Consider the following 105,053-nt stretch of genomic DNA (forward strand, 5'->3'; position numbering starts at 1 on the left):
ACGACGGCGGCGGCTACCCGGTCGTGGGCCGGGGGGGGGGGGGGCCCCGGGTGGGGTCGTCCGGTCAGTGCGTGGCGACGAACTCCTTGAGCGTGCCGATGACGTACTCGATCATCTCGGTGGTGATGCCCGGGTAGACGCCGATCCAGAAGGTACGCTCGGTCACCGTGTCGCTGTTGGCCAGTGAGCCGACGATGCGCTGTGGCCGGCCGATGTAGGCCGGGTGCCGGGTGAGGTTGCCCGCGAACAACCGCCGGGTACGGATCTTGTGGCTCTCCAGGTGGCCGACGATGTCCGGGACGTCGAAGCCCGCGTCCGGCAGCACCGTGATGATGAAGCCGAACCAGCTCGGGTCGCTGCCCGGCGTCGGCTCGGGCAGCAGCAGGCCGGGCAGGCCGTCCAGCCCCTCCCGGAGCTGACGCCAGTTGCGCTTGCGGGCCTCGATGAAGTCGGGCAGCTTGGCCAGTTGGCTCAGCCCGAGCGCGGCCTGGATGTCGGTGCTCTTGAGGTTGTAGCCGACCTCGGAGAAGACGTACTTGTGGTCGTAGCCCTCCGGGAGCGTGCCGAGTTGGAGGTCGAACCGCTTCAGGCAGCGGTCGTCCTCGCCCGGCTCGCACCAGCAGTCCCGGCCCCAGTCGCGGAACGACTTCGCCAGCTTGGCCAGCCTGATGTCCGAGGACAGCAGCATGCCGCCCTCACCCATGGTCAGGTGGTGCGCCGGGTAGAAGGAGATGGTGGAGAAGACGCCGAAGGTGCCGGTGAGTCTGCCCTGATAGGTCGAGCCCACCGCGTCGCAGTTGTCCTCGATCAGGTGGCACCCGTGCCGGGCGGCCAGTTCGGCGATCTCGGCGACCGGGAACGGGTTGCCCAGCGTGTGCGCGATCATGATCGCGCGGGTGCGCGGGGAGATCGCCTGCTCGACCAGCTCGGCGGTGGTGTTGTAGGTGCCGAGTTCGATGTCGACGAACACCGGCACGAGGCCGTTCTGCAGGATCGGGTTCACCGTGGTCGGGAAGCCGGCGGCGACCGTGATCACCTCGTCGCCCGGCCTGAGCCGTTCGTCGCCCAGCTCCGGTGAGGTCAGGGTGCTCAGCGCGAGCAGGTTCGCCGACGAGCCGGAGTTCGTCAGCACCGCCTTGCGCCGCTTGAGCGTCCTGGCGAGGGACGACTCGAACTTCGCCGTGATCTGGCCGGAGGCGATCCGCAGGTCGAGCGCGGCGGCCACCAGGGCCTCCCGGTCGTCGGCGTCCAGCACCGCACCGGAGGACAGGATCGGAGTCTGCCCGGGAATGAACGGTGTGGGTCCGGGGACCTGGGCCTCGTGATAGCCACGGACCAGTTCCAGCAGGTGCGATCGGGCTGAGTCGACCATGTCGTATCCCCTACGGTCGAGTGCGGGATGTTCGCTGAACCTTGCGCTGGAGCCGGAGCGGCGGCCAGGCGTCCACCCGATTCCGGCGCACGGCAGATCCGGCGCACGGCAGAACGGCCGTACCTTTCGGAATCTCTCCGGAAGAGACTAGAAGTGCCGGAACGAGCCGGCATCCCCCAACGTGGTAGACCCATTCTGGAAAGTCGATTGATACTATCCACTTTGGTGATGACCCTGGCCTGCGGCATCGGCAAGCTGGTTCCGGTGGAGCCGGCCGGTGGGCAGATGACGCCTTTTCCGGGCCCGGCGCCGCAGCCGGATCCATGACCGCTGGGAGGACAAACTTGCGGGTCCTAATTCTCGCCGGGATCGCCCCGTCCACGATATTCAGCCACGTCCCGCTCGGGACGGCCCTGCGTAACGCGGGACATCAGGTCATGGTGACCGCCTCGCTCGACGATCTGGTCTCGACCATCGCCGGGGTCGGGCTCTCCGCCGTACGGGTCACCGACCCCGCGGTGTCCCCCCGCGAGATCATCGCCCGGGACAGCCGGCTGCTGCGTGTCCCGGAGGACCCGATCGAGCGGGAGCAGCAGTCGGGTCACTGGTACGCGCGACTGGAGGCGGTGACCCTCGACGCCCTGCTGGCGTTCACCAGCGACTGGCGTCCGGACGTCGTCATCGGCGGGATGGCCTCCTACGCCGCACCGCTGCTGGCGAAGCGCCTCGGGGTGCCCTACGTACGCCACGCGTGGGACATCCACGACCCGCGGCTGCTCGACCTCGGCGCGACCGAAGAGCTCCAGCCCGAGCTGGCCGAGCTGGGCCTGGACGTACTGCCCGAGCCGGATCTGATGATCGACATCACCCCGCCGAGCCTGCGTCCGCCGGACGCCGCCGACGCACAGCTGATGCGCTGGATTCCGGGCAACACGCAGCGCTGCCTGGAGCCGTGGATGTACACCCGGGGCACGGACACCCGGATCGGCGTGACCATCGGCACGGGCGTGGCGACCTACCACCAGTACGACTTCCTCCAGGCCATCGTCGAGAACGTCGGCACCCTGGACGCGGAGGTCGTGGTGCCGGTGGCGGACGACGCCCTCCCCGTCCTGCAGGAGCGGCTGACGAACGTCCGGGCCGGCTGGGTTCCGCTGGACGTCCTCGCCCCCACCTGCGACGTCCTCGTGCACCAGTCCGGCGGCAGCACCATGATGACGGCGCTGAGTTTCGGGGTGCCCCAGGTGCTGATTCCCGACCCCAACCTGTTCCGGGCCAACGAGATGGCCCGCCGCATCGTGGAAGCCGGTGCGGGGCTGGTGCTCTCGCCGGAGGAGGCCACCAGCGACGTCATCGCGAAGACCTGCCAGGAGATCGTCGCCAACCCGGGCTACGCCGCCGCCGCCCGCGCGCTCGCCCGCGAGATCGCCGCCCTGCCGTCCCCGGCCGAGGTGGTTCCCGTGGTCGAGTCGCTGGTCCACGAGGCACCCCCCGGAGGCACCGACTGAGCCGTCCGGTCCGCTCCGCCGCCGAGCCGTGGGGCCGCCCGACCACCCACGTTGGTGATGGCCCCGGGCAGCCGTGTGGAGGAGCCTGATCAGGCTTGAAGGCGCAGGTCACCCGACCCTGCACGCTGACTGGAGGCCGATTCGTGACACGAGCGGGAACGTGGCGCACCCTGGCACCCACCGAACAGATCCATGCCGCCAGGGAGGCGTACATCGGATACACCGTGCGCGCCGAGGGCCGGCTGGACCTGGCGGCGCTCACCACCGCGTACGCGGCCGTGTGTCAGGCCTATCCCCAGCTCGGGGCGCGGCTGGACGACGGCGACGACGGACCGGTCTTCGTCGAGTCCGACACCCGGCCGGAGCTCCGCACCGGTGGCGGGGACCTCGACCGTCCGTTGGCCGGGGTGACGCTGGACCAGCGCCGGACGCTGAGCGCACTCAACGTCGTCCGCGACGGCGACGTGGCGACCGTGTGCCTGCTGACCCATCACAGCATCGCCGACGCCAACCACTCCGTCGCGCTGCTCGCCGAGATCTGGTCCTGCTACACCGATGTGGTCGGTGGCGTGCCCGTCGAGCTGCCCCGCCACCCGTACCCACGGTCGCTGGAGGAGCTGCTCGCCGAGCGCGGCATCCGCCCGACGGTGCCCGACCGCGGACCCGCCCCCGGGCCGATGGCGATGGCCGCGCCGTCGACCGACCCGGACCGGAGCGCCTTCGCCCGCAACGGCGTCCAACACCGCCTGACGGCGGCGCAGACCACCGCGCTGGCGGAGCTCGGCCACCGGGAACACGTGACGATCAACGGGTTGCTGGCGGGCGTCCTGCTCCTGGTCGAGGCGGACCTTCGCGACCTGCCGCTGACCGAGCTGGTGTACCGGTTCACGGTCAACCTGCGCGGGCACCTGACCCCGCAGGTCGGTGCGACCGAGGGCACTAACGTGTTGGGCGGTTCCGGGTTCGTCGCCACCGACGACATCGGGCCCGACGCGGTGACGCTCGCCCGGGCGATCGGTGAACGGCTGCGGGCGGGCCTGGCCGACGGGTCGATCCAGCGCAGCCTGCTGGACCTGTTCAGCCGGTCCGCGCCGGAGGCGAAACCGTGGGACCCGGGCGCCGGACCCGTCGCGGTCGGCATGATGAACTGGGGCCTGGTGCCGCCGATGCGGACGCCGGACGAGCTGCGGCTGACGAACTTCCACGCCGTGTCCAGCATCAGGGAGTTCTCGACCCTGGGCGGGTACGTCGTGAACACCTTCGACGGACGGATCGGCATCGACATGTTGTGGCCGGAGGGGGACGCGGACCTGCCGAAGCGCCTCGACCACCTGCGGGAGCAGCTCAGCCGGCTGAAGTTGCCGCGATGAGGGCCGCAGCGGTCACCGGCGCCCACCGTGCCTGCGGAGCTGGCGGTCACCCATGACGCCACCGGGCCTGACCAATCGCAGCATGACGGTACGGCCGCTGGACATCGACGGCGCGTTCCTCATCTCGTCCCGGTCGTTCACCGACGACCGTGGGGTGTTCTTCGAGGCATACCGGGAAGACGTGCTGGCCGAGGTGCTCGGGTACCCACCGAAGCTCGTCCAGACCAACTACTCGGTCTCGCACCGGAACGTGCTGCGGGGCGTACACGGGGCGGCCGTCCCGCCGGGCCTGGCCAAGTTCGTCACCTGCGTCCGGGGCTCGATGCTCGACTTCGTGGTCGACCTGAGGACGGGCTCACCGACCTTCGCGAAGTGGGACATGATCGTCCTGGACGGGCGGGGGGCCTCCTCGATCTATGTGGAGGAGGGGCTCGGGCACGCCTTCGTCGCGCTGGACGACGACACCTGCGTCCAGTACCACCTCTCCGAGCTCTACCGTCCGCAGGACGTCATCACGGTGCACCCGCTGGACCCCGAGATCGGCCTACCCCTCAGGCTCCCCGGTGCGCCGGTCCTGTCCGACCGGGACGCCGCGGCGCCCTCGCTGCGCGAGGCTGTCGAACGGGGCCTGTTGCCGGGCTACGACGCCTGCCTGGCGCTCCGGGCGACCCGCGCACACCAGTCCGTCACCCCCGAGGTGCCGGTCGGGTCGTGGACCGCCGGCTGACAGGAGGATGGCGGGTGGCCGGAAGGCCACCCGCCACGCCCCGCCGCGCGAGTGGTCAGCCCACGCCCTCGGCGAGTCGGACCAGCGACGCCCGCAGCGCCTGGCCGAGGTAGTCCAGGTCGGCGTCCGTGGCGTTCAGCGGCGGTGCCACCAGCAGGCCCTCACCGCCGCCGCCCCGGCGGTACCCGACGAACGGATAGAGCAGCAGACCGTTGCTCCTGGTGATCCGGAGAGCCTCGCCGACGGTGCCCGGGGCCAGTTCGATGCCGTGGAAGTAGCCGACGCCCCGGACGTCCGTCACCACGGGCAGATCCCGGGTCACCTCGGCCACCACCTGGGTGACCGCCGCACCGCGTACCTGTTCGCGGTCGAGGGCGCCGAGCTCGTCGAGCACCGACAGCACGGCCAACCCGGCCCGTGCCTGTAGCGGGGTCGCCGACATGGTCCCCATCAGCGGCAGCCACGCCCCGCTGGACAGGATGTCCTCGGCCAGGTCCGGTGCGATCATCGTGGCGGCCAGCGGGACGTATCCCGCCCCGAGCCCCTTCGACAGCGTGACGATGTCCGCACGTACCTCCGATGCGTGGTGCGAGGCCAGCGGGAGCCCGGTACGACCCAACCCGGTGAGCACCTCGTCGTGGATGAGGAGGACCCCGTACTCGTCGCAGATCTCGCGGACCGCCCGCAGATATCCGGGCGGCGGGGTGTAGCCGCCTCCGGTCGTGCCGTTGACGGGTTCCATCAGCACCGCGGCGACGCTGTCCGGGCCGGCGTCGACGATGGCGTCCCGGACGGCCTGCGCGCACTCCACCCGGCAGGTGGGGTACGGGCAGTCGAGATGCTGACCGGGGTAGGGGGGATCGAAGGCCGGTCCGATGCCGAAACTGTCGTCCTCGTGTGGCCGCCGGGAGCGGTGACCGGACAACGCGAGCACGAACGCGCTGTTGCCGTGGTAACCGAGCGACGCCGTCAGCACCCGGTGCCGGTTCTTCTCACCCCGTGACCGCTGGACCAACCTGGCCAGGGCGATGGCGGCCTCCACGGCATGGGTGCCGGTGGGGGTGAACATGACGCGGTCGTCCGGCCGGTGCACGGCCCTCGCCGTGGCGGCGGCCAACTGCTCCATGCCGCTGGCCAGCAGCGAGCCAGGACTGGCGTACGTGCAGATTCCGACCTGGTCCCGCAACGCCTCGACCACGGTGGGGTGGGCGTGGCCGATGTTCACGTTGATGATCCCACTCGACGCGTCGAGATAACGCTGCCCGGTCGAGGCGAAGATCCAGGAACCGGCGGCGTGGCTGTACGGGATGGGGGGAATCTGCAGCCGGGCGGCCAGCAACTGTGAGGCGCTCGCCGGGTCACCCATGGTCCCGCCCCCCGACCACCCTGTCACGGACACTGAACAGCTGCATGCGGTACTCCTGCCGGTCGGCGCGGGCCGGCCCGCGATCGGGATCGAGTTGTTTCGGTATGGTCCGACCGGGGGGCAGCGCCGGCACTGTCCCGATCGGCCGCGGTCACCTGCGGCTCACGACGACCCCTCCCGCCGACCGGTGGCGACCCGGGCGGCGGTGCGGTCGACACAGTCCCTCGCCCTGATGCGGATGTCGTCGACGAGGACCGCCTGCCGTAGCGCGTTGTCGTCGTCGCGGAGGTGCCCGGACCGGACCGCGGTGGCGAACGCGTTCACCGCGTTCGCCACCTGGTCGTCGGGCGTCAGCCGGAGCTCCTGCACGCCCGCGTGCCGCTCCAGGCGCACCACCGGGACGTGGTCCGCGGGTGGGCTGTAGGCATGCTCGACGACGATCCGGCCCTCGCTGCCCCAGAGCTGGTACTCGGACCGGTAGGAGTGGTCGAGACCGAAGGTCAACTGCGCTCCCACCCCGTCGTCGGTACACAGCAGGGCCTGTCCGCAGGAGTCGACGTGGGCGCCGTGCCGGGAGGTCAGTACCGCCGAGAGCACGTCGAGTTTGTCACCGCCCAGGAAGGACATCGCCGCGCGCACCGGATAGACCGCGGTGTCCAGCAGTGCGCCACCACCGAGCTCGACGCGGTGACGCACGTCGTCAGCCGGACGCCTCGGTACCCCGAAGGAGGCGTGGAAGGAACGCAGCGAGCCGATCGCACCGTCGGCGACCTGACGTCGGACCGCCGCGTGCTGGCTGTGGTGGAGGAACATCATGTTCTCCACCAGCACCAGGCCGCGGGAGCGCGCGGTGGCCAGCAGTTCACCCGTCCGGGCCGCGGTCGTGGTCATCGGCTTCTCGGCGAGCACGTGTCTGCCGGCGTGCAGGGCGTTCTCGATCCAGGGGGCGTGCAGGGCGTTGGGCAACGGGATGTAGACGGCCTCGACCTCGTCGAGGTCCAGCAGCGCCTGGTAACCCCGGACCGCCCGGCAGCCGTAGGGCCGGGCCGTCTCCGCTGCCGTGTCCAGGTCCCGGCTGGCGATCGCCGCGATCTCGATGCCGGGAGAAGCGGCCATGGCAGGCAGCACCCGGCGACGGGCGATGCTCGCGCACCCCATGATCCCGATCCGTACGGGCGTCACCAGCTCTCCTTCCCGGGTGTTGCGGCAGGTCGGCAACGATCGCGGTGAGACGTGGACCTGCCGGCCCGGCCGGCCCGGTCGACCCTCCCGGCAAGGCCCTTTCGGACAGTAGGACCGCCGGGGCACGGTGGGCATCCCCTGATCTGATAGCCGACGGACGGCGGGACGGCGGCGCCATCAGACCGAGGGATGCCCGGCCGATCACCCTTGTCCTAGCGTCGAGCACAGGCACGCACGCACACCAGGGCGGAAGTCGGCCTGCTGCGCCCCGGACCCGAGGAGAGGCCCCAGCGCCCGGACCGTCGTGGGGTGGGACCTCACCACCAGTTGCCGGTTGCGGGTCGGCTGGCCCGGCGAGCAGGCACGACATCAGGGGGATCCTGTGATTGACAGCTCTGGCGCGAGGCACGCCGTCCTGGAAGCGGAACGGGTCGGTCGGGTCACGGCCCCGGCCGACGACGCGGTGATGTCCATGGCGGACTTCCATTCGTGGTTCAGCGCACGCACCAGGGCGAACAGCTTCCGGGTGGACCGGATTCCGTTCGCGGACCTGTCCGGGTGGGACTTCGACCCGGACACCGGCAACCTCGTGCACGCCAGCGGACGGTTCTTCTCCATCGAGGGCCTGCGGGTCCGGACCGACCGGCCGTGGGCGGGCGAGTGGGCCCAGCCGATCATCGTGCAGCCGGAGATCGGGGTGCTCGGCATCCTGGTGAAACGGATCGACGGTGTCCTGCACTGCCTCATGCAGGCCAAGATGGAGCCGGGCAACATCAACGGCCTCCAGCTCTCGCCGACCGTGCAGGCCACCCGCAGCAACTACATGAGGGTCCACGGCGGCGCCGACACGAAGTACCTGGAGTACTTCCGACCCGGCTCTCGTGGCAGGGTGCTGTTCGACGGTTTGCAGTCCGAGCAGGGGTCCTGGTTCCTGCACAAGCGCAACCGCAACATCGTCGTCGAGACCGAGGAGGAGGTGCCACTCGACGAGGACTTCTGTTGGCTCACGCTCGGTCAGATCCGTCGCCTGCTGCTCCTGGACCACATGGTGAACATGGACTCCAGGACCGTCCTGGCGTGCATCCCGCCGGCGCTGACCGGACCGGACGTCCAGGACGCCGGCGACGACCCGTTCACCCGCGCGGTCCTGCGGTCGCTGGCCGGTCACGGTAGCGCCGCGCACGACACCGGGACGATACTCAGCTGGCTGACCGAGATGCGGTCCCGGCAGGAGATGGTGCAGCGTCGGGTGCCACTTCGGCAGGTCACCGAGGACGGCTGGCGGCTCGGCACCGACGTCATCGACCACCGCGACGGCAAGTACTTCGACGTGATCGCGGTGGCCGTGCAGGCGAGCAGTCGCGAGGTCGCCGCGTGGACCCAGCCACTTGTGGCACCCAGACAGGCCGGTCTGCTCGCGCTGCTGGTCAAGCGGATCGGCGGGACGCTGCACGCGCTGGTACAGGCGCGTAGTGACGCGGGCATGCTCAACGTCGCCGAGCTGACCGCCACCGTGCACTGCCAACCGGGCAACTACGTGGACGTGCCGGCGGAACACCGTCCCCGCTACCTCGACTACGCGCTCACGGCCACCGCCTCCCGCGTCCGGCTGGACGTCCTGCACTCCGAGGAGGGCGGCCGCTTCCACCACGCGCAGAACCGTTACCTGGTGATCGAGGTCGAGCCCGACTTCCCCGAGCCCGACGACCGGTACCTGTGGGTCACGCTGTACCAGCTCACGTCGCTGCTGCCGCACAGCAACTACCTGACGGTGGAGCTCCGCAGCCTGATGGCGAGCATGCGGTGTCTGGCGCAACGGCTCTGAGAAACCCGGCAGGGCCGGCCGCCGGGTCGCCCGCCGCCCGGCCGGTCCTGCCCGGCTGCTGCCGCGTCAGCCGGTCCGCATCGGCGCACCGGCGGGCGCGGTCACGTGTAGCTGGTCACGCAGGTCGTCCACCAGGTCCCTGAGGCCACCGGGGTCGTTCGCCGCACCGAAGACGTGGTGATCGGGACGGACCAGCAGGTACGACACCGCGAACCGGGCCAGGTACGGGCGGTAGACCTCGTCCACGTCCACCACCCCGTCCCCCGGCGCGTCCCCGGGGGCCAGCAGCCGGACCAGGTGGGTGTCGAGTTCGGCGAGGAAGGCCAGTCGGTCCCCGTCGAGTGCGGTGCGGGGATCCCCGGTGGCCAGCAGGACGAAACCCCGGCCGACGACATCGTCGAACAGCCCGGTGGTGTCGTTGCGCGTCACCCGCCCCTGCGGCACTACCGCACCCGCCGGTGGCTCGGCCGCGTCGGCTCCGGGCCGTCGGTGCAGCAGCCCGGTCGAGAGCGGCTTCGCCGGCTCCGGGCGGCCCGCCGGGCGTCCGCGCCGGTTCGCCAGCACGGTGGCGTCCCGCTCGGCGGCGGCGGCCGGATCGGTCACGCAGATCACCCGGCCCAGCTGGACCGATGCCAGGATCGCGTCCCGGACCTGCGTACGCCGCTCCTCGGTGTAGCTGTCCAGCAGGGACTCGGCCACCGTCCCGCGGAGGACGAGGTCGAGCTTCCAGGCCAGGTTGACCACGTCCCGGATACCGGAACACATGCCCTGCCCGGCGAAGGGCGGCATGAGGTGGGCGGCGTCGCCGGCCAGCAGGACGTGCCCCACCCGCCACTGCTCGGCCCACCTGGCCTGGAAGATGTACGTGGTGCTGCGCAGCAGGGTGGCGTTGTCGGGGGTGACGCCGTACGGCCTCAGCAGACGCCAGGCCGTCTCGTCCCGGTTGAGCTCGGCTGTGCTCTCGCCGGGCAGCCGCATGAACTCCCAGCGTCGCCGCCCGGGGCCGCTGCCCACCTGGGTGGTCGGTCGGGCCGGATCACAGAACTGCACGTTGGTGGGGACGAACTCGCGCGGTTCGCGGAGCTCGACGTCACAGAGCAGCCACTCGTAGGAGAACCCGAGGTCCGTGACGGCGACGTCGAGGTGGTGGCGGACGAAACTGTTGGCGCCGTCGCATCCCACCACCCAGCGGGCGGAGAGCACCCGGGTCGCACCGTCGTCGTCGGTGACGCGTACGTCGACCAGCTGGTCGCGGTCGGTGATGCCCACCACCTCGTGGCCACGGAGCACGGTGACCGCGGGAAGCGACGTCACCCGGGCGGCGACGAGTTCCTCGAGCGCCGGCTGGTGCATCGTGTTGGCGTCCGGCCAGCCGTACGGGCCGGAGGTGCTGAACACGATGTCCAGCAGGGTCTCACCGGCGGCGGTACGCCACTGGTAGCCGCTTGCCGGTTCCGTGATCCGACCGAGGTCCGGACCTATTCCGGTGCTGGCCAGTAGGCGGGCGGTCTCACCGTCGAAACTGGTCGCCCGGGGAAGCCGGTACGGCCGGGGACGGCGTTCCAGCACGGTCACCCGCCAGCCGCGCCGGGCGAGCAGCACCGACAGGGTGGCACCGATCGGCCCGTTGCCCACGATGACGACGTCCACGACGGTCATGGAAACTCCACAGGTCGGCGCTGCACGAAGGGGATCGGAAGGGGACTCGTCACGCCACGGCGGGTCTGCTGCCGACCAGCTCCCGCCGCAGCACCGCCAGCACGTCCGCGTTCCGGTCGACCAGGAAGAAGTGGCCCCCCGGGAAGATCCGGAGTTCCATCGGCCCGGTGGTGTGCTCACCCCAGGCGCGCGCCTCGTCGAGGGACACCCGGGGGTCGCTGTCCCCGGTGAGGACTGTGACCGGGCAGTCGAGCCTCCGGCCGGGGTCGTGCCGGTACGTCTCGATGGCGTGGTAGTCGCTGCGGACGGCCGGCAGGATCATCTCCAGCACCTCCGGGTCGGCCAGCATGGTCGGTTCGGTGCCGCTCAGGTTCCGCAGCTCGGACACGATCCGGGCATCCGGCAGGTGGCGCACCCCTTCGTCCCGGTAACGGGACGGGGCCCGTCGCCCGGAGGCGAACAGGTGAACCGGGGGCGGCAGGCCGGCGTCGGGCATCCGCAACGCCACCTCGTAGCCGAGTACCGCGCCCATGCTGTGCCCGAACAGTGCCAGGGGGCGGTCGTCCAGGGGCTGTAGCGCGTCGAGGATCCGGTCCGCCAGATCCGGGACGTTGTCGACGGCGGCCTCGTGACGACGGTCCTGGCGGCCCGGATACTGGATCGCCAGGACCTCCACCGTGGAGGAGAGCGCCCTGGACACCGGGTGGAAGAAGCTTGCCGAGCCGCCGGCGTGGGGCAGGCACACCAGCCGGGGCGCGCCCTCCGGTGCCGGGTGGAACCGGCGCACCCACTTCTCGACGTGCTCCGCAGACTGAGGCACAGCCGTGTTCCTTTCCACAGGTCGCGACCACTGTTGGTGGGGGCAGCCCGCCCGGTGGGTGTCGATCAGCCCCCCGGCTCGTGTCCTCCTCGGTGCCTTCGGTCGAGCCGGCGACCGGCACGGCCCTTCGGAGGGTAGGACCGGCGTGGGGCGGTGGGCATCCCCAGATCTGACAGTGCGGTGTCGTCGACGGTGCTATCAGGTCTGGGGATGCCCACCGATCGGGTCTGTCCTAGCGTGGAAGAACCACGCAGGTCGTTGTCGGTGGCAGGTCGAGCGGACCGCCCTGAACTGAGAGGTGTTCCTTGAGTGTGATGCTTCTCCTCAACGGTCCCAACCTGGGTGCGCTGGGCCACCGCGAGCCGGAGATCTACGGCACCGACACCCTTGCCGACGTCGAACGGGCGGTCGCCGAAGAGGTGGGTTCCCGTGGCTGGGAGGTCGTCTCGGTGCAGCGTGACGGGGAGGGCGAGCTGGTCGGCGCGATCCACGAGCACCGGGACACCACGGTCGGCGCCATCGTCAACCCCGGAGCGTTGATGATCGCCGGCTGGAGTCTGCGGGACGCCCTGGCCAGCTACGCGCCACCGTGGATCGAGGTGCATCTCAGCAACGTGTGGGCGCGCGAGCAGTTCCGGCACGAGTCGGTGATCGCCCCGTTGGCGAGTGGGGTGGTGGTGGGGCTGGGTGCCTACGGGTATCGCCTCGCCGCCCAGGCGTTGTTGCACCTCTGCACGCCGGCCTGACTCAGGATTCGAGTGTTCTTCACGAATTACGTGATTCCCCTGCCACGCCACGGCGGACCTCGAAATGATGTCCCCGGCCTCAGGCGCAGGCCGATGGGGTGACTATTCGGGCATTTTATTCGCGCGTGACTCCCGGTTACGATTTCGGATCTTGGTGGCCGGTGTCGCCGCGCGGGCCGCGCCCGGTTTTGTCTTCATTCCGACGTGCGCACAACGTTACCAGGGGGTAACATCTGATCGACATCAGCCTATATGCAGGCAGTCTTTCTGTCCACACTCCGGGAATTTTGATCAGTGTCCTACTTGGTAACCAGAGGAAACGTCCGGCGGCGGTGACTTCGCAATCCACCCTGGACGCAGCGCGTCGGCGGTAGTACTGTCGGTCACGGGTCAGCCGCCCGTGGTAATTGTCAAGAGGGCAACTGTCCGGAAAACAGGAACCACTGGGGAGGATCCTTGTCGTCTTTGCTGACGCCGGCGCCTGCCGGCGTGGAGATTCCCGGTGACCGCAACCGCTATGCATCGCAGGTGCCATTCCCCCAGAACCCCTTCGTAGGGTGCGGGGACGAGCCCGGATCCCATTCGTGTGCGACCGCCCGGCTCTTTCGCCGTTCCGCCTTGTGGTGGTACGGGGGTCGCCTCGACGCGGGCTTGCACTATGCCACCGAGGCCGTCGGAGTGAAGTGTGAAGAGGGCCACGAATTCTGCGAGCTGACTCCCTATTGGCGAGTCGCGTTGCTGACGAAGGCCAGGGATCTCGAGGTCGGCTGGCGGCTGATGGACTCCCTGGAGCGGCACCGGGAGGAGTCGGACTCGCAACTCGTCGCCGCGACGTCGCTCATCATCCGGGGCGAGCTGCTGTTCGCCATGGGGTGTGTCGACGACGGTCTCGCCGAGGTGACCGCGGGGCTGCAGGTCGCGGAGCGCTGCGAGGCCCGGTCCCTGCTGCCCACCGGCTATGTCGTACTGGCACTCGCCGCGCTCCGCCGGGCGGACATGAGGACCTGTCTCACCTATGTGGACAAGCTGACCGGTGAGGCCCTGCTGGGTTACTTCGGTCAGGCGGCGGGGGCGTGGGTGACCGCCCAGGCGGCAGAGGCCCGGGGCGGGGTGGAGCGGGCGGCGGGACTCATCGCCGGGATCGTCTCCAGTCACCTCGTCCTTCGGCAGCTTCTCGTGTCCGAGCCGGCGGCGGCGTCCTGGCTGGTGCGCGCGTCCCGGACGTTGGGCGCCGACGACCTCGCGGAAGCCGCGGCCGCGGCGGCCTCCGCCGCGGCCGCCGCGCATCCGGGGTTCAGCGTCATCCGCGCGGCGGCGTTGCACGCCGCCGGCCTGCTGGAGGAGGACTCCGGCAAGCTGCTCGAGGCCGCGAACCTCTATCCCGACCGGTGGTGCGGCGCCTCCGCCCGGGAGGACCTGGCCGGCTTGTTGGCCAAGCGGCGGTCGGAACGGAACAACACAATTCGTATCTTCGAGTCGGCGTTGGTCGCCTACACCGCGGTCGGTGCCGCCCGTGATGCCTCCCGGGTCGCCAACAAGCTCCGCGAATACGGCGTGCGACGCGGTGTGATCCGGACGGTCGAGTGCGAGGGGCAACTGCCGCACGGGCTCACCAACACCGAATTCGCGGTCGCGGAACTCGTGAGTCAGGGTCACACCAACAACGAGGTCGGCCGGCAGCTGTTCATCTCTCGACACACCGTGGCCTTCCATCTCAAGAAGGTTTACCAGAAGATGAGCCTCAGCTCGCGTGTCGAGTTGGCGGCCAGCTGGAAGACAATTCAATGGCGGCATGGATCGTAGAATTGGGGAAAAAGATGGTCGAGGGGAACTGGTGAAGAAGCCGACGCCGGATGAGATTGGCCATGGCTATGACGCATTTGCGGATCTGCTCGACCAACTCTGGGGCGAGAATCTGCACCATGGTTACTGGAAGGACGCGTCCGAAGACGTGTCGGTGGACGAGGCCGCCAATCGGCTGACCGACAGGCTCGCCGGTCTGCTGACCATCGAGCCGGGTGATCGTCTGCTCGATCTCGGTTGTGGTATCGGGGAGCCGGCCATGAGGCTGGCCGCGGCCCACAAGATCGAGGTTGTCGGGGTCTCCATCAGTAGGCGGCAGGTGGAGCGGGCGAACGACCGTGCGGTCTCCGCCGGGCTGGCCGACCGGTTGTCCTTCCAGTTGGCCGACGCGATGGATCTCCCATTCCCGGACGAGTCCTTCGACGTCGTCTGGGCCCTGGAGTCGCTGCACCACATGCCGGATCGGGCTCATGTCCTCCGGCAGGCGGCCCGGGTACTGCGGCCCGGGGGGCGGTTGGCGATCGGTGACTTCATGCTGCTCCCGAGCGACGACGGGTACGAGGCGGGTGCCGCCCGCGTCAACCAGGCCAGCAAGGGTGTCCTGTCGGTCGTCAGCCTCGACGACTACCTCTCCCTCATCCGCGCCGCCGGGCTCGAACCCGGCCCCACCGAGGACGTCAGCAAGCACACCCGGCCGTCCTGGGGCAAGGCGGCGGAGCGGTTCGGTGCCCTGCGGGAACAGGCCCTGCCGCACATCGGGGCGGAGCAGTTCGATCTCACGCTCTCCCGGTTCCACGCGTTCAGCGCGGAGCCGTCGCTGGGATATTCCCTCCTGACCGCCCGGAAGCCTGCCTGATCGACCACGACCCGCTGGTGGTGGCGGGTGCGGCCGCCGGCCCGCCGGTGGCGGCCCGCCCCCACCCCAGGTGAACACCGTATTGACCAGGCAGTGGGGAAAGCGTTGCGCTTTCCTCGGAACCGAGATGGGGCAGGTGGGAGCATGCAGACGACAGAAACGACGTTACGCGGCCTGTTCGGCAGGATGGTCGGTGACGAGAAGCACGGGTGGGCGGCGGCGTCGACGCTGCATGCCATCTGGGTGCTCTACGACCGGGTGCTCAACGTCTCGCCGGCGAACATCGACGACCCGGACCGGGACCGGTTCTTCCTCTCCAAGGGTCACGGGCCGATGGCCCACTACGCGATGCTCGCCGCGAAGGGGTTCATCGCCCCGGAGACGCTTGACACCTGGGCGCAGCTCGGTTCGCCACTCGGTCTCCACCCGGACCGCACGCTGGTGCCCGGCGTGGAGATCAGCAGCGGCTCGCTCGGTCACGGGCTCCCGCTGGCGGTGGGAACCGCCCTCGCGCTGCGTGCCGAGGGGCGGCGGGCCCGCGTGGTGGTGCTGATGGGCGACGGCGAGTTCGACGAGGGCAGCAACCACGAGGCGATCGCGATCGCCGGTCGTCTCGGGCTGGACCGGATCACCGCGATCGTGATCGACAACCGGTCGGCGAGCCTCGGCTGGCCGGACGGCATCGCCCGGCGCTTCGAGGTGGAGGGCTGGCACGCGGCCACCGTGGACGGACGCGACAACGACGAGTTGTACCGGGCACTGACCCGGGAACCCGACGGACGACCGCAGGCAGTGGTCGCCGAGATCCGCGAGATCCGGGAAGGGAGCGCGGCATGAGCATCCAGGTGGACAGGAAGCTGATGCGGTCCGTCTTCGTCGACACCGTGATCGAGTCGCTGGCGACCGATCCCAAGGTGGTCCTGCTGACCGCGGACATCTCGTCCTGGTCGTTCGACGAGGCCCGGGTCACCTACCCCGACCGGGTGATCAACGTGGGCATCCGCGAGCAGGCGATGATCGGGATGGCCGGTGGCCTGGCGCTGAACGGCTTCCGGCCGGTGGCGCACACCTACACGCCGTTCCTGGTGGAGCGTCCTTTCGAGCAGATCAAGCTCGACCTCGGGCACCAGGACGTCGGTGCCGTGCTGGTCAGCATCGGCGGCTCCTACGACGACCTGCCCCGGGGCCGGACCCACCAGGCCCCCGGCGACGTGGCCCTGTTCGACACGCTGCCCGGCTGGACCGTGCACGTGCCGGGGCACGAGGACGAGGCGGAGAAGTTGATCCGGGACGCGCTGGCCGGCGACGGGCGGGTCTACGTGCGCCTGTCCGACAAGGCCAACGCCGAGGCGGCCCCGGTGCTGGACGGCTTCACCGTGCTGCGGCAGGGCAGCGCCGGCGTGGTGGTCGCCGTCGGGCCGGTGTGCGACGACGTGCTCGCCGCGACGTCCACGGCGGACGTGACGGTGCTGTACGCCTCCACGATCCGGCCGTTCGACCACGCCGGCCTGCGCGCCGCGGTGACCGGCGCACAGCCGAACGTGGTGGTGGTCGAGCCGTACCTGCGGGGGACCTCGGCGCACGAGGTGGCCGAGGCGCTCGGCGACGTGCCCCACCGGCTGCGGTCGCACGGGATACGGCGGGACGAGGAGGTGCGTGCCTACGGCAGGGCCGCGGACCACGACCGGCTGCACGGTCTGGACGCCGCGAGCCTGGCCGAGTCGATCGGCGACTTCCTCCGTTAGGCCCGTACCGCGCAGGGGTGGGCGCCGGCTGTCGGACCGGCGTCCCCACCCCGCCGGGCGCGCCGCCCCGGACGACGGGTGCGCGCCCGTCGGACCCGGACCCGCGCCACGTCGACGCGGGAGCGGGCGGTCCGCCGCGCCGGTGGCCACGCCGGGTCACGGCCGCGTCCGACGGCCTTTACCATGGAGGCTGCGCCGAGGGCGTTGCCCTTCCGGTGGTCTCGTACTGGTGGTTCCTGTTCTGTGGGGTGGTGGTCGCGGTGGCGGTCGGCATGATTCTCAGCTTCGACGACGTGAAGGGTTACGGTTTCATCCGGCCCGAGGGCGGTGGCGAGGACGTCTTCGTCCACGCGAACGACTTCGGTGACCAACGTCCGGCCGTGTCGCCGGGCATGCGCGTGGAGTTCGAGTCGGTGGAGGGCAACCGCGGCCTCAAGGCGCTGTACGCCCGGCTGCTCAACCCGGGGGCGGGGGCCCCGACGCGTCCGGTGGTGATCCACGGCCCGACCGCCTCGCCCCGGTCGTCGGCCGACGACCGGGGCGACGACGACGAGTGCGACGTGCTGACCTCCGCCGCCTTCCGGGCCGCCATCACCGATCTTCTCGTCGAGCAGGTGCCGACGCTCACCGGCGGCCAGATCAGCCAGATCCGGCAGCACCTCTCGCAGCTCGCCCGCTCGCACGGGTGGATCGAGGACTGACCCCGTCGCCACCCGGGTCCACCGCGGTGGACCCGGGTCAGCCGGCCGCGTAGGCGTGACGCGAGGTCCGCTCGGCGAGCCACAGCCAGCGGCGCTGCACCTCGCCGCCGGTGGCCGCCACCATGGCGAGGGCGTCGGAAGACACGGCGGTCAACGCCGTAGCGGTCACCGCCGGATCGTCGAGCAGCGCCGCGCCGTCGCGGAACGCCTCCGCCTCGGCCGCACCGCCGAACCGGGGGGCGACCTCGTCCCGCCAGAAGTCGGCCCAGGCCAGCTCCGGGTTCCAGGAGAACCGGGCGTACGCCAGGTAGCTGATCTCGTTGGTCGGGTGGTACGCGGACGGCTCGGCGAAGATGGTCAACCCGCGCAGCCCGGCCGCCCCGGACCGGGCCGCCATGTCGGCGTACATCTCGGGCACCCAGGAGTGGCGCTGCCGGTTCCACTGTGAACCGGCGTGGGTGCGCAGCACGTTCGTGGTGTGCGGGAGCCGCTCGACGTGCGCGGCGGTCAACCGGTCCCGCTGCTCGTACCAGAAGGCCCGGTTCACGCAGTACTGGTAGGCGACGTCGTCGGGCAGGTCGGCGAGGGGCCGCTGGGCGTCGAGGTCGAAGATGTTGTCCCAGTACACCTCGACGAGGTGGCGCAGCGGCACGCCGGCCGGGCCGGGCCGCCGGGCGGTCTCCAGCAGCGTCGGGTACACCGACCGCATCGCCTCGTACGACCAGGAGGTGCGCTCGCCCCCGGTGCGCGTGGCACACCTGGCGCAGGCGCAACTGCCGTAGTCGCCGGTCTCGAAGTTGATCCCGCCCACCGGCAGGGTGTCGAGCAGCCAGTCGACGGCGTCGCGGTGCCAGGCCAGGTTGTCCGGCTGGGACGGGCAGGCGGCCATCAGGTACTCGCTGGCCGGGAAGTGCAGGTCACCGAACTCGTCGATGTCGAAGCCGACCTTCTTCGGTAGTTCGGCGGCGAGGTCGGGGCGCTGCCGCAGCCAGGTGGCCAGGTTGTAGCGGTGCCGGCCGTCGAAGTAGATCCCGCCGTAGGCGTTGATGCCCACCCCGGCGATGATCCGCACCCCGCGCGCGTTGGCGTACTCGCACAGGTCGCGGGCCGCCTGGACACCACCGTGGGCGTCGCGCAGCAGCCCGTACACGACGATGCCGCCGATCCGCTCGCGGGAGCAGAAGTCGACCAGCCGGCGGTAGTCGGCGCCGAACGCGTCGGCGGACTTCGCGTACGGGTTGAGCGCGCCGATCTCCTGCTGTCCGAGCTGGCGGGTGTCCCAGTTGGTGGAGTGGTCCCAGGTCCACAGGGTGCGCAGCGGCAGCCCGGGGGCGCTGGCGGTGGTGCCGACCGGCAGCCCGGCGGGGGTGGCGGCGGCGACCAGGGCGCGGGCGGCGTGGACCAGGCCGGCGAACGGGTCGCCGGTGAGCCGGATCTCGCCCTGTTCCGGCACCTCGACGCGGTGGCCGCCCTCGGGTAGCGCCGGGTCGGCGGCGAGTCGGACCGGCACCGCGTCGGGACCGCCCTCGCCCCACGCCTCGCGGAGCAGGTCGGCGGCGAACGGGGCGGCTGCGGCCCCGAGCACCCGTACCCCGGAAATCTGGCGGAACGACGACATCATGACCTCCCGATGGTCGGTGCGGTGGCGGCGAGGTAGTCGACCACGTCGAGCGCGGTCCACACCCCGTGTCGCCAGTAGGGGTCCTGTTCGAGGTGGGCGCGGGCGGCGGGCGCGTCGGCGGCCCGCAGCACCAGCACCGAGGCGCGCAGGTCGGCGTGCGCCCCGACGACGAGGGCGGTGCCGTCGACGAGCAGGGCACGCATGTGCGCCAGGTGCGCGGCCCGGTGCGGTTCCCGCCGGGCGGCGGCGTCGGCGGCGAAGGTGGCGGTGACCAGATAGGTCGGGGTGAAGCGCAGGTCCCCGCCGGGGTCGCCGGCCGGGCCGGTGGGGCGGGCCGGGCCAGGGTCGGCGGGCCTCACGCGTCGGCCCCGATCGCGCCGAGCAGCCGTTGCATCGCGACCCGGTAGACGGTCTGCGGGCGGCCGGCGCCGGTGCTGACGTGCACCCCGACCTCCTCGGCGAAGCCGGCCGCCCGCAACGCGTTGAGCAGCCGGCGGGCCGAGCGGGCCTCCACGCCGTACGCGTCGGCGAGCCCCCGGGCGGTGATCTGGTCGGGGTCCATCTGGTGCAGGGCCTCCAGCAGCCGGCGGGTGGACAGCGGCCCGATCCGCAACTGCTCGGAGACGCGCAGCATGCCCGGGCCGGTCTCGCGCAGCCGGGGACGCACGGCGATCTCCCGGCTGGAGTGGACCTCCCCGTCGGGGAAGACGACGTGAGTGTCGCCGCTGTGCCGACCGAGGGCCAGGGCCTTGCGGGCGTTGTCCTCGGCGGCGGCGATGGTGGTGCCGGCACCGAAGCCGACGGCGTGTTCGACGTCGACGCCGCGCAGGGTGAGCAGGGAGGCGTGTCCGTCGCGGTGCCGGGCCAGGGCGCTCTCCACCGTGCCCCGGGTGGTGGTGATCACCATCGTCCGGTCGTCGATGGTGGCCAGCCGACCGCGCATCCGCTCGGCGTGTTCCAGCAGCGCCTCGCGTACCCGCAACCGCTGCCGTTCGGCCTGGTACGGGTCCTGCACCCGGTGCGTGGGGACGCCCAGGTCGACCATCATCACCGCGATCTGGGTGGCCCGGGACTGGCGTACCTCGGCGGCGAGCCAGGCGCGACGCAGCGCGTCGCGGACCGACGCCCGGGTGTGTTCGACACGCCACACCGGTACCCCGCTGTCGACGAGGTCCCGGTGTACCGCGCCGAGGCAGGTCAGGCAGGCCTCGACCGCACCGGAGGCGTACCGCTCCCGGTGGTAGGCGGTGATCTCGTCGAGGCCGGAGAAGAGCAGGCCGGAGGAGTCGGCGATGGGCAGGATCTCGGTGGGCGGCTCGACCTCGATGTCGTGGTAGGTCTCCCGGACGGTCTCCGCTTCGATGGTGTCGACGCTGACCCGGGGCAGTCGTCCACCGGTGGCGAGCAGCATCCGTGACAGCGTGCGGTAGAGGTCGATACCGGCGTGCGGGACGTAGTCGATCTCGGCCCGCAGCTCCCCGGTGGCGTTGGCGAAGGCGTATGGGATGCGCCCGGTGAACAGCAGTACCTGGCACACCTCGTCCAGCTCCCGGGCCAGATCGGGGGCCTGCTCCGGGCGGGTGTACGCGCGGGTGGTGACCGCCTCCGCGCGGCCCTCCCCGGCCGCGACCTCCCGGACGAGCCGGATCGAGTCCTCCGGACCGATGATCCCGATCACGATAGTGCCTCCACGTGAGTGTGCCGCTGGCCTGGTGGGTGGGGTGCTCAGCCGGTCCAGACCGTGCCGGTGAGGCCGGCGCTCGCCGGCGACGCCAGCAGGACCAGCGCCGAGGCGACGTCCTCCGGGCGACCCAGCGCGGCTTCGACGGCGGCGATCCGTCCGTCGTCGGTGCCGTTGGCCCGTGCCTCGGCCAGCGACAGTCGCATCAGCGGCGTGTCGATGTCGCCGGGGCAGAGCGCGTGCACCCGGATCCCCTGTGGACCGAGCTGGCGGGCCAGGGTGAGCGCCAGACCGTGCAACCCTCCCTTGCTCGCGCCGTAGGGTACCGAGCCGGAGCCGACCTGCACGCCCGCCTTCGAGCCGACCAGCACGAGCACCCCGCCGTCGGGGCGCAGGTGCCGGGCGGCGTGCTTGGCGACCAGGAAGGGACCGGTGAGGTTGACGGCGATCACCTGGGCCCAGAGCGCGACCGACACGTCCCGGACGTCGAGACCCTGCCCGCGCATCACCCCGGCGACGTGCAGCACGGCGTCGATCCCGCCGAGGTCGGCGGCGGCGGCGTCGAGCGCCTCGGCGACCTCGGTCTCGACGGTGACGTCCACCCGGTGCGCGCAGGCCCGGCCGCCGGTGTCGCGGACCTGCGCGGCGGCGGTGTCCGCGCCGGCGGCGTCGGCGTCGAGGACGGCGACCGCCGCGCCGGCCGCCGCGGCGGCGGCGACGGTGGCCCGGCCGATGCCGGACGCACCGCCGACGACGACCACCCGCCGGCCGGCGAGCAGACCGGCGGGTGCGGTACCGGCGGTGGCGACGCCGGCCGGCGGGGTGCCGTCGTACGGGCCCGCGCCGACCGGCCGTTCGTCGCGTGGGCCCGCGGCGGCGGGCGGGACGGCGTCGTTCACGCCCGGACCGTCCGGCGGACGGCGTCGGCGACGGTGGCCGCCTCGGGCACCACGACCGCCTGGAGGGCGGGCGCGGCGGGCATCGGCACGTCGGGGGCGGCGACCCGGGCGATCGGGGCGCGCAGGTCGGTGAAGCACTCGGCGGCGGCGCGGGCGGCGATCTCCGCGCCGAACCCGCCGGTCAGGTTCGCCTCGTGCGCGACGACCAGCCGGCCGGTGCGGGACACCGACGTGGCGACCGTGTCGAAGTCGAGCGGGTTGAGCCAGCGCAGGTCCACCACCTCGACGTCGATGCCCTCCTCGGCCAGGGTGCCGGCGGCGTCGAGCGCCGCCGACACCATCCGGGACCAGGCCACGACGGTGACGTCGGTGCCGGGGCGGACCACCCGGGCCCCGCCGACGGGCTCGACCGGGGCGTCGGTGCGCACCTGGCCCCGGGTCGGGTAGAGCATCCGGGCCTCGGCGACCACCACCGGGTCGTCGCTGACCACGGCCGTGCGCAGCATCTGGTACGCGTCGTCCGGGGTGGCCGGCAGCGCGACCCGCAGCCCTGCGGTGTGCGCGAAGTACGCCTCCGGCGAGTGCGAGTGCTGGGCGCACGCCCCGGGGGAGTAGCCCTGCTGCATCCGGATCACCAGCGGGGCCTTCCAGCGGCCGGCGCTGGAGTAGTGGATGGTGGCGATCTGGTTGACGATCTGGTCCATCGCCACGAACGAGAAGTCGGCGTACATGATCTCGGCGATCGGCCGCAGCCCGGTCATTGCCGCGCCGAGGGCCATGCCGAGGAAACCCGTCTCGGAGATCGGGGTGTCGAAGATCCGCTCGGAGCCGAACCGCTTGTGCAGCCCCTTGGTCGCGCCGAACGGCCCGCCGGGCAGCGCGACGTCCTCGCCGAAGTAGATGGTGTCGGTCCGGCTGTCCAGGGCCCAGGTGAGGGCGGCGTTGACGGCCTGGATGTAGCGCAGCGACTCAGACATAGACGTGCTCCTCGGCGGTCGCCGGGTCCGGGTGGGGGACGGCGCGGGCGGCGGTGACGGCGGTTTCGATCTCGGCGGACACCTCGGCGTCGATGGCGTCGAGCCGGGCGGCCAGGTCGGCGTCGGCGGCCTGGCGGATGCGGGCCAGCGGCTCGCGTTGCCGGGCGGCGGCGATCTCGCCGGCCGGGCGGTAGTGCTGCGCGTCGCCGCTGTAGTGGCCGACGAGCCGTTCGGTCATCGCCTCCACGATGGACGGGCCGGAGCCCTCCCGGGCCCGGTCGACGGCCTCGGTGACCGCCTCGGCGACGGCGTCGGGGTCGTTGCCGTCGACCACCCGGCCGGGCAGGCCGTAGCCGGCGGCACGTTCGGCGAGCTGCCGGACGCGCACCATGTCGGAGATCCGGGACATCTCGGAGTAGACGTTGTTCTCCACCACCAGCACCAGCGGCAGGTCGAGCACGGCGGCGAGGTTGAGCGCCTCGTGCACGTTGCCCTGATTCATCGCGCCGTCGCCGATGCTGACCACGCTGACCGCCCCGCTGCCGGTGCGTTGCGCGGTGAGCGCCGCGCCGGTGGCGATCGGCACGCCGGCGCCGACGATGGAGTTCTCGCCGACGAACCAGCGTCCCGGGTCGGACAGGTACGGCGAGGCCGCCCGTCCGCCGCACAGCGCGGAGTCGCGTCCCATCATCTCGGCGAACAGGCCGGTCAGGTCGACGCCGCGGGCGATCGCCCAGCCGTGGCCACGGTAGGTGGCGGTGACGTGGTCGCCGTCGCGCAGCGCCCGGCACGCGCCGACCGGGACGGCCTCCTGGCCGTTGCACAGGTGGATCGAGCCCGGGATCTCGCCGGCGTCCTTGAGGGCGGTCAGCCGCTCCTCGAACCGGCGGATCCGGGCCATCAGCCGATAGTCGTCGAGCTGCCCCATCACACCCCCAGAGATAATTGAGCCCTATTCCGGCTCGTTGGTTGAGGAGCCTAGACCAGCAGTCCAAGGCTATGGAAGAGTGCACAAGCAAGTTTGTGGCCGTTATTGGTCTCTAATTTGGGGGAGTCGGCATGGAGATCGTCGAGGTGGAGTCGGCGGTACGCGGGGACGCGCACTTCGTCCAGGTACGCACGTCCGACGGGCGGACCGGGGTGGGCCAGTCCGCGTGCTGGGGATATCCCGACGCGGTGCACGCCGTGGTGCAGACGTTCCGGCCGTACCTGCTCGGGGCCGACCCGGACCGCATCGAGCACCACTGGCACCACCTCTACCGGATGGGCCCGTTCCGGGGCTCGGTGCTCACCGCCGCCGTCTCCGCCGTCGACCTGGCGCTGTGGGACCTGCTGGGCAAGCGGCTCGGGGTGCCGGTGTGGCAGCTGCTCGGCGGCCGGGTGCGCGACCGCATCCGGCTGCACCTGCTGCTGCCCGGCACCGGCGCGCAGGCGCTCGCCGAACAGGCCGCCGCCGCGGTCGCCGACGGCTTCACCGCCGTGAAGTTCGACCCGCTGCCGGCAGCCTACGGTGACCTGTCGCAGGCCCGGCTGGTCGCCGAGACCGAGGCCACCACGGCCGCCGTCCGTGACACCGTCGGCCCGGACGTCGACCTGCTCATCGAGCTGCACCGCAAGCTCACCCCGTTGCAGGCGCAGGCGGTGGTGCCGGCGCTGGCCCGGCACCTGCCGCTGCTGGTCGAGGACCCGATCCAGATCGACAGTGTGAGCAGCCAGGCCGAGGTGGGCCGGCGGGCGCCGGGGGTGCCGATGGCCAACGGGGAGCGGCTGCACACCATCTGGGAGTTCAAGGAGCTGCTGGCGCAGGGCGGCGCGCAGTATGTCCGGCCCGACGTCGGGCTGGCCGGCGGGCTCAGCCACGCCCGGAAGATCGCCGCGCTGGCCGAGGCGCACCACGCGGCCGTGGTCACCCACAACTGCCTCGGCCCGCTGCTCACCATGGCCTCGGTGCAGCTCGACACGGCCATCCCGAACTTCGTCACCCAGGAGTACTCGCCGCTCGACGACCAGCTCGCCGACGGCCCGGCGCGGGCCTGCGTCCGCCGCGAGGGCGGGTTCCTGCCGGTGCCGCAGGAACCGGGCCTGGGCGTCACCCTCGACCTGACCGACACCCGGCCACTGGACCTGACCGGTCGGCCGGTGACCCGCATCCCGCTGCGCGCCGACGGTTCGGTGGCGTACGCGGTCTGATGGCGGGCACCGCGACGGCCCGGCGGGGACCTCCCCACCGGGCCGTCGCGGCCTGGTCGCGCCCGTCACGGCGGCGGCTGCCCCGGATGGTGGAACACCGGGTACGCCCAGAGCGGCTCGCCGTCGGCGTCGGCGATCTCGGCGAACAGGTGGGCCAACGACGCAGTCCAACGGGCCTGCACCGGCGAGGCGGCGGTGACCGCGCGGGCGTCGGCGAAACCCCGGCGGGTCCGCAGCACACAGATCAGCAGCAGGCCGTGCCGGTAGATGTGGTAGTCGTAGACGCCCGCCTCGTCGAGCAGCGCGGACAGCTCCGGCCACGCCCGGGCGTGCCGCCGCTCGTATTCGGCCTCCGCGCCGGGGCGCAGCCGGTAGAGGTGGCACACCTGCTCACCCGGCCCGGCCGCCCCACTCACCGACGCCCCCACCGGACCGGGCCGACCGTCGTCACCCGGACCGGGCCGACCGCCGCCACCCGGGCACAGCCGGTCGGGGTCACCCGGGTTCGGCCGGTCGGGGTCACTTGCCGGAGCCGGCGAGCGCGCCGGAGACGAGTTGCCGCTGGAAGACCAGGTAGACGATCAGCACCGGCAGCAGCGCCACGATCAGGCCGGCGCTGACCAGCGGCACCGACACGTCGTACTGGCCGCTGAGCAGGGAGACGCCGACCATCAGCGTCTTGCTGTCCGAGCCGCCCATGATGACAAGCGGCAGCAGCAGGTCGTTCCACATCCAGACGAAGTTGAAGATGGCCAGCGCCGCGATGGCCGGGGTGGCGATCGGGGCGAGCAGCCGGAACAGGATGGTCAGGTGTCCCGCGCCGTCGACCCGGGCCGCCTCGATCAGCTCGTCGGGCACCTGCTGGAAGTAGCCGGCGAGCTGGTAGGTGCCCAGCGGCAGCCCGAACGCCGCGTACGCCAGGATCAGGCCCTGGTACTGGCCGGACATGCCCAGGTCCAGCACCGTCTGGTAGAGCGGGTAGATGATCGCCTGGCTGGGGATGGTCAGCGTCACGATGATCAGCAGGAAGACCACCTTGCCGCCCCGGAACCGCAGCTTGGTCACCGCGTACGCGACCAGCAGGGCGGCGAGCACCGACAGCACCAACCCGCCGAGCGTGGTGATCAGCGAGTTGAGCAGCAGCCGGGGCATGTCCATCCGGCGGAACGCCTCCAGGTAGTTCTCGAAGGTGATCCCGGCCGGCAGGCCCAGCGGGTCGTCGGCGAAACCGGACTGGGTCTTCACGGAGCTGACCACGGTGAACAGCAGCGGGTAGATCGCCGCGACGGCGACGACGACAAGCGCGAAGGTCAGCAGGTAGCGCCCGATCCGGGCGAAGTGTCGCGGGTTCATCGCGGCTTACGCGTCCCCTCGGTGAACATGTGCCGGACGCTGAAGATCGACAGCACGGCGACGAAGACGAACAGGGCGATGCCGATGGCGGAGCCGTAGCCGCGGTCCAGGAACTGGAAGGTGGTGAGGAAGACCAGGTACTCGGGGAGCATGGTGGCGTCCCCCGGGCCGCCCTGGGTCAGCGCGTAGATCAGCGGGAACAGCCAGATCAGCACGCCCGAGGCGCAGAGCACGCTCCAGTACGCCACGGTCGGGCGCAGCATCGGCACGACCACCGACCACAGCCGCCGGAAGAACCCGGCACCGTCCAGGTAGGCCGCCTCCAGGGTCTCCTCGGGGATGGTGGCCAGGCCGGCGAGGTAGGTCATCACCCCGAGCCCGAAGAAGCTCCACAGGGCGACCGCCACCAGCGAGAACAACGCGCTGTAGCGGCCGTTGAGCCACTCGATCGCGAGCGGTTCCAGGCCGACGAAGCGCAGCAGGGCGTTCAGCGGCCCGTCGGGGGCGAGGATCTGCCGGAACATGATGCCGACCACGATCGGCGCGATGGTGTACGGCACGAAGTACACCGCCCGGAAGAACTTCCACCCGGGGGACCGCTGGTGGATCAGCAACGCCAGGATCAGCGGGAGCACGATCCACACCGGCAGGGTCGCCACCACCAGCAGCGCGTTGCGGAAGCTGGTGAGCACCATCGGGTCGTCGAACATCCGGGTGTAGTTGTCCGCCCCGGCGAACTCGCCGCCACCGAAGCCGCTTGACGACTCGAAGCTGGTGATCACCCCGCGTACCAGCGGCACCAGCTTGAACAGCACGGCCAGGACGAGGGCGGGGAGCACCAGCGCGGCACCGAGCCACCACTCCCGGGCCCGCCCGGGGCGGGGCGGCCGGCGGGTCGGCGCGGGCGGGGCGTCGGCGCCCACCGGGTCCGACACCGGCGCGGTGGAGATCGTCATCAGGGTTCCTCTCCCCGGGTCGGGGGGGGGGGGGGGGGGGCCCCCCCCCCCCCCCCCCCCCCCCCGCCGGTGGTTACTTGCCCTGCTTCTTGGTGGGGCTGCGCTCCAGCGCCTGCTGCATCTGGTCGGCCCACTTGTCCACGGTGAGCTGGCCGAGGGTGACCTGCTGCCAGCCCCGGGCCAGGGCGTCGGCCTCCGGGCCGGAGAGCATCACGCCGGCGTGCAGGGTCGGCTGGGCGACCAGCTCCTGGATCTTGACGAAGGCCGGCGACGACGGCAGCAGCGCCTTGTCGACGGTCTTGTTCAGCGGCTGTCCCTTGCCGTACTTCACCCAGAGCTCGCCGTTCTCCTTACCGGCGAGCCAGCTGATGAACTCCAGGCCGGCCTGCTTCTTCTCGCTCCACTGGGTGACCCCGTAGACCGCGCCCTCGATGCCGGAGAACTTGCCGGCGAGCGGCGCGGCCGGGTCGATCGTCGGCCACCGGGTGACGCCGAGCTTGTCGTCGCCGAGGGCCTTGCCGAACGCCTCCCAGTTCACCGCGTCGGAGATGATGGTGCCGGCGAACGCGGCGTCGCCGCGCTGGAAGATGTCCGCGCCGTCGGGGAGCATGGTGATCGACGGGGCGTTCTTGTTGGCCCAGCCCTTGGTGGTGATCTCGGCCAGCTTGCCGAGCACCGACACCAGCTTCGGGTCCTTCCAGGACAGCTTCCCGGCGAGCAGCGCCCGGATGTCGTCCTCGGTGAGGTAGTTGCGGGCGATCTCCGGGAAGTCCCAGTAGGCGGGGAAGGTGCCGGACAGGCCCAGCGCCAGGCAGGTCTTGCCGGCCTTCTTCACCGCCTCGCAGGCGGCCCCGAACTCGTCCCAGGTGGCCGGGGGCTGCTCCGGGTTCAACCCGGCGGCGGTCAGGACGGCCTTGTTGTAGTACAGGACGTTGCCCTGGTAGGAGAACGGCACCCCGTAGCAGGTCTTGCCGGTGTCGAAGCCCTCGCAGGCCCCGCTGTAGGTGACCAGGTCCTTGGTGATCTCGGCGGCCTTGTCACCCAGCGGCACGTACGCCCCGCGCCTGTCGAACAGCTCCAGCCCGGCGTTGTTGGCCATCACGTCCGGCCCCGACTGCGAGGTGATGTAGGGGCCCTGCACCTCGGGGTACTTGTCGAACGGGACGGACTGCATCTCCAGCTTGATGTCCGGGTGGCTGCCCTCGAAGCTGGTCTTGACCTGCTTCCAGTACTCGGCGCCGCCCGGCTCCCAGGTCAGCACCTTGAGGGTGACCGGGCCGTCGGCGGCGTCGTCGCCACCGCACCCGGTCAGCAGGGCGGCGGCGGCCATGCCGGCGGCGAGGACGCCGGCCAATCTCCGTCGAAACATCGGTTTTAGCTCCTGTCACAAGTGGGGGGGGCTCAGGGGAGTCGGCGGACCGCGCCGCCGCTGTCGGCGCTGCCGGCCACGGCCTCGGCGACCTGCACCACGTGCAGTCCGTCGGCGAGCGGGACGACAGCCGTCGGTGCGGTGCCGTCGATCCGGCTCAGGAAGTGCCGCAGCTCGGCGGCGAGCGCGCCGCCGCCGTCGACCGGGGACAGCAGCCAGTCCGGCGCCTCGGTCGGCTCGCCCTGGACGAGCAGCGTGGGGTGGCCGAGGTCGACGTGGGCGACCCCGTCGGTGCCGTACACCTCGACCAGGTCCGAGGTGTGGTGGGGGGTGCTCTCGGGAAGCAGGTAGCTGTTGCGGATCGACGACACCACGTCGTTGGCGTGTCGCAGCTCCGCCCACACCAGGACCGGGGTCGCCGATCCGGGTCGGGTCCGGGCCGCCGCGCGGACCTCGACCACTGGCGCTCCGGCGTACCAGAGGGCCAGGTCGATGTCGTGGACGGCGGTGAGCAGCGCGGGGTGTTCGCGCGGGAAGAGCCGACTCAGGGTGCGGGGCCGGTCACGGCGGGACGACACGGCGAGCACGTCGCCGAGCCGGCCGGCGCGGATCGCGTCGTGCAGGGCCCGGTGCGGTGGGCTGTGCCGCAGGAGGTGCCCCGGCTGGCAGAGCACCCCGGTGCGCTCGGCGGTGGCGACGATGGCGGCGGCGTCGGCGACTGTGGTGGCGAGCGGCTTCTCCACCAGCACCGGCACTCCGGCGTCGAGCAGCGTCACGGCCACCGTCCGGTGCGCCGGGCCGGGCACGCAGACCGAGGCGGCGTCCGGCGTCGCGTCGGCGAGCAGCTCGGCGACGTCGGCGTACGTCCGCGGCACCTGGTACTGCGCGGCCACCCGGGCGCGGGTCGCGGCGTCCGGCTCGACCAGGGCGGCCACCGGCACGCCGAGCGACCGGTACCCGGCCAGGTGCCGGACTCCGAACGCCCCGGCCCCGATCACCGCCACCGACGGGCTCATGCCCCGACCGCCTCGACGGTGCCGGCACGGTCACCCGTGCCGGGCTGGCCGGCCCCGGCGTCCCCGTGACCGTCGGGAGCGGCCAGCCGGCCGTCGAGCACCGCCCGGGTGAGCCGCTCCAGGGCGGCCACCCCGACGCCGAGGCAGCGTTCGTCGACGTCGAAGGCGCCGGAGTGCAGCGGTGCGCCGCCCCGCTCGCCGGTGACGCCCAGCTTGACGTACAGGCTGGGGCCGAGCGCGGCGAGCAGCGCGAAGTCGTCGGTGGTCAGCGGGGGTTCGGTGAGGTCGGCGAGCTCGACCACCCCGGGCAGCTCGGCGCGGGCGAGCGCCACCAGGGCCGCCGCGTTGCGGACCGGGGGCATCTCGTTGGCCCAGGTGAACCGCAGCCCGAGGTCGAGCGCGGCGGCCTGCTGCCGGGCGATCCGCTCGATGACCTCCTTGAGCCGGGCGCGGACGGCCTCGTCGTGGGTGCGCAGCGTGCCGGTGGCCTCGGCCCGCTCGGCGACCTGGCTCTGGCTGGCCCCACCGGAGATGGTGCCGATGTTGAAGGCCACCAGCTCGTGCGGGTTGCGGGAGCGGGCCACCCCGGCGTGCAGCAGGTTGACGATGCCGGCGAGGCCGAGGATGGCGTCCCGGCCCAGGGCCGGGGTGGCGGCGTGCGCGGCCCGGCCGGTCACCTCGAAGCGGAAGGCGTCCTTGGCCGCCATCGCGGTCAGCCGGTCCACCCCGATCGTCCCCACCGGCAGGTCCGGCCAGCAGTGCAGGCCGAGGACGGCGTCGAAGCGCCTGTCGCGCAGGGCCTCGTCGGCGAGCACCGCGGCGGCGCCGGAGGTCGCGCCGAAGGGGATCTCCTCGGCCGGTTGGAACAGCACGGTCACCGAGCCCCGGGCGGGCGGGTCGGCGGCGAGCCGGGCGGCGACACCGGCCATCACGGTCATGTGCACGTCGTGCCCGCAGGCGTGGCAGACGCCCGGGTTGGTCGACGCCCAGGGCACCTGCTTGGCGTCCTGCACCGGATAGGCGTCCATATCGGCCCGAAGCAGCACCGAGGGTCCTTCGGTACGTCCTTCGATCTCCGCGAGCAGGCCGGTGCCGGCGACGCCGGTGCGGACCCGGGCGATCGGCGCGAGCCGCCCGGCGAGCACGGCAGCGGTCTGCTGTTCAGTGAACCGCAGCTCGGGATGCTGGTGGAGCTGCCGACGCAGCCGTACCAGATCGTCAACGTCCTCGTGCGCCTGCACCACGCGGTCCACTCCTCGCCTGCGTCCGATAATCCGGACCTAATTGAGACAAGAACCTAAGCGAGGGGTCCTCCCGCGTCAATGGGCAGCTCAGAATCGGTTAGGGTCCGGCCATGGAACGCGCCGACGCCCACCTGCACCTGTTCGCCGACGGTTATCCCGGCCGGTACGGAAGGTCACCGGCCGGGGGTGACGAACTCGCCGTCTACCGGACGTTGCGCCACGAACACCGCATCGCGCGGGCCCTCGTGGTCGGCTACGAGGGTGGCCCGGAGTTCACCGGCAACAACCGGCACCTGGCCCGGCTCGCGGCGGCGCACGACTGGATCGCCCCGCTGGCGTACGTTCCGGTCACCGGCGTCGACCCCGCCGGGCTGGACCGCTTCCGGTCGGCGGGGTTCGCCGGCATCGCGGCGTACCTGCCCGACCCGGCCGCCGCCGACACCTTCGCCGGCTGGCTGGCGCGGACCGCCGGGACGCTCAACGACACCGCGACGCTGCTCAGCCTCAACGCCCCACCCGAGGCGGCCGGGCGGCTCGGCCCGGCGTTGGCCGGCCTCGACGGGTGCCCGGTGCTGTTCAGTCACCTCGGCCTGCCCGGCCGGCAGCCGACCGTCCCGGACCTTTCGGCCGCCGCCGACCGGCTCGCCCCGCTGACCGACCTGGCCCGGCTGCCCCACGTCGGGGTCAAGGTCTCCGGCCTGTACGCCGTCAGCGACCCCGCCGAGGGCTACCCGCACGCCGCCGCCCGGCCCTTCGTCGAGACGCTGCTGCACCACTTCGGGGCGCAACGGCTCTACTGGGGTTCCGACTTCGCCCCCAGCCTCGACCACGTGTCGTTCGCGCAGACCCTGCACCCGGTCGGGCTCGACGGGCTCTCCACCGCCGAGGCGGCCGACGTGTTCGGCGGCAACCTGCGCCGCGCGCTGCGCCGCTGGGCGGCCGGGAGCGGCCCGGGAACGACGCCGACCGGCCCGGTCGACTGAATCGGCCCGGTCGACTGAATCGGCCCGGTCGACTGAATCGGCCCGACACCGTGGAGCCGTCCGGCCCGGCCGCCGACCGGGCCGCCCCCGTGGACCTTGTGGGGCGGCCCGGTCGACCGGTCGTCGCGGGGTGGTCAGGCTACGGGCGCTCCACTGCTGGTTCTGCTGACCGTTGCGGGACCAGAGGATGAGCTTGGTCCCGTTGGCGGTGGCGACGCCGCTGGCGTCGAGGCACACGGCTTCGACCGGGTCTCGGTCAACGACATCGCCGCGGCGGCTGTCGCCGACGCCGACCGGGCATTCGCCCGACTGCGGTCCGGCGTCGACGACACCACGCGGGACGGCCCGTAGGGCGGTTCGGGTGGGGTGAGCCCGCGTGTCCACCAGCGACAGCCCGGGGCCCGCCGCGTTCGAGCGGGTGCGGATTCGCGGACCGCGTTAACACTTGACGTCATCGATGTTAGCGATAACGTACGGAGGTCAGTGCCGCACTGCCACCCGCCACCCCGAGGTGATCAGTTGAAGCGTCGTACCTTGCTGTCCGCCACCGGCGCCGCCGTCGCCGGGGCGACCCTGCTGCGTCCCTCGACCGCGTCTGCCGCCCCCGGCGACGGCTACGCCATGGCGTACTTCACCGAGTCACCGAGCATGACCGCCGCCAACTACGGGCTGCACCTCGCCGTCAGCACCGACGGCCTGAACTGGACCCCGCTGAACCAGAACCGGCCCGTCGCCACCCCGACGCTGGGCAGCCGGGGCCTGCGCGACCCGTTCATCCTGCGCAAGCAGACCGGCGGGTTCGTGGTGCTCGCCACCGACCTCAACGGCACCGACTGGAACTACCAGAGCCAGTACCTGCACGTCTGGGACTCCACCGACCTGCGCACCTTCACCGGGTACCGGCTGTTGAAGGTGCACTCCCTCGCCACCCACGCCTGGGCCCCCGAGGCGTACTGGGACGCCGGGCGCGGGCGGTACGCGGTCGTCTACTCCGCGGTCACCGGTGGCCGCAACGTGCTGATGGTGAACTACACCAGCGACTTCGTGACCGCGTCCGCCCCGCAGACGTTCTTCGACCCCGGCTACGACGCCATCGACGGCAGCTTCGTCAGCGTCAACGGGGTCAACTACATGTACTTCAAGAACAACACGAACAGCACCCTGCTCGGCACCCGCTCGACCACCCTCGACCCGGGCAGCTTCAGCATCCACACCGCCGCCATCGGCCCCGGCCGGGGCGTCGAGGCACCGCAGATCGTCAAGTCCCACACCGCGGACACCTGGTACCTGTGGGGCGACACGTGGAGCCCCAACGGCCGGTTCTTCTGCTGGCAGACCACCAACGTGGCCGGCGGCGCGTGGAGCCTGCTCAACGACCGGTCGTATACCCAGCCGCTGAACTCCAAGCACCCGGGCATCACCCCGCTCACCTCGGCCGAGGTGACCGCGCTCACCGCCGCCTGGGGTGTGCCGGCGTGGAACCGGGTGAAGTCGTACAACTTCCCGGACCGTTACCTGCGGCACGGCGACAACGTCGGGCGGATCGACGCGTACCCCTTCGACCCGTACCAGGACCAGCTGTGGACGCTGGTGCCGGGCCTGGCCGATCCGGCCGGGGTGTCGTTCCGCTCGGTGAACTATCCGGACCGGTACCTGCGCCACTACGACTACGCGATCCGGCTGGCGGCGAACGACGGCACGAGCGCCTTCCGGGCCGACGCGACGTTCCACCGGACGGCCGGCTTCGCCGACGCGTCCTGGACATCGTTCCGCTCGTACAACTTCCCGGATCGCTACCTGCGCCACTACGACTACCTGCTGCGCATCGACCCGATCACGAGCGGCTCGCCGGCCACCGACAAGCAGGACGCCACCTTCCGGATCGGATACTGACAGCCGACGGAACCGACGGGCCGAGGAGGCAGCGGCGCGCCGGCCGGCGGACCACGCGGGCGCCGGGACCGCCGCCCCTCTATCCTGGCGCGATGCCGTACGCCGATCTCCGTGTCGCGCAGTGGAACGACCGCTCCGACGAGGCCGCCGAGCGGCTGGCCCGGGAGATCGCCGCCCGGCACGACCTGACCCTGGTGGGCCTGCGGGACAACGGCTACGCGGGACGGTCGCACCGGACGGCGCTGTTCGACCGGGGCGGACTGCGGTTCGCGCTGGTGCCCGGCGGGCGGCCGACGCTCGGCTACGACGCGGCCCGGTTGAACCCCGACGCTGGCCAGCTGGCCAGCTACGCCGACAGCGCCGAGGAGTACGGCCTGCCACCGCTGGCCGCGCACGTCGACGCGCTGACCTCGCCGGTGCGCGCCGTCGACCTGCCGGCGATGCTGGTCGCGGTGGAGGCTTGCGAACCCGGCGGGCTCCCGCTGCCCCCGGACGACCCGCGGGTCCGTGAACTCGTCGCGTCGATCGGCCACCGGGGGGACGGGGCCACCACGGTGCGCTCCGCCGACGGGCTGACCGTCGAACTCGACCGTACCGGCCGGGTGACCCGGGCCTGGGCGGTCGAGGAGGCCGACTACGACGAGGCGGTGGCCGCCCTCGCCGGCCTCGGCCTGCGGACCGCCACCCCGGACGAGTGGGAGTGGGCCTGCGGCGCCGGCGCGACCACACTGTTCCGCTGGGGCGACGACACCCCCGCCGACGGCTACCCGGACGAGTACCCGGACGGGGTGCACCGGACGCCGAACCTGTGGGGGCTGGCCATCGGGCAGGATCCCTACCGGTACGAGGTGACGACCGAGCCGACAGTGGTGTGCGGCGGCGACGGCGGTGTCACCGCCTGCGGCGGCAGCGGTTTCTTCCTGGGCTGGCTCACCCTCGCGACCGCCTACCGCGACGGGGACTTCGGCCGGTGGCTCGCCTCCGACGACGGGTACGCCGACGAGATCCTGACCCGCCCCGTGATCAGCCTGGACTGACCGGTCGGGCCGGTCAGCCCTTCAGCGGGTACGGGATGAAGGTGCTGCGGTTCTCGTCCAGGTCGAGCCGCCCGCTGATCGGGGCGGCGGCCCGCTGCGGGCAGGTCATCCGCTCGCAGGTCTTGCAGCCGGGGCCGATCGACGTGACGGCGTCGGTCGCGTACAGGTCGATCCCCGTGGAGTAGACCAGCCGGTCGGCGTGCCGGGTCTCGCAGCCGAGCCCGATCGCGTAGACCTTGCCGGGTTGGTTGTAGCCGCCGTGGTGCCGGGTGATGGTGCGGGCGATCCACAGGTAGCGCTGCCCGTCGGGCATCGCGGCCACCTGCACCACCACCCGGCCGGGCGCGCTGAACGCCTCGTAGACGTTCCACAGCGGACAGGTGCCGCCGGTCAGCGAGAACGGGAAGCCGGTGGCGGACTGGCGTTTCGACATGTTGCCGGCCCGGTCGACCCGGACGAACGAGAACGGCACCCCGCGCGCCCGGGGTCGTTGCAGCGTGCTGAGCCGGTGGCAGACCGTCTCCCAGCCCATGGTGAAATGCTGGGTGAGTAGCTCGATGTCGTACCGGTGCTGCTCGGCGGCCGCCAGGAAGGGCTCGTAGGGCAGGATCAGCGCGGCGGCGAAGTAGTTGGCCAGGCCGACCCGGGTGAGGATCTGGGTCTGCGGGTCGTCGAACCGTTCCTCCTCCACGATCTCGTCGATCACGTCGGCGTACTCCAGCAGGGCGATCTGCGCCGCCATCCGCATGGCCTCCTGCCCGGCCCGCAGCGACGTCGACAGGTGCAGGGTGCGGGTCTGCGGCCGGTAACGGTGCAGCTCGTCGCCGAGCAGGGTGGCGTCGTCGCGGCGGACCTGCACGCCGTGCCGCTTGTCGAGCCGGTCCTGCAACGTGGACCGGACCTCACCCCGGCGCATCCCGATCGTCGCCGCCAACCGCTCCGCCGCCTCGTCCAGATCCGGCACGTAGTTCTGCCGGCGGTAGAAGAACTCGGTCACCCGGTCGTGCGGGCTGCGCCCGACCGTGTCCCGGTCGCCCAGCAGCTCGGCGAGCTGCTCGTCGGCCTGCCGGTAGCGGCGGTGCAGGTCGAGCACGGCCTCCGCGACCTCGGGCAGCCGGGTGGCGAGTTCGGTGAGGTCGGCGACGCCCGGTCGGCCGGGCAGCGCCTCACGTAACCCGGCGACCAGCCGTGGGGTGTCCCGGGGGGCGAACACTGTCGGGTCGACGCCGAACACCTCGGTGATGCGCATGAGCACCGGCACGGTCAGCGGACGCGTGTCGTGCTCGATCTGGTTGAGGTAGCTGGGCGAGATGTTGAGCAGTCGGGCCAGCCGGGACTGGCTCAGCGCGCGGTCCTCACGCATCCGGCGCAGCCGGGCACCCGCGAAGGTCTTGCTCGTCACGCTCACCTCCCCGCTGCTCTTTCGGCAGCCCAGCACCCTTGGCAGAGTGCGAATATACCTGTTCGCAACTTCGCAGAACCGGGTGTGAACTTCTCAGAACTTGGCTTCTTCCGTCCCTCGACCACGCCCTGGACACCGTGTGACCGTGGGTGACACGCCGGCCGGGCGACGCGTTCGGCGACGCCGGGCGGCACGACGAATCCGGTGCCGGCGGCACGACATCCGAGGAGACGACATCATGCAGAACGCCGTGGAGCGGTTGCGTACCGAGTGGGAGACCGACCCGCGCTGGCGGGGATTGCGCCGCAGCTACCGCGCCGAGGACGTGGTCCGGCTGCGCGGCGCCGTCCAGGAGGAGCACACCCTGGCCCGGCGCGGGGCGGAGCGGCTGTGGCAGCTGCTGCACACCGAGGACTACGTCCACGCCCTGGGCGCGCTCACCGGCAACCAGGCCGTGCAGATGGTCCGGGCCGGACTCAAGGCGATCTACCTGTCCGGCTGGCAGGTGGCCGCGGACGCCAACCTCGCCGGACACACCTACCCCGACCAGAGTCTCTACCCGGCCAACTCGGTGCCCGCCGTGGTGCGCCGGATCAACAACGCGCTGCTGCGCGCCGGCCAGATCACCACCGCCGAGGGCGACGGCGGCGGGACCGACTGGCTGGCACCGATCGTCGCCGACGCCGAGGCCGGCTTCGGCGGACCGCTCAACGCCTACGAGCTGATGACCGCGATGATCGGGGCCGGTGCGGCGGGCGTGCACTGGGAGGACCAGCTCGCCGCGGAGAAGAAGTGCGGCCACCTCGGCGGCAAGGTGCTCGTCCCCACCGGGGCGCACGTCCGCACCCTGGAGGCGGCCCGGCTCGCCGCGGACGTCGCCGGGGTGCCGTCGGTGGTGATCGCCCGCACCGACGCGCAGGCCGCCACCCTGCTCACCACCGACGTGGACGAGCGGGACCGGCCGTTCGTCACCGGCGAGCGGACCGCCGAGGGCTTCTACCGGGTGCGCAACGGCATCGACCCGTGCATCGCCCGGGGCCTGGCCTACGCCCCGCACGCCGACCTGCTCTGGATGGAGACCTCCACCCCCGACCTGGAGGTCGCCCGCCGCTTCGCCGAGGCGATCAAGTCCGAGTACCCGGACCAACTCCTCGCCTACAACTGCTCGCCGTCGTTCAACTGGCGCAAGCACCTCGACGATGCCACCATCGCGAAGTTCCAGCGGGAACTCGGTCACCTGGGCTACCGGTTCCAGTTCATCACCCTGGCCGGCTTCCACGCCCTCAACTACTCGATGTTCGACCTGGCCCGGGGCTACGCCGCCGACGGCATGTCCGCCTACGTGGCGTTGCAGGAGCGGGAGTTCGCCGCCGAACCGGCCGGCTACACCGCCGTCAAGCACCAGCGCGAGGTCGGCACCGGCTACTTCGACCTGATCAGCACCGTGCTCAACCCGGCGGCCGAGACCACCGCCCTGCGCGGCTCCACCGAAGAGGAGCAGTTCGCATGAGATACGAGATCGTCGGCCCGCTGGCCGACCGGTTCGACGAGGTCCTCACCGCCGACGCGCTGGAGTTCCTGGTCGCGCTGGACAGCGAGTTCGCCGCCCGTCGGGTGGCCCTGCTGGACACCCGCCGGGCCCGCCGGGACCGCTACGCCACCGGTCAGTTCCCCGACTTCCTGCCGGAGACCGCCGCGATCCGCGCCGACCCGGGCTGGCGGGTGGCCCCGCCCGCACCCGGCCTGGTCGACAGGCGGGTCGAGATCACCGGACCGACCGACCGCCGGATGACTGTCAACGCGCTCAACTCCGGGGCGAAGGTGTGGCTCGCCGACTTCGAGGACGCCACCGCGCCGACCTGGCACAACGTCGTCTCCGGCCAGCTCAACCTGATCGACGCCCTGGACCGGCGCATCGACTTCACCGACCCCCGTGGCAAGCGGTACGTCCTCGGCGAGGAACTGGCCACCATCGTCGTCCGTCCGCGCGGCTGGCACCTGGTGGAGAAGGGGATCGTGGTCGACGGGCGGCCCATCTCGGCCAGCCTGGTCGACTTCGGGCTCCACCTGTTCCACTGCGCCCGGCGGCAGCTCGACGCGGGCGCCGGGCCGTACTTCTACCTGCCGAAGCTGGAGGGCCACCGGGAGGCGCGGCTGTGGAACGACGTCTTCGTCTTCGCCCAGCAACGCCTCGGCCTGCCGCGGGGCACCATCCGGGCCACCACGCTGATCGAGACGATCACCGCCGCCTTCGAGATGGAGGAGATCCTCTACGAGCTGCGTGAGCACTCGGCGGGGCTGAACGCGGGCCGGTGGGACTACATCTTCAGTGTGATCAAGAACTTCGGGCAGTGGCCGGACTTCGTCCTGCCGGACCGCTCCGAGGTGACCATGACGGTGCCGTTCATGCGCGCGTACACCGAGTTGCTGGTGGCCACCTGCCACCGGCGGGGAGCGCACGCGATCGGCGGGATGGCCGCCGTCATCCCGAACCGGGATCCACAGGTCAACGAGGTCGCCCTCGGCCGGGTGCGGGCGGACAAGCGGCGGGAGGCCGGTGACGGGTTCGACGGTTCGTGGGTGGCCCACCCGGGCCTGGTGGACACCTGCCGGGAGGAGTTCGACGCGGTGCTGGGCGACCGTCCCCACCAGCTCGACCGGCTGCGGGACGACGTCACCGTGACCGCCGCCGACCTGCTCGCCGTGGACAAGACCCCCGGCCGGGTCACCGCCGCCGGGCTACGCGCCAACATCGCGGTCGCGGTGCGCTACCTCGACGCGTGGCTCGGCGGCACCGGCGCGGTGGCCCTGTCGAACCTGATGGAGGACGCCGCCACCGCCGAGATCGCCCGCTGCCAGGTCTGGCAGTGGCGGCACCACGGCACCCCGCTGGCCGACGGCGGCTGCGTGACCGACGACCTGGTCCGGTCGATCCTCGCCGAGGAGTTGGCCGCCCTGGTGAGCGGGCGCGCGGGCACCGACCGGGACCGCGCCGTGCGGGCCGCCCGGATCGTCGAGGACACCGCCCTCGGCGAGGACCTGCCGGCCTTCTTCACCACCGGCGCGTACGCCCGGCACCTCGATCCGACCCGCCGGCGCGACCTGCCGGTCCGCTGAGGCGGAGACCGCGCGGCCGGGGGAGGGCCATCCTTCCCCGGCCGCGTCGGCGTCGACGGACTCGCGGCGGATCCGGCCCGGCCCGGACAGGGCGCGAGGCACCGGCTCGGTCGGCACGCACCGGCTCGGTGGGCCGTGGCGGGAAGAAGCCGGGCGTCACGGGGTGGGGCGGACTCCGGTGAGTCGGCATACGGCGGTGAATCCGTCCGGGGTGCCCGCCCAGTGTCGTGCGACGGCGTCGATGCCGGCGCGACGGACCACGGAGCGCAGCACGGCCGCCACGATGATGGCGTCGTCGGCGAAACCCAGCACCGGGATCACGTCGGGGATCAGGTCGACGGGGCTCGCCAGGTAGGCGATCAGCAGGTAGAGCCGCACCCGGACGCCGGTTGGCAGGCCCGGGTCGGTGGCCAGCCGGCGCAGCATCCGGATGAGGTCGGGCAGGATCCGGATCGCCTCGGTGAGTAGGGATCCCTTCGGCCGCACCAGCAGCAGGCCGATCGTCAGGGCCGTCCAGGAGGCGGCGAGCGCGATGCCGATGCCGAGGAGCACCTTCCACGTCATCAGGCGAGTATTCCTGCCCGACCCGGCGGACGCGCGCCAGGCGCCGTCCCACCGGCACGCGGGTAGCGTTCCGTACGGGCCGGTCTTCGAATGTTTCGGTGACGGTGCCGTGGACGGTGCCCGCGACCGCCTGCCGCCGGCCTTCCCGAGTCTGGTGGTGCTCACCCCACCTGCATAAATGTATGCCCGTGCCCGAATGGCGGTTTCCGGAATATTTCCGAAAGTTGTTGACAGTGTGGCCGGGCGGTATCGATACTGGCCCTTCGGCATGGATGTATGTCTATCGATTGTTGGCGTCGTGCATCGAGGAGGACCTGTGAGCAACACCCTGAGGCAGCGGATGAAAGTCAGCAGGACGGCTTTGCCGATGGCGGTGTTGTTACTTGTCGGCGGTGGGGTGGCGGTCCAGTCCAGCAGCCCGGCCGCCGCAGCCGAGACCACGCTGCGCGCCGCGGCCGCCAAGGCCGGGCTGTTCTTCGGCACCGCCGCCTCGCCCAACCGGCTCTACCCGATCCTCGGTCAGGAATTCAGCCAGCTGACCCCCGAGAACGACATGAAGCCGGACCGGATCGCCACGTCGAGCGGTGGGCTACAGAACACCAGCGGCGCGGACCAGCTGGTCAACCACGCGCAGAGCAACAACATGGTGGTCCGGGGGCACACCCTGGTGTGGCACTCGCAGGCCGGCGCGCTCCAGGGCGCCAGCCAGGCGACGCTGAACACCTTCATCGGCAACGCCATCAACCGCTGGGGCAGCAAGATCGCCTACTGGGACGTGGTCAACGAGTCGCTGGAGGACAACAACACCGGCCGCCGCCGCAACCAGTGGCCGCACAGCATGAACCGGGACGCGAACGGTGACGGTGACTTCTTCGACGCCGGTGACACCGACGTCATCCGGGACTCGTTCATCCGGGCCAAGCAGGTAGTGCAGGCCGGCGGGTACTCCACCAAGCTCTGCATCAACGACTACGACGTCGAGGGCCTGACCGTCCAGGGCGGCGGCCCGAACCGCAAGGCCAACGCGCTGTACGACATCGTCCGCACCTACCGGCAGTACATCGACTGCGTCGGGTTCCAGTCGCACTTCAACGACAACCCGAACAGCATCATCACCAACGACCTGCAGGCCAACATCCAGCGCTTCGCCGACCTCGGCGTCGAGGTGCACCTCTCCGAGGTCGACATCGACGACGACCTGAGCAACAACGACATCGGCACCGGCCAGGCGGAGAACTACCGCAAGGTCGTCCGGGCCTGCCTGAACGTCGCCAAGTGCACAGGCATCACCGTCTGGGGCATCTCCGACAGCGAGTCGTGGCGCTCCTCGGAGCGGGGCCTGCTGTTCACCGGCGGCAACGGCAGCTACCAGAAGAAGGCCGCCTACCACGCGGTCCTCGACGAGCTGAACAAGGGCCGGGGCACCACCCCGCCCACGACCCCGCCGGTGACGACCGCCCCGCCGACGACCCCGCCGCCGACCACTGCGCCCCCGACGACTCCGCCGGTGACCACCCCGCCGCCGACCACGCCGCCGGTGACCACCGCCCCGCCGACCACGCCGCCGTCGACCGCCGGCTGCGCGGCCACGGTCTCGCTGAACTCGTGGACCGGTGGTTTCGTCGCCACCGTACGGGTCACCGCCGGCAGCGCACCGATCCGTGGCTGGAACGTCCAGCTCACCCTGCCGTCCGGTGCCACGGTGACCAGCGTCTGGAACGCCAACCGCACCGGCACCAGCGGCGCCGTGCAGTTCAGCAACGTCAACTACAACGGCGCGGTAAGCGCCGGTCAGTACACCGAGTTCGGCTTCCAGGGCACCGGTGCGGCCAGTGGCCTGACCCCGGTCTGCACCGCCTCCTGAGCCATCCCTGTCCTGGACGGGCGCGGGTCGTCCGTCCAGGACAGGGAGAGGCGGCCGGCGACGGCGGTCCGGCCCGGGATCCGAACGCCGGCCCCGTGGAACCGCGTCCGCCCTCCATCCGCCGGGGCGCCGATCGCCGTCGTCGTCAGCTCGGTTCACCTCTGGGGTCTCTATATTGGTGTGGCCTGCCGCAGCGGGTGGAACTGTCGTGAAAGAGGCGCGACGGGTCGGCCAGAGGGGGGACGTGGGTGGCACTGACCGACGACGCGATCGCGAAGATCCGGAGCATGATCTCCAGCGGTGAGCTGCCGCCGGGTGCGCGCCTCCCACCCGAGCCGCAGTTGGCCGTGCAGATGGGCCTGTCGCGCAGCGGCGTCCGGGAGGCGGTCAAGGTGCTCGAGTCGGCCCGGGTGCTCGACGTACGACGAGGCGACGGGACGTACGTCACCAGCCTCGCCCCCCGGTTGCTGCTGGAGGGCCTGGGTGTCGCGGTGGAACTGCTGCGCGACGACACCCTGCTGGAGGTGATGGAGGTGCGCCGGATGCTGGAGCCGATGGCGACCGGGCTGGCGGCACTGCGGATGACCGACGCCAGGCTCGACGAACTGCACCACATCCTGGCCGAGATGCGGGCGGCGGCCGACGACGCGGAGAAGCTGATCGGCTTCGACACCGCCTTCCACCACACCGTCGTCGCGACCACCGGCAACGAGACGCTCACCTCGCTGCTCGACGGGTTGTCCAGCCGGACGCTGCGGGCCCGGGTGTGGCGGGGGTTGATAGAGGGCAACTCGGCGCACCAGACGATCGACGAGCACCACGCGATCTACCTCGCGCTACGGTCACGCGACCAACTGCTCGCCCAGGCGAGCGCGCTGATCCACGTCAACACCTCCGAGGCGTGGCTGCGTACGGTGCTCGCCGCCAAGGCGGCCGATGCGTGAGCCCGACGGTGGCCGGGGTCATCCGGTCCGGGTCGGTGGCGGGAGCGGTGCGACCCGCCGGGCCAGGTCGTAGGTGCGTACGGCGGTGCCGGCGAAGATGTCCTGCCGGTCCCGCTCCGACAGGGGCGGCAGCGCCGCCGTCAACGCCCGGCACACTCCGGCGTAGTCCGACCTGAGCAGGCACACCGGCCAGTCCGAGCCGAACATCAGCCGGTCCGCGCCGAACTCCGCCACGGCCACCTCGACGAAGGGGCGGAGGTCCTCCGGTGACCAGGTCGGCCCGGCCTCGGTGACCAGACCGGACAGCTTGGCGGTGACGTTGGGGTTGGCGGCGAGCGCGGCCAGCGGACCGCGCCAGCCGTGCAGACCCGCCGTACCCTGGTCGATCCTGGGTTTGCCCAGGTGGTCGAGGACGAACCTGAGCTGCGGCACCGCCGCGGCCGCGCGGGCCGCCGCCGGTAGCTGGTCGGCGCGGATCACCAGGTCGAACGTGAGCCCGGCGGCGGCGATCTCGGCGAGACCACGACGCACGTCGGCCCGGTCGAGGTAGTCGGGATCCGCTTCCCCCTGCACCTGCGAACGCACCCCGGCCAGGAGGTCGCCGCCGCGCAGCCGGCGGTAGGCCGCGACGGTGGCGGGCACGTCGTCGGCCGCGACGTCGAGCCAGGCCACCACCGCGAGGATCGGCGCGGTGTCGGCGGCGTAGCCGAGGAACTCGGCGGCCTCGTCACTGTGGCAGCGACCCCCTTCCACAAGCACGGTGCCGGTCACCCCGGTCGCGGTGAGCTCGGCGGTCAGGTCCGCCGGGGTGAACGGCCGGCGGATCGTCGCCAGCTCGGGCGCGTCCAGCCAGGCGTATCCGCGTTCCGGGCGCCACAGGTGGTGGTGCGCGTCGATGATCATGCCGTCGGCGCTCCCGCCGTCGCCGGCGCGGAGGTCCACTGCGGACCGTCCGGGAAGCGGAAGGCGGCCAGCGAGGCCGGCAGGATCTCCGCGCTCATGCCCGGGGCGGTGGGAGTCAGGTACCGCCCGCCGGTGACCCGGGCCGGGTCGACGAAGTGCTCGTGCAGGTGGTCGACGTACTCGATGGCCCGGTCGTCGGTGCTGCCGCTGACCGCGACGAAGTCGAACATCGCCAGGTGCTGCACCAGCTCGCACAGCCCCACCCCGCCGGCGTGCGGGCAGACCGGCACCCCGAAGCGCGCGGCGAGCAGCAGGATCGCCAGGTTCTCGTTCACCCCGGCGACCCGGCAGGCGTCGATCTGCACCACGTCGACCGCCTCGGCCTGGAGCAGTTGTTTGAACATCACCGCGTTGTGCACGTGCTCGCCGGTGGCCACCCGGATCGGGTCGAGCGCCGTACGGACGGCGGCGTGCCCGAGCACGTCGTCGGGCGACGTCGGCTCCTCGATCCAGTACGGGTCGAACGCGGCGAGCTCGCGCATCCACCGGATCGCCTCGGGTACGCCCCAGATCTGGTTGGCGTCGACCGCGAGGCGGATCGCCGGCCCGACGGCTCGCCGGGCGATGCCCATCCGGCGTACGTCGTCGGCCAGGTTCCCGCCGACCTTGAGTTTGATCAGTCGATAGCCGTCCCGTACCGCCTCCACGCAGAGCCGGGCCAGCTTCTCGTCGTCGTAACCCAGCCAGCCCGGGGTCGTGGTGTACGCCGGATAACCCTCGGCCCGCAGCCGGCTCTCCCGTTCGGCCCGGCCGTCGGCCGCCCGGCGCAGCAGCGCGAGCGCGTCGTCCTCGGTGAGGGCGTCGCGCAGGTAGCGGAAGTCGACCTGGGCGACAAGCTGTTCCGGGGTGAGGTCGGCCAGCAGCTTCCACAGGGGTTTGCCGGCCCGTCGGGCGGCGAGGTCCCACACCGCGTTGACCAGGCCGCCGGCGGCCATGTGCACGACACCCTTCTCCGGGCCCAGCCAGCGGATCTGACTGTCGCCGACGAGTCGCCGCGCGAGGGCGCCCGGGTCGGCGGTCAGCTCGTCCACCGGCTGGCCGACCACCATCGCGGCGAGCGACCGGACGGCGGCGACCTGGATCTCGGTGCCGCGCCCCACGGTGAAGACCAGCCCGTGCCCCTCGGCGCCCGCCGAGGTCCGCACGACGACGTATGCGGCGGAGTAGTCGGGGAACGGGTTCATCGCGTCCGACCCGTCCCGGTGGACGGAGGTGGGGAAGCGTACGTCGATCGTCTCTACCGACGAGATGCGCTCAGTCAACGGAACTCCTGGGTTGGGGAACGGTTGGCGGTCTGCTGCCTGTCTCGTGGCGTGGCTCGTGCGGTCAGGCGTTCAGGTCTGAACCTTGCCGCCGGTGATCCGCGAGACCACCAGGGCGACCAGGATGACGGCGCCGTTGAGGAAGTTGGTCCACTGTGCGGGCACCCCGGCCAGGGTCAGCACGTTAATGATCATGAAGAGCAGCAGGACGCCGGTGAAGGCGCCGAAGACGCTGCCCCTGCCGCCGTTGAGGCTCACCCCGCCGATCACCGCCGCCGCGAAGACCTGGAAGATCGCCCCGTCGCCCTGGGCCGCCGGCACCGCCGCCAGCCGGCCGCTGATCAGCAGCCCGGCCAGGGCGGCGAGCACGCTGGCCACGACGAGCGCGATCCACAGCACCCGGTCGGTACGGATGCCCGCGGCGCGGGCCGCGTCGGCGTTGCCGCCGATGGCGTACAACGCCCGGCCCGCGCGGGTGTGGCCGAGGACCACGATCCCGGCGGCGAACAACAGCAGGGACACCCAGATCGAGGCCGGTATCCCGAACCAGCTGGTGGAGCCGAGATACGTCATCGACCCGGGCAGCGCGAAGAAGGTCTGTCCGCCGGAGATGCCGGTGAGCAGCCCCCGCAGGATGATCAGCATGCCCAACGTCACGATGAAGCCGTTGAGGCCGAACCGGACGATGAGCAGCCCGTTGAACGCCCCGACCAGGGCACCGACGAGCAGGACCACAGGCACCGCCCAGTCCTCCGGCAGCAGGCCGAGCCCCAGCCCCCGGGTGAGCGCGGGGTCGACGACGAGCCAGGCGGCGATGCCCGGCGCGAGCCCGAAGGTGGACTCCAACGACAGGTCCATCTTGCCGGTGATCAGCACGATGGTCTGGGCCAGCACCAGAATGGCGATCTCGGACATGCTCTGCAGCACGTTGACGATGTTGTCGGAACTCAGGAACACCGGGCTGATGACCCACCCGACGACCGCCACCGCGACGATCGCCGGCACCAGTGCCAGGTCGCGCAGCCGGGCGAGGGCCAGGCTCCGCGACGGTGCCGACGACGGCGGACGCGACGGTGGTGGCGCAGGAGCCGACGCCTTCCCGGTGGACAGCGTCTCAGACATGGTGGAGGTCCACCCCTTCCATCGCGGCTACCAGATCGTTGTCGCTCCAGCCGTGGGCCATCTCGCCGACCACCCGGCCCTGGAACATCACCAGCACGCGATCGCAGATCCGTAGGTCGTCGAGCTCGTCGGAGACCACCAGCACGGTGGCGCCCCGACGTCGCACGTCCTCGACGACACCGAGCAGGGTCTGCTTGGACCGCACGTCGACCCCGGCGGTGGGCGTGATCAGCACCAACAGCTGCGGATCGTTGGCCAACGCCCGGCCCATCACGACCTTCTGCTGGTTGCCGCCGGACAGCTCGGCGACCGGCACCTGTGGCCCGGACGCCTTGATCGTCAACTCGGCGATGGTGTCCCGGGCCAGTGCGTCCCGCCGGGCCGGCGAGATGAGGCCGTACCGCCCGACCCGGTCCGGCACGGTCATCGTGACGTTCTCCGCGATGGACAGCGACGGCACCAGACCCTCCCGGTGCCGGTCCTGCGGCACCAGACCGACGCCGGCGTCGAGGGCGTCGGGCACGCTGCCCGGCCGCAGCACCCGGCCGGCGAGGGTGACCGTCCCACCCGCGGGGCGGGCGAGACCGACGATCGCCTCGGCCACCTCGACCTTGCCGCTGCCACCGCCACCGGCGATGCCGACGACCTCGCCCGCCCTGGCCTCCATCGACAGTCCGGCGCCGGACGAGGTGACCAGGTCGCGCACCGACAGCAGCACCGGCGCGGCGGACGTCGGGGGTCGGTGGCCGGCCGCCGGCAGCGTCACGTCCTCCCCGGTCATCGCGGCGACCAACGCCTGCCGGTCCAACTCGGCGACCGGGGCGGTGACGACGTGCCGGGCGTCGCGGAAGACCGTGACCCGGTCGCAGAGTTCGTAGATCTCCTGGAGGTGGTGGCTGATGAACAGGAACGTCACGCCGTGCGCCCGCAGGTCCCGGATCCGGGTGAACAGGCGGTTGATGCCCGCCGCGTCGAGCTGGGCGGTCGGCTCGTCGAGGATGATGAACCGGGCACCGAAGGACAACGCGCGGGCGATCTCCACGAACTGCCGCTGCTCGACCGAGAGGGCGGAGGCCGGCTGGCGGACGTCGACGTCCACCGACCAGGTCGCCAGCAGCTGTTCCGCCTCCCGGCGCAGGCTCGACCAGCGGATCAGACCGCTGCGGGAGCGGGCGTGCCGGTTGAGGAACAGGTTCTCCGCCACCGTGAGGGTGGGGATGATCGTCGACTTCTGGTAGACGCACGCCACCCGCTGCCGCCACGCGTCGCGGTCGGCCAACGGCGGTGCCGGACGCCCGTCGAAGGCCACCGCGCCACCGTCGGCGGCCTGCAGCCCGGTCAGGATCCCCACCAGCGTCGACTTGCCGGCGCCGTTGCGCCCCACCAGGGCGTGCGTCTCACCGCGGTGGACCACGATCCCCGCCTCGGACAGGGCGAGGGTGGAACCGAACCGTTTGGTGATCTCCACGGCCTCGACGACCGGCGGGTGGGCGTCGACCGGCCCGCCGGTCGGGCGGTGCGCGGTGGCACTCATGCCTGACGGCCCCACAGCGACGTGTCGTCGAACTTCACAGTCGGCTGCCCCCCGACCGGTGCGCCGTCCAACGTCACGAGCGGTGCGGGGAGCTGGTCCTCGAGCAGGCCCTCGCGCACCTGGATGATGGTGCTGCCGTGCTCGGTGGGGCCGGGCTGGAAGGTCCTGCCCTCGATCGCCGCCTTGGCGTACTCCAGCCCGTACTTGGCGTAGAGGTCGGCGGGCTGGCTGACGGTGGCGTCGATCAGGCCGTCGCCGATGTTCTTCAGCTCCTCGGGGATGCCGTCGTTGGAGACGACGAAGACGTGCTTCGGGTCGGTCGGCGGCACCTGGAGGTCGCGCTGCTTGAGGATCTGCAGGGTGCCCGACAGGGCGAAGGAGGACTGCATGTAGATGCCCTTGACGTCCGGGTCGGAGGCGAAGCGGGTCTGAAGCTTCGACGCCGCCACGTCGGCCTTCCAGTCGGTCGCCTCCCCGAACACCTTGATGCCGGGGAACTCCTTGCCCATGCACTCGTGGAACGCCTCGGTGCGGTCCCGACCGTTGATCGAGTCCAGGCCGCCCTGGAGCATGACGACCTTGCCCCGGCCGCCGAGCTTGCTGCCCAGGAACTGGCACGCCTTGGTGCCGTAGGCGCGGTTGTCGGCGCGTACCACCATGAACACCTTTCCGGTGTCGGGGCGGGTGTCGATGGTGACCACCGGGATCTTGCGGCTCTCCAGTTGGCTCAGGGTCGGCGCGACGGCGGCGGTGTCCTGCGGGGCCATCACCACCCCCTTGACGCCCTGGCTCATGAAGGTCTGCGCGTTCGAGATGAGGTTCGCGATGTCGTTCTGCGAGTTGGTGGTCTTGAGGTCGACCCCCAACTCCTGGGCGGACTGCGGCACGTACTTGATGTAGGAGTTCCAGAAGTCGGTGTCCGAGCGCGGGTAGTCGACCCCGATGAGCGCCTTGCCGCCGCCCGAACCGGCCCCGTCGCCGCCCCGGTCGCCGCAGCCGGCGGTGAGGGTGGCGGTCGCGCCGAGCAGCAACGTCAACCCCGCGCTCAACAGCTGTCTGTGGTTCATGGGGACTCTCCGTTTCTCGGGGCGTGGTCCGGCACGCCTCCTGGGGCGGGGCGGTGCTGGTCGGCGTAGGGGTGCCCGCCTACCGGTCATACGTCAGACGTTAGAGTTTCCAGTGGTGGACGTCAATGCCTGAGATCCCCCTCGTGGGCAGGCTGCGCCGATTCGCACCGACCGGCAACGGCGGGCAGACGTCAGATCAATCCCCTATGGCGTCCGGCCTGCGGGGCGGCCGCAGGCACGCCGGGGGTACGCGACGGGGGTGCCCTGCGGTCAGCCCCGGCCGGGCTCCGGTCGGTCGTCGAAGGCCAGGGTCACCGTGCCGTCCGCTCATTCTGCCGGTCGGGCGCCGATCGTGGGGAACCCGCCGTGACCGCAGGCCTCGCCCGCCTCCCCGGGAATCCGGCCGACCCCGCCCCCGACTTCCACTCAGTGGAAGACCTCGTCCCGGTCACCGGGTGCCGCGCGCGATGATGCAGTGGCATCGACGTTCGTCGAGAAGGAGGTCGGTCGGATGGTGTTCGCCCGGGACCAGTGGTACGTGGCGGCCTACGGCGGTGAGGTCGGCCGGGGTCTGCTCGCCCGTACGGTGCTCGGTGAGCCACTGGTGCTCTACCGCACCGGGGCGGGGGAGGCGGTGGCGCTCGCCGACCGGTGCGTACACCGGCGCTACCCGTTGTCCGAGAGCCGGCTCGACGGCGACACGGTCGTCTGCGGCTACCACGGCTTCACCTACGACCCGACCGGCGCGTGTGTCTTCGTACCCGGTCAGCAGCGCATTCCGCGCACCGCGAGGGTCGCCTCCTATCCGGTGGTGGAGCAGGACTCCTTCGTCTGGGTCTGGATCGGCGACCGGGACCGGGCCGATCCGGCCGCGATTCCCCGTGCCCCGTGGCTTGCCGACCCCCGGTACGCGGTGGTGCGCGGGATGGCCCCGCTGGACGCGCGCTACGGCCTGCTGGTCGACAACCTGCTCGACCTGTCCCACGAGACCTACCTGCACGGTGGTTACATCGGCACGCCGGAGGTGGCGGACACCCCGATCACCACCGAGGTCGACGAGGACCGGGGCGTCGTCTACGTCAGCCGTCACATGGACGACGCCGAGTGCCCGCCGTTCTATGCCCACTCGACCGGGATCCAGGGCCGGATCACCAGGTGGCAGGACATCGAGTACCACCCGCCCTGCCTCTATCTCCTGCACAGCCGGATCGCGCCGCAGGGGGTGCCGCCGCCCGCCGAGGGCGAGGACAGCGACGCCTTCCACGCCGAGATCGTGTACGCGATCACCCCGTCGACCGCGCACACCACGTACGACTTCTGGGCGGTGGCACGCGACTTCGCCATCGACGACGAGTCGGTCAGCGAGTACCTGCACCAGAGCAACCACACAGTGGTCATGCAGGACGTGGCGGCGCTGAACATCCTGGAGCGGGTGATCGCCGCCGAGCCGGAGCGCTACCAGGAGTTGAGCATCAACATCGACACCGGTGGCCTGGCCGCCCGACGGCTGCTGGCCCGGATGGTCGGGTCGGGGACGGTGGGAGTGCCGCGGTGACCTCCCCTGTCCGCATGCTCACCGGAGAGCGGGTCCACCGGGTCCACTGGGTGCCGGGCACGGACACGCTGCGCGGGATCTGCCACTGCGGTGCCGAGCGGGCCGCCGACGAACCGGTCGAGTTGTGGGAGTGGCTGCTCGGCCACCCGCGGGGCCACCGGGTTCCGGCGCGGCCGGCGTCCGTACCACCGGCGCGGCCGGCGGCCACGGCATCCGTGCCAGGGCGGCCGGCGGTGCCGGCGTGACCGACCTGGCCGGGACGGAGCTGGTGGTCGTGGCCCGGGAGCGGGTGGCGGCGGAGGTGGTGGAGATCGGCCTGGGTCGTCCGGACGGCGGCGACCTGCCCGGGTGGACCCCGGGTGCGCACGTCGACCTGGAGTTGGGCCCGGGGCTGGTCCGCCAGTACTCCCTCTGCGGCGACCCGGGGGAGCGGTCGGTCCTGCGGATCGCGGTGCAACGCGAACCGGACGGGCGCGGCGGCTCCCGGCTGGCGCACGAGCGGCTCACCGTCGGCGGCGCCGTCCGGGTGCACGGTCCCCGCAACACCTTCCCGCTGGTCGCCGGCCCGTGCTACCTCTTCGTCGCCGGCGGCATCGGCATCACCCCGATCCGGCCGATGGTGGCCGCCGCCGACGCCGCGGGCGCCGACTGGCGACTGGTGTACGGCGGCCGCAGCCGCGCCGCCATGGCCTTCGCCACCGACCTGCGGGAGACCTACGGCGACCGGGTGAGCCTGCACCCGCAGGACGAGACCGGCCTGCTCGACCTGGTCACCGTGCTGGGTGGACCCGACACCGGCCTCGTCTACTGCTGCGGCCCGGAATCCCTGGTCCGGGCGGTGGAGGAGCACTGTCGGGACTGGCCGCCCGGCGGCCTGCACGTCGAGCGGTTCGCTCCACGCGACGACACCGGCGGGCCGGAGGCGGCGATCGAGGTCGAACTCGCGCTGTCCGGCAGGACGGTGACCGTGCCGGCGGGCACGTCGATCCTGCGGGCGGTGGAGCAGGCCGGCGTGGCGGTCCTCTCGTCCTGTCGGGAGGGCACCTGCGGCACCTGCGAGACCCCGGTGCTCGCCGGGGTGCCCGAGCACCGCGACAGCCTGCTCACCGCGCAGGAGCGGGCCGCCGGGGACACCATGCTGATCTGCGTCTCCCGGTCCCGTACGCCCCGGCTCGTCCTGGAGCTGTGAGCGGTCGGCGCGGGCGGGGAGGATGGTGGGGTGCGCGGGCAACCGGGACGGTCGGTGACGAGCCGGGTGTTGGCGCTGCTCGACGCGTTCAGCCCGGCCGACCCGGCGCTGACCCTGAGCGAGCTGGCCCGGCGGGCCGGGTTGCCGCTGTCCACCGTGCACCGGCGGGTCGCCGAACTGCTCGCGTGGGGGGCGCTGGAACGCGGCGACGACGGGCGGTACCGGATCGGCCTGCGGCTGTGGGAGGTCGGCTCGCTCGCGCCCCGGGGCCTGGGGCTGCGGGAGGTGGCCCTCCCGGTCATGGAGGACCTTTACGAGGTGACCCACGAGAACGTCCAGCTCGCCGTCCGGCAGGACCTCGAACTCGTCTTCATCGAACGGATCGCCGGGCGGCACGCCGTGCCGGTGCTCACCCGGGTGGGTGGCCGCTTCGCGTTGCACGCCACCGGCGTCGGACTGGTCCTGCTCGCCCACGCGCCCGTCGAGATCCAGCAACAGGTGCTGGCCGCGCCGCTGGAGCGGTACACCGCACTGACCGTCACCGACCCGGGGCGGCTGCGCCGCTGTCTCGCCGAGGTGCGCCGGGCCGGGTACGCGGTAAGCGACCGTCAGGTCACCATGGACGCCCTGTCGGTGGCCGCGCCGATCCGTGCACCGCAGGGCGTGGTGGCGGCGATCTCGTTGGTGGTCGCCCACGACCGGGCGGACCCGGTGGCGCTGGCGCCGCTGGTCCGGGCCGCCGGCCGGGTGCTCTCCCGGGCATTGGGCGGCGCACACCGGTGACCACCGGTCGGGTGCGGTCGCGGTGTCAGTCGGGGAAGGCCAGCCGGCGCAGCAGTGGGGCCAGCCACTCGTGCTCCCGGGGTGTCACGCCGGCCAGCGAGCCGAGCCCCACGGCGTTGACGGCGTCCTGGGCGCGGGCGAACAGGGCCCGACCGGCCTCGGTGGCGACCAGGACGTTGGCCCTGCGGTCGGCGGGGTCGGCGTGCCGCTCGACCAGGTGGCGCTGCTCCAGCCCGTCGATGAGGGCGACTACCTGGCTCGGGTCGAGACGCAGGAACTCGGCGAGCTCCCGCTGGGTCGGGCGGACGTCGTCGGCGGCCAGGGCGAGCACCGAGTAGGAGCGGGCCTTCAACCCGTGCTCGGCGAGGGCGGCGTTCGCCGCTGCCAGGGCGAGCGCGTTGGCCCTGGCCAGCAGGAAGCTGAGGTCCCCGGCGAGCACGCTGTCCCGCAGCCGGTCGCGGCCGGTCGATCGGCTGCGTTCGGCGGGGGACATGGCGACGATGGTAGCAAGCTTCCTAAATAATTGACATTTTCAACGGTCCATGCTCAGATCGCATCGACGAAAGGGAGTGCCCATGTCACTGGACGGCAAAGTCGCCATCGTCACCGGATCCGGGCGCGGGCTCGGCCTCGCGTACGCCCGGGAGTTGGCGCGACGCGGCGTGGCCGTCGTGGTCAACGACGTCGACGCCGAGGCCACCGCGGAGGCCGTGGCGGCGATCGGGGCGTCCGGCGGGCGGGCCGTCGCAGTGGTCGCACCGGTCGGCCCGACCGAGACCGCGACGCAACTCGTCAGTACGGCGGTCGCGCAGTTCGGCCGGCTGGACATCCTGGTCACCAACGCCGGCGTGCTGCGCGACACCGTGCTGTGGAAGATGAGCGACGACGACTTCGACACGGTGGTCAACGTGCACCTGCGCGGCACCTTCACCACAGTGCGCGAGGCGGTGCGGCACATGCGGCAGGCCGGCGAGGGCGGGCGGATCATCTGCATCGGGTCACCCACCGGTCAGCGGGGCACCTTCGGCCAGACCAACTACGCGGCTGCCAAGGCGGGCATCGTCGGCATGGTCCGCACCTGGGCGCTGGAGCTGAAGCGGTCCGGCATCACCGCCAACACGGTCGTCCCGGTCGCCGCGACCGCGATGACCGCCACCGTCCCCTACTTCGCCGCCGCGGTACGCGCCGAGGCGGACGGCGAGCCGATGCCCGCGTTCTTCCGGCACGATCTCGGGTTCGGCACGGCCGACGACGTCGCCGGGCTGGTCGCGTTCCTCGGCTCCGACGCGGCGGCCCAGGTGACCGGGCAGGTGCTCGGGGTGGGCGGTGACCGGCTCCAGGTCTGGACCCACCCGGAGGCGGCGCTGACCGCGTACCGCGAGGGCGGCTGGACCTACGACGCTCTGGTGGAGGCGTGGCCGGCGACGTTCGACGGGGCCGCGCAGAGCGTCGGCGAGAGATTCCCGGAGCTGCCCGCCCAGTTCCAGCCGGCGGCCCCCTGACCCGTCCGACCGGTGCACCCCACCGACGAGACCGCCCGCCGGATCCGACCCCCCCGACGGAGGCCGCCCCCGTGTACCAGCCCGCGATCGACCTCGACGCCGTCACGGCGATCGACATGCACGTGCACATCGAGGTCGACGGCCACGGCCACACCTCGCTGCCCGAGCCGCTGGTGGCGGCGGTGTCGAAGTACTTCCGGACGGACGGGCCCCGGCCCGCCGTCGACGCGGTGGCCCGGTACTACCGCGAGCGCGACATGGCCGCCGTCGTCTTCACCGTGGACGCGGGCACCCAGCTGAAGCATCCACCGCTGTCCAGCGTCGACATCGCCCGTGCCGCGGCCGAGCACGCCGACGTGCTCATCCCCTTCGGGTCGGTCGACCCGCGCACCGGCGAGGCGGCCCTCGAACTCGCCACCCGGCTGATCGAGCAGGAGGGGGTACGCGGCTTCAAGTTCCACCCCACAGTGCAGGGCTTCGACCCCGGCCACGACGAGTACGCCCCGCTGTGGGGCCTGATCGCGCGGGCCGGGCTCCCGGCGATCTTCCACACCGGGCAGACCGGCATCGGCGCGGGCACCCCGGGCGGCTACGGCCTGCGGCTCGGCCTGTCCAATCCGATGCTGCTCGACCCGGTCGCGGCCGACTTCCCCGACCTGCAGATCGTGATGGCCCACCCGTCGGTGCCCTGGCAGGACGAGGCGCTGTCGGTGGCCACCCACAAACCCAACACCTGGATCGACCTGTCCGGCTGGAGTCCGAAGTACTTCCCGGCCGAGCTGGTGCGCCACGCCAACTCGGTGCTCAGGCGCCGGGTGCTCTTCGGCACCGACTATCCGCTGCTCACCCCCGACCGGTGGCTGCGCGACGTCGCGACCACCGACCTCAGGCCGGAGGTGCTCCCGGGCATCCTCAAGGACAACGCGGTCCGGCTGCTGGGCCTCGCCGGGGAACGACGAGAGGAAGCGCCATGACCACGACCATCACCTACGACCAGCTCGCCGACCTCGCCGGCACCGATCTGGGGCACACCGGGTACCGGACGGTCACCCAGGACCAGGTGCACCTGTTCGCCGACGCCACCGACGACCACCAGTGGATCCACGTCGACCCTGAGCGGGCGAAGGCCGGCCCGTTCGGCGCGCCCATCGCGCACGGCTTCCTCACCCTGTCCCTGGCGGTGCCGTTCTGGACCGAGCTGCTCGAGGTCAAGGGCGTGTCGACCAAGGTGAACTACGGCCTCGACCGGGTGCGCTTCCCCGCCCCGGTGGTGGTCGGGGCGCGGGTGCGGATGCGGGCCACGGTCGCCGAGGTGACCGAGGTCCGGGGCGGCTACCAGCTCACCGTCGACCAGACCATCGAGATCGAGGGTGCGGCCAAGCCGGCGGTCGTCGCGCGGGGGTTGTACCGCTTCCACGCCTGAGCCCGGGTGTCCGAGCCGGGTGGGCACACCACCTCCACCTCCACCACCAGGAGACTGCTGATGCACCAGCACGGAATCGGCGCGTGGGTGGCCAGGCGCCGGCTCACGTCCCCGGACCGGGTCGCCCTCATCCACGGCGAGGGCTACACCGTCACGTACGCCCAGTTCGCCGACGCCGTGGACCGGGTCTCGGTGGTGCTGGGCGAGCACGGCGTCGGCACCGGTGACGCGGTGGCCTACCTGGGTGAGAACAGCCCGGAGTTCCTCCAGGTGATGTTCGCGGCGGCGCAGCTCGGTGCCGTCTTCGTGCCGGTCAACACCCGGCTGGCGCCCCCCGAGATCGGTCACGTCCTGACGGACTGCGCCGCCCGGGTGCTGATCCACGACCCGGACTTCGCGGTGCCGGTGGCCACCGCCCTGCCGGCCGTCCGGCCCCCGCACGTCGTCGTCACCGGTGCGGGCACCCCGGACCGGCCGGGGCTCGCCCCCCTGGTGCGGGAAGCCGATCCCGGGCACGCCGGCCACGCCGACCCCGACCACCAGGATCCGGCGGCGATCGTCTACACCTCGGGCACGACCGGTCGGGCCAAGGGCGCCGTGCTGACCCACGGCAACCTCACCTGGGTCGCGCTCAACTGCGTGGTCGACTACGACGTCGTCTCGACCGACGTGGCGTTGATGATCTCGCCGCTGTTCCACGTCGCCTCGCTGGGAATGGGCGCCCTGCCCGTCATCCTCAAGGGCGCCACCATGGTCGTCGAGCGGGGCTTCGAGCCGGGGCGGGCGCTGGCGCAGATCGCCCGGCACGGGGTCACCATGCTCAGTGGCGTGCCGACCACCTACCAGCTGCTGGCCGACCATCCCGCCTGGTCCTCGACCGACCTGTCCACGCTGGCGAAGCTCACCTGCGGCGGCTCGGCGGTGCCGACCCGCATCCTGGACGCGTACGAGGCGCGGGGCCTGTCCTTCTCCCAGGGGTACGGCATGACCGAGGCGTCGCCGGGCGTGACCGCGCTGCCCCCCGCGATGACCCGGGCCAAGCAGGGCAGCGTGGGCCTACCGCACTTCTTCACCGACGTGCGGATCACCGACCCGACCGGAGCCGTGCTGCCCGCCGGTGCCGTCGGCGAGATCGAGGTGGCCGGGCCGAACGTCTTCCCCGGCTACCACGGGCTGCCGGCGGCGACCGCCGAGGCGTTCACGGCCGACGGGTGGTTCCGCTCCGGGGACCTGGGCCACCTGGACGCCGACGGTTACCTGCACATCTCCGGCCGGCTCAAGGACATGATCATCTCGGGTGGGGAGAACATCTACCCGGCCGAGATCGAACTGCTGCTCGGCGAGATCGACGGAGTGGTCTCGGCGGCCGTCATCGGGGTGCCGGACGACCGCTGGGGCGAGGTGCCGTGGGCGATCGTGACCGTGCGGCAGGGGGCGACCGTGGACACCGACACCGTGCGGGCCCACCTCGACGGCCGGCTCGCCCGCTACAAGCTGCCGAAGAACGTGGTCGTCGTCGACGAGTTGCCGCGCACCGCGTCGGGAAAGGTGCGCAAGGCCGACCTCAGGGCCCGCTTCGCCGGCTGACCGTGGGGCGGGCCGCGACGAGGGCGGCGAACTCCGCCGCGGACGCCTCGGCCAGCGTCCGGTGCACCCGACGGTAGGTCTCCACCGACCGGGTGGCCGGCCACTGCGCGTCCATGAACTCCGCCGGCAGCCGCGGGTCGGCCCGCAGCAGGGCGAGCCAGTCCGCCACCAGCATCGTCCGCAGGGTCAGCGCGCTCGACGCCAGCGCCGTCGCGGCCGGGTCGTCCCACACCTCGATGAACGCCAGGTGCTCGCGGCGGATCGCCTCGATGTCCCAGGCGGCGCGGACGCTCTCGCCGATCGGGAAGCCGGCGAGTTCGCGGGCGTGGAAGGCGACCACGGCGTGCGGCGCGAGGTCCTGTCGCAGCGGCTCCAACGACCCGGCGAGGTCGACCTCGCCGGGCGCCAGCCAGAGCCCGTCGCGGATCGGCGCGAAACCCTCCCAGGTGAGGGTGGAGCGCAGTCGGTGCCGCAGCCGGCGCTGGTCCTCCGGGATCGAGAAGGTGACAAGCGTCCAGCCGCTGCCCTGGGGGTCGAACGGTCGTGGCCCGCGCACCCGGTAGGTCGCCTCGCGCAGCACCGCCGCCCCGTGCTCGGTCAGCGAGAACAGGGTCTCCCTGCCGCTGCGGCCCCGGGTGAGGATGCCGCTGCGGACCAGCCGGTCGAGGGTGGCCCGGATCGCCGGCGCGGCGACGCCCGCCCCCTCCAGCACGGTGATCAGGGCGCTCGCCCGGATCGGCCCGGTGGCGTCGTCGACCACGTGCTCGCCGAAGAGGGCGAGCAGGAGTTGCTTCGGTTGACGCCGGCTCACGGTCGTCCCTTTCGACGGGCGGGTGCCCCGGCGCTCACGGCGCGGGGTGCGGGGCCACATTCTGCCCCCGCTTGGCCCGCTGGATCTCGCCGTAGACGTGCGTGCGCAGCTCGGTGAAGCGGGGCAGGGCGCGGGTGCCGATCTGGTCGCGCTCCGCCGGCAGGTCGATCGCCAGGTCCTCGCGGACCCGGGTCGGGGAGTGCGACAGCACCAGCACCCGCTGGCCCAGGTACACCGACTCGTCGATGTCGTGGGTGACGAAGAGGATCGACATCCCACGGCGGGCGTGCAGCTCGCGGACCAGGTCCTCCAGGTCGGCCCGGGTCTGCGCGTCCACCGCGGCGAACGGTTCGTCCATGATCAGGACCTCGGGTTGGTAGGCGAGGGCCCGGGCGATCGCCACCCGCTGCTGCATCCCGCCGGAGAGCTGCCACGGGTGGCTGCACGCGGCGTGTGCCAGGCCCACCGCGTCGAGCGCGTCGGCGACCAGCGTGGCCCGGTCCGCGCGGGAGAGTTTCTTGTGCCGCAGCGGAAGCTCGACGTTGCCGCGCACCGTCAGCCACGGATAGAGGCTGCGGCCGTACTCCTGGAACACCACGGCCATCGCGGGGCTCGGGCCGGTCACCGGCGCGCCGTGCATCTCGACCACCCCACCGGTGGGGCGCAGCAGCCCGGCGAGGCACTTCAGCAGGGTGGTCTTGCCGCACCCGGACGGCCCGACGATGCAGACGAGCTCGCCGGCGTCCATGGTGAAGCTGAGGTCCCCGATCGCCTCGACGTCGCCGGTGGGGGACTGGTAGACCTTGCGCAGGTGCTCCACCCGCAGCAGGGTGCGCCGGTCAGGCACGGTTGACCTCCCTGATTCCGTGGTACCAGCGCAGCACGCGCCGTTCGACGAGACCGAATGCGACGGCGAGCAGGACACCGACCAGCCCGAGCAGCAGGATGCCGCTCCACATCTCGGCGACCAGGTAGTTGCGCTGGAAGTAGGCGATCCGGTAACCCAGCCCGGCCGACGAGGCGAACATCTCGGAGATGACCATCAGGATGAGGCCGACCGAGAGCGCCTGCCGGACCCCGGCCATGATCCGGGGGCTGGCGGCCGGCAGCACCAGGAACCACAGCCGCTGCCACCAGATGACCCGGAACGACCGGGCGGTCTCGGTCAGCACGCTGTCGGTCGCCCGGACACCCTCGACGGTGTTCAGCAGGATCGGCCAGACCGCGCCGGAGACGATCACCGCCACCTTCATCGTGTCGGTGATGCCGAGCAGGAGCATGGCCACCGGGATCAGCACCGGTGGCGGGATGGCCCGGAGGAACTCCAGCAGTGGTTCGAGCAGTTCGCGCAGCCACCGGGTCAGGCCGATGACGGTGCCGGCGGCGATGCCGAGCACGATCGACGCGGCGACGCCGAGGCCGAGGCGGTAGAGGCTCGGCAGCACGTCCTCGACGAACGCCGGGCCGATCCAGGTGTCGACGAAGGCTTCGGCGATCGTCACCGGGCCGGGGAAGAACAGGCTGGTCGACCTGGTCGCCACCAGGCCCCAGAGCACCAGGAGCAGCAGCGGCAGCCCGAGCGCGTGCAGCACGCCCGCCATCAGGCGGTCGCCGGCGGCGCGACGGCGCGGCGGGGTGGCGATCCGGCCCGGGTACGCGGTCACTGCGCCTGCTCCCCTCGTACCGACTGGTGCCACGACAGGGTCCGCCGTTCCACGAACCGGAAGACGAGGTTCACCGCCAGCCCGAGCAGGCCGGTGACCACGACCAGGGCGTACAGGCCGACGGCGTCCCCACCCGAGCGGGACAGCTCGATCATGCGGCCGAGGCCGGGGTTGCCGATCACCATCTCGGCGGTGACGGCCAGGATGAGCGCCACCGCCGCCGCGAGCCGCACGCCGGTCATCAGGTACGGCAGGGTGGTCGGCAGGACGAGGTGGGTCAGCCGTTCGCGGCGACGTAGACCGAAACTGAGCGCGGTGTCCCGGGCGACCGCGTCGACGTCGGCGACCCCGTAGATCACCTGCACGAACACCTGCCAGAACGACGCGTAGACGATGATGACCAGGGCCGCCTGCCGTTGGATGCCGAACATCAGCACGGCGAGCGGGATGAGGGCGACCGACGGGATGGGGCGCAGGAACTCCACGATCGTGTGCGTCGCGCGCCGCAGGAACGCACCAGGCCGACGACCGTGCCGAGGACGACGGCGGCGACCGTCGCCAGTGTCACCCCGATCGCCCAGGACGTCATGGTGCTGCCCAGCCGCCGCCAGAACGCGAGGTCGACGAGCTGTTCGGAGAGCCGTGCCAGCACGTCGGTCACGTACGGCAGGTACTGCGGGTCGACCAGGCCCAGTGCCGGGACCGCCTGCCAGACGGCGAGGAATCCGGCCAGGCCGACGACGCCCAGCAGTGCCCTGCGCGACGCGGGCAGGCGGCGGGTGGGGAGCAGGCGCATGTCACCTCCGTGGTGGCGTGGGCGGTGCGGCCCTCCCCGGACCGGGGAGGGCGTCGGCCCGCCGGCTACTGCTGGTGGACGAGGCGGTCGAGGTCGGGTTGCCGGTCGAGCACCCGGTACTTCTGCGCGAGCTCGGCGAGCTTCTGCAGGCTCGACCGGTCGACGTCCCAGCCGAACGCCGGGAGCCGGACCGACTCCGCCACCGGCGGCGGCAGCTGGAGGTTGTCCTTGATGGCCTGTCGCACGGCCGTCTCGTTGGCCGGGTCGCGGGCCCATTCCAGGGTCTTCTTCATCGCCGCCGAGAAGTCCTCGACCAGCTTGGCGTCCTTCTCGGTGCGTTCGGTGGTGGTGATGGTGGTGAGGGTGGCCAGGCCGGGCACGACCGCCTGGTAGGGCGCGACGACGAAGGTGTCGCCCCGGCTCTTGAGCTGGGTGACGAAGGGCTCCGGCACCCAGGCCGCATCGATGTTGCCGGCCGCGAGTTGGGCCGGAGCGTCGGGGAAGGCGACCTCGACGAACTTGATCCGGGTGGGGTCGCCGCCGTCCTTCTCGACCGCCGCCATGATCGTGACGTCGCCGGCGGCGCCCAGGCTGTTGACCGCGACCCGTTTGCCCGCGAGGTCGGCCGGTCGCCTGATGCCGGACCTGGCCGAGGCCACCACGGCGTTGATGTCGTCGCCGTCGGCGTACGAGGAGGCGTAGTTGCCGATGATGACGACGCCGAGCTTCTGCAGGTCGGCCCGGAACGGGCCGAAGGGCTGGCCGATGGCGAAGTCGATGTCGCCGTTCATCAGCGCGGGGATGGCCTGCGCGCCGCCCTGGGCGGGCAGCACCTCGACCTGGAGCCCACGCTCGGCGAAGAGGCCCGCCTTGATGCCGCCCCACAGCGCGGCGGTCTCGGTGATGGGCAGCGCCGCGACCCGCACCTTGCGCAGGTCGCCCGAGGTCTGCGCGGACGGGGTGGACGCGTCGGAGTCGGTACATCCGGTGAGGGCGATCGCGGTGACGGCGATCAACCCGAGAGCCATGACCTTCTTCATTGACGAGGCCCTTCCTGGGCGGGGGTGGTGGGGTGCGTCGGAAGCCGGCGGGACATGCCTCGGATCTGCGGGTGCACCGACCGCTGCGTGGGGGCGCACGCCGCTGTGGTGGCCATGGTCAGCCACCCCGGCATCGAAAGTCAAGAATCTCTGACGCCCGTCAGGAATTAGTTGAACGACGCTGTGTCGTGGTGGCGTCGCTCCCACCGGTGCCCGGGCAGGAGGGGGCCGCCACCCCCGGTGACCGCGCTTCCGCAGTGGCCTGTCCGAGGTGGTCAGACCTCGGGCAGGCCCACGTAGTTCTCGGCCAGGCTGGTGGCATAGGCCCGGGAGGTGGCGACGTACCGCAGCGTCGCGGTCTGCAGCTTCGTCTCGTACGGGTCGTCGTGCGCCAGCCGGTGCAGCATCGAGGTCATCCACCAGGAGAAGTGCTGCGCCCGCCAGACCCGACGCAGCGCGGTTGCCGAATAGCCCGCCAGCAGGTCGGTGCGCCGGTGGTCGTACCAGGCGGCGAAGGCGTCCCCGAGCAGCGCGACGTCGGCCAGCGCCAGGTTCATCCCCTTCGCGCCGGTCGGCGGGACGATGTGCACCGCGTCCCCCGCCAGAAACAGCCGCTCCCACTGCATCGGCTCCACCACGAAGCTGCGCATGCCGGTGACGGACTTCTCCAGCACCGGCCCCTCGGTCAGCGACCAGCCCGGCACCGTCTCCAGCCGGGTCCGCAGCTCCGCCCAGATCCGCTCGTCCGGCCAGTCGGCGAGGTCGGCGTCCGGGGCGACCTGGAGGTAGAGCCGGGAGATCTCCGGGGAACGCATGCTGTAGAGGGCGAAGCCCCGGTCGTGGTGGGCGTAGACGAGTTCCTCCACCGCCGGCGCGGCGGCGGCGAGCACGCCCAGCCAGGCGACGGGGTACACCCGTTCGTAGCTGGTCAGCACCCCCTCGGGCACCGCGCCCCGGCTCACCCCGTGGAACCCGTCGCAGCCGGCCACGAAGTCGCAACGCAGCTCCTCCTCGCGCCCGTCGCGTCGGAAGTGGACGATCGGCGAGTCCGTGTCGAGGCCGGTCAGGCGGACCACGTCGGCGTCGAACAGGATGGTGCCGTCGGCCGCGAGCCGGGCGGCGATCAGGTCCTTGACCACCTCCTGCTGCCCGTAGACGGTGATCGCCCGTCCGGTCAGCTCGGTCATCGGCACCCGGTGCGACTCGCCGGCGAAGCGCAGCTCGATGCCCTCGTGCCGCAACCCCTCCCGGCGCAGCCGCTCGCCGAGGCCGGCACGGCGGAGCAGGTCGACCGAGCCCTGTTCGAGGACGCCGGCCCGGACCCGGTGCTCGACGTGGTCCCGGCTGCGGCTCTCCAGCACCACCGACTCGATGCCGTGCCGGTGCAGCAGGTGCGACAGCATGAGTCCGGCCGGTCCGGCGCCGACGATGCCGACCTGGGTACGCATCCGCGACCTCCTCGTTCCCCGCCCGCTGCCCGTCCGCACGGGAGCGTGACCGGGTCTTCCCGGGAGGGTGGACCTCGGCCCGGCGGGCACTGCGCCGTGTTCGCTCAACGAACGGCTGTTCTCCTTCTGAACGTTGGCACGCGGCCCGGCCGCCGTCAACGCGTTGACGGATACCGTTGTCCGCCCGTACGTTCGACATGGGTACGACGGTCCGCATGGCGAACAGCCGGGGTGGCCCAGATCCGTGGGAGGTGGGGAAGCGCATGGCGAAGCTGGTCCCGCTGGCCGACGGCGTGGCGGACCTGGTCCGCGACGGTGACGTGGTGGCCCTCGAAGGGTTCACCCACCTCATCCCGTTCGCCGCCGGCCACGAGATCATCCGCCAGCGCCGGCGGGAGCTGACCCTGGTCCGGATGACCCCCGACGTCGTCTACGACCAGCTCATCGGGGCGGGTTGTGCCCGTCGCCTGGTCTTCTCCTGGGGCGGCAACCCGGGGGTGGGGTCGCTGCACCGCTTCCGGGACGCCGTGCAGCACGCCTGGCCGGGTCCGCTGGAGCTGGAGGAGCACAGCCACGCGGGGATGGCCAACCGCTACGTGGCCGGGGCATCCGGGCTGCCGTTCGCCGTCCTGCGCGGCTACACCGGCACCGACCTGCCCCGGCACACGGCCAACGTCCGACCGGTCGACTGCCCCTTCACCGGGGAGACCCTCACCGCCGTGGCGGCCCTGCGCCCGGACGTGACGGTGGTGCACGCGCAGCGCGCCGACCGGGCCGGCAACGTGCAGCTGTGGGGCATCACCGGGGTGCAGAAGGAGGCGGTGCTCGCCGCGCACCGGTCACTGGTCACCGTCGAGGAGATCGTGGACGAGTTGACCCCGGTGCCCGGGCAGGTCGTACTGCCGGGTTGGGCGGTCACCGCCGTGGCCGAGGTGCCCGGTGGCGCACACCCCTCCTACGCCCAGGGCTACTCGGTCCGGGACAACGACTTCTACCGGGCCTGGGACGCCGTCAGCCGGGACCGGGACACCTTCCGCGCCTGGCTCGACCGGCACGTGCACCGGGCCGGAGTGGCGACGTGAGCGGGGAGAACACGATGGCGGACTGGACCGCGGACGAGATGATGACCGTCGCCGCCGCACGACAGCTCCGCGACGGCACCGCCTGCTTCGTCGGGATCGGTCTGCCCAGCACGGCGGCGAACCTCGCCCGGGCCACCCACGCCCCCCACCTGGTGCTCGTCTACGAGTCCGGCTGCCTCGGTGCGAAACCGGACCGGCTCCCACTGTCCATCGGCGACGGCATCCTCGCCGACACCGCCGACGCGGTGGTGTCGGTGCCGGAGGTGTTCAACTACTGGCTCCAGCCCGGCCGGATCGACGTGGGCTTCCTCGGCGCCGCGCAACTCGACCGGTACGGCAACCTCAACACCACTGTCGTCGGCGACGACTACGCCGCCCCGGGGGTCCGGCTGCCCGGCGCCGGTGGGGCACCGGAGATCGCCGCCTCCTGCGGCGAGGTCGTGGTGATCGTCCGGCAGAGCCGCCGCACCTTCGTCGACCGGGTCGACTTCGTCACCTCGGTCGGGTACGGGGCGGGCCCGGGCGACCGGGAACGGCTCGGCCTGCGCGGCGGCGGCCCCCGCCTGGTGATCACCGACCTCGGTGTTCTCGAACCCGATCCGGTCACCTGCGAGCTCACCCTGACCCGGCTGCATCCCGGCGCGACCCGGGAACAGGCGCGGGCGGCCACCGGCTGGGACCTCGCCGTCGCCGACCCACTGACCACGGGCGACCCGCCCACGGCAGACGAGCTGTCGGTGCTGCGCGCGCTGGAGGCGACCACGCACGGCACCCCCGGCCGGGCGGGTGCCCCCACCGGCCGGCGACCGGCTGATGCCCCCACCGGCCGGCCGGTGGCCGTGGTGCCGGACGCCTGAGGGGAGACGACGATGACCGGGGACACCACCCACCGGGTCGGCGGCGCGCCGGTGCTGCCGGCGTACCGGCGCGACGACGTCGACGTCCACCCGCCGCTGCTCAGCCCCGACTACCTGTCGACCGTGGCGCGGGCGCCGCGGCAGCCGCTGGCCCACCTGCCGCAGCGGCTGACCGAGATCACCGGGCCGTTGCTGGGCGAGGGACGGCTCGGCCACCTCGACCACGACCTGACCCGCCAACACGACGGGGAACCGCAGGGGCAGCGGATCATCGTGCACGGCCGGGTCCGCGACGGCGACGGCCGCCCGCTGCCGCACACGCTTGTCGAGATCTGGCAGGCCAACGCCGCAGGGCGCTACCGGCACGCGAACGACACCTGGCCGGCCCCGCTCGACCCGCACTTCGACGGGGTGGGCCGGGCACTCACCGACGACCAGGGGCGCTACCGGTTCGTCACCGTGCGGCCCGGCGCCTACCCCTGGCGCAACCACGACAACGCCTGGCGGCCGGCGCACATCCACTTCTCGCTCTTCGGCCGGGCGTTCACCCAACGGCTGGTGACGCAGATGTACTTTCCCGGCGACCCGCTCTTCTTCCAGGACCCGGTGCTGCACTCGGTGCGCGACCCGAGGGCCCGGGAACGGCTGGTCGCCCGCTACGACCACGCCGCCACCGTGCCGCAGTGGGCGCTGGGGTACGAGTTCGACCTCGTGCTGCGCGGCCGGGAAGGCACCCCCTTCGAGGACGGGGACGACGATGAGTGAACGGCTGGGGGTCACCCCGGCGCAGACCGTCGGGCCGTACCTGAGCATCGGCCTGCACTGGCCCGACGGCCCGTACGTCGTCCCCGAGGGCACCCCGGGGGCGTTCTGGATCCGGGGCCGGATCGTCGACGGCACCGGAGCACCGGTGGTCGACGCGCTGGTGGAGAGCTGGCAGGCCGACCCGGACGGCCGGTTCGACCATCCGGACGACCCGCGCGGCGCCTGGCCGCCCGCGCTCGCGGGGTTCCGGGGCTTCGGCCGCAGCGAGACCGACGACCAGGGGTGCTACCGGCTGCTGACCGTCAGGCCGGGTTCGCTGCCCGACCCGGACGGCGGCACCGAGGCCCCGCACCTGAACCTGTCGGTTCTCGGCCGGGGGCTGCTGCACCGCCTGGTCACCCGGCTCTACTTCCCCGACGAGCCGGCGGCCAACGCCGTCGACCCGGTGCTGCGCAGCCTGGACGCCGACCGCCGCGACACGCTGCTGGCCGCCACCGCGCCGGACGGGTTCCGCTTCGACATCCGCTTGCAGGGTGACCGTGAGACCGTCTTCTTCGCCGTCTGACGGCCTGCTCTCCGGCCTCTCCGGCACCCCCGACGTGGACGCGGAACTCGGCGACCCGGCCCTGCTGCGGGCACTGCTCGACGGGGAGGCCGCACTGGCCATGGCCGGGACGGACGCCGGTGTGCTGCCCGCGTCGGCGGCGGATGCGATCGTCGCCCGGTGCCGCCCCGAGCGGTACGACCCGGTCGCGCTCGGCCGGGCCGCCGACGCCGCCGGCAACCCCGTCGTCCCGCTCGTGCGGGAGCTGACCGCCGCCGTGCCCGAGCACGCCCGCCCCTGGGTGCACCTCGGGGCGACCAGCCAGGACATCCTGGACACCGCGCTGAGCCTGGTGGCCGTGCGGGCGCTCGGTCCGCTGCTGGGTCACCTCGACGCCGCCGTCGAACACTGCGCCCGGCTCGCCGAGACCCACCGGGACACCGTGCTGGTCGCCCGGACCCTAGGGCAGCACGCGGCACCCACCACCTTCGGGCTCACGGCCGCCGGGTGGCTGACCGGCCTGGCGCAGGCCCGGGACCGGCTGCGGCAGGCGCGGGTCGGGCAACCCGCCCAACTCGGCGGTGCGGTCGGCACCCTCGCCGCGCTCGGCCCGGCCGGGCCCGAGGTCGCCGCGCGGTTCGCCGTACACCTGGGGTTGCCCACGAGTGCGCTGCCCTGGCACACCCGCCGGCAGCCCCGCCTGGACCTGGCTGCCGCGCTCGGCGGGGTGCTCGCGGCCACCGGCAAGGTCGCCCTCGACGTGGGCCTGCTCGCCCGGACCGAGATCGGCGAGGTCGCCGAGGGTGGCGCCGGTCGGGGTGGCTCCTCGGCCATGCCGCACAAGCGCAACCCGGTGGACTCGATCCTGATCGGTGCCGCCGTACGACGTGGTCCTGGTCTGGTCGCCACCCTGTTCGCCACGGCGGTGCAGGAACACGAGCGGGCCACCGGCGGCTGGCACGCCGAGTGGGAGCCGCTGTGTGACCTGCTGCGCCTGGCCGGTGGTGCCGCCGGCCGGTGTGCCCGGCTGCTGGCCGGGCTGCAGGTCCGTCCGGAGCGGATGCGGGCGAACCTCGACGCGACAGGTGGGCTGGTGCTCGCCGAGGCCGTCGCCGCGCGGTTGGCCCCCGCTGTCGGGCGTACCGTCGCGCACGACCTGGTCACCCGGGTCGCCGCCGCACCCTCGTTCCGGGCCGCGCTGCTCGCCGACCCCGAGATCCGCGCGCACCTGTCCGAGGTGGAGGTCGACGAGGCGCTCGACCCGTACCGCTGGCTCGGGTCGGCCGGCCTGTTCGTCGACCGGGCGCTGGCCGCCGTCCGGGCGGCGGGGGAGTGACCTCCCGGCTGCACCTCACCGTCGACGGTCCGGCCGCCGCGCCGGTGCTGGTGCTCGGCAGTTCCCTCGGCACCACCGGCGCGATGTGGGAACCGCAGGTCCCGGCGCTCGCCGAACGGTTCCGGGTGATCCGGTACGACCACCTGGGTCACGGCCGCTCGGCGGTGCCGGCCGGGCCGTACACCCTGGATCTGCTGGGTCGGGAGCTGCTGCGGACGCTTGACGACCTCGGCGTGCCGTGGGTCCACTACGCGGGGCTGTCCCTCGGCGGCATGGTGGGGATGTGGCTCGCCGCGCACGCCCCCGACCGGGTGCGGCGGCTGGCGCTGCTCTGCACGTCGGCGTCGCTCGGCCCGGCCGAGCGGTGGCGGGCGCGGGCGGCGACGGTACGCGCCGGTGGTCTCCCGGCGATCGCCGACGCGGTGGTGGACCGCTGGTTCACCCCGGCGTTCGCCGCCGCCCGCCCGGACGTGGTCGCCGCACACCGGGCCATGCTGACCGCGACCTCCCCGGCCGGTTACGCGGCCTGCTGCGAGGCGATCGCTGCCATGGATCTGCGCCCCGCGCTGGGCCGGATCGACACGCCGACACTCGTCGTCGCGGGCGCGGACGACCCGGCGACCCCGGTGGCGCACGCCCGGGAGATCGCCGCCCGTATCCCCGGTGCGCGGCTGGTCGTCCTCGACGCGGCGGCGCACCTGGCCAACGTCGAGCAGCCCGCGCGGGTGGGCCGACTCCTGCGGGAACACGTCGACGAGGAACCGGGTGGATGATGGACGACCGCGAGCGGCACGAGACCGGCATGACGGTACGCCGACAGGTGCTCGGTGACGCGCACGTCGACCGCGCGGTCGCCGACACCGACGAGTTCACCGCCGACTTCCAGGACTTCATCACCCGCTACGCCTGGGGCGAGGTGTGGAGCCGACCGGGGCTCGACCGGCGTAGCCGCAGTGTGGTCACCCTCGCCGTGCTCGCCACCCTGCACCACGACGAGGAATTGGCGATGCACGTGCGCGCCGCGCTGGGCAACGGCCTGAGCCGTCAGGAGGTGGCGGAGGTGCTGCTCCAGGTGGGCGTCTACGCTGGCGTACCGGCGGCGAACCGGGCGTTCAGGGTGGCCCGGGAGGTCCTGCGGCAGGAGGCTGGGTGAGGGTGGGCGGGGAGGCGGCGCGGTCGCCGGAGTTCGTGCAGTCGCTGGAGCGCGGACTCGCGGTGATCCGGGCGTTCGACGCCGAACATCCGCAGCTCACCCTGAGCGAGGTGGCCCGGCGGACCGGGCTGACCCGGGCCGCCGCCCGCCGGTTCCTGCTCACCCTCGTCGAGTTGGGGTACGTGCACACCGACGGCCGGCTCTTCTCGCTGCGACCGCGGATCCTCGCCCTCGGCTACGCCTACCTGTCGGGCCTGGGCCTGCCCGAGATCGCGCAGCGGCACATGGAGGCACTTGTCGCGCAGGTGCACGAGTCCTGCTCGGTGTCGGTGCTCGACGGCGACGAGGTGGTCTACGTCGCCCGGGTGCCCACCAAGCGGATCATGACGGTCGGCATCAGCGTGGGCACCCGGTTCCCCGCGTACGCCACCTCGATGGGCCGGGTGCTGCTCGCCGCGCAACCGGCGGACTGGTTGGACGACTACCTCACCACCGCGCCACTGCGGCCGTTGACCCGGCGCACCGTCACCGACCCGGTGAAACTGCGCGCACTCCTGACGAAGATCGCCGCCCAGGGGTACGCGATCGTCGACCAGGAGTTGGAGGAGGGGCTGCGGTCCCTGGCCGCGCCGATCCACGGCGAGAACGGTTCGGTGATCGCGGCGGTGAACCTCTCCGCCCACGCCACCCGGGGGTCCTTCGAGCTGATCCGGCGGGAACTGCTCCCACCGCTGCTGGCCGCCGCGCGGCGGATCGAGGAGGACCTGCGGGGAGCCGGCTCTTCTCCCGCCGCGAGCGCCGTCACCTGACCCGGTAGAGGCGGGTCGTCGGCTCCACGACGGCGGTCAGCAGCGCGCCGGGCACGAGTCCCGGGTCGTCGGGCCGGATCGTGTCCGCTTCGAAGGTGGCGAAGCCGGGTCCACGGATCCGCAGGTGGAGGACGAGCCCCGGGTCCTCACCACCCAGGTGGGGTGCCACGGTGAGGATCTCGGCAGTGGCGGCGACACCGGCGGCGTCGAGTTGCCGCGCGTCCCGGCGGGACCGGCTGACCACCCGCCAGCCGAAGGCGCCGAAACCGACCCCGACGATCGTGGTGAACACCCCACCGGCGAGCAGGCCCCAGCGCTCCCCGGGCGGCACCGGCAGGCCCCCCGTCAGGTCGGCGGCGAGCAGGACCGGGCCGGGTAGACAGATAGCCAGGAACAGCAGCCGGCAGAGCAGTGCGCCGACCGGCCCGATGGGCGTTTCCGCCTCCCGGGGTGCACTCGTCATGCCGGCACCCTAGAACACCGGTGCGTCGTTCCGGCGCCCTGGCGCTTCTCCGCCGCCGTCCCGTCCGCCCCCATGTGCGGCGGGCCGGTGCCCAGGCACCGGCCCGCCAAACGGTCTGCTCCACCGGCTGTGCGGTGGGTGGTCAGCCTCCGGCGCAGGTGACGGTGGCGCCGGTGCCGCTTCCGGTGCCCTGGAACCCGAAGCTGGTGCTCTGCCCCGCGCCCAGTCGGCCGTTGTAGCTCTGGTTGGTGACGGTGATGGTGCCGCTCGTCCCGCTGGCGACGCCGTTCCACACCGAGCTGACCGACGTGCCGCCCGGCAGGGTGATGGTGACCCGCCAACCGGTGAGCGCGCTGGTCCCCGCAGTGACGCTGACGTTGGCGACGAATCCGCCGTTCCACTGGTCCTGCACTGCGTAGCCGGCGGTGCAGCCGGTGTTCCCGCCGGGCGGCGTGGTGGGCGGTGGGGTGGTCGGCGGCGGCGTGGTCGGCGGGGGAGTCGTGGGTGGCGGCGTGGTCGGCGGTGGGGTGGTGGGCGACGGGCCGTCGAGCGTCAGGTTCTTCTGCTGGACGGTCCACTGGGTGCGGCACAGCCCGCAGTCGGGGCCGACGAAGTTGCTGCCGGCGGTGGTGTCGCCCTTGAGTCGCCACTTGAGGTAGAGCACCGCCACCCGGCCGAACTCGCCGCCGTTGGGCTGGTCGTACGTGCCGCCGTGGCCGACGTTCAGGTTGCCCATGAAGGCGGGCAGCCCGGCCGGCAGCTTGCCCCAGTCGTCGACGGCGTTCGGGTAGGCGATGTCGCTGGGCCCGCCGACGAAGTAGGCGATCGGCTTGGTGAGCCGTCTGAGCTGGTAGTCGTCGGCGTCGTTGAGCAGGCCGCTGCTGAAGATGCCGGTCGTGGTGACGCGCGGGTCGTTGGAGACGGCGTACGCCTCCAGACCGCCGCAGGAGAAGCCCGCCACGGCGACCTTGCCGGTGTCGATCCGGTTGTAGTACTTGCTGCCCTGGCGGGAGTTCTCCGCGACCGCCCAGTCGATGGACTGGGTGAGCATCTGCGAGTTGGTGGAGCCGGAGGCGTTCGGCCCGCCGTTGGCGATGGCCAGGAAGCCGTGGGAGGCGATCTCGCGGAGGAAGTTGCCCTGCGACAGGCCGTTGGCCGAGCAGCCACCGTTGCCCCACACCAGGATGGGCAGGCGTTCCGACGGCAGGGTCTGGGGCCGGAAGATGGTGTGGTTGGGCAGGCTGGTCGAGGTCTCGTAGTCGGCCGGATATGGGCCCGAGCCGCCGACCGCGGCGTCGGCCGGTGTCGCGCCGAGCACCATGAGCACGGAGGCCGCCGGCACGATGGCGGCCACCAGGCCCGCGTAGATCTTCGATCTCCTTGTCATGCATCCTCCAGCGGACGTCGGCGATGGCACCCCCTGCGGCGGCGGTGGCGACTGTGCGGCCGGGCCCCGACCGGGGAGGTCGGCGCCGGCCATGGGTCGGGTCGGCGGGGACGCGTCGACCACCCGGCCGCAGTCCCGCAGGCGGTCGGCGGTGTGCGGTCACTATCACCGAGGCAACGATAAGTGTCAATGTGTTGCCCGGCTGGTGGGCCGTGGACGTGGTCAGCCCGGCCAGGAAGGTCTCCCTGGCCTGCGGGCGGGGCCAGGGGTTCGGCAGCAGGTGCGGGGGCGGATCCGGGTCGGTGTCGGCGAACCGTCGCCAGCAGTCCATCTCGACAGGACCTGGGCCCGGGGTGGACGGAGGTCGTCGGCAGGCTGTTCGGCGGTCACCTCACCAGATCGTTCCACCGCCCCGCGCAGCGCCGGTCGGGCCCGCAGCGTCCCACCCGGCCCGTGACATGATGACGCCCATGGGCAAGCAGCAGGACGTCGGTGGGACCGACCGTCACAGTGGGTCGGGTGCCGCGGCGCAGGGTGCGACGGATGGCGGGGTCGACGCCCGACTCGCCATCGCGCAGGATCCCGGCACCACCCACCTGGCGCTCATCGACCTGGCCGCCGACCCGTCGGCGGTGGTCCGCAAGGCGGTCGCCAGCCGTCCAGACGCGCCGGCACAGGCGCTGCGACCGCTGGCCCGTGACGGTGACCGGCACGTCCGGGAGGCGGTGGCGAAGAACCCCTCGACCTCGATCGCCAACCTGCTGCGCCTGGTCAAGGACGCCGACCGTTGGGTCCGCTGGGCGGTCGCCGGCAACCCGGCCTGCGACGAATCGGTACGGCGGGTGATGGCGCAGACCGCGGACAAGGAGCTTCGTGGTCTGCTCGCCGAGTCGCGGGACCTGGAGCCCGAGTTGGCCGCCCGGCTGGTCGCCGACGTCTCACCCGAGGTGCGGGAACGGCTCGCCATCCACACCCACGACCCCGAGGTGATCACCGCGTTGCTGGCCGACCGGACGGCACGGGTGCGCAAGGGGCTGGCCCGCAATCCGCGCACCACCGCCGCCCACCGCAGCGCGCTCGCCCAGGACCCGGTGCCGGACGTCCGCGCCGCGCTGGTGCTCGCCGTCGCGCTGGACGAGGCGGATCTGCGCCTTCTGGTCGACGACCGGTCGGTGCAGGTGCGGATGGCCGTGGCGACGTCGGAGGTCGTTCCGCCGCACCTGCGGCAGGTGCTCGCCGACGACCCCGACGAGATGGTGGCCGGTGCGGCCCGGGAGTTTCGCCCCGGATCGGGAGCCTCCCCGGTGGTACGCGCGCCGCGCGTCGGCCACCGGGCTGCGGGGGCCGGTCGCGGCCGGCCGGGCAACAACACCGGGCGCTGAGTCCGGCCCGTACCACCGGTCCTCCCCTGGCGGCCCGTGGGACCCATTGGCATCTGCGGGGGTCTTCCCGGGGGGTGGATCGTGCGCGAAACTTCTCGGGCGGATTGACCGGGGTGGCTCTCTTCGGTTCCTTCCGACCGGACGGTAGCATTGTGTGGCTGTACACGGGACAGGAGGCCACCAATGGCGCGTGCGACGTCTCGCCCGGAGTCGACCCGACGCCGGCAACGCTGGCCGGACGGGTACGACCCGGAGAACACCCGCAACTCGTTGATCACGAGTGCGCTGGGGCTGATCGAGCAGCGTGGCTTCGACCGTACCTCGGTGCAGGAGATCGCCGACCAGGCACAGCTCACCAAGGGTGCCTTCTACCACCACTTCGCCAGCAAGGACGACCTGCTGCGGCACATCCAGGAGGAGTACCTGGAGGCGCAGCTCGCCGCGATCCAGAAGATCGAGGCGGACAGTGACGACCCGACCGTCCGGGTGCGGGAGCTGATCCGGTTCAGCCTCACCAGCGTGGCCGAGTACCGGGCCCACGTGACGATCTTCTACCAGGAGCGGCGCTATCTCACCGGTGACCTGTTCGCCGAGGTGACCCGCAAGCGTGGGCTGGTGGAGGCGGCCTTCGCCGGGATGATCGCCGACGGCGTCACCCGGGGTGTGTTCCGCGCGGACGTCGACCCGCGGATCGCCACCTTCGGGCTGGTCGGCATGTGCGCCTGGGCCTACCAGTGGCTCAACGTGGGTGGTCCGCTCAGCGTCGACGAGGTGGCCCGCCAGTTCAGCGCGATGGTGCTGGAGGGCCTGTCCGCCTGACCGCCCGGCCCGGTGGCTGATCCGGTGGCGTCGGCATGCCCGTGGGCGGTCGGGGACGGGCGCTCGGTGACCTGGCCCGGACGGGGCGCCGGCCCGCAACGCCGCCGTCAGGCGGATGGATCGTCCGCCGGGTGACCGTCAGCCGATCGTCAGTCGGCGAGCAACTGGCGGGCCATGACGATGCGTTGGACCTGGTTGGTGCCTTCGTAGATCTGGGTGATCTTGGCGTCGCGCATCATGCGTTCGACGGGGTAGTCGCGGGTGTAGCCGTACCCGCCCAGTAACTGCACCGCGTCGGTGGTGATCTCCATCGCCGCGTCCGACGCGAAACACTTGGCCGCCGCACCGAAGTACGTCAGGTCGGCGTCGCCGCGCTCGGACTTCCCCGCCGCCGCATACGTCAACTGCCGGGCCGCCTCCAGCTTCATGCCCATGTCGGCGAGCATGAACTGCACGCCCTGGAACTCCGCGACCGCCTTGCCGAACTGCTTACGCTCCCGCACGTAACCCTTGGCGTAGTCGAGTGCGCCCTGGGCGATCCCGACGGCCTGGGCGGCGATCGTCACCCGGGTGTGGTCCAGGGTCCGCATCGCGGTGCCGAACCCGGTCCCCGGCTCACCGATGATCCGGTCGGCCGGAATCCGCACGTTGTCGAGGTAGACCTCCCGGGTCGGGGAGCCCTTGATACCGAGCTTCTTCTCCGGCGTGCCGAAGCTGACCCCCGGGTCGGACTTCTCCACCACGAACGCCGAGATCCCCCGGGACCGGGCGGCCGGGTCGGTCACCGCGAACACCGTGTAGAACTCCGAGACACCGGCGTTGGTGATCCACCGCTTCACCCCGTTGAGCACCCAGTGATCACCGTTACGCACCGCCCGGGTGCTCATCGACGCCGCGTCACTGCCCGCCTCCGGCTCCGACAGGCAGTACGAGAACATCCCCTCACCCGAGGCGACCGGCGGCAGGTAGCGACGCCGGAGTTCTTCCGACCCCGCCAGCAGCAGCGGCATCGTGCCGAGCTTGTTGCCGGCCGGGATGAGGGCGGACGAGGCGCAGGCGCGGGCCACCTCCTCGATCACGATCGCGGTGGCCAGGGCGTCCGCCCCCGCGCCGCCGTACTCGACGGGGATGTGCGGGGCGTGGAAATCGGCGGCCCGCAGGGCGTCGTAGCCGGCCCGGGGGAACTCGCCGGTCTCGTCGGCGGTGGCGGCGTGCGGCGCGACCTTGTCGTCGCACAGCGCCCGGACGGCCTCCCGGACCGCCGCGTGCTCCTCGGGCAACTGGTACGCCTCGAACACCGCAAACCCCCTCGTCGAAATGCCTGCCGGAGATAATACCAGCCGGTCGGTATGAAAGGCATCCCTTGAGTTGTCCGATCCGGAGGTGTTAGATACCCACCAGTCGGAATGTAGGAGGCCGGATGACCCGCGCGGTCCGGGCAGGCATGGACTTCATCTCCGCGCTCGACCGGGGCAGCCTCGGGGCCTGGCCCGGCTGTGCGCCGGGGACGCGACCTGGTGGGTGGACACCGGCCCGGACCGACGCGGTGGCGACCCGGTCCTCGCTCCGCACGGCAGCGGGCGCTTCCCGTTGCCCGCGGCGTTGGCGACGGCGCTGGCCCCGTGGCCGGCCCTGGCTCGGGGCGACCTCGACGCGTTCGGCGCGCTGTTCACCGCCGACGCCACCTGGTGGACCGACTCCGGCCGCCGCCGCGACCTCGGCCGGCAGCACCGGTGGGGCGACCTCGACGCCGGCCCGTTGCACGGCCGGGTCGCGATGACCGGCAAACTCGCCGCGATGCGGGCGCGGCTGGCCGGCGGGGCGTACCGGTCGGCCGCCGTCGAGGTGACCGCCGAGCGGTGGGTCGTCGACGACACCCTGGTCGCCGTCGAGGCCCGGGGCGAAGCCACCCTCGGGGACGGCTCCCGCTACCAGAACCGCTATCTCTGGGTCGTCGACGTCCAGCCCGGGGGCATCGCCGGGGTCCGCGAGTACTGCGACACCCTGCACGTCGCCGACCTGATGGGCCACGACGCGGAGGTCGGTCGATGACCCTGCCCTTCACCGACCTCAACCACGTGCTGACCACCACCCGGTCGGTCCGGCTGCGCCTCGACTACGACCGCCCGGTGCCGATCGGCCTGATCGGCGAGTGCCTGCAACTCGCGGTGCAGGCCCCCACCGGCGGCGGCGCGGAGGACTGGCGCTGGCTCGTCGTCGGCGACCCGACCCTCAAGGCCGAGTTGGCGAAGCTCTACCACGCCGCCTACCAGAAGTACGTGCACCAGCCGCTGCACAGCGCGGCGGGCGCGGACAGCGACCTCGTCCGGGGCCGCCTCGGCGGTGTCGACGCCGACGGCACGGTCAGTGCCCGGACCGCACGCATCCTCGCCGGTGCCGAACACCTCGCGCGGAACATCGGCCGGGCCCCGTACCTCGTCATCCCCTGCGCGACCCGGCCCGACCCGGCCACCGGTGGCCCCGGCACCAACTCCGCCCTCTACGGGTCGCTCTATCCGGCGATCTGGCAGTTCAACCTGGCGTTGCGGGCCCGGGGGCTCGGCACGGTGATCACCACCCTGCACCTGCACCACGCGGCGTCCGTCGCCGTGCTGCTCGGCATCCCCGACGACGCGGTGCAGATCACCATGCTGCCGGTCGCGTACACAGTCGGCACCGACTTCAGGGTCGCGGCCCGCCGGCCCGTCGACAGCGTCAGCTATCTCGACCGGTGGGGGACGCCGTTGCCCTACCGGGACAAGCCCGTCGACCGCCTCACCGGAGAGGACCACGGATGAGCAGCAAGGTGATCACCGACATCGACGAGGTGCTGACCACCACCCGTGCGGTGCGCCGCCGGATGGACCTCGACCGACCCGTCGGCCGGGCCGTCATCGAGGAGTGCCTGCGCCTCGCGCAGCAGGCGCCGATGGGCTCCAACCTGGAGGACTGGCGGATCGTCGCGGTCGACGACCCGACGCTCAAACGGCAACTGTCCCAGCTGTACACCGAGATCTGGGACGCCACCGTCGCGCAGCCTCTGGCCGGCGGCGAGGCGGCGACCACCGCCCGGTTGTCGCCGAGTGTCCGCGCCGACCCGCAGGCCCAGGCGCGACAGCACCGGGCCACCCGGGTACGCGAGGTGCTCGGCCTGCCCGACGACTGGCGACCCGTCACCCTCGCCCCGGTCGCCTACACCCGGGGGCTCGACTTCCGCCCCGCCGCCCGGGCCGACCTCGCCGACGTGGCGAGTTGGAACGGGCCCACCGAGCGGGCCGGATCGGCGGCGTGATGAGAGCCGCCCACGTCCTGACGCCCTGCGCCGACGACCCGGTCGACGCGCTGCGGGTCGGCGACCTCGCCGCCCCGGTGGCGCCTGCGGGCTGGGTGGAGGTCGAGGTCCGGGCCGGCGCGCTCAACATGCACGACATCTGGACGCTGCGTGGCATCGGCACCACGCCGCCCGCCGGGCACCGGGTCATCGGCAGCGACGCGGCCGGCGTCGCCGGGGACCGGGAGGTGATCGTCTACCCCGTGCTGCCCACCGCGCCGAACGGCCGGACCGTCCGCCACGCGCGGCTGCTCCCCGATGCCGGGCACGGGGTCCTCGCCGAACGGATCGTGGTGCCGGCGGCGCACCTCGTCCCCAAACCGGCCGGGCTGAGCTGGGCCGAGGCGGCCAGCCTCCCGACGGCCTGGCTCACCGCGTACCGCATGCTGTTCACCAGGGCGGCGGTCGCCCCCGGGCGGGTGGTACTGGTGCAGGGCGCGGGCGGCGGGGTCGCGACCGCCGCGATCGGCCTCGCGGTGGCCGCCGGTGCCACCGTGATCGTCACCTCCCGATCCCCGGCCAAGCGGGAGCGGGCGCTGGCCCTCGGCGCGGCCGTCGCCCTGGACAGCGGCGCGCGGACGCCGGAACTCGCCGACATCGTCGTCGAGACCGTCGGCCCGGCCACCTTCGCCCACTCGACCCGCTCGACCCGGGCCGGCGGGACCATCGTGGTGTGCGGTGGCACGAGTGGTTTCACCGCCGAGTTGGACCTGCCGCGCCTGTTCGCCCGGGAGATCAGCGTGCACGGCGCGACCATGGGCACCCTGGACGAGTTCGTGGCGCTTGTCGGGTTCGTCGACACCCACCGGGTCCGGCCCACCGTCGACAGCGTCGTCGACCTCGCCGACATCCGCGTCCAGGCCGGCCGGATGCTCGCCGGCACCGGGTTCGGCAAGCTCTGCGTGAGCCTCACGTGACCTCCGTGGTGCTGACCCGGCGGGGGGCCGCCCTCTGGGCGCGGATCGACCGTCCCGGTGCCGGCAACGCCTGCGACAGCACGGTGCTGGCCGGGCTCGAACGGTGGCTCGCCGGCGCGGCCGACCCGGACGTCCGGGTGCTCGTGCTCACCGGGACCGGCCGGAGCTTCTGCGCCGGGGCCGACCTCGCCGAGGCCACCGCCCTGCTCGGGGACCTGCCCGCGCTGCTGACCTTCCTCGACCGGGGCCGCCGCCTGGTACGCGGCATCCGGGCGGCCCCGGTGCCCACCGTCGCCGCGGTCAACGGGGCGGCCTTCGGTGGCGGCCTCGAACTGCTGCTCGGCTGTGACCTCGCCGTCGCCGCCGACAGCGCCCGGATCGGCGACCGGCACCTCGCCGTCGGCCAGGTACCCGGCTGGGGGTCCAGTGCCCTGCTGCCGCTCGCCGTCGGCCCGGCGCTCGCCCGCCGCCTGCTGATCACCGGCGAGACCTGGTCGGCCGAGGAGTCCGCAGGTCGGGGACTGGTCAGCGCGGCGGTGCCCGACCATCACCTCGTCCCGCACGTCGACGCGCTGACCGAGGCGATCGCGGCCCTCGACCAGTCGGCGGTCCGGCGGATGCTGGACCTCGCCCGTCCGGTGGTCACCGACGCCGCCTGGGACCGGGAGTGGGCGACCCTCACCACGCACCTCGCCGGCCAGGCGGCCGCCGTGGACCTACCACCGGAAACGGAGTCCCACCGATGCGCGCCATGAGACGAACCACCGTCGACACCCCGAGCGACCTGCTGGAACTGGTCGGCGCGGAACTGGGCGTCAGCGCGCCGCAGGTGGTGACCCAGCAGCAGGTCGACCAGTTCGCCGACGTCACCGGGGACCACCAGTGGATCCACGTCGACGTCGAGCGGGCCCGGTCCGGGCCGTTCGGCAGCACCGTCGTGCACGGGTTCCTGACCCTGGCGCTCGTCCCCCGGCTGCTCGCCGACATCCTCGAGGTGCGGACCTTCTCGATGGGGGTCAACTACGGCCTCGACCGGGTCCGGTTCATCAGACCGTTGCCGCCGGGCACCGCGATCCAGGCCACCGCGACCCTCGTCTCGGCGACACCGATCGCCCCGGCGGGGGAGGGCTCGGCCGGCGGGGTGCAGGCCAAGGCGTCGGTGGTGGTGGAGTTCGCCGAGGCGTCGCAGCCCTGCTACGTGGCGGAGATCCTGTTCCGCTACTACGACGCCTGAGACCGGTTGCCGGCGCTCACTCGGTCGCCGTCCGGGACGGCGTGACGAACCGCCCGCGGTAGAACGACAGCGCCGGCACGTCCGTCGGCTTCAGGTGCACCTGGTCGACGTCGAGCAGGATGATCACGTGGTCCCCGCTGGTGACCACCTCGTCGCGCCGCCCGGTGAGGATAGCCGGGGTGTCCGGCAGCAGCGGTACGCCGTCCGTGCCGGGTACCCAGGACACCCCGGCGAGCCGTTCGGCCCCGGACAGGCCGGAGGTGGCGAACCTGCGGGCCACGTCCTGCTGGTCCTGACTGAGGATGTGGATCGCGATCCGGTCGGACGCCAGCAGGACCGGGAAGCTCGACGAGAAGCTGGTGACGCAGAAGAGCACCTTCGCCGGTTCCAGCGAGACCGAGGTGAACGAGTTCACGGTCAACGCGGCGACGACGCCGTCGGCGGTCACCGCAGTCACCGCCGTCACGCCGGTGGGGAAGTGTCCGCACACCTGGCGGAACTCGGCGGAGTCGAACAGGGGCTCGGCCATCATCGGTTCACCGCCGGGTCGCAGGAGTCGTGGTCGGGACGGAGCCCGTCTTCGAGCTGGATGAGGCAGAGGGTGTGACCGTCCGGGTCCTTCACCAGGTGCAGGCGTCCGTGCGGGCTGTCGACCGGCCCGACGGTCGGCAGCCCGCCGAGGGCGGTCACCCGGGCCAGCGCCTCGTCGAGGGACGCGACGGCGAAGTAGGTGATCCACTTCGACGGGATGAGGTTCGGCCAGGCGTTGTCGAGGGCGAGGACCCCGGCGACGGGGACGTCCCCGAGCATCAGGACGGTGTAGGGCCGGGTGGTCGGTGAGTCGTCGCGCTGGGCGGTGGTGTAGCCGAACAGGGCGCGGTAGTAGGCCACCGACTCGGCGGGCTCGCCGGTGTCCAGCTCGTTCCAGCACAGCGCGCCCACCGAGTTGACCGCCTGGACGCCGACGCGCGACTCACCCTGGTAGAGGCCGAAGGCGGCGCCGAAGGGGTCGACGACCGCCGCACCGGTGCCGGCCGCCGGCAGGTAGCGCGGTGGCGTGACCAGTTCGCCGCCGAGCGCCACCGCCTGCCGCGCGGAGGCGGCGACGTCGTCGACGGCGAAGTAGGCGAGCCAACCGCGGGGCCGGCCGCCGTGCAGGGTCGTGGCGTCGGAGATCCCGGCGACGTCCCGCCCGTCGATGCTGCACATCCGGTAGGTGGTGGCACCCAGCCGTTCGGCGCGGACCGTCCACCCGAGCAGCGCGCCGTAGAAGGCCTCGGCCCGCTGCGGGTCGGGGGTGCACAGCTCCACCCAGACCGCCTCGCCGGGCTTGAAGCGGGGGCTCATCCGCCTGCTCCCCGGGTGGTGCGGCCCGCGACGACCGTGCGCGCCGAGATGTCGTACGCCTGGTCGGCGGTGCCGGTGGCCAGGCTCGATTCGACCACCTCGACCACCGCCCGCAGGGTGGCACCCGGCACGGCCAGCAGGGTGTCGACGAGGTCGTCCACCGCCCGGTCCAGGTCGTCGTCGGCGACCACCCGGACGACCAGGCCCCAGCCGAGGAGTTGTTCGGCGGTCGCGGTCGCCGCGCCGGTCAGCAGGTGGTAGGCCTGCTGCCGGGGCACCGACCGGGCGATCGTGTGGCCGACACCGGCGGGGGCGAAGCCGTACCGCGCCTCCGGGAGGGACAGCCGGGCGTCTGTGGCGGCGACCGGCAGGTGCACGGCGCTGAGCAGACCGACGCCGAACCCGATGATCCGCCCCCGGACGCCGGCGACGACGGGCACGGGCAGCCGTCTGATCCGGTGCAGCGCCGCGTCGCTGGCCCGCAGGTCGGCCGCGACCGCCTCCCGGGTGGCGTCGGCCAGCGCGGCGAAGGAGGAGGTGTCCCAGCCGGCACAGAAGTGCTTCCCTGCCAGGTCGAGGCGGACGACCGCACACCTGTCGTCGGCTGCGGCGGTCTCCAGGGTGTCGACGAGGTGGTGCAGCGCGGCGCTGTCGAAGCAGTTGCCGCGTGCCGCGTTGTCGTAGCGGACCCGGGCGAGGCGGCCGTCGTGCCCATGAGTGAGGGTGATGGTCACGGCAGCATCATACATACCGGTCGGTATGAATACAACGTCGCTGGTCGGCCGGCCTTTGTCACGCGAATGTCACGAGCGGGATACCCGGTCGACCCGTTGACTTGATACCGGCTGGTCGGTACTTTGTGGCGAACGTCACCGCTGCCTCACGCGGAGACATGACGGGTCCATCGCCGTGAAGGACACCATGATGATCATGAAATCCCTGCGCTCCCGGCGCTCCTTGGCACTGGTCGCCGCCCTGACCGTCGCGAGCGCCGGCCTCACCGCCTGCGGCGGCTCCGACTCCGACAGCACCGGCTCGTCCGACACCGCCCCCATCCGGGCGCTGCTCGCCGCTCAGCCGGCCACCCTCGACCCGATCGTCGGGGCGCGTTCCGCCCAGATCGTCTGGGCGACGATGCTCGAACCCCTGATCAACACCGGTAGCGACCTCGCCCCGGCCGACACCGGCCTGGTCACCGGCTGGACCCGCACCGACGCGACGACCTGGACGTTCAAGGTCCGTCCCGACATCAGCTTCAGCAACGGCGAGAAGGCGGACGCGGCGGCGGTGGCCAACACCATCACCCTCACCCGCGACAGCGCGGCCTCGCAGCTCAAGTCGTACTTCGGCAACGTCACCGCCATCGAGGCGCCCGACGCCACCACCGTCGTGGTGAAGACCAAGACCCCGCAGTACGACATCCCCGACCTGCTCACCACCGTCTACCTGGTGCCGCCGAAGTACTACCAGGAGAAGGGCTCGGAAGGCTTCGCCGCCGCACCCGTCGGCACCGGCCCGTACGTCTGGGCGGGCGGGAACGCCGGCCGGGACATCTCGGTCAAGCGCAACCCCGACTACTGGGGGACCAAGGCGACCAACACCGGTGTCACCTTCACCTGGGCCAACGAGGCCGCCCAGCGGCTCGCGCTGATCCAGAGCAAGAGCGTGGACGTCTCCTTCGACCTGCCGCCGGCACAGGCGAGCGCGGCCAAGTCCGCAGGCGTCAACGTGGTGAGCACCGAGACGGCTATCAAGATCATCGCCTTCCTCGACTCCACCAAGGCGCCGTTCGACGACCCCAAGCTGCGCGAGGCGGCGGCCCTGGCCATCGACCGCGACGCCATCGTCAAGGGAATCTTCGACGGCCAGGCGGTGGCCGACGCCGGCCTGCTCAACGTCAAGCCCGGCCAGCAGCCGACGCAGAGCGTGACCGCCGACGTCGCCAAGGCCAAGGAACTGGTCGGCGGGGCGAGCCCGACCGTGCAGATCACCTACCCGGCGGCCCAGTACACCAACATCGAAGAGGTCTCCCAGGCCGTCGGTGGCAGCCTGGAGAAGGCCGGCTTCAAGGTCAGCTACGTGCCGCTGGACTACGGCACGCTGGTCAAGCGGATCATCGGCCGCCAGGTGCCCGGCATCTCGATCTTCGCCGGGGTGCCGAACGTCGCCGTGCCGGACTACTTCGTCAGCGGCTTCATGAAGACGAAGTCGATCACCGGCAACTGCCCCGACCCGCAGATCGACACCCTCGCCCAGCAGGCCCTGGAGCAGGACGACGTCCAGCAGGCCACCCCGATCTACGAGCAGCTCAACACGATCGGCGTGGTCCAGAAGCACTGCTACGTGCCGCTGTACCGGCAGGTGTTCAACTACGCGAACGGACCCGGCGTCTCCGGCGTGGTGTTCGGCCCGCTGAACACCGTGGACTTCACGAAGACGACCCGCTGACGATGTCCGAGGTAGTGGAGACGGGGGTGGCGGGCGGCCACCCCCCGCACCCCCCCCCCCCCGCGCACCCACCCCACACGCCCGGCAGCCCCGCACCCCGGCGTCGGACCTCCCCGTGCTGGAGGTCGACGACCTCGTCGTCGAGCACCGCGACGGCGGCACCGGCGCGCTCTTCCGGGCGGTCGACCAGGTGTCGCTGCGCATCGCGGCAGGCGAGAGCGTCGCCGTCGTCGGCGAGTCCGGTTCCGGCAAGACCACGCTCGCGATGGCGGCGACCGGGCTGGGCCCGCGCGGCCGGGGCGACGTCCGGCTGCTCGGCCACTCGCTCTCGGCGATCAGCCGCACCCGGCTGCGGCGGCTGCGCCCCGAGGTGCAGGTGGTCTTCCAGGACCCGCACGGCTCGCTCGACCCCCGCCAGTCGGTCCGGTCCGGGCTGCGGGAACTACGCGCCCTGCAACCCGAGCGGACCTCCTGGATCGACGACGCCGACCTGCTCGGCCGGGTCCGGCTCGCCCCGGACCTGCTCGACCGCTACCCCCACCAGCTCTCCGGGGGCCAGGCACAGCGGGTCTGCATCGCCCGCGCGCTGCTCATGCGACCGCGTCTCATCGTCGCCGACGAACCGACCTCCGGCCTCGACGTCTCCGTCCAGGCCGACGTGCTGGCCCTGCTGCGGGAGATCCGGACCACCACCGGCGCGGCGCTGCTGATGATCAGCCACGACCTGGCCGTGGTCCGTTCGCTCTGCGACGTCGTGCACGTGATGCACCGGGGCCGGGTCGTCGAGGCAGGGCCCTGCGACCGGGTCTTCGGCGCCCCCGAGAACGACTACACCCGCGAACTGCTCGCCGCGATGCCCGGCGCGCGCTGGAGGTCCCGCCGATGAAGGCCAGCACCGTACGCCGCGTCGGCGGCCGGCTCGCGTCGCTGTTCGCCTCGCTGCTCATCGCGCTCAGCCTGGCGTTCCTGCTCGGCCGCCTCTCCGGTGACCCGACCGCCACCATCCTCGGCCCGATGGCCCCGCCCGAGCAACGCGAGGCGCTGCGCCACCAGCTCGGCCTGGACCTGCCCGTCGCCGTGCAGTACCTCGACTACCTCAAGGGCGTGCTCACCGGCGACCTCGGCCAGTCGTTGCAGTTCTACCAGTCGAACACCGCGATGATCGCCGACCGGCTGCCGTTCACCCTGCAACTGGTCGGCGCCGGGATGGCCCTCGCCCTACTGGTCGGCATCCCGCTCGGGGTGCTCGCGGCGACCCGGGAGGGCACCTGGTGGGACCGGGGCGCCTCCACCGTCGCCCTGCTCGGCCAGTCGGTGCCGGTCTTCTGGTTCGGGATGATGCTCGTGGTGCTGTTCGCCGTACAACTCGGCTGGCTGCCCGCCGGGCAGTCCGGCAGCCCGAAGCACCTGGTCCTGCCCGCGCTCACCATGTCGGTCTACCCGATGGCGCACATCGCCCGGCTCACCCGGGCGTCGATGAGCGACGCGCTGGCCGAGCCGTACATCGACTCCGCCCGCGCCCGGGGGATCAGCACCCACCGGGTGGTGTGGCGGCACGCCTTCACCAACGCGATGATGCCGATCCTGACGATCGTCGTGCTCCAGACCGGCATCCTGCTCTCCGGGGCGGTCGCCGTCGAGTACGTCTACTCCTGGCCGGGGCTCGGGCAGCTCGCGTTGCAGGCCATCCAGTTCCGGGACTTCCCGTTGGTGCAGGCGATCGTCGTGTTCGGGGCGCTGGTCTTCGTCGTGCTGAACCTGCTCGTCGACGTCCTGCACTCGATCGTCGACCCGAGGGTGAGGTGACCATGAGCCAACTCGAACTGGACCCCGTCGCGGGCACCGTGCCGCCGCCCCGCCGGGCCGGCCGGCGCGGGCGTACCTCGGTCTTCTGGCTGGCCCTGCCGCTGGCGGTGGCCGCCGTCGGGGTGTTCGTGCTGCCGCTGACGGGGCTGCTGCCGGAGGGCGGTCAGGACCTCGCCGCGACCCGCCGGCCACCCGCGTTCCTCGCCGGCGGCAGCTGGGCGCACCCCCTCGGCACCGACAAGCTCGGCCAGGACCTGCTCACCCAGTTCGTCTCGGCCGGTCGGCTGACCATCGTGATCGGCCTGGTCGGCGCGCTCGTCGCGATCGGGCCCGGCACACTGCTCGGCCTGCTGGCCGGCTACTTCCGGGGTGGTGTCGACCGGGTCATCTCGATCCTCATCGACGCCCAGCTCGCCCTGCCGTTCATCCTGGTCGCCCTCGCCATCATCGCCAACCGGGGCAGCTCGCTGCCGGTGCTGTTCCTGGTGCTGGCGCTCACCGGCTGGGCGGTGTGCGCCCGGGTCACCCGGGCGGCGACCCTGGCGATCCGGGAACGCCAGTTCGTCATCGGCCTGCGCGCGGCCGGCGCGTCCGAACCCCGGATCGTCTTCCGACACGTCCTGCCCAACCTCGCCGGCACCATCGTGGCGCTCGGCACCCTCCAGGTCGGCACGGCGATCCTGGTCGAGAGCGCGTTGAGCTTCCTCGGCCTGGGCGTGGTGCCGCCGATGAACAGCTGGGGCTCGATGCTGGCGTCGGGCCAGGACGAGCTCAGTCAGGCCTGGTGGATCGCCTTCTTTCCCGGGCTCGCCATCACCGGGCTGGTGCTGCTGGTGAACCTGCTCGGCGACGCGCTGCTCACCCACCACGACCCGCGGAAGAGGCGGCGATGACCGCACTGCTGAAGCTCACCGGGCTGTCGATCACCGCCCGGCTCGCCGTCGACGAGCTGCGCCTGCTCGACGACGTCGACCTGGAGATCCGCCGGGGCCAGATCGTCGGGGTCGTCGGCGAGTCCGGCAGCGGCAAGACCACCCTGGCCCGCGCCGTCGTCGGCCTGCTCGACCGCAACGTACGGGTCGACCGGGGCAGCATCGCGGTCGCCGGTGAGCAGGTGGTGGCCCCCGGCGTCGACCGGACCGACCGGGTCCGGGGCAGCGCCGTCGGCATGGTCTTCCAGGACGCGTCGCGGTCGTTGAACCCGCTGATGAAGGTCCGCACCCAGCTCGCCGAGGTGCTGCGCCGGCACGTCCGGGGCATCACCCGGGCCGAGGTCGAACGGCGCTCGGTGGAGGTGCTGGCGCAGATGCGGATCTCCGATCCCGCCCGGGTGCTGGCCAGCTACCCCCACCAGCTCTCCGGTGGCCTGCGGCAACGGGTCGCCATCGGGCTCGCCGTCGTCACCCGCCCCGCGCTGGTGATCGCCGACGAGTGCACCACCGCCCTGGACGTCACCACCCAGACCAAGGTCGTCGACCTGTTCCGCACCCTGGTCGACGAACTCGGCATCGGCCTGCTCTTCGTCACCCACGACCTGATGCTCGCCAGCGACCTGTGCGACCGGATCGCGGTGATGAGCGGCGGGCGGGTCGTCGAACAGGGCGACGCCCTGACCGTGCTGGACCAACCGCAGCAGGAGTACACCCGACGCCTGCTCGCCGCCATTCCCTCGTGGAGCTGAAGGAGAACCCGCGCCCCATGCCCGACCAGCCCGGCATCGACGCCTACGCGGCCTACCTCCCGGCGTACGTGCTCGACGACAACAGACTCGACCCGACCACGCCGCCGCGCACCGGTGGCCCCGCCCGCAGCGTCGCCGGCTACGACGAGGACGCCGTGACGATGGCCGTCGAGGTGTTGCGCCACGTCGCCGCCGACACCCCGGCCGGACGGCACCTGCTGCTGGCCACCACCAGCGCGCCGTACGAGGCGAAGACCTCGGCCGGGGTGGCGCACGAGGCGCTGGGACTCGACCCCGGCGTCACCGCGCTCGACCTGCGCGGCCACCGGGCCGGCGCGTCCGCCCTCGACCTGGTGGTCCGAGCCGGCGCCACGGCGGCCCTGGCCGACGTGCGGACCACCCGCCCCGGCGCCCCCGACGAACTCGCCCAGGGCGACGCCGCCGCGGCGTTCGTCGGCGGTGCGCGGGCCGCCGTGCTCCTGGCCCGCGCCGGCCACACCACCGAGGTGCTGGACCGCTGGCGGCTGCCCGGAGAACGGCACGACCGGGTCTGGGACGAACGGTTCACCGCCGAGATCCTCGTCGCCGCAGGCCTCGACACCGTCCGCCGCGCCCTGGCCGAGGCGTCCCTCGACGCCGTCGACCAGGTCGTCGTGTCGTCGTCGAACCCGCGCGCCGCGACCGCGCTGCGCAAGGCGCTCGGCGGCACGGGGCAGGACGCGACCATCGAACGGGCCACCGGCTTCACCGGCGCCGCCCACCCCGGGTTGCTGCTCGCGGCGGCGCTCGACGAGGCGCAACCCGGCCAGACCATCCTGCTGCTGTCGGCCACCGAGGGCGCCGACGCGTTCGTCCTGCGGGTCGGCGACGGGGTACGCGTGGCCCGGGGCGGCCCCTCCGTCCGCGCGCAACTCGCCGCCCGCCAGCGCCTCGGCTACGGCCGCTACCTGCGCTGGCGTGGGCTGCTCGACGTGCAGGGCCCGGCCCGGCCGGCGGCCCCGGCCCCGGCGGCCCCGCCCATGCACCGCCGGGCCGGCTGGAAGTACCGGCTGGAGGGCAGCCGGTGCGACGCCTGCGGCCGGGTCACCACGCCGCCCGGTCGGGTCTGCGCGTCCTGCGGCATCGCCGGGTCGGACGCCGCGACCGGGAAGGTCTCGCTGCGCGACCGCACCGCCCGGGTGGTCTCGGTGACCCGGGACCACCTGACGACCATGCCGGAACCGGACGTCGCGATCGTCGTCGCCGACGTGGACGGCGGCGGCCGGCTCAGCGCGTACGCCACCGACGTGGCACCGGGCGACGTGGTGGTGGGCATGCCGATGACCCCCACCTTCCGCCGGCTCTGGACCACCGACTCGATCCACAACTACTTCTGGAAGCTCCGCCCGGCACCCGCCGACGCCGCGCCAGGGAAGGACACCGCCGATGGCCAGTAGGCGCACCACCCACGACGTCGCGATCGTCGCGATGGGCTGCACCCCGTTCCGGGACCACTGGAACTCCTCCGCCGACGACCTGCTCGTCGACGCCGTGCAGGAGTGCGTCGGGTCGCTGCCCGACGTCACCCTCGACGACGTCGACGCGTTCTGGGTCGGCACCCAGGGGTCCGGCCTGTCCGGGCAGACCCTGGCCCGACCGCTGCGGCTGACCGGCAAGCCGGTGACCCGGGTGGAGAACTACTGCGCCACCGGCTCGGAGGCGTTGCGCAACGCGGCCTTCGCGGTCGCCTCCGGGGCGTACGACATGGTGATGGCGACCGGGGTGGAGAAGCTCAAGGACTCCTCGTACTCCGGGCTGTCGGCGGTCTTCCCACCCGCCGACGGCACCGACGTCGACTGGACCGCGCCGGCCGGGTTCTCCCTGCTCGCCCCCGCCTACCAGGCGGCCTACGGGATCGACGAGCGGGAGATGCGCGCCGCGATGACCCGGGTCGCGGTGAAGAACCACGCAAACGGCGCCCGCAACGAACGCGCCCAGTTCCGCAGGGCCGTCTCCGCCGAGACGGTGGAACGGTCCCCCCGGATCGCCGGTCAGCTCGGCGTCATGGACTGCTCGGGCGTCTCCGACGGCGCGGCGGCGGCGATCCTGGTCCGGGCCGAGGACGCCCACAGGTACACCGACAATCCGGTCTACCTGCGCGGGATGAGCTTCGTCGCCGGCTCCGGGTCCGGGCTGGCCGCCGACGGCTACGACTTCACCACCTTCCCCGAGGTGGTCACCGCCGCCCGCGAGGCGTACGCGCAGGCCGGGGTGACCGACCCGGCGACCCAGATCTCGCTGGCCGAGGTGCACGACTGTTTCACCCCGACGGAGGTGGTGCTGATGGAGGATCTCGGTTTCTCCGCCCGCGGCAAGGCCTGGCGGGACATCCTCGACGGCCGCTACGACCCCGACGGGGCGCTGCCTGTCAACACCGACGGCGGGCTCAAGTCGTTCGGCCACCCGATCGGCGCGACCGGGCTGCGGATGATGTTCGAGTGCTTCACCCAACTGCGCGGGGAGGCCGGTGAGCGGCAGGTGCCCGACGCCCGGTTGGCGGTGGCCCAGAACCTCGGTGGGCAACCGGGCTCCTGCGTCGCGTTCGTGGCGGTCCTGGGGAACGAGCGATGAGCGCCCGGGTCACCCTCGACGGCCGGGTCGTCGTCGTCACCGGGGCGGGCAACGGCATCGGTCGGGCGCACGCCCTGACCCTCGCCGCGCACGGCGCGTCGGTGGTCGTCAACGACCTCGGCGGGACGGTCGACGGCTCGGGCTCCTCCGGCGCGGCCGATCAGGTGGTGGCGGAGATCCGCGCGGCCGGCGGCACCGCCGTCGCCTCGACCGACTCGGTGGCCACCGCCGCCGGGGGCGCCGACCTGGTCGGCCGGGCGATCGACGCCTACGGCCGGCTCGACGCCGTGATCCACAACGCCGGCATCCTGCGGGACCGGACGCTGGCCAAGATGACCGACGAGGACGTCCGCGCGGTGCTCGACGTGCACCTGGCCGGCGCGTTCCACGTCCTGCGCCCTGCCTGGCCGCACCTGGTCGCCCAGGGGTACGGCCGGATCGTGCTGACCAGTTCGTCGTCCGGCCTGTTCGGCAACTTCGGCCAGGCCAACTACGGTGCCGCCAAGACCGGCCTGATCGGGTTGATGAACGTGCTCGCGCTGGAGGGCGCCCGACGGGGCATCCTGGTCAACGCGATCGCGCCCACGGCGGCGACCCGGATGACCGAGAACCTCCTGGGCGAGTTGACCGACCGGTTCGACCCGCAGCACGTGGCCGCGGTGGCGACCTTCCTCGCCTCGGAGCAGTGCCAGCTCAACCGGCACATCCTCACCGTCGGCGGCGGCCGGGTCGGGCGGATCTTCCTGGGCGTCACCCCCGGCTGGTACGGCGGGACCGCGCCGGCCTCGCCCGACGACATCCTCGACGCGGTCGACGAGATCTGCCGACTCGACGACTTCATCGTGCCGGACAGCGGCGCCGACGAGGTCACCCTGATCCAACGGGTCCTCGGCGGGCCGTCCGGACCGTCCGCCTGAACCGCGCGAACCCCATCGGAAGGCAGGCATCATGCCGGTCAGCGAAGTGCACCACGTGGCCATGACCGTCTCGGACGTCGACCGCGCCGCGGACTTCTACGAGCGGGCCCTGGGTTACCGCCGGACGCTGCGTACCGACGTCGGCGGGCCGGGGATCGAGGTGTCGCTGGGGTTGCCCGCCGGCACCACCGGCCGGGTCCAGTACCTCCAGGGCCCCAGCCGGGTCGGCCAGCTCGAACTCATCGAGTGGAACGGCGTCAAGACCCGCACCGCCACCGCCGGTCACCTGGAACTGGGCACCTTCCTGCTCAGCTTCGAGGTGCCCCTGGACGAGTTGGACGCGCTGCACCGGCGGCTGACCGACCTGGGCGCGGAGTGCCTGTCCGCGCCGAACCGGGTGCTGCTGGACAACTACGGGTACATCACCGCCTTCGCCGCCCGGGACCTCGACGGCAACCTGCTGGAGTTCGTGTCGTTGCCGTCCCGGGAGGAGATCCTGGCCCGGCGGCGGGGGAGCGTCGACTGATGGCCGGCAGCAACTTCACCGAGACGCTGCGCCGCCAGGCGTTGCGCCGCGCCGACGCCGAGGCCCTGGTCGACGGGTCCGCCCGCTGGACGTACGCGGAACTCGACGCCGACGTCGACCGGCACGCCGCGGCCCTGCGCGACGCCGGCATCGCCGACGGCGACCTGGTCGGGGTGCTGGGGCGCAACACGGCCACCTACGTCATCGAGTTGTTGGCGCTGAGCCGGCTCGGCGCGATCTCGGTGCCGCTGAACTGGCGGCTGCACGTCAACGAGCAGGCGTACGTCCTCGACCAGGCCGGCGTCACCGGCCTGCTCTACGACGACGACTTCGCCGCCGACGTGGACCGGCTGGCGGCCGGCACCGGCTTGCGGACCCTGGTCGCCAACGGGAAACTCGTCGTCGGTGACGCCCGGCGGCTGGCCGACCTGCTGGCCGGTCAGCCACCCGGTGTCCGGGTCGCCGACGCCGACAAGAGCCCCGCCGACGTGCACCGGCTGCTCTACACCTCGGGCACCACCGCCCGCCCCAAGGGGGTGGTGCACACCTGCGGGAACCTCACCGCCAACCACTTCGCGCAGGTCCTCGAACTGGAGTTGACCGCCGCCGACCGGATCCTCGTCTCCGCCCCGCTGTTCCACGTCAGCGGGCTGGAGGCGCCGGGGCTGGCCACCTTCGTGGCCGGCGCGACGATGGTGCTCACCCCGACGTTCAAGCCGACCGACATCGCCCGGATCGCCGCCGAGGAACGGATCACCGGCCTGGTGCTGGCCGCCCAGATCCTGTTCGGGCTGCTCGACCTGGACGACCCGCCGGACCTGGGGTCGCTGCGCTACCTGCTCTTCGCCGGTGTCGCGCCGAGCGTGCGGCAGGAGGTGAAGCGTCGGCTGCCGCACGTCCGCCTGATCGACACCTTCGGCATGACCGAGCTGTGCAACGGGGTCTGCTATCTCGACGCCGCGCACGAGCAGAGCAAGCTGGGCGCGCTCGGTGCGCCGTTCCCCGGGGTGCAGATCCGGATCGTCGACGAGCACTTCCGGCCGGTCGGCCCGGACGTCGAGGGGGAGATCATCGTCCGGGGGGAGAAGGTCTCGCCCGGTTACTGGAACGACGACGAGGCCAACCGGCGTACCCGGCGTGACGGCTGGTTCCGCACCGGCGACGTGGGGCGGATCGACGCCGACGGCTACCTGTGGTTCGTCGACCGCCGGGCCGACCTGATCAAGTCCGGTGGGGAGAACATCGCCAGCGCCGAGATCGAGCGGGTCCTCGCCCGGCACCCCGACGTCGCCGAGGTCGCGGTGATCGGGGTGCCCGACCCGCGGTGGGACGAGGTGCCCAAGGCGTTCGTCATCCTGCGCCCCGGCGCGACCGGCACCGCCGAGGAACTGCGCGCGCACTGCCGGGCCGAACTGGCCCGCTACAAGGTCCCCCGGTACGTGCAGCTCGTGACGACGCTGCCGCGCAACGACTCCGGCAAGGTGCTGAAGAAGGCCCTGCGCGAGGCGGAGACGGCCCGGTGAGCACCGCGAACCTCGCCGCGATGCTGGCCGGCAACGCCCGCCGGTTCGCCGACGCCGACGCGCTGGTCTTCGAGGGTCGCCGGTGGACCCACCGGCAACTCGACGACGACGTCAACGCGCTGGCCGCCGGCCTGACCGCCGAGGGGGTACGCCGGGACAGCCGGGTGGCGATCGTGGCGGACAACGTCCCCGAGTTCCTGATCCTCTCGCTGGCGCTGGCGAAACTCGGCGCGGTCTTCGTCCCGCTGAACTACCGCCTCACGGCGGGGGAGTTGGCCCGGCTGCTGGCGCACGCGCGGGTCGGGGCGGTCGCCACGGTGCCGGAGTTCGCCGCGCTCACCACCGCCGCGCTCACCGACCTGCCGGGCGTACGCCGCTTCGCACTGGAACCGATCGACGACGGCTGGACCGACCTGCGGGCGCTCGTCGCGGCGCACCGGGGCGCGCGGGTCGCCGACGCCGCCCTCGACGAGACGGCCCTGCAACGGATCGTCTACACCTCCGGCACCACCAGCCTGCCCAAGGGGGTGCTGCTCACCCACGGCAACGTGAACAGGAACATGCACGCCCAGATCGTCGAGCTGGGGCTCCGGCCGACCGACCGGATCCTCAACGTCGCGCCGCTCTACCACGTCGGCGGCACCGACCTGCCCGGCTACGGCATCTGGCACGTCGGCGGCTGCATGGTGCTGCACCGCCGCTTCGTGCCGGCGGCCGTGCTGCGGGCGATGGAGGGCGAGCGGGTCACCGGCATGGTGCTGGCGGCGACGATGCTGGACATGGTCCGCCGCGAGGCGACCATCGTCGGCGCGGACCTGTCCTCGGTGCGCTGGCTGATCTTCTCCCAGGTCACCCCGGCGCTGTTCGCCGTGGCCCGGGGGCTGTTCCCGAACGCCCGGCTGATCGAGGGGTACGGCCTCACCGAGACCTGTAGCGGGCTGACCTACCTCGATGCGGCGCACCAGGAGTCCAAGCAGGGCTCGGTGGGTCTGCCGGTGCCGTGGGTCCAGGTCCGGGTGGTCGACCCGGACGGCAACGACGTGCCGGTCGGCGAGAACGGCGAGGTGGTCGCCCGCGGGCCGAAGGTGAGCCCCGGCTACCTCGACGATCCGGTGGCGACCCGGGCCGCGTTCCGGGACGGCTGGTTCCACACCGGTGACATCGGCTGTTTCGACGCCGACGGCTACCTGTACATCCGCGACCGGCTCAAGGACATGATCCGCAGCGGCGGGGAGAACATGTCAAGTGCCGAGATCGAGAACGTGCTGGCCGACCATCCGCTGGTGCTGGCCGTGTCGGTGGTGGCCGCGCCGCACCCGGTGTGGCAGGAGGTGCCGGCCGCGTTCGTGGTCGCCCGCCCGGGGCTGACCCCCGAGGCGCTGATCGCGCACGCCCGCCAGCGGCTCGGTCGGTTCAAGGTGCCGAAGGAGGTCTACCTGGTGCCGGAGTTCCCCACCAACCCGTCCGGCAAGGTGCTCAAGCGGACCCTGCGGGAGCTGCGGTCGACGCTGCGCCCGGACTGGACGTACGACGAGGCCCGCCGCGACTGAGGCCGGGTGCGGCCGGGTGCCGCGTGCGGCGTCATTGGTCGGCGCGGGTGGCGTGGCGCAGCAGGGCGAGGGTGTGCACGAGGGCGAACCGCCGGGTGCCCCGGCCCAGTTCGTCCCACGGCTTCTTCCAGGTCATCCGCCGGGCGAGGTCCCACGCGGTGCCGCTGTCGCGGGTCAGGGCGCGGACCGTGTCGACCTCGTCGCGGTGGAAGGCCGCGAGGGCCTCGGCGCGGGCGGCGACGTCCCGGTAGGGGAACTGGTGGGCGGGGCAGGCGATGGCGGCTCCGAGGTCGCGGATGCGGGCCAGCGTCCGGAACAGGTCGGCCGCCGGGTCGTCGCCGGGGCGGCTGACGATGGCCAGTTGGGTGGGCCCCTCGGCCATCATGGTGTCGCCGGTGAAGACCAGCCCCCGGCTGTCGACGTAGACGGTGTGCCCGTAGGTGTGCCCGGGGGCGGGCAGGGCGCGGATGGTCACGTCGCCGAAGCGGAGTTCGGTCTCGCCGGTCAGGGCCAGGTCGAGCCGCAGGCTCTCCGGGTGTTCGGCGACGGCGACCGCGTCGGCGTACATGGCGGCGACGACGTCGGGCGGGGCCCCGGTCAGGTCGAGCGCGGTGCGTACCTGCTGGAGGAAGGTGCCGCGCCGCTGGTGCATGGTGGCGAAGTCGTCGGCCCCACCCATGATCACCCGCGCGCCGGAGACGGCCCGTACCCGGTCGGCGAACCCGACGTGGTCCGGGTGGTTGTGGGTGAGCAGGACCGCCGTGATGGCGTCGACCCGCTGACCGACGGCCGCCACCGACTGCTGGAACGACGCCCAGCAACTCGGGTGGTCGTAGCCGGCGTCGACGAGGACCGGTCCGTCGCCGGTGGCGATCAGGAAGACGGTGATGGACCGCAGGGCGCTGCCGTGCAGGGGGACGGGGATGGCCCAGACACCGTCGACGACCTGGGCGGGGACCGGCACCTGGCGGGCCCGCCAGGTGGCGGCGTGGGCGTCGCTCACGGGTCTGGACATCGTCGGGAGGCTCCCTTACTGTGGGACACCAACATACCGGATGGTCGGAATCTAGCTCAAGGAGTCCGATGAGCGAGGAGCGGACCGGGTTCCGGCTCTGGGCAGCCGCGGAACCGGACCTGTGCGCGATCGTGACCGCCGATGATCGGCGGATCTCGTACGGTGACCTGTTCGCCGAGGTGAACCGGATCTCGCACGGGCTGCGTACCCACGCGGGTCTGCGGCCCGGCGACACCGTCGCGGCGGTGATGACGAACAGCCCCGGCCTGGTCGCGCTCTATCTCGCGGCGATGCAGTCGGGCCTCTACCTGGTGACCCTCAACTACCACCTCACCGCGCCCGAGGTCGGCTACATCCTCGCCGACAGCGCCGCGAGGGTGGTGGTCGGCTCCGAGCGGGTCGAGGACGTGGTGGTCGCCGCCGCCGAGGCCGCCCCCGGCATCCAGGTCTTCGTCGACGGCACGCCCCGCACCGACCGGGCCCGCCCGCTGTCGGCGCTCACCGCCGACATGCCCGCGACGAGCCCGGCGGACACCCCGGCCGGCTCACTGATGATGTACACCTCGGGCACCACCGGCCGGCCCAAGGGGGTCAAGCGCCCGCTCAGCGGAGTCGACGCGGACACCGGCGCGCTGACCTACGTCTGGCTGTTCCGGGAGTTCGGCATGGAGCGCGACGCGTTCGCGTCCTGGCTGGTGTCGGCCCCGATGTACCACTCGGCCAACATCACCCCGGCGATGGGCGCGCTGCACGCCGGCGGCACGATGGTCCTGATGGACGGCTGGACGCCGGAGGGTTTCCTGCGCCGGGTCCAGGCCCGCCGGGTCACCGGGACCAGCATGGTGCCGACCCACTTCTACCGGCTGCTGCAACTGCCCGAGTCGGTCCGTGCCGACGCCGACATCTCCTCGCTGCGCTACGTGCTGCACGGCGCCGCGCCCTGCCCCCGCGAGGTCAAGCAGCGCATCCTCGACTGGTTCGGCCCGGTGGTCTACGAGTACTACGGCTCGACCGAGGTCGGCACCACCGTCGCGCGGCCCCACGAGTGGCTGGCCCACCCGGGCACGGTCGGCCGGCCGGCCTCCATCTCCACCCTGCGCATCCTCGACGAGCTGGGCAACGAGGTGCCCGTCGGGCAGACCGGCATCGTCTACATGCGCCAGGGCGACGACCGGATCGAGTACCACAACGACCCCGGCAAGACCGACGGCGCGCGCCGCGACGGCCTGATGACCGTCTGGGACGTCGGCCACGTCGACGCCGACGGGTTCCTCTACATCACCGGTCGCGCGGCCGAGCTGATCCTGGTCGGCGGGGTGAACGTCTATCCGGCCGAGATCGAGGCGGCGTTGATCAGCCACGACTGGGTCGCCGACGTCGGCGTGGTCGGCACCCCCGATCCGGAGTTCGGCGAGGTGCCCCAGGCGCACGTCGTGCTGGCCGACACCGCGCCCGACCCGGACGCGGCGCTGGCGGAACTGCGCCGCTACCTCACCGACCGGTTGGCCAAGCCGAAGCGCCCGGAGTCCTACGTGCTGCGCGACGCCCTGCCCCGGGACCCGAACGGCAAGCTCTACAAGGCCCGGCTCACGCGCGCCGAAGAGGCCAGCGCATGACCGGCGACATCGACGAACCGGTGGGAGGTGGGCATGGACTTCGCTGACAGCGACACCGACCTGGCGTTCCGGCGCGAGGTCGGCAGGTGGCTCGACGGGGCGCTGGCGGACGTGCCCGACCAGGAGGAGCTGTCCCAGGACGCGCGTGAGCACTGGTCGCGGGTGTGGCAGGACCGGCTCTGCGCCGGCAACTGGGCCGGCCTGTCCTGGCCGGTCGCGCACGGGGGCCGGGGGATGGACGCGCTGGCACAGGCCGTCTTCAACGAGGAGGCCGCGGTACGCGGCGCGCCGTACCCGCTCAACGGGGTCGGCATGATGCTGGCCGGGCCGACGATCATCGCGCACGGCACCGACGCCCAGCAGGCCCGGCACCTGCCCGGCATCCTGCGCGGCGACGAGTACTGGTGTCAGGGCTTCAGCGAGCCCGGCTCCGGGTCGGACCTGGCGAGCCTGACCACGGCGGCGACCCGGGTCGACGGTGGCTGGCGGATCAACGGGGCCAAGATCTGGACGTCCAACGCGCACAACGCGTCGCACTGCCTGCTGCTGGCCCGCACCGACGCCGCCGCGCCGAAGCACCAGGGCATCACCTACTTCCTCGCGCCGATGGACGGGTTCACCGTCCGGCCGCTGGAGATGATCAACGGGGACACCGAGTTCAACGAGATGTTCCTCGACGACGTGTTCGTCGCCGACGCCGACGTGCTCGGCGGGGTCGGCGACGGCTGGACCGTCGCGCTCACCACGCTCGCGTTCGAACGCGGCAGCATGGCGCTCAACCTCTGGGTCTGGGCCCGCCAGGCGGTCGACCGGCTGATCGACGTCGCGGTCGAGCGGGGCGTGGCCGACGACGGCGCGTTCGCCGACGCGGTGGGCGCGTTGCAGTGCGACGCCGAGGCGGTCCGGATCGGGTCGATGCGGATGCTCGGCGAGAGCCGGGCCGGTGGTGTCCCCGGCCCGGAGACCTCGGCGCTCAAGAGCCTGTGGGCCCGGGTGGTGCAGCACGCCAACCGGCTCGCCGTGCAGCTCGACGAGGCCGGCGGGGTGCTTGTCGACGGCGACGGCGCCGCCGCCCGGATGCGTCGTTACCTGCGCGCCCGCGCCCACACGATCGAGGGCGGCACGGAGGAAGTCCAGAAGTCGATTCTCGCGGAGCGGGTGCTGCGCCTGCCCCGCTCACGCTGAGCGGAGTGGTCTGGTGCGCGCAACATTCACCCAGGAACAGCGGGAGATCGGTGCGACAGTGGGCTCGCTCGCGGACGCCGACCGTGGCACCGCCCGCGAGCTGCTGGCCGGTCCGTGGCGGGCCCCGGCGGCTGACGGGCCGTTGCTGCGGGACTTCGGGCTGCTCGGGGTGCCCGAGTCGGCCGGTGGCATCGGGTCGGGCCTGATCGACCTGCTGGTCGCCGTCGAGGCGCTCGGCGAGCGGCTGGTGCCGAGCCGGTTCCCGGCGCACGCGGCGGCGGTCCAACTGCTCTGCGGCGACGAGCGGCGCACCGGTCCGCTCCCCGACGAGGTGCTCGACGGCCGCCGGGTGCTCACCCCGGCGGTCGACGTGCCGGGCAGCTCCGGGTGGGTCGACCGGGCGTCGCCGGACCCGCTGGTACGGACCCTGGTGCCGTACGCGGCGCAGGCGGACGGCGTCGTCGCCCTCGGCCCGGACGGGGTCTGGTTCGCCGACCCGCTCCGGACCACCGCCCGGCAGTCGGTGGACCCGGCGGTGCCGCTGTCGGACCTGACGGTGGCCGCCCCGGAGCGGACGCAGCCCGCCGGGTCCGGCCCGCTGCGGGCCGCGCTGGTGGTGGCGGCCGAGCTGTGCGGGGTGGCGCAGGGGGCGGTCGACCTGGCCGCCGAGCAGGCCCGGACGCGTCGGCAGTTCGGTCGGGTGATCGGTTCGTTCCAGGGGGTCGCGTTCCCGCTCGCCGAGGCGGCCACCGCCCGCAAGGCGGCCTGGGACCTGACCCTGTACGCGGCGTGGGCGGTGGACAACGGCCGGCCGGACGCCGGGATCCAGGTGCACGCCGCCAAGGCGGCGGCCGGGCAGGCGGCGGTCTTCGCCGCCGAGCGGTGCATCCAGGTGCACGGCGGGATGGGCATCACCATGGAGGCGGACCCGCACCTGTTCCTGCGCCGGGCGTTCGTGCTCGACGCCCGGTGCGGGCGGGGCGCGTGGCACCGGCGGCGGACCGGGGAGCTGCGCGTCGGGTCGCGTCGAACACCGCAGGCCTGACCTGCGGAAGTCTTGCCGGGCATCGGCCGGGGCAGTAACATACCGGCTGGTCGGAATAAATGAGGAGAAGGCCGTGAAGTTCGGAATCATGAACCTGTTCCCGGTGGCCGACGGGGTCTCGGACCACCAGGTGCTCCGGGAGACCCTCGACGAGATCCAGCTGGCCGACGAGCTGGGCTTCGACTCGATCTGGCTCGCCGAACACCACTTCTCGACGTACGGCATCCTCGGCAGCCCGGTGAACTTCGGCATGGCCGTCGCCGAGCGGACCCGGCAGATCACCATCGGCACCGCCGTCCTGGTGCTGCCGCTGCACCACCCGCTGCGGCTGGCCGAGGACATCGCCGCCCTCGACGTGCTCAGCGGCGGCCGGGTCTCGATCGGCGTCGGCCGGGGTTACCAGCCCGCCGAGTTCGCCGGCTTCGGCATCCCGCTGGAGGAGTCGAAGCAGCGTTACCAGGAGACCCTGGAGATCCTGCGGCTCGCGCTGTCGCAGGAGAACTTCTCCTACCACGGCGAGATCTTCCACTACGACGACGTCACCACCTACCCGAGGCCGTTCACCCCGGGCGGGCCGCCGATCCTGCAGGGCACGGTCTCCCCGGAGAGCTTCCGGGAGCGCGGCGCGGTCGGCGAGTCGATCATCACCTCACCGAACTTCACGCCGTTGGGCATCATGCAGAAGAACTTCGACCTCTACCGGCAGAGCATGCGGGAGAACGGCTTCGACATCTCCACCTACGACCTGCCGTTCATGCAGCAGGTCTGGTGCGGTGACAGCCAGGAGGGCCTGCGCGCGGCCGCCCAGGCGGCGATGAACTACTACAAGTCCGTCGGCAAGGTCATCCCCGGCTCGGAGGACGCCATCGCCAAGGAACGGTCCTACTACGCGGCCGTGGCCAAGAACATCGAGCTGCTGACCCTGGAGCAGACGCTTACCCACGGTGGCAACTTCGGCTCGGCCCAGCGCGTCATCGAGACCATCGAGATGCTGCGCGAACAGCTCGGCATCAACCACTACATCGGCTGGCTGCGGATTCCGTCCCTGGACCGCAAGGCCGCACTGCGCTCGATGGAGGAGTTCGCCGACAAGGTCATCCCGCACTTCCGGGCCCAGGAGCGCGCCGCCGACAGCGTGCCCACTCCCGAGGCGGTCGCCGGGTGAAGATCAGCTGCTTCCTGAGCGCCCAGTTCGACCCGTCGGCGTCGGCCACCGAGGGCATCGACGGCGTACTGGCCCAGGCCGCCGCCGCCGAGGCGGCCGGCTTCCACGCCGTCTACCTCGGCCACCACTACCTGGCCCGATCGGCGTTCGTCCAGCCGGTCCCGCTGGCCGGCTACCTCGCCCACGCCACCTCCCGGGTCCGGATCGGGTTCGGGGTCCTGCTGGCCCCCCTGCTGAACCCGGTCGCGCTCGCGGAGGAGCTGGCCTCGCTCGACGTGCTGTCCCACGGTCGGCTGACCGTCGGCATCGGCGCCGGCTACCGCCGCCGGGAGACCACCGCGTTCGGCGTCGCCTGGGAGGACCGGCTGCGGCGACTGCGGGAGTACGTGCCGATCCTGCGTTCCCTGTGGAACGGCGAGACGATCGACATCGCCGGGAGCTGGGGCGAGGTCCCCGGCGCGTCCCTGGCGCTGCGCCCGGCCCAGCCCGGCGGCCCACCACTGTGGATCGGCGCGTTCGCCGAACCCGCGATCCGACGCGCCGCCCGACTGGACGCCCCGTGGCTGATCGGCCCCAAGGGCAACGACGGGGAACTGGCCCGACTGCTCGGCATCTACCGGGGTGACCTGGCCGAGCGGGGCTTCCCACTGGACCGGGAGTACCCGATGAGCCGTGAGGCGTACCTCGGCGACAGCTACCCGGCGGCCGTCGCGGCCGTCCGCCCGCACCTGCAACGCCAGTACGCCGGCTACAAGTCCTGGGACGACGCGCAGTCTCTCGACCTGGACCGCTACCTGGCCGAGGACTGTCTGGTCGGCTCGGCCGACGAGATCGTCGCCAAGCTGCGCCGCTGGGAGAGCGAGTTGGGCATCACCGAGGTCTCGCTGCGCCACCAGTTCGTCGGCGCCGGCCAGGACGAGGCGATGGAACAGCTCGCCCGCTTCGGCGCGGAGGTCATCCCGAGGGTCACCACGACCGTGCCAGGGGGGACCCGGTGAACGCCGGCAACCTGGCCGGCATCCTGGAGGGCCGGTGCGCCGACCGGGCCGACCTGCCGGGCCTGTACGGCGAGGACGGCCGGTCCTGGACGTTCGACCAGATCGACCTGCTCGCCGGGGGTGTCGCCGCCGCGCTGCGGGCCGAGGGCGTCGGCCCCGGCGACCGGGTCGCCTGCTACCTGACCAACGGACCGGAGATCGTGTTCCTGCTCTTCGGCGCCTGGAAGATCGGCGCGGTGCCGGTCACCGTCAGCAGCCTCTACAACGCCGCCGAGCTGGCCGAGTCGGTGGCGAAGACCGCGCCCCGGCTGCTGCTGGTCGACGACCGCCGCCCGGACGTGGTAGCCGAGTTCCTGGCCGCGCAGGACGCCGTAAGGGTCACCGCCTCCGCCGCTTCCGTCCCCGCCGTCGCTTCCGCCGGCTCCGGCTCCGCTGCTGACGACGCCGGCCACGGCCGGCTGCCGGTGCGGTCCACCACACAGCCGTTGACCGGTGTGCCGGCGTTGCCGTGGCGGCGGGAGGTCCGGGTCACCGGGGTCGACGTCGGGCCGGAGGCCGAGGCGTGCATCCTGTTCACCGGGGGCACGACCGGGCGACCGAAGGCGGTCAGCGTCACCCACGGCGGGACCCGCGAGTCGCTGATGCGGCTGGCCCGGGTCACCACCGGCACCGAGGCCGAGGGCACCGCCGCGCCGCAGGCCAGGCCGAACCTCGTCGCCCTGCCGCTGTTCCACAGCGGCGGCCAGCACGCGCTGCTGTTCGCGTACTTCGTCGGCCGGCCGGCGGTGGTCTGGGAACGCTTCGGCGTCGACCGGCTCGCCGACCTGATGGCGCGGTTCGGTTTCGACAACCTCTTCCTACTGCCCACCATGGTCTTCGACATCGTGCACGCCGAGCGGGACCTGCCGTTCGACGGGGTCAAGTCCGTCCTGGTCGCCGGGCAGGCCATCTCCTGGCCGGTGCGGCGCGCGTTCGAAGAGCGCTACCGGGTGCCCATCCTGGTCAACTACGGCTCGACCGAGGCCGGGCACATCGCCGGCTGGACCGGCCGGGACATGAAGGCCGGTCGGTGGAAGCCGGGCTCCGCCGGCCGGGTCTACCCGGGTGTCGAGTTGGAGATCCGCGACGACGCCGGCACCGCGCTGTCGACCGGCGCGGCGGGTGAGGTGGTGGTCCGCTCCGCGCTGACCAGGGGGTACGTCGACGACGTCGCCGCGTCGGCCGAGCTGGTCCGGGACGGCTGGGTGCACACCGGCGACATGGGCTACGTCGACGCCGACGGGGTGCTCTTCCTGGTCGGCCGCAAGCGGGACATGATCAAGTGCGGGGGTTTCCAGGTCTGGCCCGAGGAGATCGAGGACGAACTGCGGGCGCATCCGCTGGTGCGGGACGTCCGGGTGCTCGGCCGGCCGGACGACCGGCTGGGCGAGATCCCCGTGGCGCTGGTGGTCCGGGTGGCCGACGACGCGGTCGCCGACACCGATCTCGCCGCGCGGCTCGTCGCGTACGCCCGGGAGCGGCTGGCCCACTTCAAGACCCCCCGGCGGATCGAGTTCGTGCCAGCCCTGGAACGCAGCGCCACCGGCAAGATCAGCCGCGCGGCGGCCCCCCTGCCGGAGGCGGACGGGGTCGCCCCCGTGGCGGTGTCCCGTACGGACAGCCGATCGACAGCTTGGGGGAGCCGATGAGGTTCGGCATCATGGCGTCGCACCAGTACCCGCCCGGCGACGACCTCGGCAGGCACCTCGACGACCTGTTCGGCACCGTCGAACTCGCCGCGGAGCTGGGCTACGACTCGGTGTGGACGATCAACCACTTCCAGTCCAACCTGGCCACCCCGCAGCCGATCTCGATGCTGGCGAGCCTGATCCCGCGCTCGGGGGACATGCTGCTCGGCACCGGCATCCTGCTGCTGCCGATGTTCCACCCGGTGCACGTCGCCGAGGAGTTCGCCACCCTGGACCACCTCTCCGGCGGACGGGTGATCCTCGGCGTCGGGGCGGGTTACCGGGAGAACGAGTTCGCGGCGTTCGGGGTCGACCCGGAGACCCGGTTCCGCCGGTTCGACGAGAGCCTGCGGCTCATCCGGGCGCTGTGGACCGGGAACCCGGTCACCCATGACGGGGAGTTCTATCCGCAGGTCGACGCCACCATCGGCATCCCGCCGCTGACCCCGGGCGGCCCACCGATCTGGATCGGCGCCGGTGGGAAGAAAGCGGTCCGTCGGGCGGCCCGGCTCGGCGACGCCTGGTACGCGCCGGGCAACTCACCGAGCCGCCGGTTCCTGCCGGAGCACCTGGCCGTCTACAACGAGGCGCTCGCCGAGTACGGCCGGGACCCGGCGACGGTGCAGCGGCCCGTCGGTGTGGAGCTGTACTGCGCGCCGAGCACCGAACAGGCCGTCGCGGAGGCGTTGCCGCACGCCCGGGTCGAGTACTCGACGTACGCCGAGTATCCGGCGCTGCGCTGGCAGCGGGACCGCTTCGACGAACTGGTCCGCAACACGCTGCTGCTGGGCTCGCCCGAACTCCTCGTCGAGCGGATCAGCGCCCTGCGCGACCTGGGCTTCGACCACCTCATCTTCCGTCCCGGGTGGCTCGGTATGCCGACCGAGAAGCTCCGCGCCTCGCTGCGACTGTTCGCCACCGAAGTGATCCCCGCCTTCCGTACCACCTGACCTAAGGAACCGCCGTGAAGAAGACCGAAGCCGAGCTGCTGGAAAGCCAGTGGGACGTCGAGAACATGGAGGTCGATCCCGAGGTCCTCGCCAAGTACGTCCGCTACGACGTGGACGAGGAACGGGCCGTGGCCACCATCACCTTCGACCGCCCCGAGCGGCTCAACGCCATTCCGGTGGCTGCCTTCGAACGCGTCGGCGACCTGGTGAAGGAGGCGGAGACCGACGACCGGGTCAAGGTCATCGTGTTCAAGGGGGAGGGTGAGCACTTCGGCACCGGCGCGGACGCCGCCGAACTCGGCCACTACATCGGCTACAAGACCGGCACCGACAAGGCGTCCCGGCGTCGACCGGCCCAGCGCCAGCGCATCCTGCCGGACCGCAACGTGCTCAGCTCCGGCTTCACCCGCCCGATCATCGAGTCGCTCAAGGCGACCATCTGTCAGGTGCAGGGCTACTGCTACGGCGGGCACTTCCAGATCGCGCTCTCGGCCGACATCGTCATCGCCTCCCCGGACGCCCGGTTCACCCACCCGGCGTTCCGCTACCTCGGTCCCGCCCCGCAGGACATGTACCACTGGATCGAGAAGGTCGGCCTGACCACGATGAAGGACGTCATGCTCACCATGCGGGCGATCGGCGCGGAGGAGGGCGAACGCAAGGGCCTGGTCACCAAGGTCGTCGCACGCGAAGAACTGCAACGCTGGGTCGACGACTACGCCGACGCGATCGCCGTGATGCCGCTGGACTCGCTGATGATGGGCAAGTCGATGATGCAGGTGGTGATGGAGGCCCGGGGCAAGGGCCTCGGAGCGATGACCGGCTGGGTCGGGCACGGCTGGGCCACCAACGTCAGCTTCGCCGACGGGGACTGGAACTTCCTCAAGGAGCGTCGGGAGAAGGGCATCGCGCAGGCGCTGGCCGACCGGGACCGGCTGGTGGCGCCCTACTTCCGGCTCAGCGACAGCCGGTCGCGGGAAGAGTAGGCGACCGGCGTGAAGTTCGGCATCCTGCTCGACCACCAGTACGCCCCCGGCGACGACCTGGGTCGCCGGGTCGGTGAGACAGTCGAGTACGTCCAGCACATCCGCGACCTGGGCTACGACTCGGTCTTCGGTATCCACCACTACCTGTCGTCGCTGAGCACCCCGCAGCCGCTGCCGCTGCTGAGCCGGCTCATCGACCACTCCGGGACGATGCAACTCGGCACCGGCATCCTCATCCTGCCGCTGGGCCACCCGGTGCACTGGGCCGAGGAGATCGCCACCATCGACCAGATGTCCGGTGGCCGGTTCGTCCTCGGTATCGGCTCGGGCTACCGGGACGCCGAGTTCGCCTCGTTCGGCATCGAACGGCGTACCCGGGTGTCCCGGATGAACGAGGCGCTGGCGGTGATGCAGCAGCTGTGGACCGGGGAGCCGGTGCACCACGAGGGTAGGCACTTCACCCTGGACGGGGTGCGGTGCAGCGTACCGCCGGTGCAGCGTCCGCATCCGCCGGTCTGGGTGGGCGCCAACGGCCCGACCGGCATCGCCCGGATCGCCCGGCAGGGGCTGCCCTGGCTCGCCCCGTCGAACGTGCGCCGCAACTGGGCCGTCGGCAACCTGGCCGACTACCGCGAACAGCGGCGGGCCGCCGGCTTCGACGAGCGGGACGCGGTCTTCCCGATCCACCGGGATCTGTGCGTGGCCGACTCCGCCGACGCCGCGTTCGCCGTCGCCGGTGACGCGGTGAAACGCTCCTACGGAGAGTACGTCCAGTACGGTATGGACTTCTTCGAGTCGCAGTGGGACGCGATCAAGGAAAAGGCGCTCTTCTTCGGCTCGCCCGACGACATCGCCGCCAAGATCCAGGACTTCGCCGACGCCGGCTACAACCACTTCGTGTTCCGTGCCCAGTGGCTCGGCCTGCCGATCGAACGGTCGATCGAGATCGTCGAGCGGTTCGCCCGCGAGGTCATGCCGAGGTTCCGCCCATGAGGATCGGCCACGTGATCGTCCCCGCCGACGACCTGGACGCCCAACTCGCCTTCTACACCGCGCTCGGGCTGACGGTGCGCTTCCGCGACGGCGACCGCTACGCCGCCGTCACCGACGGCACGGTGACCATCGGCCTGGCCGACGCCACCCAGCAACCCGTCGCCGGCCGCACCGTGCTCAGCGTCCAGGTCGACGACCTGGACGCCTGCGTCGCCCGCCTGGTCGCCGCCGGCGCCACCGCCACCGCCCCGGTGACCGGCCCCCACGAACGCCGAGCCCTGGTCACCGACCCCGCGGGCAACCCCCTCACCCTCTACCAACCCCACCCCTAACCCCGCCCGCCCCTCCCC

The 105,053-nt window shown here is 72.2% G+C and carries 102 protein-coding genes; 63 read left to right on the forward strand and 39 right to left on the reverse strand.

Annotated elements, in window-relative coordinates; genetic code table 11:
- Positions 1-64: 64 nt before the first annotated feature.
- Entirely contained in the window at positions 65-1,372 is a 1,308-nt protein-coding gene (gene rfbH, locus AC0AIB_RS12475; protein WP_328345851.1) for a lipopolysaccharide biosynthesis protein RfbH, read from the reverse strand.
- A 344-nt stretch (positions 1,373-1,716) separates the two neighbouring features.
- Between rfbH and AC0AIB_RS12480 the strand changes: the two genes are divergently transcribed.
- The 3 genes from AC0AIB_RS12480 (at position 1,717) to AC0AIB_RS12490 (ending at position 4,977) form a co-directional block, all read left to right on the forward strand.
- A complete protein-coding gene (locus AC0AIB_RS12480; protein WP_465096702.1) occupies positions 1,717-2,880 on the forward strand; it encodes a nucleotide disphospho-sugar-binding domain-containing protein in 1,164 nt (387 codons plus the stop codon).
- Positions 2,881-3,023: 143 nt separating this feature from the next.
- Positions 3,024-4,250, forward strand: a complete 1,227-nt coding sequence (locus AC0AIB_RS12485) for a phthiocerol/phthiodiolone dimycocerosyl transferase family protein (protein WP_328345855.1) — start codon at positions 3,024-3,026, stop codon at positions 4,248-4,250.
- A gap of 82 nt (positions 4,251-4,332) precedes the next feature.
- Entirely contained in the window at positions 4,333-4,977 is a 645-nt protein-coding gene (locus AC0AIB_RS12490; protein ID WP_328345857.1) for a dTDP-4-dehydrorhamnose 3,5-epimerase family protein, read from the forward strand.
- Between the two features lie 55 nt (positions 4,978-5,032).
- On the opposite strand, the gene AC0AIB_RS12495 is transcribed toward AC0AIB_RS12490, so the two are convergent.
- Positions 5,033-6,343: an aminotransferase family protein gene (locus AC0AIB_RS12495; RefSeq protein ID WP_465096703.1), complete on the reverse strand. Its 1,311-nt coding sequence runs from the start codon at positions 6,341-6,343 to the stop codon at positions 5,033-5,035.
- A 162-nt stretch (positions 6,344-6,505) separates the two neighbouring features.
- Entirely contained in the window at positions 6,506-7,525 is a 1,020-nt protein-coding gene (locus tag AC0AIB_RS12500) for a Gfo/Idh/MocA family protein (protein WP_328345861.1), read from the reverse strand.
- A 382-nt stretch (positions 7,526-7,907) separates the two neighbouring features.
- Here AC0AIB_RS12500 and AC0AIB_RS12505 point away from each other — a divergent pair, with 382 nt between their 5' ends.
- Positions 7,908-9,350: an NDP-hexose 2,3-dehydratase family protein gene (locus AC0AIB_RS12505; protein WP_442930694.1), complete on the forward strand. Its 1,443-nt coding sequence runs from the start codon at positions 7,908-7,910 to the stop codon at positions 9,348-9,350.
- Between the two features lie 66 nt (positions 9,351-9,416).
- On the opposite strand, the gene mhpA is transcribed toward AC0AIB_RS12505, so the two are convergent.
- Positions 9,417-11,009 (reverse strand): bifunctional 3-(3-hydroxy-phenyl)propionate/3-hydroxycinnamic acid hydroxylase MhpA, encoded by a 1,593-nt coding sequence (gene mhpA / locus AC0AIB_RS12510; RefSeq protein WP_328345863.1) that lies wholly within the window; start codon positions 11,007-11,009, stop codon positions 9,417-9,419.
- 49 nt (positions 11,010-11,058) lie between these two features.
- Positions 11,059-11,829, reverse strand: coding sequence for a thioesterase II family protein (locus tag AC0AIB_RS12515; RefSeq protein WP_465096704.1), 771 nt, complete (start codon positions 11,827-11,829; stop codon positions 11,059-11,061).
- A 305-nt stretch (positions 11,830-12,134) separates the two neighbouring features.
- Between AC0AIB_RS12515 and AC0AIB_RS12520 the strand changes: the two genes are divergently transcribed.
- The 6 genes from AC0AIB_RS12520 to AC0AIB_RS12545 all read left to right on the forward strand — a co-directional run bounded on the left by AC0AIB_RS12520 (position 12,135) and on the right by AC0AIB_RS12545 (position 17,680).
- Positions 12,135-12,575 carry a type II 3-dehydroquinate dehydratase gene (locus AC0AIB_RS12520; RefSeq protein ID WP_328345867.1) on the forward strand — a complete coding sequence of 147 codons (441 nt, stop codon included), beginning with the start codon at positions 12,135-12,137 and terminating at the stop codon, positions 12,573-12,575.
- Positions 12,576-13,031: 456 nt separating this feature from the next.
- A complete protein-coding gene (locus AC0AIB_RS12525; protein ID WP_465096705.1) occupies positions 13,032-14,378 on the forward strand; it encodes a helix-turn-helix transcriptional regulator in 1,347 nt (448 codons plus the stop codon).
- Between the two features lie 31 nt (positions 14,379-14,409).
- Positions 14,410-15,234 (forward strand): SAM-dependent methyltransferase, encoded by an 825-nt coding sequence (locus tag AC0AIB_RS12530; protein ID WP_328348767.1) that lies wholly within the window; start codon positions 14,410-14,412, stop codon positions 15,232-15,234.
- Between the two features lie 144 nt (positions 15,235-15,378).
- Complete coding sequence (locus tag AC0AIB_RS12535) at positions 15,379-16,071, forward strand: thiamine pyrophosphate-dependent enzyme (protein ID WP_442930695.1); 693 nt, start codon at positions 15,379-15,381, stop codon at positions 16,069-16,071.
- The gene (locus tag AC0AIB_RS12540) at positions 16,068-16,979 is read left to right on the forward strand and encodes a transketolase family protein (protein WP_328345871.1); all 912 of its coding nucleotides are present in this window, start codon (positions 16,068-16,070) and stop codon (positions 16,977-16,979) included. Before AC0AIB_RS12535 ends, AC0AIB_RS12540 begins: the two co-directional genes overlap by 4 nt.
- 260 nt (positions 16,980-17,239) lie before the next feature.
- A complete protein-coding gene (locus AC0AIB_RS12545) occupies positions 17,240-17,680 on the forward strand; it encodes a cold-shock protein (protein WP_328348769.1) in 441 nt (146 codons plus the stop codon).
- 37 nt (positions 17,681-17,717) lie between these two features.
- Here AC0AIB_RS12545 and AC0AIB_RS12550 read toward each other — a convergent pair whose 3' ends face one another.
- From AC0AIB_RS12550 to AC0AIB_RS12575, 6 genes are read right to left on the reverse strand one after another with little or no spacing between them, the layout of a single operon-like run.
- Positions 17,718-19,298, reverse strand: a complete 1,581-nt coding sequence (locus AC0AIB_RS12550; RefSeq protein WP_328345873.1) for a hypothetical protein — start codon at positions 19,296-19,298, stop codon at positions 17,718-17,720.
- Positions 19,298-19,660 (reverse strand): YciI family protein, encoded by a 363-nt coding sequence (locus AC0AIB_RS12555; protein WP_465096706.1) that lies wholly within the window; start codon positions 19,658-19,660, stop codon positions 19,298-19,300. The genes AC0AIB_RS12550 and AC0AIB_RS12555 overlap by 1 nt, the downstream gene beginning before the upstream one ends.
- A complete protein-coding gene (locus AC0AIB_RS12560) occupies positions 19,657-20,979 on the reverse strand; it encodes a helix-turn-helix domain-containing protein (protein WP_328345877.1) in 1,323 nt (440 codons plus the stop codon). The genes AC0AIB_RS12555 and AC0AIB_RS12560 overlap by 4 nt, the downstream gene beginning before the upstream one ends.
- A 47-nt stretch (positions 20,980-21,026) precedes the next feature.
- On the reverse strand, positions 21,027-21,881 hold the full coding sequence (locus AC0AIB_RS12565; RefSeq protein WP_328345879.1) for an SDR family NAD(P)-dependent oxidoreductase: 855 nt from the start codon (positions 21,879-21,881) through the stop codon (positions 21,027-21,029).
- Positions 21,878-22,858 carry an alpha-ketoacid dehydrogenase subunit beta gene (locus AC0AIB_RS12570; RefSeq protein ID WP_328345881.1) on the reverse strand — a complete coding sequence of 327 codons (981 nt, stop codon included), beginning with the start codon at positions 22,856-22,858 and terminating at the stop codon, positions 21,878-21,880. Before AC0AIB_RS12570 ends, AC0AIB_RS12565 begins: the two co-directional genes overlap by 4 nt.
- Positions 22,851-23,786 carry a thiamine pyrophosphate-dependent dehydrogenase E1 component subunit alpha gene (locus tag AC0AIB_RS12575; RefSeq protein WP_465096707.1) on the reverse strand — a complete coding sequence of 312 codons (936 nt, stop codon included), beginning with the start codon at positions 23,784-23,786 and terminating at the stop codon, positions 22,851-22,853. The genes AC0AIB_RS12570 and AC0AIB_RS12575 overlap by 8 nt, the downstream gene beginning before the upstream one ends.
- A gap of 131 nt (positions 23,787-23,917) precedes the next feature.
- Here AC0AIB_RS12575 and AC0AIB_RS12580 point away from each other — a divergent pair, with 131 nt between their 5' ends.
- Entirely contained in the window at positions 23,918-25,048 is a 1,131-nt protein-coding gene (locus AC0AIB_RS12580; RefSeq protein WP_465096708.1) for a mandelate racemase/muconate lactonizing enzyme family protein, read from the forward strand.
- Positions 25,049-25,113: 65 nt separating this feature from the next.
- On the opposite strand, the gene AC0AIB_RS12585 is transcribed toward AC0AIB_RS12580, so the two are convergent.
- From AC0AIB_RS12585 to AC0AIB_RS12610, 6 genes are all read right to left on the reverse strand, one after another.
- Positions 25,114-25,464, reverse strand: coding sequence for an L-rhamnose mutarotase (locus tag AC0AIB_RS12585; protein ID WP_328345887.1), 351 nt, complete (start codon positions 25,462-25,464; stop codon positions 25,114-25,116).
- A gap of 103 nt (positions 25,465-25,567) precedes the next feature.
- Entirely contained in the window at positions 25,568-26,401 is an 834-nt protein-coding gene (locus tag AC0AIB_RS12590; protein ID WP_302744508.1) for a carbohydrate ABC transporter permease, read from the reverse strand.
- Entirely contained in the window at positions 26,398-27,357 is a 960-nt protein-coding gene (locus AC0AIB_RS12595; RefSeq protein ID WP_328345894.1) for a carbohydrate ABC transporter permease, read from the reverse strand. Before AC0AIB_RS12595 ends, AC0AIB_RS12590 begins: the two co-directional genes overlap by 4 nt.
- A gap of 73 nt (positions 27,358-27,430) precedes the next feature.
- Positions 27,431-28,726, reverse strand: coding sequence for an ABC transporter substrate-binding protein (locus tag AC0AIB_RS12600; RefSeq protein WP_328345896.1), 1,296 nt, complete (start codon positions 28,724-28,726; stop codon positions 27,431-27,433).
- A 32-nt stretch (positions 28,727-28,758) separates the two neighbouring features.
- Positions 28,759-29,742: a Gfo/Idh/MocA family protein gene (locus AC0AIB_RS12605; protein ID WP_328345898.1), complete on the reverse strand. Its 984-nt coding sequence runs from the start codon at positions 29,740-29,742 to the stop codon at positions 28,759-28,761.
- Complete coding sequence (locus AC0AIB_RS12610) at positions 29,739-30,986, reverse strand: M20 metallopeptidase family protein (protein WP_465096709.1); 1,248 nt, start codon at positions 30,984-30,986, stop codon at positions 29,739-29,741. The genes AC0AIB_RS12605 and AC0AIB_RS12610 overlap by 4 nt, the downstream gene beginning before the upstream one ends.
- Before the next feature lie 110 nt (positions 30,987-31,096).
- Here AC0AIB_RS12610 and AC0AIB_RS12615 point away from each other — a divergent pair, with 110 nt between their 5' ends.
- The 3 genes from AC0AIB_RS12615 to AC0AIB_RS12625 all read left to right on the forward strand — a co-directional run bounded on the left by AC0AIB_RS12615 (position 31,097) and on the right by AC0AIB_RS12625 (position 34,899).
- Positions 31,097-31,969: an amidohydrolase family protein gene (locus AC0AIB_RS12615; RefSeq protein ID WP_328345902.1), complete on the forward strand. Its 873-nt coding sequence runs from the start codon at positions 31,097-31,099 to the stop codon at positions 31,967-31,969.
- Positions 31,970-32,488: 519 nt separating this feature from the next.
- Entirely contained in the window at positions 32,489-33,862 is a 1,374-nt protein-coding gene (locus AC0AIB_RS12620) for a glycoside hydrolase family 43 protein (RefSeq protein WP_465096710.1), read from the forward strand.
- 92 nt (positions 33,863-33,954) lie between these two features.
- A complete protein-coding gene (locus tag AC0AIB_RS12625; protein WP_328345906.1) occupies positions 33,955-34,899 on the forward strand; it encodes a hypothetical protein in 945 nt (314 codons plus the stop codon).
- A 13-nt stretch (positions 34,900-34,912) separates the two neighbouring features.
- On the opposite strand, the gene AC0AIB_RS12630 is transcribed toward AC0AIB_RS12625, so the two are convergent.
- Positions 34,913-36,301 (reverse strand): short-chain fatty acyl-CoA regulator family protein, encoded by a 1,389-nt coding sequence (locus AC0AIB_RS12630; protein WP_465096711.1) that lies wholly within the window; start codon positions 36,299-36,301, stop codon positions 34,913-34,915.
- Between the two features lie 238 nt (positions 36,302-36,539).
- On the opposite strand from AC0AIB_RS12630, the gene aceA reads away from it, so the two are divergent.
- Both aceA and aceB read left to right on the forward strand, forming a co-directional pair.
- The gene (gene aceA, locus AC0AIB_RS12635) at positions 36,540-37,811 is read left to right on the forward strand and encodes an isocitrate lyase (protein WP_465096712.1); all 1,272 of its coding nucleotides are present in this window, start codon (positions 36,540-36,542) and stop codon (positions 37,809-37,811) included.
- Entirely contained in the window at positions 37,808-39,418 is a 1,611-nt protein-coding gene (gene aceB / locus AC0AIB_RS12640) for a malate synthase A (RefSeq protein ID WP_465096713.1), read from the forward strand. The genes aceA and aceB overlap by 4 nt, the downstream gene beginning before the upstream one ends.
- Before the next feature lie 156 nt (positions 39,419-39,574).
- Here the strand turns inward: aceB and AC0AIB_RS12645 are convergent, their stop codons facing one another.
- Positions 39,575-39,982, reverse strand: a complete 408-nt coding sequence (locus tag AC0AIB_RS12645; RefSeq protein WP_465096714.1) for a YkvA family protein — start codon at positions 39,980-39,982, stop codon at positions 39,575-39,577.
- Positions 39,983-40,298: 316 nt separating this feature from the next.
- Here AC0AIB_RS12645 and AC0AIB_RS12650 point away from each other — a divergent pair, with 316 nt between their 5' ends.
- Positions 40,299-41,846 carry an endo-1,4-beta-xylanase gene (locus tag AC0AIB_RS12650; protein ID WP_328345916.1) on the forward strand — a complete coding sequence of 516 codons (1,548 nt, stop codon included), beginning with the start codon at positions 40,299-40,301 and terminating at the stop codon, positions 41,844-41,846.
- Between the two features lie 248 nt (positions 41,847-42,094).
- Positions 42,095-42,790 carry a FadR/GntR family transcriptional regulator gene (locus AC0AIB_RS12655; protein ID WP_328345918.1) on the forward strand — a complete coding sequence of 232 codons (696 nt, stop codon included), beginning with the start codon at positions 42,095-42,097 and terminating at the stop codon, positions 42,788-42,790.
- A gap of 18 nt (positions 42,791-42,808) precedes the next feature.
- Here AC0AIB_RS12655 and AC0AIB_RS12660 read toward each other — a convergent pair whose 3' ends face one another.
- The 5 genes from AC0AIB_RS12660 to AC0AIB_RS12680 form a co-directional block, all read right to left on the reverse strand.
- Positions 42,809-43,693: an amidohydrolase family protein gene (locus tag AC0AIB_RS12660; protein WP_328345920.1), complete on the reverse strand. Its 885-nt coding sequence runs from the start codon at positions 43,691-43,693 to the stop codon at positions 42,809-42,811.
- Positions 43,690-45,015, reverse strand: a complete 1,326-nt coding sequence (locus tag AC0AIB_RS12665; RefSeq protein WP_328345922.1) for an enolase C-terminal domain-like protein — start codon at positions 45,013-45,015, stop codon at positions 43,690-43,692. The genes AC0AIB_RS12660 and AC0AIB_RS12665 overlap by 4 nt, the downstream gene beginning before the upstream one ends.
- Positions 45,016-45,087: 72 nt before the next feature.
- Positions 45,088-46,137 carry an ABC transporter permease gene (locus AC0AIB_RS12670; protein WP_328345924.1) on the reverse strand — a complete coding sequence of 350 codons (1,050 nt, stop codon included), beginning with the start codon at positions 46,135-46,137 and terminating at the stop codon, positions 45,088-45,090.
- The gene (locus AC0AIB_RS12675; protein WP_328345926.1) at positions 46,130-47,671 is read right to left on the reverse strand and encodes a sugar ABC transporter ATP-binding protein; all 1,542 of its coding nucleotides are present in this window, start codon (positions 47,669-47,671) and stop codon (positions 46,130-46,132) included. Before AC0AIB_RS12675 ends, AC0AIB_RS12670 begins: the two co-directional genes overlap by 8 nt.
- Complete coding sequence (locus tag AC0AIB_RS12680; RefSeq protein WP_328345927.1) at positions 47,668-48,738, reverse strand: sugar ABC transporter substrate-binding protein; 1,071 nt, start codon at positions 48,736-48,738, stop codon at positions 47,668-47,670. The genes AC0AIB_RS12675 and AC0AIB_RS12680 overlap by 4 nt, the downstream gene beginning before the upstream one ends.
- Positions 48,739-49,249: 511 nt before the next feature.
- Here AC0AIB_RS12680 and AC0AIB_RS12685 point away from each other — a divergent pair.
- The 4 genes from AC0AIB_RS12685 to AC0AIB_RS12700 are packed head-to-tail and all read left to right on the forward strand — an operon-like array spanning position 49,250 to position 52,265.
- The gene (locus AC0AIB_RS12685) at positions 49,250-50,293 is read left to right on the forward strand and encodes a Rieske 2Fe-2S domain-containing protein (RefSeq protein ID WP_465096715.1); all 1,044 of its coding nucleotides are present in this window, start codon (positions 49,250-49,252) and stop codon (positions 50,291-50,293) included.
- Positions 50,290-50,538, forward strand: coding sequence for a hypothetical protein (locus tag AC0AIB_RS12690; protein WP_465096716.1), 249 nt, complete (start codon positions 50,290-50,292; stop codon positions 50,536-50,538). Before AC0AIB_RS12685 ends, AC0AIB_RS12690 begins: the two co-directional genes overlap by 4 nt.
- Positions 50,535-51,482: a PDR/VanB family oxidoreductase gene (locus tag AC0AIB_RS12695; protein ID WP_328345933.1), complete on the forward strand. Its 948-nt coding sequence runs from the start codon at positions 50,535-50,537 to the stop codon at positions 51,480-51,482. Before AC0AIB_RS12690 ends, AC0AIB_RS12695 begins: the two co-directional genes overlap by 4 nt.
- A gap of 54 nt (positions 51,483-51,536) precedes the next feature.
- Positions 51,537-52,265: an IclR family transcriptional regulator gene (locus AC0AIB_RS12700; protein WP_328345935.1), complete on the forward strand. Its 729-nt coding sequence runs from the start codon at positions 51,537-51,539 to the stop codon at positions 52,263-52,265.
- A gap of 25 nt (positions 52,266-52,290) precedes the next feature.
- On the opposite strand, the gene AC0AIB_RS12705 is transcribed toward AC0AIB_RS12700, so the two are convergent.
- Positions 52,291-52,758, reverse strand: coding sequence for a MarR family winged helix-turn-helix transcriptional regulator (locus AC0AIB_RS12705; RefSeq protein ID WP_465096717.1), 468 nt, complete (start codon positions 52,756-52,758; stop codon positions 52,291-52,293).
- Positions 52,759-52,840: 82 nt separating this feature from the next.
- Here AC0AIB_RS12705 and AC0AIB_RS12710 point away from each other — a divergent pair, with 82 nt between their 5' ends.
- The 4 genes from AC0AIB_RS12710 (at position 52,841) to AC0AIB_RS12725 (ending at position 56,777) form a co-directional block, all read left to right on the forward strand.
- A complete protein-coding gene (locus AC0AIB_RS12710) occupies positions 52,841-53,767 on the forward strand; it encodes an SDR family oxidoreductase (protein ID WP_328345939.1) in 927 nt (308 codons plus the stop codon).
- 71 nt (positions 53,768-53,838) lie between these two features.
- The gene (locus AC0AIB_RS12715) at positions 53,839-54,741 is read left to right on the forward strand and encodes an amidohydrolase family protein (RefSeq protein WP_328345941.1); all 903 of its coding nucleotides are present in this window, start codon (positions 53,839-53,841) and stop codon (positions 54,739-54,741) included.
- Entirely contained in the window at positions 54,738-55,190 is a 453-nt protein-coding gene (locus AC0AIB_RS12720) for a MaoC family dehydratase (RefSeq protein ID WP_328345943.1), read from the forward strand. Before AC0AIB_RS12715 ends, AC0AIB_RS12720 begins: the two co-directional genes overlap by 4 nt.
- A 60-nt stretch (positions 55,191-55,250) precedes the next feature.
- On the forward strand, positions 55,251-56,777 hold the full coding sequence (locus AC0AIB_RS12725; protein ID WP_328345945.1) for an acyl-CoA synthetase: 1,527 nt from the start codon (positions 55,251-55,253) through the stop codon (positions 56,775-56,777).
- On the opposite strand, the gene AC0AIB_RS12730 is transcribed toward AC0AIB_RS12725, so the two are convergent.
- The 7 genes from AC0AIB_RS12730 to AC0AIB_RS12760 form a co-directional block, all read right to left on the reverse strand.
- Positions 56,755-57,588 carry a PaaX family transcriptional regulator gene (locus AC0AIB_RS12730; RefSeq protein WP_328345947.1) on the reverse strand — a complete coding sequence of 278 codons (834 nt, stop codon included), beginning with the start codon at positions 57,586-57,588 and terminating at the stop codon, positions 56,755-56,757. The two genes, AC0AIB_RS12725 and AC0AIB_RS12730, sit on opposite strands and share 23 nt — an antisense overlap.
- A 34-nt stretch (positions 57,589-57,622) precedes the next feature.
- The gene (locus AC0AIB_RS12735) at positions 57,623-58,435 is read right to left on the reverse strand and encodes an ABC transporter ATP-binding protein (protein WP_465096718.1); all 813 of its coding nucleotides are present in this window, start codon (positions 58,433-58,435) and stop codon (positions 57,623-57,625) included.
- Positions 58,428-59,252 (reverse strand): ABC transporter permease, encoded by an 825-nt coding sequence (locus AC0AIB_RS12740; RefSeq protein ID WP_465096719.1) that lies wholly within the window; start codon positions 59,250-59,252, stop codon positions 58,428-58,430. The genes AC0AIB_RS12735 and AC0AIB_RS12740 overlap by 8 nt, the downstream gene beginning before the upstream one ends.
- Complete coding sequence (locus AC0AIB_RS12745; protein WP_465096720.1) at positions 59,249-59,737, reverse strand: ABC transporter permease; 489 nt, start codon at positions 59,735-59,737, stop codon at positions 59,249-59,251. Before AC0AIB_RS12745 ends, AC0AIB_RS12740 begins: the two co-directional genes overlap by 4 nt.
- Positions 59,683-60,048 (reverse strand): hypothetical protein, encoded by a 366-nt coding sequence (locus tag AC0AIB_RS12750; protein ID WP_465096721.1) that lies wholly within the window; start codon positions 60,046-60,048, stop codon positions 59,683-59,685. Before AC0AIB_RS12750 ends, AC0AIB_RS12745 begins: the two co-directional genes overlap by 55 nt.
- A gap of 65 nt (positions 60,049-60,113) precedes the next feature.
- Positions 60,114-61,076: an ABC transporter substrate-binding protein gene (locus tag AC0AIB_RS12755; RefSeq protein WP_328345955.1), complete on the reverse strand. Its 963-nt coding sequence runs from the start codon at positions 61,074-61,076 to the stop codon at positions 60,114-60,116.
- A gap of 287 nt (positions 61,077-61,363) precedes the next feature.
- Complete coding sequence (locus AC0AIB_RS12760) at positions 61,364-62,536, reverse strand: 4-hydroxybenzoate 3-monooxygenase (RefSeq protein WP_328345957.1); 1,173 nt, start codon at positions 62,534-62,536, stop codon at positions 61,364-61,366.
- 263 nt (positions 62,537-62,799) lie between these two features.
- Here AC0AIB_RS12760 and AC0AIB_RS12765 point away from each other — a divergent pair, with 263 nt between their 5' ends.
- The 8 genes from AC0AIB_RS12765 to AC0AIB_RS12800 are packed head-to-tail and all read left to right on the forward strand — an operon-like array spanning position 62,800 to position 69,082.
- Entirely contained in the window at positions 62,800-63,618 is an 819-nt protein-coding gene (locus AC0AIB_RS12765; RefSeq protein WP_328345959.1) for a CoA transferase subunit A, read from the forward strand.
- A 14-nt stretch (positions 63,619-63,632) separates the two neighbouring features.
- A complete protein-coding gene (locus tag AC0AIB_RS12770) occupies positions 63,633-64,475 on the forward strand; it encodes a CoA-transferase subunit beta (protein ID WP_328345961.1) in 843 nt (280 codons plus the stop codon).
- A gap of 12 nt (positions 64,476-64,487) precedes the next feature.
- The gene (gene pcaH / locus AC0AIB_RS12775) at positions 64,488-65,240 is read left to right on the forward strand and encodes a protocatechuate 3,4-dioxygenase subunit beta (protein ID WP_328345963.1); all 753 of its coding nucleotides are present in this window, start codon (positions 64,488-64,490) and stop codon (positions 65,238-65,240) included.
- Positions 65,233-65,805 (forward strand): protocatechuate 3,4-dioxygenase subunit alpha, encoded by a 573-nt coding sequence (gene pcaG, locus AC0AIB_RS12780; protein ID WP_328345964.1) that lies wholly within the window; start codon positions 65,233-65,235, stop codon positions 65,803-65,805. The genes pcaH and pcaG overlap by 8 nt, the downstream gene beginning before the upstream one ends.
- A complete protein-coding gene (gene pcaB, locus AC0AIB_RS12785) occupies positions 65,774-67,120 on the forward strand; it encodes a 3-carboxy-cis,cis-muconate cycloisomerase (RefSeq protein WP_328345965.1) in 1,347 nt (448 codons plus the stop codon). Before pcaG ends, pcaB begins: the two co-directional genes overlap by 32 nt.
- Complete coding sequence (pcaD, locus tag AC0AIB_RS12790) at positions 67,117-67,893, forward strand: 3-oxoadipate enol-lactonase (RefSeq protein ID WP_328345967.1); 777 nt, start codon at positions 67,117-67,119, stop codon at positions 67,891-67,893. The genes pcaB and pcaD overlap by 4 nt, the downstream gene beginning before the upstream one ends.
- Positions 67,890-68,273 carry a 4-carboxymuconolactone decarboxylase gene (gene pcaC / locus AC0AIB_RS12795; RefSeq protein WP_328345969.1) on the forward strand — a complete coding sequence of 128 codons (384 nt, stop codon included), beginning with the start codon at positions 67,890-67,892 and terminating at the stop codon, positions 68,271-68,273. The genes pcaD and pcaC overlap by 4 nt, the downstream gene beginning before the upstream one ends.
- Positions 68,270-69,082: an IclR family transcriptional regulator gene (locus AC0AIB_RS12800; RefSeq protein WP_465096722.1), complete on the forward strand. Its 813-nt coding sequence runs from the start codon at positions 68,270-68,272 to the stop codon at positions 69,080-69,082. The genes pcaC and AC0AIB_RS12800 overlap by 4 nt, the downstream gene beginning before the upstream one ends.
- Here the strand turns inward: AC0AIB_RS12800 and AC0AIB_RS12805 are convergent.
- Entirely contained in the window at positions 69,075-69,545 is a 471-nt protein-coding gene (locus AC0AIB_RS12805; RefSeq protein ID WP_465096723.1) for a hypothetical protein, read from the reverse strand. The genes AC0AIB_RS12800 and AC0AIB_RS12805 overlap by 8 nt on opposite strands.
- A 142-nt stretch (positions 69,546-69,687) precedes the next feature.
- Positions 69,688-70,932 (reverse strand): cellulose binding domain-containing protein, encoded by a 1,245-nt coding sequence (locus tag AC0AIB_RS12810; protein ID WP_465096724.1) that lies wholly within the window; start codon positions 70,930-70,932, stop codon positions 69,688-69,690.
- 470 nt (positions 70,933-71,402) lie between these two features.
- Here AC0AIB_RS12810 and AC0AIB_RS12815 point away from each other — a divergent pair, with 470 nt between their 5' ends.
- Positions 71,403-72,314 carry a hypothetical protein gene (locus tag AC0AIB_RS12815; protein WP_328345976.1) on the forward strand — a complete coding sequence of 304 codons (912 nt, stop codon included), beginning with the start codon at positions 71,403-71,405 and terminating at the stop codon, positions 72,312-72,314.
- A 183-nt stretch (positions 72,315-72,497) separates the two neighbouring features.
- Positions 72,498-73,133, forward strand: coding sequence for a TetR/AcrR family transcriptional regulator (locus AC0AIB_RS12820; RefSeq protein ID WP_328345977.1), 636 nt, complete (start codon positions 72,498-72,500; stop codon positions 73,131-73,133).
- 149 nt (positions 73,134-73,282) lie between these two features.
- Here AC0AIB_RS12820 and AC0AIB_RS12825 read toward each other — a convergent pair whose 3' ends face one another.
- Entirely contained in the window at positions 73,283-74,431 is a 1,149-nt protein-coding gene (locus tag AC0AIB_RS12825) for an acyl-CoA dehydrogenase family protein (protein WP_465096725.1), read from the reverse strand.
- Positions 74,432-74,654: 223 nt separating this feature from the next.
- Between AC0AIB_RS12825 and AC0AIB_RS12830 the strand changes: the two genes are divergently transcribed.
- From AC0AIB_RS12830 to AC0AIB_RS12855, 6 genes are read left to right on the forward strand one after another with little or no spacing between them, the layout of a single operon-like run.
- Positions 74,655-75,185, forward strand: a complete 531-nt coding sequence (locus AC0AIB_RS12830) for a nuclear transport factor 2 family protein (RefSeq protein WP_465096726.1) — start codon at positions 74,655-74,657, stop codon at positions 75,183-75,185.
- The gene (locus tag AC0AIB_RS12835) at positions 75,182-75,931 is read left to right on the forward strand and encodes a nitroreductase family protein (RefSeq protein WP_465096727.1); all 750 of its coding nucleotides are present in this window, start codon (positions 75,182-75,184) and stop codon (positions 75,929-75,931) included. Before AC0AIB_RS12830 ends, AC0AIB_RS12835 begins: the two co-directional genes overlap by 4 nt.
- Positions 75,928-76,425: a nitroreductase family protein gene (locus AC0AIB_RS12840; protein WP_465096728.1), complete on the forward strand. Its 498-nt coding sequence runs from the start codon at positions 75,928-75,930 to the stop codon at positions 76,423-76,425. The genes AC0AIB_RS12835 and AC0AIB_RS12840 overlap by 4 nt, the downstream gene beginning before the upstream one ends.
- On the forward strand, positions 76,425-77,381 hold the full coding sequence (locus AC0AIB_RS12845; protein WP_328345986.1) for a zinc-binding dehydrogenase: 957 nt from the start codon (positions 76,425-76,427) through the stop codon (positions 77,379-77,381). Before AC0AIB_RS12840 ends, AC0AIB_RS12845 begins: the two co-directional genes overlap by 1 nt.
- On the forward strand, positions 77,378-78,136 hold the full coding sequence (locus tag AC0AIB_RS12850) for an enoyl-CoA hydratase/isomerase family protein (protein WP_328345988.1): 759 nt from the start codon (positions 77,378-77,380) through the stop codon (positions 78,134-78,136). The genes AC0AIB_RS12845 and AC0AIB_RS12850 overlap by 4 nt, the downstream gene beginning before the upstream one ends.
- A complete protein-coding gene (locus tag AC0AIB_RS12855) occupies positions 78,133-78,615 on the forward strand; it encodes a MaoC family dehydratase (RefSeq protein ID WP_328345990.1) in 483 nt (160 codons plus the stop codon). The genes AC0AIB_RS12850 and AC0AIB_RS12855 overlap by 4 nt, the downstream gene beginning before the upstream one ends.
- A 16-nt stretch (positions 78,616-78,631) precedes the next feature.
- On the opposite strand, the gene AC0AIB_RS12860 is transcribed toward AC0AIB_RS12855, so the two are convergent.
- The 3 genes from AC0AIB_RS12860 to AC0AIB_RS12870 are packed head-to-tail and all read right to left on the reverse strand — an operon-like array spanning position 78,632 to position 80,696.
- On the reverse strand, positions 78,632-79,147 hold the full coding sequence (locus AC0AIB_RS12860; RefSeq protein ID WP_328345991.1) for a flavin reductase family protein: 516 nt from the start codon (positions 79,145-79,147) through the stop codon (positions 78,632-78,634).
- On the reverse strand, positions 79,144-79,962 hold the full coding sequence (locus AC0AIB_RS12865; RefSeq protein ID WP_328345992.1) for a VOC family protein: 819 nt from the start codon (positions 79,960-79,962) through the stop codon (positions 79,144-79,146). Before AC0AIB_RS12865 ends, AC0AIB_RS12860 begins: the two co-directional genes overlap by 4 nt.
- Entirely contained in the window at positions 79,959-80,696 is a 738-nt protein-coding gene (locus AC0AIB_RS12870) for an enoyl-CoA hydratase/isomerase family protein (RefSeq protein WP_328345993.1), read from the reverse strand. The genes AC0AIB_RS12865 and AC0AIB_RS12870 overlap by 4 nt, the downstream gene beginning before the upstream one ends.
- 196 nt (positions 80,697-80,892) lie before the next feature.
- Here AC0AIB_RS12870 and AC0AIB_RS12875 point away from each other — a divergent pair, with 196 nt between their 5' ends.
- The 11 genes from AC0AIB_RS12875 (at position 80,893) to AC0AIB_RS12925 (ending at position 93,023) form a co-directional block, all read left to right on the forward strand.
- Complete coding sequence (locus AC0AIB_RS12875) at positions 80,893-82,410, forward strand: ABC transporter substrate-binding protein (protein WP_328345995.1); 1,518 nt, start codon at positions 80,893-80,895, stop codon at positions 82,408-82,410.
- A 115-nt stretch (positions 82,411-82,525) separates the two neighbouring features.
- On the forward strand, positions 82,526-83,296 hold the full coding sequence (locus tag AC0AIB_RS12880; RefSeq protein WP_465096729.1) for an ABC transporter ATP-binding protein: 771 nt from the start codon (positions 82,526-82,528) through the stop codon (positions 83,294-83,296).
- Positions 83,293-84,216 (forward strand): ABC transporter permease, encoded by a 924-nt coding sequence (locus AC0AIB_RS12885; RefSeq protein ID WP_328345999.1) that lies wholly within the window; start codon positions 83,293-83,295, stop codon positions 84,214-84,216. Before AC0AIB_RS12880 ends, AC0AIB_RS12885 begins: the two co-directional genes overlap by 4 nt.
- A gap of 2 nt (positions 84,217-84,218) precedes the next feature.
- The gene (locus tag AC0AIB_RS12890; protein ID WP_328346001.1) at positions 84,219-85,109 is read left to right on the forward strand and encodes an ABC transporter permease; all 891 of its coding nucleotides are present in this window, start codon (positions 84,219-84,221) and stop codon (positions 85,107-85,109) included.
- The gene (locus AC0AIB_RS12895) at positions 85,106-85,897 is read left to right on the forward strand and encodes an ABC transporter ATP-binding protein (RefSeq protein ID WP_328346003.1); all 792 of its coding nucleotides are present in this window, start codon (positions 85,106-85,108) and stop codon (positions 85,895-85,897) included. Before AC0AIB_RS12890 ends, AC0AIB_RS12895 begins: the two co-directional genes overlap by 4 nt.
- 17 nt (positions 85,898-85,914) lie before the next feature.
- Positions 85,915-87,333: a zinc ribbon domain-containing protein gene (locus AC0AIB_RS12900; protein ID WP_465096730.1), complete on the forward strand. Its 1,419-nt coding sequence runs from the start codon at positions 85,915-85,917 to the stop codon at positions 87,331-87,333.
- Positions 87,323-88,507 (forward strand): acetyl-CoA acetyltransferase, encoded by a 1,185-nt coding sequence (locus AC0AIB_RS12905; RefSeq protein ID WP_328346005.1) that lies wholly within the window; start codon positions 87,323-87,325, stop codon positions 88,505-88,507. Before AC0AIB_RS12900 ends, AC0AIB_RS12905 begins: the two co-directional genes overlap by 11 nt.
- A complete protein-coding gene (locus tag AC0AIB_RS12910) occupies positions 88,504-89,424 on the forward strand; it encodes an SDR family NAD(P)-dependent oxidoreductase (protein WP_328346006.1) in 921 nt (306 codons plus the stop codon). Before AC0AIB_RS12905 ends, AC0AIB_RS12910 begins: the two co-directional genes overlap by 4 nt.
- A gap of 31 nt (positions 89,425-89,455) precedes the next feature.
- Positions 89,456-89,950, forward strand: coding sequence for a VOC family protein (locus tag AC0AIB_RS12915; protein WP_328346008.1), 495 nt, complete (start codon positions 89,456-89,458; stop codon positions 89,948-89,950).
- Positions 89,950-91,473 (forward strand): class I adenylate-forming enzyme family protein, encoded by a 1,524-nt coding sequence (locus tag AC0AIB_RS12920; protein WP_328346010.1) that lies wholly within the window; start codon positions 89,950-89,952, stop codon positions 91,471-91,473. The genes AC0AIB_RS12915 and AC0AIB_RS12920 overlap by 1 nt, the downstream gene beginning before the upstream one ends.
- A complete protein-coding gene (locus AC0AIB_RS12925) occupies positions 91,470-93,023 on the forward strand; it encodes a class I adenylate-forming enzyme family protein (protein WP_465096731.1) in 1,554 nt (517 codons plus the stop codon). Before AC0AIB_RS12920 ends, AC0AIB_RS12925 begins: the two co-directional genes overlap by 4 nt.
- A gap of 31 nt (positions 93,024-93,054) precedes the next feature.
- On the opposite strand, the gene AC0AIB_RS12930 is transcribed toward AC0AIB_RS12925, so the two are convergent.
- The gene (locus tag AC0AIB_RS12930; RefSeq protein WP_328346014.1) at positions 93,055-94,038 is read right to left on the reverse strand and encodes an MBL fold metallo-hydrolase; all 984 of its coding nucleotides are present in this window, start codon (positions 94,036-94,038) and stop codon (positions 93,055-93,057) included.
- 68 nt (positions 94,039-94,106) lie between these two features.
- Here AC0AIB_RS12930 and AC0AIB_RS12935 point away from each other — a divergent pair, with 68 nt between their 5' ends.
- From AC0AIB_RS12935 to AC0AIB_RS12980, 10 genes are all read left to right on the forward strand, one after another.
- Positions 94,107-95,654: an AMP-binding protein gene (locus AC0AIB_RS12935; RefSeq protein WP_363674495.1), complete on the forward strand. Its 1,548-nt coding sequence runs from the start codon at positions 94,107-94,109 to the stop codon at positions 95,652-95,654.
- A 33-nt stretch (positions 95,655-95,687) separates the two neighbouring features.
- On the forward strand, positions 95,688-96,839 hold the full coding sequence (locus AC0AIB_RS12940; protein ID WP_465096732.1) for an acyl-CoA dehydrogenase family protein: 1,152 nt from the start codon (positions 95,688-95,690) through the stop codon (positions 96,837-96,839).
- Positions 96,840-96,852: 13 nt separating this feature from the next.
- Complete coding sequence (locus tag AC0AIB_RS12945; protein WP_465096733.1) at positions 96,853-97,884, forward strand: acyl-CoA dehydrogenase family protein; 1,032 nt, start codon at positions 96,853-96,855, stop codon at positions 97,882-97,884.
- A gap of 73 nt (positions 97,885-97,957) precedes the next feature.
- Positions 97,958-99,049, forward strand: coding sequence for an LLM class flavin-dependent oxidoreductase (locus AC0AIB_RS12950; protein ID WP_465096734.1), 1,092 nt, complete (start codon positions 97,958-97,960; stop codon positions 99,047-99,049).
- Positions 99,046-100,047: an LLM class flavin-dependent oxidoreductase gene (locus AC0AIB_RS12955; RefSeq protein WP_465096735.1), complete on the forward strand. Its 1,002-nt coding sequence runs from the start codon at positions 99,046-99,048 to the stop codon at positions 100,045-100,047. The genes AC0AIB_RS12950 and AC0AIB_RS12955 overlap by 4 nt, the downstream gene beginning before the upstream one ends.
- Complete coding sequence (locus AC0AIB_RS12960; protein ID WP_328346027.1) at positions 100,044-101,735, forward strand: class I adenylate-forming enzyme family protein; 1,692 nt, start codon at positions 100,044-100,046, stop codon at positions 101,733-101,735. The genes AC0AIB_RS12955 and AC0AIB_RS12960 overlap by 4 nt, the downstream gene beginning before the upstream one ends.
- A complete protein-coding gene (locus tag AC0AIB_RS12965; protein WP_328346029.1) occupies positions 101,732-102,724 on the forward strand; it encodes an LLM class flavin-dependent oxidoreductase in 993 nt (330 codons plus the stop codon). The genes AC0AIB_RS12960 and AC0AIB_RS12965 overlap by 4 nt, the downstream gene beginning before the upstream one ends.
- Before the next feature lie 14 nt (positions 102,725-102,738).
- Positions 102,739-103,710: an enoyl-CoA hydratase/isomerase family protein gene (locus tag AC0AIB_RS12970; RefSeq protein WP_091246929.1), complete on the forward strand. Its 972-nt coding sequence runs from the start codon at positions 102,739-102,741 to the stop codon at positions 103,708-103,710.
- 9 nt (positions 103,711-103,719) lie between these two features.
- Complete coding sequence (locus AC0AIB_RS12975) at positions 103,720-104,703, forward strand: LLM class flavin-dependent oxidoreductase (protein ID WP_465096736.1); 984 nt, start codon at positions 103,720-103,722, stop codon at positions 104,701-104,703.
- Positions 104,700-105,035 (forward strand): VOC family protein, encoded by a 336-nt coding sequence (locus AC0AIB_RS12980; protein WP_328346036.1) that lies wholly within the window; start codon positions 104,700-104,702, stop codon positions 105,033-105,035. The genes AC0AIB_RS12975 and AC0AIB_RS12980 overlap by 4 nt, the downstream gene beginning before the upstream one ends.
- Positions 105,036-105,053 lie beyond the last annotated feature (18 nt).

This window comes from Micromonospora sp. DSM 43699 (genome assembly GCF_055517075.1).

Excerpts from the sequence above, each read along its gene's own strand:
- rfbH (WP_328345851.1), bottom strand. The coding sequence starts at position 1,372 with ATGGTCGACTCAGCCCGATCGCACCTGCTGGAACTGGTCCGTGGCTAT.
- AC0AIB_RS12490 (WP_328345857.1), top strand. The coding sequence starts at position 4,333 with ATGACGGTACGGCCGCTGGACATCGACGGCGCGTTCCTCATCTCGTCC.
- AC0AIB_RS12495 (WP_465096703.1), bottom strand. The coding sequence starts at position 6,343 with ATGGGTGACCCGGCGAGCGCCTCACAGTTGCTGGCCGCCCGGCTGCAG.
- mhpA (WP_328345863.1), bottom strand. The coding sequence starts at position 11,009 with ATGACCGTCGTGGACGTCGTCATCGTGGGCAACGGGCCGATCGGTGCC.
- AC0AIB_RS12535 (WP_442930695.1), top strand. The coding sequence starts at position 15,379 with ATGCAGACGACAGAAACGACGTTACGCGGCCTGTTCGGCAGGATGGTC.
- AC0AIB_RS12540 (WP_328345871.1), top strand. The coding sequence starts at position 16,068 with ATGAGCATCCAGGTGGACAGGAAGCTGATGCGGTCCGTCTTCGTCGAC.
- AC0AIB_RS12550 (WP_328345873.1), bottom strand. The coding sequence starts at position 19,298 with ATGTCGTCGTTCCGCCAGATTTCCGGGGTACGGGTGCTCGGGGCCGCA.
- AC0AIB_RS12570 (WP_328345881.1), bottom strand. The coding sequence starts at position 22,858 with ATGTCTGAGTCGCTGCGCTACATCCAGGCCGTCAACGCCGCCCTCACC.
- AC0AIB_RS12575 (WP_465096707.1), bottom strand. The coding sequence starts at position 23,786 with ATGGGGCAGCTCGACGACTATCGGCTGATGGCCCGGATCCGCCGGTTC.
- AC0AIB_RS12580 (WP_465096708.1), top strand. The coding sequence starts at position 23,918 with ATGGAGATCGTCGAGGTGGAGTCGGCGGTACGCGGGGACGCGCACTTC.
- AC0AIB_RS12590 (WP_302744508.1), bottom strand. The coding sequence starts at position 26,401 with ATGAACCCGCGACACTTCGCCCGGATCGGGCGCTACCTGCTGACCTTC.
- AC0AIB_RS12595 (WP_328345894.1), bottom strand. The coding sequence starts at position 27,357 with ATGACGATCTCCACCGCGCCGGTGTCGGACCCGGTGGGCGCCGACGCC.
- AC0AIB_RS12600 (WP_328345896.1), bottom strand. The coding sequence starts at position 28,726 with ATGTTTCGACGGAGATTGGCCGGCGTCCTCGCCGCCGGCATGGCCGCC.
- AC0AIB_RS12605 (WP_328345898.1), bottom strand. The coding sequence starts at position 29,742 with ATGAGCCCGTCGGTGGCGGTGATCGGGGCCGGGGCGTTCGGAGTCCGG.
- AC0AIB_RS12615 (WP_328345902.1), top strand. The coding sequence starts at position 31,097 with ATGGAACGCGCCGACGCCCACCTGCACCTGTTCGCCGACGGTTATCCC.
- AC0AIB_RS12625 (WP_328345906.1), top strand. The coding sequence starts at position 33,955 with ATGCCGTACGCCGATCTCCGTGTCGCGCAGTGGAACGACCGCTCCGAC.
- aceA (WP_465096712.1), top strand. The coding sequence starts at position 36,540 with ATGCAGAACGCCGTGGAGCGGTTGCGTACCGAGTGGGAGACCGACCCG.
- aceB (WP_465096713.1), top strand. The coding sequence starts at position 37,808 with ATGAGATACGAGATCGTCGGCCCGCTGGCCGACCGGTTCGACGAGGTC.
- AC0AIB_RS12645 (WP_465096714.1), bottom strand. The coding sequence starts at position 39,982 with ATGACGTGGAAGGTGCTCCTCGGCATCGGCATCGCGCTCGCCGCCTCC.
- AC0AIB_RS12660 (WP_328345920.1), bottom strand. The coding sequence starts at position 43,693 with ATGATCATCGACGCGCACCACCACCTGTGGCGCCCGGAACGCGGATAC.
- AC0AIB_RS12670 (WP_328345924.1), bottom strand. The coding sequence starts at position 46,137 with ATGTCTGAGACGCTGTCCACCGGGAAGGCGTCGGCTCCTGCGCCACCA.
- AC0AIB_RS12675 (WP_328345926.1), bottom strand. The coding sequence starts at position 47,671 with ATGAGTGCCACCGCGCACCGCCCGACCGGCGGGCCGGTCGACGCCCAC.
- AC0AIB_RS12680 (WP_328345927.1), bottom strand. The coding sequence starts at position 48,738 with ATGAACCACAGACAGCTGTTGAGCGCGGGGTTGACGTTGCTGCTCGGC.
- AC0AIB_RS12685 (WP_465096715.1), top strand. The coding sequence starts at position 49,250 with ATGGTGTTCGCCCGGGACCAGTGGTACGTGGCGGCCTACGGCGGTGAG.
- AC0AIB_RS12705 (WP_465096717.1), bottom strand. The coding sequence starts at position 52,758 with ATGTCCCCCGCCGAACGCAGCCGATCGACCGGCCGCGACCGGCTGCGG.
- AC0AIB_RS12710 (WP_328345939.1), top strand. The coding sequence starts at position 52,841 with ATGTCACTGGACGGCAAAGTCGCCATCGTCACCGGATCCGGGCGCGGG.
- AC0AIB_RS12720 (WP_328345943.1), top strand. The coding sequence starts at position 54,738 with ATGACCACGACCATCACCTACGACCAGCTCGCCGACCTCGCCGGCACC.
- AC0AIB_RS12725 (WP_328345945.1), top strand. The coding sequence starts at position 55,251 with ATGCACCAGCACGGAATCGGCGCGTGGGTGGCCAGGCGCCGGCTCACG.
- AC0AIB_RS12750 (WP_465096721.1), bottom strand. The coding sequence starts at position 60,048 with ATGCGCCTGCTCCCCACCCGCCGCCTGCCCGCGTCGCGCAGGGCACTG.
- AC0AIB_RS12755 (WP_328345955.1), bottom strand. The coding sequence starts at position 61,076 with ATGGCTCTCGGGTTGATCGCCGTCACCGCGATCGCCCTCACCGGATGT.
- AC0AIB_RS12760 (WP_328345957.1), bottom strand. The coding sequence starts at position 62,536 with ATGCGTACCCAGGTCGGCATCGTCGGCGCCGGACCGGCCGGACTCATG.
- AC0AIB_RS12765 (WP_328345959.1), top strand. The coding sequence starts at position 62,800 with ATGGCGAAGCTGGTCCCGCTGGCCGACGGCGTGGCGGACCTGGTCCGC.
- AC0AIB_RS12770 (WP_328345961.1), top strand. The coding sequence starts at position 63,633 with ATGGCGGACTGGACCGCGGACGAGATGATGACCGTCGCCGCCGCACGA.
- pcaH (WP_328345963.1), top strand. The coding sequence starts at position 64,488 with ATGACCGGGGACACCACCCACCGGGTCGGCGGCGCGCCGGTGCTGCCG.
- pcaG (WP_328345964.1), top strand. The coding sequence starts at position 65,233 with ATGAGTGAACGGCTGGGGGTCACCCCGGCGCAGACCGTCGGGCCGTAC.
- pcaC (WP_328345969.1), top strand. The coding sequence starts at position 67,890 with ATGATGGACGACCGCGAGCGGCACGAGACCGGCATGACGGTACGCCGA.
- AC0AIB_RS12805 (WP_465096723.1), bottom strand. The coding sequence starts at position 69,545 with ATGACGAGTGCACCCCGGGAGGCGGAAACGCCCATCGGGCCGGTCGGC.
- AC0AIB_RS12810 (WP_465096724.1), bottom strand. The coding sequence starts at position 70,932 with ATGACAAGGAGATCGAAGATCTACGCGGGCCTGGTGGCCGCCATCGTG.
- AC0AIB_RS12815 (WP_328345976.1), top strand. The coding sequence starts at position 71,403 with ATGGGCAAGCAGCAGGACGTCGGTGGGACCGACCGTCACAGTGGGTCG.
- AC0AIB_RS12820 (WP_328345977.1), top strand. The coding sequence starts at position 72,498 with ATGGCGCGTGCGACGTCTCGCCCGGAGTCGACCCGACGCCGGCAACGC.
- AC0AIB_RS12835 (WP_465096727.1), top strand. The coding sequence starts at position 75,182 with ATGACCCTGCCCTTCACCGACCTCAACCACGTGCTGACCACCACCCGG.
- AC0AIB_RS12840 (WP_465096728.1), top strand. The coding sequence starts at position 75,928 with ATGAGCAGCAAGGTGATCACCGACATCGACGAGGTGCTGACCACCACC.
- AC0AIB_RS12845 (WP_328345986.1), top strand. The coding sequence starts at position 76,425 with ATGAGAGCCGCCCACGTCCTGACGCCCTGCGCCGACGACCCGGTCGAC.
- AC0AIB_RS12855 (WP_328345990.1), top strand. The coding sequence starts at position 78,133 with ATGAGACGAACCACCGTCGACACCCCGAGCGACCTGCTGGAACTGGTC.
- AC0AIB_RS12860 (WP_328345991.1), bottom strand. The coding sequence starts at position 79,147 with ATGATGGCCGAGCCCCTGTTCGACTCCGCCGAGTTCCGCCAGGTGTGC.
- AC0AIB_RS12865 (WP_328345992.1), bottom strand. The coding sequence starts at position 79,962 with ATGAGCCCCCGCTTCAAGCCCGGCGAGGCGGTCTGGGTGGAGCTGTGC.
- AC0AIB_RS12875 (WP_328345995.1), top strand. The coding sequence starts at position 80,893 with ATGAAATCCCTGCGCTCCCGGCGCTCCTTGGCACTGGTCGCCGCCCTG.
- AC0AIB_RS12885 (WP_328345999.1), top strand. The coding sequence starts at position 83,293 with ATGAAGGCCAGCACCGTACGCCGCGTCGGCGGCCGGCTCGCGTCGCTG.
- AC0AIB_RS12890 (WP_328346001.1), top strand. The coding sequence starts at position 84,219 with ATGAGCCAACTCGAACTGGACCCCGTCGCGGGCACCGTGCCGCCGCCC.
- AC0AIB_RS12895 (WP_328346003.1), top strand. The coding sequence starts at position 85,106 with ATGACCGCACTGCTGAAGCTCACCGGGCTGTCGATCACCGCCCGGCTC.
- AC0AIB_RS12900 (WP_465096730.1), top strand. The coding sequence starts at position 85,915 with ATGCCCGACCAGCCCGGCATCGACGCCTACGCGGCCTACCTCCCGGCG.
- AC0AIB_RS12905 (WP_328346005.1), top strand. The coding sequence starts at position 87,323 with ATGGCCAGTAGGCGCACCACCCACGACGTCGCGATCGTCGCGATGGGC.
- AC0AIB_RS12910 (WP_328346006.1), top strand. The coding sequence starts at position 88,504 with ATGAGCGCCCGGGTCACCCTCGACGGCCGGGTCGTCGTCGTCACCGGG.
- AC0AIB_RS12915 (WP_328346008.1), top strand. The coding sequence starts at position 89,456 with ATGCCGGTCAGCGAAGTGCACCACGTGGCCATGACCGTCTCGGACGTC.
- AC0AIB_RS12920 (WP_328346010.1), top strand. The coding sequence starts at position 89,950 with ATGGCCGGCAGCAACTTCACCGAGACGCTGCGCCGCCAGGCGTTGCGC.
- AC0AIB_RS12930 (WP_328346014.1), bottom strand. The coding sequence starts at position 94,038 with ATGTCCAGACCCGTGAGCGACGCCCACGCCGCCACCTGGCGGGCCCGC.
- AC0AIB_RS12935 (WP_363674495.1), top strand. The coding sequence starts at position 94,107 with ATGAGCGAGGAGCGGACCGGGTTCCGGCTCTGGGCAGCCGCGGAACCG.
- AC0AIB_RS12940 (WP_465096732.1), top strand. The coding sequence starts at position 95,688 with ATGGACTTCGCTGACAGCGACACCGACCTGGCGTTCCGGCGCGAGGTC.
- AC0AIB_RS12965 (WP_328346029.1), top strand. The coding sequence starts at position 101,732 with ATGAGGTTCGGCATCATGGCGTCGCACCAGTACCCGCCCGGCGACGAC.
- AC0AIB_RS12980 (WP_328346036.1), top strand. The coding sequence starts at position 104,700 with ATGAGGATCGGCCACGTGATCGTCCCCGCCGACGACCTGGACGCCCAA.